Source organism: Nostoc sp. (assembly GCF_036917195.1).
Classification (GTDB): domain Bacteria; phylum Cyanobacteriota; class Cyanobacteriia; order Cyanobacteriales; family Nostocaceae; genus Nostoc.
In genome coordinates this window covers 1-115,343 of sequence record NZ_JBALDG010000034.1, presented here as the reverse complement: position 1 = coordinate 115,343, position 115,343 = coordinate 1, and the positions used below count along the sequence as shown (strand labels likewise).

Sequence of the window (115,343 nt, the reverse complement as noted above, 5' to 3'; positions counted from 1 at the left end):
CGAGAACACCATTGGATTAAAGGAGAATGGCGAGACTCTTGGCTATATGCGATCCTTGAGCATGAATGAAGAAGCGTCAATTAGGTAGGGATACCCTAACCGATTTTTTATCTGCAAGTGATCGCTTTTTCTCATATGAGCTGATATATTCGTGGGTGCAACCCGCCAATACCAGCAAATTTTTTGAAGGAACTAAACTTAGATAATGGCTAAGTTAGTTAAGTTGCCTTTGTAGCGACTAATCTCAATCATGGCATCTGTGAGAGCAGAGAATCCATTAGTATTATCATTAACTGCCAGAAAAGTCTGCTCATCAGTGCCTTTACCTAGAGTGAAACTTACCGCAGCTTTAGCCACAAAAGCAGTTGCAGTCAATATCTGTTGTACATGTGAAAGATTCAGACTCGCAACAGTGCCAAATTTAACAAAATTAGCTGCTGAAACTGTATTCAGACCATCAATTTTATCTACACATACGCACTACTTGCATCAGCGAGTTGGAGAAATAGTGCGTAGAGGCGTAGCGGCTTGTCGTTAGACATCGCTCGTATGTCTAAATTTCAGGCGTTGTTGGAAAGACTAGGGCTGTTACCGTAGCGTCTTTGAAAAAGAATTGCTGCCAAATTAGTCACCAAACAAGTAATTGCTAGCCACAGCAAGATATAAGTAGGAGCCATCACCACCCCAATCATGAACCAAGTATATACGTGCAATATCATCACGGAAGCGAAAAAGCTGGCAATTCCAGCAGATTGCCACACTTGATATGATGGGCGACGTAACGCTACCAAGCTCATCGTTAAAATTGTGACAAGCAAGTTCGCTGGTACGAGAAATGCACAAATATTTACGCAGTTGCCACGAGAGAACTCAACTAAGGTGTTAAAATCGAGCATTAATTTGTTGGGATAGACGTTAGCTTTTTAAGAATTTAATTTATTCTATTTTAAAATAACTAAATCTACATTAATATATGAGTGAGTAATCACATTGCAAATATAACATAAGTTAAACTATTTAGTTGTATTTTGATACTACCAATAGTTAGTTAATTATAAAGATTTTGGATAAGTAGGGTGGAAAACACCCACCCTAGCTGAATTAACCCGGTAAAATCACTGTATCGATAACGTGTACCACACCATTATCAGCTTCGACATCTGCTGCTAGAACTGTGGCATTTTTAACTTCAAAACCATCAGAAGAATCAATTTTAATGGGTGAACCTTCCACAGAATTAACCGTACCGAGTTGTGCCAAATCAGCCTGTAGCAGCTTTCCTGGAACGACATGATACTTTAAAATCCGCGTTAACTGGGGAATATTCTGTAACAGAGTTTGGATAGTTCCCGCTGGTAACTTGGCAAAAGCATCGTCATTTGGTGCAAACACAGTGAACGGGCCAGGACTTTTTAATGTTTCTACTAAACCAGCAGCTTGTACAGCCGCCACCAGTGTTTTAAAAGACTCAGCCGTAACTGCAATATCAACAATATCAGCCATATATCTTACCTAAATCTCTGCAAAAAATTTTAAAGGATAATAAACCTATTTTAAGTTTTATTAAACAAAATAAATTTAAAATCAGGTGTTGAATAAACTACACGTAGATATGTACTTTTCGTCAGACATCTCCGAAACAGTTCTGAGTGCTGAGTAATATCATGTCCGGCTAATCAACCTGAAAAAAATGTTCCTAGTCAGGACTGAAGTCCTGATTTTGTATCCGCGTATAACTTGGACACATCTGGAACGATGCAAAAATTCTAAACAATGCTCTTTATTACGAACACCAGGCAATTTGGGCTTATGGCACTGCTGGCAAGCTAACTACTACTGAGGTTGGTAAAGCTGTTTTGGCTTTGGCACTCCGCAACCAAGCTGATCATAAAAAACATCAGGATACTTTAGCAGCTACTATCACCAGTTTGGGGGGAACTGCAATAAAAACACAGTCTAGCTATGAATCGTTTCATCCTACATCAAAAAGGGTGAGGGAAACTTGGATAGCGATGTGAATATTGCCAAGCTGGCTTTAGCTTTGGAGACTGATGCTGCGATCCGATCGCCTATAGCCAAGAAATTGCTAAGTTGAAAACTCCAAAATTGATTACTGTCGGGGCGAGTATCGGCTCTACTGAGGCTACCCATGCTGCGGCTATTCGTGCCACTTTCAAAGCTCTGGGAGTAAATCTCGAAATCGTATCAGCGTCTTTTGTTAGCATTGAAACTCATGAAGCCTGGGTGTTGAAGATATAGATAGGGAGTGAGGAGCAGAGGGGAAATTGCACTAAGTCTTTCCCCTTCGCCTCTTGTGCCCAATGCCCATTAATTATGATTTGCTTTCCAGTTTGCTAGGTCAGTTAAAGAGCGATCGCGGTAACGTCCATAACGCTCCTGCTTACTTTTGATTTTCGCACCCAGTTCCGGAAAAATCCCAAAGTTGGGCGGCATTGGTTGAAAATGCTTCGGGGAAGCGGAACTAATAAATTCCAATAACGCACCCATCATTGTTGTTGGTGGTAAAATCAAAGGTTCTTTACCCAAAGCTAGCCGCGCTGCATTAATTCCCGCCAAGCAGCCACCCGCAGCCGCTGCGGTATAGCCTTCAGTACCAATCAACTGTCCAGCTGCTAACAATGTCGGACGCTCTTTAAATTGCAGAGTCGGATGCATTAGCTGAGGAGCATTAATAAAAGTATTGCGGTGCATCACTCCCAACCGCACAAACTCCGCCTTTTCTAAACTTGGAATTAGCTGAAATATTCGCTTTTGCTCACCCCAACGCAGATTAGTTTGGAATCCTACCATATTCCACAGTTGACCGGCTTTATCTTCTTGTCGTAACTGTACCACAGCATAAGGACGTTCTTCTGTGCGAGTATCTGACAATCCCACTGGCTTTAGGGGGCCGTAGCGCATGGTATCTTCCCCCCGCTGTGCTAGTTCTTCAATGGGTAAACAAGCTTCAAAAAATTTCGCCGTTTCCCGTTCAAAACCTTTGAGTTCTGTTTGTTCAGCTTTACAAAGTTCTTCTCGAAACTGCAAGTACTGCTCTTTATTCATTGGGCAGTTGAGATAAGCGGCTTCACCTTTGTCATAACGTGATGCCATAAAAGCAACGTCACGGTTAATCGATTCTCCCACAATAATCGGACTAGCTGCATCGAAAAAGCTGAGGTATTCCATCCCGGTAAAGCGGTGCAAATCTTGGGCTAAGTCGGGACTGGTTAAAGGCCCAGTTGCCAAAACCACAATTCCTTCTGGAATCGCAGACACTTCACCCCGACGAAATTCAATTAAAGGATGGCTAGCTAAAGTTTGAGTCAAGTCTTGGCCAAATTGTCCCCTGTCTACAGCTAGCGCCCCACCTGCCGGAACGGCGTGTTCATCAGCTTTAGAAATGACGATAGAGCCAAGTTGGCGTAATTCTTCGTGTAATAATCCAGCTGCGCGATCGCTTGCCATTGCCCCAAAGGAATTACTACATACTAATTCTGCTAGATGTTCTGTATGATGAGCAGGGCTGAAGCGCTTTGGACGCATTTCATGCAGAATTACTGGTACTCCAGCTTCGGCTATTTGCCAAGCTGCTTCAGTTCCAGCTAGTCCACCTCCAATTACTTGTATCGGTTGTTGTTCCATAGTTAAATTTTTAGTTCCCAACTTCAATTCACCCATTGACAGTGCGGCGATAGAAGCTCAAGTGCGACGAATCGAATCCTCGCTGAACAATATTACCAAAATCAACACTAGTCTAACCAATATGGAAAAAAATACTGAGGGGATTCGGCTAAAGCGTTGAGAAACGAAATTTGGAGTTCTTTAGAGCTAATCACTGAGGCTATCAGTAAAAGCAACCCGCAGGCATAATTAAGTTGGTATAGACAAATATGATTGTAGGGGACTACGGCGATCGCTTCTTCCAAAACGTGAAAATTTGTGAACAGGACGTAGAAATCTAACCCACAGAGCGACAAAATTCTCTATCCCGGCATTAAAGCATTGGGTGGAGTTTTCCCAATTTGGGAATTAATTATGCTTTCAATTTTCTCTGGAGGCTGAGTATCTTGTAACCAACATTCCGTACTTCAATATGTAATATATCGATATTCAAGAATATTTCTTAATCATCAATCATCAAGTATAGGACTTACGCAAAAAACCTCTCAAACTCTCATTCCTCCGTGTACTCTGTGTCTCTGTGGTTCGTTCTTTCATAACCCGTGCGTAAGTCCTGAAGTATTAATACTGACAATGATTGAGGATTTGTAATCGCTATTTAACCACCATTAGCCAGTTGTTAGAAATATTCGTGTATTACACGATGAAATGCGGAATGTGGGGTATAGTTACGATTCTTGTTTTACATCGCCAATAGGATTAATTTCTCCAACAAATTTCAACAAATCCACCATAGTAAATGTACCAGGGTTTTCCGCAGGCAATGTTGGTCTCCAATCTGGGTCAGTCGCCAAAAATGAGTTGCTGTCTTCTTCTAGTAAGCCAACAAAAACTTCAGCCAGAATCCGGCTTCCTACCTGACCCAAACGTTGACCTTGATTCTGAATTTGGGCTTCTTTAAGAATGTAGTACCACAATGGTGTCTCAATATCAAACTTATGCTTGGCTGCAACTTCTCCATCAGAACCAGTGGAGATTTCATCCCTAGTCAAAGGTTCTAATTTCAAGAACCTAGCTACTCTTTGACCGGATGGTAAGCCAACACTCCGACCACGAAGTAAATTTCTTACAGCCAGTGATTTTGGCTCTGGAACATTGGGCAAATTCTTTAAAGGTTCAACAAGAAAAGGATCTATGTTGCGGCTGTGATTAACTTGCACATCAGGATCAATCTCAAAAAATCTTCTCCAGTCAATAACCCAATCACTGGGAATCGGAATATTAAAAGGGTCGTCTAACTTCCCTGATTTAGCAGTGAAAGCAAACAAAAGTTCTAGAGTCGCGGGTGTTTTTCCACCAGGAAGAGGAGTAAAAACACGGTTGTAGTCATAAACTGCACGCACCATACTATGACCAAGACGATAGGCAGCTACAGAAAACTCTATAGGAATAAATGGCTGCTGATCCTCTTTGAATATAAAAAAGCGTCTGCCCTCTTTAAGCACTAATTCTAGCTGTTCTTTGTCAATAATGCGAGTCAAGAAGTCATGAACTACTATCCATTGATAGTGCCAAATTACTAATTCTCTGGCCTTTTCAAAATCCGACTTATCTATGGACTTTGATGATTCAATGGTTTTATTCTTGATACCTGTAACTACTTTGTTGTGAAATTTCAGAAAAGCCAGGTGAAGCTGTGCAACGATTAAGTTTTCATCGTTGCGCGGATCTCCAAGTAGTCCCAGACCACTAGAAGCGCGAGGAAGATCGTTGGGCAATTCTGGAGGAACAGTGGGATCTCCTACTCCAGGGTCTTTATTAGTTGTGCCAATTAAAAACAGATCCTGGTCAGGAAGTTGGTATAGATACGGTTGTACGTCAGGCCCAGAACCATAAATGCTATCAAGATCAAGTGCTGGTGTTCGGAAGTTTGTCAAAGCCAATGGATCGACAATGATCTCTTTAAGAGTAGTGGTGTCTAAGGTAATATCATGATCGACAAATTGACCGAAATAGGTAAAGCCTGCGGGGATGCTTAGATTGTCTCCCTCCGATGTATTCGGGCTAGGATCGCTTAGTGCATTGCCCAGTTCTTTTAAACTTTCCTCAGATGGAATAAAAGGACGAAGTTTTGGAAACAATCTGCCGAACTTACCTGTTTGGGCAAATTCACTTGCTGGTTGATGTTCACCTTTACGAGGAGTAAATCCATGCTGTCTACTCATACAAGCTCCTTTGGATAAAAAATTATTTTCTTGTTTCAAGAATACTTGCATTTTAGTATGGAAAAATAAGTTCTAATATTACCCCTTAGGGTACTATTTCTCTTATCATCTGCTAGTAAAAACAAAGTGTAAATGTCGATGTCACACAAAGCCCGTGGATGGCTTGGTAGTAACTCTGATTGCTCATGGCTGCTATCTGGAATTTCAGGAGTTTTCTCAGCTATAACTGGAGTGTTGATAGCTAATGTATTTTACACTTCAAATTTAGAAATTCAGATTGTAGGCTGGACTGCCTTAATGACAATAATTATTTTATTTTTAGTTAACCTGCAACTGGCGTTACTAGTTCATAATGGTTATAGAAATTAGGGAATAGGGTAAGAGTTTTTCCCAATCCCTAGTACCGCAAGGCGGAAGTCAAAAATCAAAAGTCAAAAGTCAAAAGTATTATGGAATAAGCTCTTTAGGGATTTTAAATGGTTGCTCTATTTACGCCGTAGAGTACTAGTCCCCAGTCACTTTATTTATTATGGAAACTTCCGATCGCGCACTTCTACAGAATAATCTTGCACGGCTTTGGTAATTGTCTCGCGCAAATTTGTGTAAACCTTGGCAAAGGGTGGCTGCTTCTCTGTAAGCCCGAGTACATCTGAGGTAACTAAAACTTGTCCATCGCAGTGAGTTCCTGCACCGATACCAATTGTCGGAATGCTCAGTTTTTGTGTAATCTGCATTGCTAAATCTGCGGGGATATGCTCTAGCACTAGAGAAAATACACCTGCTTGTTCCAGAGCGATCGCTTCAAGTAAAATCCTCTCACTCGCTTCTTGCGTTTTCCCTTGTTGTCGCAAACCAAGTTGATGTACTGATTGCGGTGTCAAACCTATATGACCCATTACCGGGATTCCGGCTTCTACCAAACGAGCCACTGTTTCTGCGATCGCTGGATAGCCACCTTCCAATTTTACCGCTTGAGCGCCTGTTTCCTTCAGTACCCGCCCAGCTGAATGCATCGCTTGCTGGAGACTTTCTTGATACGTTAAAAATGGTAAATCTACAACCACTAATGCGCGTTTAACTCCTCGACGCACGGATTTGGCGTGGTATATCATCTCATCCAAAGTTATGGGTAGTGTTGTTTCATACCCTAGAACTACTGCCATAGAGTCACCCACAAGGATTAAGTCTACACCAGCTGCGTCGAGGAGTTGAGCGATCGCATAATCCCAGGCGGTCAATGCCACAATTGAACGTCCCTGTTGTTTCCATTGAATTAATTGCTGGGTAGTGATTACCATTGCCAATTTTAGATGTTGGATTTTGGATTTTGGATTGGGGATTAGGTATTGGTTATTAGGAATAAATTTTCCTAGTCCCCAGTCCCTACTTAACGGCGCGACTGAAAGCAATATGGGGTTTTGCACCATTTGTTTTGGGCATCAACCAAGCTAGACCTTCACTAGTACCTATCCATAATTTATTGCCGATGTCAGGTGCAAGGGTAAGAACCCGACTAGAAGGGAGTCCAGCAACTTCTGGGTCTAACACAGCTCCTGTATTTGGATTTAATCGTAACAAACCATTGTTAGTCCCGACCCAGACACTACCATCTTTAGCAAAATGTACTGCTGTCACGTTACGCCCACGTAGGCGAGTCACAGACCGCAACACTGCACCAGTTTTTGGGTTAATAACTAGCAAATTATTCGGCATTCCCGCCCAAATTAATCCTTCTGGACTAATAGCTAAAGCTTGTACAGTCGTCCCTGGTAAATCGGCTATCCGCTTCATAATCGCTGCACTAGCAGTATTTACCCGCACTAATCCATCAAGAGTGCCAACCCACAGTTGACCTTCAGCATCTAAAATCATGGTGTTGGCGCTGACACCAGGCAGATTTTTTAATGTTGTCATAATCAAGCCTTGGTCGGGACTAATTAGGGCTAAACCGCTATCAGTTCCAGTCCACAAATAACCCCGCTTGTCAAGTAACAGTGACAACACCCGTTTAAAAGGCAAAAATAAATTTTGTGCGGTGATTTCGTTAGTGCGGGGGTCAACTCGGATTAGTCCCTCATAACTTCCCACCCACAAACGTCCTACTTTGTCTTGGGCTAAAGCACCAATGGTAACATTCGATAACCTTACACGAGAAACAATCTTGCCGGTTTTAGGATCAATCCGCGATAGTCCTCGCCAAGAACCTACCCAAAGATTGCCCGTAAAATCTTCTAGTAAGTTGCCGACACGATAATCAGTTTCTGGCGAATGTTCTTGCACTCCCTCCTCATCGGGTAAGGGTTTTACTCGCGGTGGCGGTGCAGAAGGTGGGTAAACTGGGGTTATACCAGATGAATTAGTGTCAGGGGTTTTTTGTGCCCATCCTATACTTGGCACAGCGATCAACCCCAGCAAGATAGAAGTAATCAATAAACTAGCACGCTTGTAAAACAATACCACGGTGACATTTCCTTTGGAGACAGTACCCATAGCCGTTACCTAAACTGGCTTTGGGTTAATTCCAGTGTTCCCCTAGCTGGGATTAATTAAACGTCATCTGGAATTTTTCTCAAATTTAATCGGCATCGGGCACTTGTAGTGAGCTTGTCCTGAGCTTGCCCTGACTTGTACTAAACGGCTTGCCTTGAGCGACTTATGCCGAGCGGACTTGTACTGAGCTGAGTCGAAGTAGCAGCGTCGTAAAGCCTGCGGCATAGCTACGCTTAGGGCGCAGCCTCTCCAAGAGTTGTATTGAGCATTGGCGAAAGTAATTCTTTAGGACTTACGCACTGTACAAATTGTCTATTATGCGAATAAGGATATTTGGTTGTCTCAAAGTATTGTCGATTTGAACCGGGTGATGATAGCTTTACGAATGCGTAGGCGTAGCCCGTACAACTCTTGGAGACGCTGCGCGTAGCTTGGCACGAAGTGGTACGACAAAGCTCAGTGACCATCGTAGACATCGCTACGGACTTGTATTCTCTGAACCAAAAGACTTGTTCTCTGAAGCAAAAGACTTGTTCTCTGAAGCAAAAGACTTGTCCTTTCAACCAAAAGACTTGTACTTTCAACCAAAAGACTTGTTCTCTGAAGCAAAAGACTTGTTCTCTCAACCATAAGACTTGTCCTTTCAACCAAAAGACTGTCCTTTGAACCAATCGTTATGCACATAATAGCCAATTTGTACAGTGGGTAAGTCCTATTCTTATAACTCCTCAGTCCCAAAAGGCTCTATACAGTTATTCATCACACTTTGTAAATCATTTGTAACAAAATGTTTAAATCTTTATGTAATAACAAATTCATATAGTTAAGTTAAAAACTTTCAAAGAATAACTTATCAATTTCTTGATATATTGTGAAACAAGTTACAAATTACGTGGCGTGGAATTTTTTATCTTTCGCTCACCACTCTGCTAAATCTCTGTCAAGTCAATTTTTTTCTGGTATCTTTTCCATCAACGGGTAAGATATAAGGAGTGTAGAGGCGGGAATGTGTGCCAGCCAGCCCAATCCCCTGAATACTCCAATCCATAGGGGAATTATCTAAATGCTGCCCGCAAAGCGCGGAAGTTTTGGTTAAGTTGAGAAGGTTTAGTTGGGTGCGAAAAAGAGATAAAAAAGAATTTTGATTCGTAGGAAGGGGGAAAAGTAGAAGCGCTAGGACGTGTACCCTAAAAGGGGAGAACACTGGTGAGGGGGGTTACTACCGCTACCAAAGTGTCTGCCGCAAAAAAACTGCTACCTTTTTCCAAAGACAACCACTAACAAAAAATTTCCCAGATATTCTCCCTACTGAAAAGGGGAAAGAGCGCAGTGAAGGGAAGTTGCACAAAACGTGATTTGATAATTAAAAAGAGTGATTTCAGGGAAGGATAAAATATGTCTTACGCTCAAACGAGGACTCAGAGCAAATCTGGGTATAAAGCCGGTGTTCAAGATTACAGACTAACTTATTACACACCCGATTACACACCTAAAGATACTGATCTTCTAGCTGCGTTCCGCATGACACCCCAGCCTGGTGTTCCTCCCGAAGAAGCAGGTGCGGCTGTAGCGGCTGAGTCTTCCACAGGTACTTGGACAACAGTGTGGACAGACTTGCTCACCGACCTCGATCGCTACAAAGGTCGTTGTTACGATATTGAACCAGTTCCCGGTGAAGACAACCAGTACATCTGTTACGTTGCCTATCCCCTGGACTTGTTTGAAGAAGGCTCTGTAACCAACGTCTTGACCTCAATTGTAGGTAACGTGTTTGGTTTCAAAGCTCTGCGGGCACTGCGTCTAGAAGACATCCGCTTTCCAGTAGCTTACATCAAGACCTTCCAAGGGCCTCCCCACGGTATCCAAGTTGAGCGCGACAAGTTAAACAAATACGGTCGTCCTTTGCTGGGTTGTACAATTAAGCCGAAATTGGGTCTTTCCGCTAAGAACTACGGACGCGCTGTATACGAGTGCTTGCGCGGTGGTTTGGACTTCACCAAAGACGACGAAAACATAAACTCCGCACCATTCCAAAGATGGCGCGATCGCTTCTTGTTCGTCGCTGAAGCTATCAACAAAGCTCAAGCTGAAACCGGTGAAATTAAAGGTCACTACCTAAACGTCACCGCTCCTACCTGTGAAGAAATGCTGAAGCGGGCTGAGTACGCGAAAGAACTCAAAATGCCCATCATCATGCATGACTACCTCACCGCAGGTTTCACCGCCAACACCACATTGGCTCGTTGGTGTCGTGATAACGGTCTGTTGCTGCACATTCACCGTGCTATGCACGCTGTAATTGACCGTCAAAAGAACCACGGTATCCACTTCCGTGTATTGGCTAAAGCCCTACGTTTGTCTGGTGGTGACCACATCCACACCGGTACCGTAGTTGGTAAGTTGGAAGGTGAGCGTGGCATCACAATGGGCTTCGTTGACCTGTTGCGTGAAAACTACATTGAGCAAGACAAGGCTCGTGGTATCTACTTTACCCAAGACTGGGCTTCTCTACCTGGTGTAATGGCAGTTGCTTCTGGTGGTATCCACGTATGGCACATGCCCGCGCTGGTAGAAATCTTTGGTGATGACTCTGTACTACAGTTCGGTGGTGGTACTCTGGGGCATCCTTGGGGTAACGCTCCTGGTGCAACCGCTAACCGCGTCGCCTTGGAAGCAGTTATTCAAGCTCGTAACGAAGGCCGCAACTTGGCTCGTGAAGGTAACGATATCATCCGTGAAGCTGCCAAGTGGTCTCCTGAACTGGCTGTTGCTTGCGAACTGTGGAAAGAAATCAAGTTCGAGTTTGAAGCAATGGATACCGTCTGATCTGAGTTAACAGTTAAGAGTTAAGAGTTAGAAGTAGAGACGCGACGCCAGTCGCTACAACGGGGAGCCACTGCTGTCTTGGGGTTTCCCCAAGTGGAGCAAGTGGCGTGGGAACCCCCGCAACGCGCTGGCTCATTAATCGCGCCTCTACAAAAGACTCATAACTTATAACTCTTCAGGGCTGGGGTGAAGCATGAATCTTAAGCAAATTGCGAAGGACACAGCCAAGACTCTCCAAAGCTACCTGACTTATCAGGCTCTAAGGATAGTACTGGCACAGCTAGGCGAAACAAATCCTCCATTAGAACTTTGGTTGCATAACTTTTCGTCTGGCAAAATTCAGAATGGTGAATCATACATTGAGCAACTGTTGCGAGAAAAACCAGATTTGGCTTTGCGAATCATGACTGTCAGGGAACACATTGCGGAAGAAATTATCGAATTTTTACCGGAAATGGTTCGCACTGGCATTCAGCAAGCCAACATGGAACAGCGTCGCCAGCATTTAGAACGGATCACACGATTAGACACATCCAACCCCAGTCTACAACCAGAACAGCAAGCAACTTCAGATCCGAATTTGGATAACTTATCCAATTAGTTGGGTCAACCTAGTAGTAAAAAATCGCAACCCATTATCAAAAGCTATGCAAACTTTACCAAAAGAGCGTCGTTACGAAACCCTTTCTTATCTACCCCCCCTGTCTGACGCTCAAATTGCCAAGCAGATCCAGTACATTTTGAATCAAGGTTACATTCCAGCGATCGAGTTTAACGAAACTTCTGAGCCAACAGAATTATATTGGACAATGTGGAAGCTGCCTTTGTTCGGTGCTCAATCGACTCAAGAAGTATTGAGCGAAGTTCAAGGATGCCGTTCTCAATTCAACACCAGCTATATCCGTGTTGTAGGTTTTGACAACATCAAGCAGTGCCAAATTCTCAGCTTTCTTGTTCACAGACCCAACAAAGCCAACAGATACTAAAGTTAGCAAGCTTTAAGTAATTGGTTTATGCAATAGGAGAGGTAGAATTATCTGCCTCTCCTATTTATTAGATTTGTTTTGAAATGCAAAGGGACGCAGAGTTATTCACTGAGTTACTCTGCGTGGCTCTGCGTTTTTTAAGAGAGTAATAAATGGAATTAGAGCAATCAAAACTGTACCGAAATCGTTCCCACAACACTAAAAGGTGCACCAGGAATCACACCTAAGCGATCGCTATTTGGTGAGCCAAGATAATATTCTGTGTCGAACAAATTACGGAAGTTCAGTTGCGCTCGCCAGTTGTCCCGTCGGTAGAAAATTGAACTATCGAAGCGAAGATAGCTAGGAATTACGTAGGTGTTGGCAAGGTCGCCAGCGCGATCGCCTACATAATAAACGCCTAAACCAAATCCCAAGCCTTTTAAATTTCCTCTCTGGAGTTGATAAGTTGTCCATAAACTGGCAGTATGACGGGGCGCATTGTCAAACCGATTTCCTACAGGAGTAAGATTGTCGCTACTAACGAAGGCATCATTGTAGGCATAGGCAGCAATCACATTTAATCCTGGTAAAATTTCACCAGATATATCTAGTTCAATCCCTCGGCTTTTCACTTCTCCGGTCAAAATATCGAAGGCTGAGTTATTCAGATCGGCTGTGGGAATATTAGTCTTTGTAATGTCATAGAAAGCCAGGGTTCCACCAAATTTGCCAAAGTCTAGTTTGGTTCCCACTTCATATTGTGTTGACCGTTGTGGTGGTGGAATATCCCCACTTTCTAATGTGGCAAAACTTGGCTCAAAACCTTTTGTAAAGGAGGCATACAACGATACAGGTTGTAAGGGTTGGTAGACAATTCCGACTCTGGGATTGAAAGCAGTGAAATTGGCTTCGGTAGGTGTTGAATTCAATCGGTTAAATTGATTTCGTTCAAAACTATCGAATCGTCCACCTAGCAATAACTTTAAATTATTAGTAAAAGCAATCTGGTCTTGGAGGTAAAAACCATAAGTTGTATAGTTTTCATCACGGTTATTGGTAATGGTAAGTGTGTCCAGAGAATATCTGTCAGAAGAACGAATGGGATTAAAGATATTAATTGATGGATACGAACCACTTTCACCAACTCCAAACTTCAAGTCTGTGTTAATTTCCTTACCATACTCAAACCCAGCTAACAATTTATGCTCTATCGAACCAGTCTTAAAGTTACCCAGGATATCTAAATTATTGAAATAACTGCGGTAAAGACCCTCCCCAGCATAGGTACGACGCGTCAACTCTCCCGTTGTTTCATTCAAACCTGTGTATAGTGGATAGAGACGACTCAGGTTAAACCACTTAGCAAAGAAGGTATTGCGAACTGACCAATTCTGGTTAAACTGATGATCTAATGTGATAGTTAAGTTATACTTGCGAACACTATTTTTACCAAAAGGTTCGTTTATTCCATCGGTTTCACTGAAATAGCGCGAGATTGGAATCGCTGCAATCCCGCGACCGATGGAGGGAATACCCAGATCGACCGAAGTATCAGCATCGATAAACTCGAACTCCAATGTTAATTTTGTCGCGGGTGAAATGTTCCACTGCACGGTTGGCGTAAAGAAATAACTCTCGCGGTTGACTCCATCGCGGAAACTGAGGGTTTGCTCGTAAGAGCCGATAAAGCGATATAAAAGGGTTTTATCTGCGTTCAACGGCCCAGAAATATCCAAGGAAGGTCGATACAAACCGAAACTACCCGCCGAGAATGATAAGTTGTAGTAAGGTTCGTTTAGTGGCTTTTTCGTGACTAAATTGACGATTCCACCGGGAGATCCCTGTCCAAATAAAACACCTGCTGGCCCTTTTAATACTTCAATCCGCTCTAAATTATCTGTCGTAACCAGGTCATATTGAAAAGGGTTTGCACTACCATTTTTAAAAAAGCTACCACTATCAAAACCACGAATATTAATTTGTTCGCTAACGCCTTGATAGGTAGAAGCGTTGACGCCACTAACATTTTGCAGTGCTTGATTAACTTGAGTAACAGCACGGTCTTCAATTATCTGGCGGGGAATAACTTGAATCGAAGCCGGAATATCACGTAGAGGAGTATCTGTCTTAGTTGCAGTTGAGGCATCCTGTGCGCGATATCCATCTTGTTCACCGGTCACCACAAGCTCAATCGGCTCATTTTGTTGTGCTGCTGGTTCTTGCTGCGGTGCAGAGAGTACTGGCTTTTCTTCGGCTTGGGGTGTTTGAGGTGGCTGCGTTGCTGTTGCAGCAGAAGTTATACCGAAAACCAGACCTGCATCATCATCATATAACTCAACTGTAGGCAAAGTTTTCTCACCCACTACTATGACTCGCACAGTATTTGCATCAAGATTATCTACTGTTATTTCAGTAATTCCCGCAAGCGGTTTCTGGGAACGAAATGTATAAGTATCGCCCGACGGTAAACGCAATTGCCCGCCAGAGACATCGACAATAAAATTATTACCAGCACTACGATTTGTAACTTGCAGTCGAGTCCCTGCAGTTATCTCTAAAATTATTTCTACACCTTTATCAGTGGAATTTGCCTTAACTCCTGTGATTGGTACTATTTCTGATGTAGGTGTTATTTGTGGTATAGACGACTGCATTAGTAAGGGTTGGGTATTTGATTTTACTTGTGCTGACACAGGCACAATAACCAAAGCACTCAAACATCCTGATATCAGTGCCAGCCACAACTGAAAACTGTTAGATAACCACCAACTCTTCATCACAACTCCTCAAACACCAACTTGCTGAACCTGACTTTATTGACAATTAACAATTCTTATCAAGAAGCTTACAGGAATGCTTTAGTGTGTGAAAGTGAACTATGGTCGTTAGAGGGAATTTTTTGAACGCTAGCGGGAATTCTTTCGGATAGTTAAATATTCTTTAGGATTAACTCCAAATTTTTTTCTAAAAGCAGATGCAAAATAACTGCGACTAGCAAAACCCACTATTCGCGCTACTTCTACAACATTCATATCTCCTGTTTGCAATAGTTGTCGTGCTTTTTCGAGGCGGTAGTGATGTAAGTAGTGAAAAGCAGTTGTACCAAAGGCGAGACGGAAACCCCGCTTAAGAGTACATTCATTCAAACCTACTTGTCGTGACAAATTTACCAAAGAGGGAGGATTGTCAAGATTTTGTAATAAAATTTCTCTTGCATGGTGCAGGCGTTCTAAATCATCTGATTTCAGAGAATGAGTCGAATTTTTACCTTTTCGCGCTTCTATTTCTTGTTCCACCAATAACGCCATTAGATCCAAAACTCTTGCTTCCAAATACATGCGTTTAGTTATGCCGTAGTAAGGACATTGTAAAATTTGCTGTAAGCAGGCTTGCATCTGAGGAGTAATTTTTCCAGAATTTTGGTAATAAATCCGATTTTCTGCTGCAATTAAATGCTGTAATTCTGTTGGTAAATCTCCCGATTTATCGCCAATAAATGAACGAAAAACCTCTGGTTCCATGTGAACATTAATTTGTATCTGGTGTCCTGGTGATGATTGACAATATTCTTGCGGTGCAATTCCACTACCGCACAAACCATATTCTTTGGTATTAATAGAGGAAAATGGAGCTGTATAACTTCCACAGAGTTGAAAATTGTATTCTAGGGGATGTTCCCGTTCATGATGAAGAAGAATTATTCCATCGAAGTTGTGGTAGTTGCCAATGTTTAACTCGATTCCTTGCCGTAGCCGAATGATTCGTGAGTAACCTTGACCTAATTGCTGAGGATACTTGTAGATAATGTCTAAGTCATCATTAGGGTCAAATTTACTTATATTATCGGCATTTTCATCCCAGAGTTCCCAGTAAGCTTGGTGTGAAATTGTTACTACCATTACCTGTATACTACATTTAAATGAGAATTAGATTTATTAAGCATACAGATAATGTTGGTAATAATGAATCAGGTAAGAGCGATCGCTGAAGTTAAAACTGGCAACTGATGGAGCCTACAATTGTAAACAACTCACCTCTTTGAACAGAGGTTCTGCCGTAAATTCTCGGTAGTTGCCCGAATTCAATCAACGAGTGCCCGAATTCAATCAACGAGTGCCCGAATTCAATCAACGACTGCCCGAATTCAATCAACGACTGCCCGAATTCAATAAACGACTGCCCGAATTCAGTAAACGAGTGCCCGAATTCAATCAACGAGTGCCTGAATTCAATCAACGACTGCCCGAATTCAATCAACGACTGCCCGAATTCAATCAACGACTGCCCGAATTCAATCAACGAGTGTCCGAATTCAATCAACGACTGTCCGAATTCAATATTAAGAATTTAGCAAAAAGGATAAATTGAGTATTTATACTTGAATAAGAATCGCTTTGTTAGGAGACATCGCTAACAGTATGTTTGATGAGATTGCCGAATTCACGGTTGCAACACCTGGGGTAATTGTCCATCTTGATTGGCAGCAAAAGAATATAGTGATTCAGGCAGCATACGAATACTCACCTCCAGAAAGGAGTTTTTATTCAAATGATCGGTCGTTCTCTTTGGAGTTAATCCACTTCCCAAAAAAAGGTATTCTCCTGCACAAACAGTTTTGTATTCATCCCCATGTTCCCCAGAAAAATGAAAGTGATACTCTAACCACTTCCTTTCCTGTTCTGGGTGTGTTTTGATTATGCGATCGCGCATTTGGAAATTCCCAATTTCCAACTCTAACCCTTGACGCAACTGAATATTCCGCCAGTAACCTTGTCCGAGTTGTTGCGGGTATTTGTACACCACGTCCAACACATCATTTGGATCTGGGTATTGGCAAGGTTCTACCGTCTCCTCAAATAGTTCATCAAAGGCTTTTTCGGAAATGGTGATTGTCATAGCGAGCAATTGAGATAAAAATTTTCTAATTAATAAAAAATTATCTCATTACAAAGTTTGATCTGATTTTGGTGATACACCTTTGGCATTTGGAAGGGCGATCGCGCCAGCACAGATCGCCCTCATTCTCTAACTTTTTACTCAAGGCTCAATCATCTTCATTGATTTTTCTCTGGGATTTTTACCTTTGTAGCGATACCACCACATCACAAAGCCAGTAATAGATAGAATCAGCGGTGAAAGTCCAACAAATATGTAGAGAATGCGGGTAGGTAAGCCACCAAAAGTACCATAATGCATTGGTGAAAACGAGTTGAAAACAACGTCAGCTCGTGATGGCTCCAAACCATTTTTTAGTTGCACCACTTTCCCTGTATACTGGTCAAGATATACTTGAGAGCGACCGTACTCCCAAGTTTCTTCAGGCTGTTTTTTGCCCACCCTAAACACTCCTTCTGGTGTTTGTGGCAGACTCATATAGGTAGTAGCAGCACCTGGTAGGGCAGCATCAGCTTTTTTGAGAATTTCGTCTAGCCTCAAGGGTGACTTGCCCTTTATAAGTTGAGAAACTGGTGTGGGTGGAATAGGAGTGAAGGTTGCTGCGTAGATCACAGGTTGAGAAAAATCCCAAAAATTCCAGCACACGCCTGTGAAAGCAATCATAGTCAAGAAAACAGCTGCAATAATGCCTGCCACCTTGTGAATATCAAAATTGGTTCGCTTGAGATGTGCATTCCACTTGATTTTGAAATTGAGTGCAGCCCGGAATCGATCGCGTTTGTAGAAGATGGCAGCATCGGTGCGAAGGTAACTTGGCAGCTCAAAAGTGTTTGCCAAATCTCCCTGGCGATCGCCAACATAAAACACTCCAGCACCAATGCCGAATCCCTTCAAACCGCCCGATTGAATCTCGTAGGTTGTCCACAAGTTGAAGCTGTGCTTGGGAATATTATTTAAAAGATCACCAACCGCAAATGTGTTGTCTTTGGTAACTTCTGCATCGGTGTAAGCATAGCCCGCAATCATATTCCAACCCGGCAAAATTTCACCTGATATATCAAACTCAATGCCTCGACTTCGCTGTTCACCTACTTGAATGGACAATAAAGGATTATTGAGATCAGCCGTTGTGACATTGGTGCGGGTCAAGTTATAGAACGCCAGAGTGCTAGACAGCCGATTTGACAAATCTGCCTTGATACCAACTTCGTACTGTGTACCTTCTTCTGGTTTGGGCAGAGCGTTGGCAAAGATTGACCCGGCTGGTTGAAATGACTGGCTGTAGCTGGCATAGAGAGAAAGCGGCAAAATCGGCTGATAAACAATGCCAACTCGCGGGCTGAAGGCTTCTTGTTGCTGGAATTCAGTAATCGATCTAATCGAATCGTCTCGCTGTTGGCTGGCAATATCAAAGCGTCCACCCAGTAATAGTTTGAGATTTGACAGCAGGGTTTCGGCTCAAGCTTAATCTACGTCAAATTTGTATTTCTTTTACGTAGATTCAATGTTTTATGAAGCAAAAAGGCAGATTACTTCATAAAAATGTCTGTTTGCTTGCTGATTTTACCGAAATGAGTAAGCATTTAGCCTAAATGCTTTCTCATTTTGCCGATCGCTTTCTCATTTCGGTGTTTTCCGCAAGCCAAATCCCTGTTTGCTTACTCCTAAAGCCTAAATGCTTTCTCATTTGGGTAGATCGCGTACTCATTTTAGTGTTTTCCGCAAGCAAAATCCCTGTTTGCTTTCTCAATATGCTTGATTACTTTCTCAGTTGGGTAATTTAGGCAGGTGATCGCTTATATTTTCGTCAGTCCAAAGTCCAGTTCTTATTCCCCTCTAGAAAAGGTGAGTTAGGGATGGTCAAAACTCCCAATAAATCGTGCCCTGCACCGTTAACGGATCGCCTGGAAAAACCTGCGTTCTGCTTGTCGCAGACTCGAAATAATCTACGTTGAATATGTTCTTGAAGTTCAAAGCAGCACGAAAGCGATCGCGTTTGTAGAAAACAGCGGCATCACTACGGAAATAACTGGGTACAGTGAAGGTATTTGCTAAATCTCCCTGCCTATCTCCGACATAGAACAAACCTAAACCAAATCCTAATCCCTGAAGATTGCCTTTTGGAATTTCGTAGGTTGTCCATAAATTAAAACCATGTTGGGGAACGTTGTTGATCTGGTTGCCAACTAGAGTACGGTTATCTTTTGTAACGCGGGCATCAGTGTAGGCCTAATCCGCAGAGATATTCCACCCAGGCAGGATTTCACCAGCTACATCGAACTCAATCCCCTGACTTTTCTGCTCTCCTGTTTGAACTGTTAACAAAGGATTGGTCGGATCGGCGGCGGTTGCGAGGAATGATACCATTTGGATTGGGTAAGATGCTCCCTAGAGCTGGAATGCCATAGTAGCCGCTTTTCTCCTGGTCAAGATATTCTGCTTCTAGGCTGAGTTTTGTGCGATCGCTAATTTGCCAATTTAAAACAGGGGCAATGTAGTAGCGGCGCTTGTGAAAAAAGTCAATGAAGCTTTCTTGTGTCTGAGCTACACCGTTGAATTATTACCAGTACTGCGATTTGTAACTTGCAACTGTTGCCCAAGAGCAGTTTGTAAAATAATCTCTACACCTTTATCGGTGGGATTAGCTTTCACTCCGGTAATCTGAACTAATTCTGATCTTGGCGACTGTACAAGTTTTTCGGCACTAGTGAGATGATGGTCAATCTCACTCAGATACGGGATTTTAGTAATTGGTGCTGATTGCGATCGCACTTCATCTAGCTGCATTACCCAGCATAGGGCTAGTATACCTGCAAAACGCAGCCAGTTGATTCAATTATTTTTGTTAAATTTCATACTTGCCTCACACCCAAATCACTTATGCGATTGTTGTCAATAACGCAGATACCTATTATAAGTCAATAAGAAATATTCTTATTTAGCTGATAATTAACTCTATAGAAAATAATCTTATAATTGCAAATATTTATCAAGTAAATTTGATAATAGCTGTTCAAAAATTGGACAAATTCGCCAAAATAAAAGTTTTATTGGCTAAATTGAATCAGTTAATTTTCTCTATTTAGATATAAAACTTGGCATTAATTATGTGGTTTTGTCAATAAAAATCTTGATAAAATTATTATTTACAAGGTCTGCTTTTTCCAATATAGGTAAATTTTATTACTATAATTTACGCATTGACAGAAAACGCTAAATGTAATGGCCAGGTTTCAGGCATTCAATGTTGATTTTTAAGCGATCGCTATCCTCAAAAAAAACTTAACATTAACTTCAGAAGTGTTAATTATTCATAAGACAAGCTCATGGGTTACTACATCGCTCCCCGCTTTCTGGACAAACTGGCTGTCCACATCACCAAAAACTTTCTAAAGCTTCCTGGTGTGCGAGTTCCCGTGATTTTGGGTATTCATGGACGCAAAGGAGAAGGCAAAACATTTCAATGTCAATTAGTCTTCGAGAAAATGGGTATCGAAGTGACTAACATATCTGGCGGCGAATTGGAAAGTCCAGATGCAGGAGATCCAGCCCGGTTGATTCGGCTGCGCTATCGGGAAACAGCGGAACTGATCAAAGTACGCGGCAAAATGTGTGTACTGATGATTAACGATTTGGATGCGGGGGCTGGACGCTTTGATGAAGGCACTCAATATACTGTGAATACGCAGTTGGTGAATGCCACACTGATGAATATTGCTGATAATCCCACAGATGTGCAACTGCCTGGAAGCTATGATTCCACGCCTTTACATCGTGTACCGATTATTGTCACAGGTAATGATTTTTCCACCCTCTATGCACCGTTAATTCGGGATGGACGGATGGAGAAATTTTATTGGGAACCAGACAGAGACGATAAGGTGGGAATTGTCAAGGGAATTTTTGAACAGGATGGACTGTCACAGCGGGAAGTTGAACAGCTAGTTGATACTTTTGTCAATCAGTCTATTGACTTTTTTAGCGCTTTGCGATCGCGCATTTATGACGAACAAATCCGCAACTACATCCATCAAGTAGGTTTTGAGCAGGTATCCTTGAGTGTGGTTAATAGCGTTAAAGGGCCACCAGAATTTAAAAAGCCAGATTTCAGGTTGTCTCACTTAATCGAGTCTGGTAACTTCCTCGTTGGTGAACAAAAACGGGTGGAAAATTCTCATTTGGTTGATGATTACAATCGACTCAATCGAGGTAGAAATTCTCAATCTGCACCACCTGCTGCTATACCAATTAATCAGCCACCACGCAATGGTGTAACTCAAGAAGTAAAAACTAATGGATTTCAGCAACAGGAAGTATCGAGTACACATTTGAGCTTGGATACACAAGCACAAATTAGGCAATTATTGTCTCAAGGTTACAAAGTTATCGTCGAACACGTAGATGAGCGCCGTTTCCGCACAGGTTCATGGCAAACTTGTGTTCATAGCCACATCGATGCAGAGTCTGATGCAATCTCAAACTTGGAATCAACTCTGGCAGAATATAGCGGTGAGTACGTGCGCTTGGTAGCTATTGATCCAAAAGCGAAGCGACGGGTTTTGGAGACGATTATTCAGCGTCCGAATAGAAAAAATTAGGGGTAGATAAATGAAAAAAGCGATGTCTACCGACAAGCCCTTCTCTACCTTGAGCTGCGCTATTGTAAGACATCGAGGACTCGTTGGCATAGCCTCTCCAAGAGTTGAGGCTGCGCTAACGACGGGAACCACCTTGGCGCAGCCCAAGGTAAACAAGACTGCGACCTCCTCCAACCGTGACGTATTTGCTGCGAATATCTCCAGTTTGGGCTTAATTTTTGTCTCGCTACAAGGTCAAAAGACCAAACATTATATGGTCACTGCTAACTTTCGCCTGGAACAGCGATTCAGTAATCGGCGAAGAAAATAAAAATCAACTTAGCCGCTTCGTAATGAGTCAAAGAAAAAATAGAGCAAACACTTGCCAATCAATGCTTGTAGCGATAAGCAAGCCGGGAGCATTCGTCAGAGGTTAAGGTCAGATACCATTTGTCAATAAGCAATACTACTTAAAATATTGCCTTGAATTGGGGTTGGAAACACAATTTTTGAACAGGTGATGCCCTACCACTTCCCTAGGGAACGCTCCGCGAACGTAGAAGCAAGTGGGAGCGGAGCGTCTACGTAGAGTTGGCGGACTGTGAGGCTCCTGCGTCGCCACGCTATCGGTGACGCGTAATCTTAATATGCATCATTCATTCTTGGCTGATCAGTGGAGTATAATAGCTAATTTAATACCTCTGTATCTGCTAAATTTTCAGCATAATTTCTAATTGACAAAAGAAAGATTATCTTAAACTCTTACTGATGATTTCCAAGGGACTGATACATGATGCACAAGTTAGAGGATGATCAGCATACTCTCTGACTTGCTACTAAGGGTGCTGTTCGCCAAATACCTTTAGCTCCTATTTGTTTTCCCGGCAGTCTCTTTTGAAATCCCTTTTTTCTGGTTTCTTGCTTTCTTCGCTGACTTCTTGCTCTAGTTTATTTTCAGATGTTTCGCTATGTATCTGTTGAACTTCAGTGTCTAATTTCTCTTTGCTTTTGAGACTGTCTGATGATGGAGGTAGTGAACTATTGCTGGAATTTTGCTCTAATTTTTCTAGTTGTTCGACTGCAAGCGAATGAAGATTTACCGCAACTTCTAGCAATTTCTGTTTATCTAGAGATTGGAAGTAGTCCTGACTCATTTGTGCTAGGTCTTCTTTACTCAGTCGATTCATTGGTTAGAACTGCACCTGTGTTTTATTACATTACTATACGGTTGCTACTTACATTTTCTAGGAGCAGTGCTACTCATGAAATGGGCAAAGAGTGAAAAGTTACAATTCAGCATCATCATTTATCAATTAAAAATCCATTCAAAAAAATAAAAATGAATTTATATTTTCGAGTTAGAGTAATTATCTTAACATTTTTTTCATGGATTAGTAATCCCCATCCATTATTTGCCCAATCTACACCTCCATCGGGTGTAACTATTCCTCCTAATACTCCCGGTAAAGTCGAACAAACAATTCCCCAACCGACACAATCACCAACTTTTTCTACTCCCCCATCTCCCAGTAATCCTATTCTGTCTCCAAATCCAATTGACAATCCCCTGGATACAACTTTTTCCACAGATGAAAGCTTTTTTGTGAAAGAAATTCAAATTATAGGCAATACTGTTTTAAAAGAAGAAATCACTAAATTAAAACAATTACTAGAAAACAAAAACATCACATTCGAGCAGTTGTTAGAATTGCGATCGCAAATCACCCAACTCTATATCAAAGAAGGTTACATTACCAGTGGTGCATTTCTCCTTAACAACCAAAATCTTAACAGTGGTATCATTAAAATCCAAATAGTTGAAGGAGAATTGGAAGCTATAGAATTAAGCGGATTGCAAAGGCTTCAAGAAGGATATGTGCGTTCTCGAATTGCTCGCGCTACACAGACACCCCTGAATCAGAAACGACTCGAACAAGCATTGCAATTATTACAAATTGACCCCTTAATTGCGCGGGTTAACGCCGAACTGACAGCCGGAAGTACCCCTGGAAGCAACATTTTACGTTTGCAACTCAAGGAAGCACCTGCATTTCACGCTGGAATGGAAGTTGCTAATAGCCAATCTCCCAGTATTGGTTCCGAACAAGGAAGTGTATTCATCGAACATGAAAACTTACTGGGTTTAGGTGATAAATTCTACGCTGAATATAGAATTACCAAAGGGTTAAACCTCTACGATATCAGCTACAACGTTCCTTTTAACGCTTTAAATGGAACAATTGGTGTCCGTTATAACAACAGCGATAGTAAAATTATTGAAGACGACTTCCGTGATTTAGATATTCGCAGCGAAAGTCGTACCCTTTCATTTAACGTTCGTCAACCGTTACAGCGCACTCCAGAGAGCGAATTTGCCCTTGGTTTAGCATTCGATTTACGCCGCAGTCAGACATTCTTACTAAATGATATCCCTTTCTCATTTTCCGAAGGCCCCGAAGAAGGAGAATCAAAAATTACAGCAATTCGATTTTCTCAAGATTGGTTGCAGCGAGATGCAGATAGGGTTTTAGCTGCGCGATCACAATTTAGTATAGGTATAGGTGCATTCGACGCTACAGTAAATGTTACAGGCACAGACGGACAATTTTTTACCTGGTTGGGGCAATTTCAATGGGTGCAAAGATTATCTCCTCGTGCGATTATACTAGCAAAAATTGACGCGCAATTAACTGGTGACTCTCTACTTTCCTTAGAAAAATTTAGCATCGGTGGAGTTGAAACAGTCCGCGGATATAACCAGAATCAAGTCGTTACCGACAATGGGATAATTGCCTCTGTTGAAGCTCGTCTTCCCCTGACATCCAACACTAATACCCTACAGTTAGTACCATTTTTCGATTTTGGTACGGGGTGGAATAATCGCATTAGTAATCCTAGTCCCCAAACCCTTACTAGCTTGGGTTTAGGCTTGCGATGGCAACCATTTCAAGGCTTAGATTTACGCGCAGACTACGCAATCCCACTGTTTGGAGTAGATAATAAAGGTGACTCACTACAAGATAATGGATTTAATTTCTCATTGCGCTATCAACCTTTTTAAGAGGTTGTTCATGCTCAGTCTTTACACCAAACATAAAAATGACGTTGGGAATTTCCAATATATCTGCTTACCACGGACAACCACCAAATTTTAGCTATTTATTGTTATCAAATATAAATCTGCATAAAATTGCAGTTAAAGTAGCAAACTTATGCACATTAATAAGCATAAATGGTGCATGAATTCATTTGCCAATAACTGTAATCTACAAGTAAAGCAAAAGCAATTGAATTGCTAATTAAATTACTCGAATCGGAAATAAACAAATGTCAATTAAAAAAGCCAGTCAGTAACTTGGAGATATTACTGTTTCCCAAGTAGTACTAAGTGCGATCGCATGTTTTAAAAACGCGCATTTACTAGATTTTTGCATGGTGCGACCGCCGAAGGCGGGGCTTTCTTTGCCCATCGCGCTCAATAATTATAAAACAATCATTGGAGGCCAGATATGAGTTCTGTTAAGCGATTTATCCCAATTGTAATGTTTAGCTTCAGTTTTTTTACTGCATTTGTCCTACTTGGCGTTCTAGTAAATAACAGTCTTACGGATGAAGTACAAATTTTCGATGGGATTCTACTGTCCGTTATGAGCAGTCTGTCATTTGTAGCTGGAAAATGGTTGGGTAGCAAGATTGAAACTGGTGATTCTCTATCAGAAAAATCTCTGGATGAGAACCTATCACAATCAGTCCTCAATCTTTGGATTATCACTGGAGTAGCAGCGTTATATATCAGCTTTAATGCTCACATAAATTTAGAAGATTTTGTGTTGCTAGAAGTAGTTGTATTCTCTCTAGCTCTATGGAAAACTTCAACCAACCAATTGAAGTTGACTGACAATGATCTTAAAGGAATCAAGAGTGAGTTAGAAGTAACTGAGAGCAAGCTGAAAGCGAACGAGGATGAGTTAGAAGCAACTAAGAGTAAGTTAAAAATGACTGAGGCTGAACTGAAAACATCTGAGACTGAACTAAAAACAACTAAGAGTAAGTTTAAAATGGCTGAGGCTGAACTGAAAACAACTGAGAGTAATCTGAAAGCTACTGAAGCTGAACTAAAAACAATTGAGACTGAACTGAAAACAACCGAGAGTAATCTGAAAGCTACTGAGGCTGAACTCAATGCAGCAAAGCAACAATTAAAAGAATTTAGTCTCGATAAAGAATACAGCCTCTAGAAGTATGTTTTCAGCGAACTAGTTGCAAGCTTGAATGAAAATAGGAACGCAACATAATGGAAAATTTAACTGATTTGGTTAATACGTCTCTACACTGGCTGATCGGTGCGTTGGAAAGTATATTGAGTTGGAGTATTATTTGTGTACAGGCGATCGCTTCTGTAGTGTACTTTCTATATATTGCTGTAATTCAAGTAGCGATCGCAGCATATCACTGGTTAGTTACTTGCTTACAATGGCTATTCAATATCATTGCTACATTCGGTGACTGGCTTATCACATCCTTGGGAATTGCGGAGAATGGGCTTGCATACATTTTGGGTCTGATAATAATTGCAATGATAATTATGCTTTCCTTGCTGATAGGTAAGATAGTTTATCTAAAATCGGAGAACGATCAACTCAAAGCAGATAGACGGGAACAAATAGAGCGAGAGAATAGAAAAGCTATAATAGACAGTGCTATGAAACTTATACAGTGGTTTGTACAATAGTAGTACCAAGACAAACGCAATGAAACTCGAAGAGATTAGGTTTGAGTGGTTACTGTAAAATAATTTTACGTAATAACAAAATCCTTGCAGAGATGTTATATGTAATGTCTCTGCATACTAATTTATACTTCAATTTAGCAACGTTTATAGTAGGATGCTTTATCAATTATTTTGGCATTCTCGACTCATTACTAATTGACCATTTGAAAGTCGATATACACCCGTTGGTTCGAGAATTGGATCGCCTTTTTTCCAAGGACGCGATGTATTTTCATTATTGACACCACGCACTCTACCAGTGGAATAGTTGGACATTGATACATCACCAGGACGGTTGGGTAAAGCACCTCCACCTGTAATGATAAAACTGTTTTCTTGTTTTTTATTTGCACGGGCTATGCAGCTATTAGCAATGAGTGCGTTGGTGTCGATCGCATTAGTTGGGAGTTCGGTGAGGTTATTTTGAATTGCGCTGTTATCGGGGGAGTTAACATTAACAGTTCCTGATAAACCTACTCCCGAAGTGGCTGTGATGTATTTCGACACATCGCTGGGTTGAGTACCGACAAATACGCCTTGAGCGTTGATTCTTACTTGACCACCGCGAGAGTTACCTGAGTTGGCGCTAATATGACTATTTTCGAGAGCAATTAATAAATCAGTGTCGATGTTAATGTTACCACCGATGACGTTTTCGCCTGTGGCATTGGTAGTGATGTTGCTGTTGCGACGGAGGGTTAAATTTTGGGTGTTGAGGTTGATTGTCGCTTGTTCGCGATTGGGGTCTTTATTTGGGCTGCGGGTGTTGGTATTGAGAGAAGCTTGGTTGTCTAGGCGGATGCGATCGGCGTTGATGGTCATGATACCTGCGTTACCTGTTCCCTCACTCGTGCTGCTGATAAATCCACCATCTGTGACGTTCAACAGCGGGGTTTCAATTGTTAAACTTCCACCATTACCTGTACTTGTTTGAGATGCACCAGCAGTAATTTTGCTGGTTCTTTGTCTTTCCAAGGAGCCTGTGGATACACCTGTAACATTTACGGATTCGCCAGCGCGGATGAAGATTTTTCCTGCGTCACCTTCTCCTGTAGTTTGAACAAAAACTTCAGCACCGTCTCTTACACTTAATTTTCTCGTTGCGATCGTCAAGTTTCCACCTTGTCCTTTAGGTGGTATACCGTTGCGAGGGTCTATAATACCTGCTTCAATTCTTCCATCTGTTTGAACGCCAGCAAAAATACCTGTACTGTAAAAATTAGGTTTCTCTGTTTCAAATAAATCAATTTCATCGGCACGAATAAAAATATTACCAGCATCACCATCACCAAACGTTGCAGCTTGGATTTTGCTTCCATCACTCACACTTAAACGGCTAGTTTCAATAGTTAAATTACCTGCTTTACCTTTACCAAGTACATCTATTTGAGTCAATAAACCGCCAGGAAAACCAACTGAACCCTCTTGACTCGTATCACCTTCACGTTTATTAAGTTGCCCACTTAATTCCACAGACTTAGAAGCAATAATTGTAAAATTGCCTGCATTCCCTTCACCAAAGACACTAGGGCCAATTTGTGAATTTCTAACGATTAACCTTCCTGTATTTATTGTTATATCTCCAGCATTACCTCTAGCAAATTGTTCAACATCAGAGTCTAAATGACTATCACTTAAGACTTCTACTAAATCTTTAGCCTCAACAGTAATGTTTCCCCCATTCCCTTCACCGTAAGTGTCAGCAAAAATTCCTGCTCTATTTGCAAGATTTAAGGAACCAGTAGTAATGTCAATATTTCCTGCGTTACCTTTCCCATAGTTATTTGAACTGATTTCTCCAGCGTTTTGAATAGAAAGGTTTCCAGCTTTAATAATGACATCTCCACCAATCCCTACAACACCTGACCCCAGACTTGCAAATATATTACTCCCTTCTCCTGAGATTGTAAATGCATCACGGACGTCGATATTTGCCGTACCCCCAGTAGCTTTTTTCCCTTGAAGCACATCTGATGCATCACTAACGTAAATTCCCAAACTTCCGCCATTATTTAGGGATAAAGAGCCAGATGTGATACTAACAGTACCTCCATTACCAATAGCATCATCACCTACAATGCTAAATAGACCACTTTTATTACCGTTATTATCTGTCCCATCAAAAATAACTACATCTTTTGCTTGAATAGTTATATTTCCCGCATTTCCTTGTCCACGTGTGAAAGAATTAATCTGAGCGCCATCTCTGACGAAAATATTACTAGCTTGAATGTTTATATTTCCACTAAGTCCTGTAGCACCAGTACCCAAACTTCCAATAATCTTGCTATCTGTACCAGAGATTGTAAATGCATCGCGTACATTGATGTTTACTGTGCCACCAATACCTTGACCACCAGGAAGGGTATTAGTCTTTTCATCCACACCAACCAATAATTGTCCACCATTAGTCAGAGATAATGAGCCAGCAGTGATATCGATATTACCACCATTGCCCACTGCACCAGCGTTTATATCACTAAGTATTCCTGTGTATGCAATACTATTTTTATTGTCAAAGAATTGGAATCCGTCAAAAGTAACTGCATCTTTTGCCTGAATAGTTATATTTCCTGCATTTCCTTGTCCACGTGTGGAAGAATTTATTTGAGCGCCGTTAGTTAACAAAAGTGAGCCAGTAGTGATATCGATTTTTCCAGCATTACCAATAGCTTCACGACTAAGAACTAAGTTTGCAACAACGCTTTTATCTAGAGAAACTAGATTACGGGATGTAATGGAAATGTTACCTGCATCCCCTTTCCCATCACTAAAAGCAGCGATTTCTCCACCATCTTTTACAAAAACATTTCCAGCTTGAACTTTGATATCTCCACCTCGTCCTACGCTTCCAGCACCCAAACCTCCAGAGATTCTGCTATTTGTTCCAGAGATTGTAAAGGCATCACGCACGTTGATATTTACATTACCAGCAGTACCTTGCCCACCGGGAAGCGTATTAGTTTTTTCATCCACACCAACCAATAATTGCCCACCATTAGTCAGAGATAATGAGCCAGCAGTGATATCGATATTACCACCATTACCTATTGCACCAGCCTCCACATTGCTAAGTAAGACTGTAAAAAAACTACTTTTATCGTTAAAAAATTGGAAGCCGTCAAAAGTAACTGCATCTTTTGCTTGAATCGTTATATTTCCTGCATTCCCTTGTCCATTAGTCAAGGAGATTATTTCAGCGCCATTTGTTAAAGAAAGTGAACCAGTAGTAATGTCGATTTTTCCAGCATTCCCCACTGCATCACTATCAACTCCGCTTGATAAAAGTCCTACTCCATCAAGAGAGACTGCATCCTTTGCTTGAATCGTTATATTTCCTGCATTCCCTCGTCCACGGGTAAAGGAATTAATTTGAGCGCCATCTGTTACTTCAAGAGAGCCAGCTTTAAGAGTGATATTACCTGCATTACCCACTGCTTGAGATTGTACAGAGTTGAAAATTAGGCTATCTGTCCCTGCAAGCTTAATTTGTTCTGTCGCATCAACTGTAATATCTCCGGCTTGAGTGTTAACAGTCCCTAAACCTGACCCTATCCCGGCAAAAAATTGACTACCTGCTAAAATTTCTAAATTTCTAGCATTAGCAGCGATACTACCGCTACCTCCACCGATAACACCAACTATAGCCCCGTTATTGAGAGATATGTCTCCTCGTTGTACGCCATTTGGAAAATTTAAACTGACATTATCGCCATTACTTTGAATTCCAATACTTCCCGCTTCTGTCAATCCTCCTAACTCGATACGTCCACCATTCGCGATCGCCCATCCTCGATCCATGCTGACATTCCCACCCACTAAGAGCAAACTTTTACCATCAGGAACGCGCAAACCAAATATATCAATACCCGCAGGGTCTTTTCCTGCTGGTGCAATGGAATTATTTTGAATCGTTGCATTTTGATTAATCTGATTAAATAACAACGCATTCGGATTAATCGTCAATAATGGCAGTACTTGAGGATTCGTCGCACTAAAAATCCCCTGACTTCCAAACTGTATACTATTGGCAGTTGTCGCAATAAACGAACCCTGCACATCTAAGCTGGCATTTTTGCCAAAAATAATCCCATTGGGATTTATTAGAAATAAATTCGGCTGCGAGTTGCCAGAAGTACCTAGCTTACCTAATATTTCAGAACGATTACTTCCCGTCACCCGTGCCAAAATATTCTGAATATCTGCACTAGGACTCAAAAAATAAGCTCCCCGTCCCTCGCTGACGTTAAACTCTCGAAAACTATGAAATAGGTTAATTCCGCGAGTTGCACCACCAGTAATTACTTCAACTGGTAAACCATTAAGATTAAAATTAGTTACAACTTTGGAATTTTCAACCCCTAATGTGTTGTCAGGTGCGATCGCCGAAGGCGGGGCTTCGCCCATCGCACTTTGGACAAAAACAGGAGTTTGAACAAATGCGACTATTCCAAATAAACTCCATACACTTGCTATTTTAAAACACAGATTGAAGAATTTTTTGTTGCTCAAAGTAGTTTTATTAAAAGATTGTGTCGTTCTCAATGGGGATAGTTGCATAATAATAACTTGACGCTGTGGCGATCGCAGAATCATAACCAGTGATGAAAATCATTAATTTTATGATTTGTAGTATATAGCTATTTAGAGAAGAGATTTGTGATTTTTTCTTAGCAAGTATTGATTTTGGGAATATTCTGCACATTTTTGATTGCAGAAAACTGCAATCTGCTTGGCTGAAATCTGCAATTACATGAGCAACAAGTTGAAAGACTTATTTTTGAAATCAGTTTAATTTAGAAACTATCAGGAACGATTAATAAGCAAAAACACCAAGTAAAATATGGATTTTCAAGTAATTTAATCGTTTCAAAATTACTCTATTACCCCTAAAACAACTTTTCTTGAGGGTTTTTCAAATGATAAATCGCAAGTGCATTGCTTTTGGTCTTGTTTCTATGATTTTTACTACTTTGGTGATAGGCATGAGCCGTGTATCTGCTTCATTTGGTGAGAAAGTGCATAACAACAGCATAATGCTGGCGCAGATTGGGCTGACTAAGACACAGGTGACAATTTCCCCTGATGGCTATGATCCTATTTGTGGAGCTTTCCGGGCAACCGTCAGCACCAATTGGGGGACATACACTGCCTGTTATTATAATCAGTCAAACAAGCAAATATCAGGTTTTTATACGCTCACCTATTACAACCAACCAGGGGGGGTGTGGTACTCCTTCGATAATGGAAATGAGCCGTCATATGTCGTATCAGTAGCGCCTCAGTAAAGAAAATTAATGCCTGTGCTGTATTACTCGGTAGTTTAAATTCTGGGTGTGTCAATCTATGTTGATTTGACCGAAATTTTTTCTAGTTCTTGTCAACCTTGTAATTTTCTAAAAGTGAGGTACATTCACTATGATTTTTCATTTAAATCCTTTCAAAAAGGTACTAGTTTATTTAGCTATTTTCGGGATTTCTTTTAATATGCATATGCCCGCAAATGCACAACGTGTAACACGCCAACAACTTGACAGACTGTCATTACAAGAATTAAGAATCTTGAAAGAGGAACAGTTGCGACAAGCAAATATTGTGTTAGAAAGTTGCAAAAATAGTCCATATAATGCTATTAGGTCTACTTGCAAAATCATGCGATTACAGTATGTAAACTACTTTGCAAATCTAGATAATTACATTGCTCAAAGGAAAATACTTGGTCAATAGGGGAAATTTGGCGTTGCTGAATCATACATAGATTCAGCAACGCTCAAAAATTTTGGTACTCTGTTAAATAAGAATTAATACCGAATAAATGTGTTTGTAAACAACAAGATTCCCGACTTCTTTGATAAGTCGGGAATCTAAGGTAACGGGACTTAGACATTTTTGAGGTATAAACAAGCCTCAAACCCATACAGGGCAAGGGAAATACACCAAATTCTCAAAAATGCTTGAAACCCAGATACATCAAGAAACTAGGCAAAACGATGTCAAAGTCTCTCTGTATATACATTTGAGTGTTTTTTCTGGCCATTTTTTGTCTAAGTCCCAGTAAGAATTTGCAGGAGTTAGGCTGTGGTAAATCACGATCGCCAATTGAACAAGCGTCGATTTCTCGGATTTCTTTTCTTGTGCAGCTTCATATTTTTTACCTGGTTCACTCACGTACCTTTGATGAGAAATATCGCAACTGCACAAACTGCTGATATTAGCCAACAGGTGGAACAAGGTGTTAAAAGTTATGAAGCAGGAGATATTCGAGGTGCTATAGAGACTTGGCAGAAAACTTTAGATGCTTATAAAAAAGCTGACAATGCCAAGAATGCAGCAGTTGTCAGCGAAAATCTTGCTAGGGCATATCAGCAATTAGATGATACAAAAGCGGCGATCGCATTCTTTAATGAAGCAATAACCTACTATGGTGCAGCAAAAAATTTGCCCCAAGTAGGACGAATACTGACGGAAGTAGCGCAGACATACAACAACCAAGGACAAGCAACAAAAGCAATTTCCTTATTGTGCAGTAATAAATTTGATATTAAGTCAGATAAAAAACAACCCTGTGAAGCCAATAGTGGATTACAAATTGCTTTTACAAACAAAGATAGTCATACAGAAGTTGCAGGATTGGGTATTTTGGGTGAAGCACTGCGTTTAGTGGGGAATTATGATTTAGCGATTCAATATTTAGAAGATGCATCAAAAGTTAAAGATTCGAGGTATGAAATTCTCATTAATAACAGTTTAGGAAATGTCTATGTCAATTTAGGACAACTTTGGTATATACGGGCAAAGTCCGCAAAACAAACTAATGGTAACAAAGCAGGAGAATTTCAACAAAATGCTATAGGGAATTTTAACAAATCAATCAAATATTTTAATATTAGTCTGGAGTTAGCACATAAACAAAATAATTTTATTGGTCAACTGCAAGCTTTACTCAACACGATTCAAGTTAGTTATAGAAGCCACGATTTTAATCTTATCCCCAGTACGACAATAGATGATAAAATTCGAGAAGCTGTAAGTTTAACTGACAAAGTTACGGATTCTTCTACAAAAGTCTACGCGGCAATTGATTTAGCTCTATTACCAAGTGATTTCAAAATTACTTCTTCCATTACCCAATGCTCAAAAACAGGTGAGTTAGGTAACCTATCAAATACAGAATCTATTAATATTTTAAATAAAGCAATTACTGTCAGTAAAAAAATTAAAATTTCTCGTGTTGAATCATATGCTTACGGTGCATTAGGACATTTCTGGGAATGTCAAGGTGATGAAGCGCAAGCACTCAAGTATACTCAGCAAGCACTGATAGCAGCAGACCAAAAATTAGCAGCAAAAGATAGCTTGTATTTATGGGAATGGCAAGCAGGAAGAATTTTGAAAAAGCAGAATCAAGAAAAAGAATCACTAGAAGCATACCAAAGAGCATTTAAAACTTTAGAAGCAATTCGCAGCGATATTATCACAAGTACACGGGATGTTCAATTTGACTTTCGTGATGTTATTCAACCTTTGTACCGCGAACTGGCAGAATTTCAACTTCAGCAAATATTGCAAGCATCGGTAAAGTCAGATAGAGCAAAATCTGAGGTTTCGGATGCTTTAGAAACAATTGATTCTCTAAAGTTGGCAGAATTACAAAACTATTTTGGTGGTGATTGTATTGTTAATGTACTCAATCCTCAGAGAGTAGATGAAATAGTAGATAAGAACACCGCAGTTTTGAGTTCAATTATTTTTGATCATAAGATAGCATTGCTGCTCACCTTACCGCCAAGGAAAACTCAACCGGGAGAAACGTTGGTTCGTTGGGTGCAAGCAAGCAATAAAATCCTCCAAAAAGAAGAATTACAAAAGCAGATTAAAGCATTTCAAAAGTCACTAATTTTGGGTCAAGGTCGTCCTGATGGCTATGATCGCACTTTAGCAAGTCAACTGTACGACTTGATAATTCGTCCTTTCGTAAAAGATTTCAAAGCAGCAAATATTAAAACATTAGTATTTGTTCAAGACGGCTTTCTACGTAGTATTCCAATGGCTGCACTCTTCGATACTCAAGCACAAGAATATTTAATACAACAATATGCAGTTGGAACAACTCCTAGTATTCGCTTGACTGCACCAAAATCGAGCGATCGCCACCTAGAAAAAGCTCTAGTATTGGGTTTAACGAAAGCAGCAATTATAGATCGACAAGAATTTCAACCATTAGACTATGCTGAGGAGGAAATCGAAGCCGTTAAACAAGTTTTTCCCAATAGTATATTTTTTATTGATGCAAAATTTGCTCCAGAAACTTTGAGAACAGAACTAGGTAATAAAAACATTTTTCCTGTTGTTCATATAGTCAGTCACGCGCAATTTGGAACAATTACTGAAGATACATTTATTATCACTGGAAATAACAGGAAACTTACAATTAGCGAACTCGAAGCTGCTTTAAGTAACCTTCGTGGTAAAGCAAATACATTAGAATTGTTAGTACTCACAGCCTGTCAAACAGCATTAGGAGACGATCGCGCTACATTGGGTTTAGCTGGAGTTGCATTACAAGTTGGTGTTAAAAGTGCAGTCGCTTCATTATGGTCAGTCCAGGATAAATCAACAGCGCTTTTAATTGAAGAGTTCTATCGTAATTTAAAAAAGCCAGGAATGACAAAAGTTGAAGCTTTACGTCAAGCACAAATTAAGATGATAAAGTTAACTGGAGAAGAATCTGAGTTTGCAAGTCCGGCATTTTGGTCGCCGTTCATTTTGATTGGTAATTGGGTTTAATTGTCTAGAGATATTGCAATACAACGTCTCTAAAAATAACGCGTTTGCAATCAACGTTCTTGCTGATAAATCAGTTGCAAATTCTTGATGCGCCTATTAGTTGTTTCGCTGACATTAGGCTGGTATTCTATGCTTTCATACTCAATTAATTCTTGAATTAAATTAGAACCTAATTCTCCTAATTTCTCCTGAGTGGAATATTTAAGTGCTTCTGCAAACGCATCATACCAAAGTCCCTGCTCTGCCAAATAAGCAACTTTTTGAGTTGAATTATTAGTAGATTTAATGCTTCCTTCAAGTTCCAAAGGTCTGTTCACAACTTGAAACTCTGCACGTACAAAAGTTAAACCACTGGGACAAAGCATCGAAATTTGCCATAAATACTCTTTTCCTACCGTAAGTTGCGGTTGCGTAGAAGAAACTACAAATTTATTCACTCCTGGTAATGAGTTCAATTCCTCTGTTTTCATTACTATCTGCGGTTTTTGATTTGGCTTCAACTCAAACAACATAAAATCAACAGTATGTGCTGTTGACATAAACCACGCAAATGTAGGACGCTTGGATGCAGTTTCACCCACATAAGTCTGCGGTGCTAGTAAAGTTAGAGGAATTCCGACATCACCAGGACAACCTCGCGAACCACCACGACCAGAGTATTCTCTAGGAGTTTTGCGAGTGCGGGGTTTGAATTTTGCATTCGCTTCTGGTATAATCCACAGAAACAAGCTTAAAGTAAAAATACTTACCAGTCGGCGTTGGTTCGCTTTTGAAGACAACGATTGAAACAACGAAAAATTACGAAGTTTCATAGATATTTCTTAGTTTTGCGTGTTGATATTAGTTAATTATCGAGCTAGGGAATATGCAAACTTTTTAAAATCCAAGATTTAAAATCAGGTTTTTGAGTATTTACTTGCTGGACATTTGTAGTTAATTTCCAAATCAATTTACACACTGTACCTCGTGGTTTGACAGTCTCGCGTTTAAAGCTTCCGTTTAATTTTCTGGCAAGGCTTTGAGACTGTTTTGTACCCTTGTTTTCGCTGAGTGCAGTTAACCCAGAACCATCATCTTTGATACAAAGTGAGTATTCACCGTCTACGCAAATCCCTGATGCTTCTATACACTTTACTCCTTGTGCATGTTTACCCACATTACACAAATTTTCTTCTAAAAATAAGCATAGTTCCCTCTTGAGTTCCATACTTAAGTATTTATCATTAATTGGTTCAAATGTGCGTGTTTTTATTTTAAGAGTTTTTAAATATTCTAGAGTCTCGCGCTCGAAAGTGCTGGAATATACTTCGTAAAATAAATCGTGTATCTGACGATTTAAATCTATTTTTAATCCACTTCCTAATCTTAAACTTTCATGAGTCGTCAGTGCTTCCACCCGTAAATACTCACCAATTTCACGAATCTCAGAATTGAGCTTTTCAAACTGATAAATTAATTGCTCATTGGGTAAATTCTGCTTCCTTAATTGTTGTAATCCGTTGGCGAGGGTTTGCAATGGTCCATTATGAATAAGATTAAATGTATATTCAATTGTGCGCTTTTGTTGGTCATTTTTTTCACGCAACAGTTTATCATGCTGAAAGAATGCGAATGCACTCAATCCCACACCATTTATTGCCAAAGTTAGCAAACTTGGAACTACGGGAACCCAAACTCCCCACAATAGCAAACTGATGTAACCACTACCAGCAATGCACAAACCCACTACTGTTACAGCCAATAGATTTTTCATAATAGATTGGGTAAAGCGTCCAATTGCGATCGGAGTAATTCCCCAAATTATTATCCATATATATTCCCAAGGTTCTGCCCAAGACTTCAACATCGGGCGATTGTTTAAAACAGCATTAACAATTTGGCTAGTTGCGTGTGCGTGGTACTCAACTCCATATATTTGACCAGTTATTTTCCTTTCAGGAATTGCTAATGTATACAAATTATCCCCAACACTAGGAGATAAATTACCAACAATAATAATCTTGTCACGCAACCAACTAGGGTCTATCTTACCTTTTGTGGTTCGATCTGTTTTAATATCATTGAGTGAAAGAATGCGAAATGGCTGATTTTTGCGCCGAAAGTTGATTAATATTTGTAGTTCACCTGTACTTTCTTGATCAACATATCCACCAAAATTTGGTACTACACGGGGTAATTCAGTATTACCAAACCGTATTGTTTCTAGGTCTTTTTTACCATTTTCATCATTGATTCCCCGTGATTGTAAGTAAAATTGAGCGAGTTTAAAACCTAGAGAAAAACGGTCTTCTTGAATATTATTGGGGTTTGGTGTCCATAAAATGTAGCGTCTATTTTTGCCATCCTTATCGCTGTGAATATCTACTATCCCAGTCCTTTCTTTAGGAATAAAATTAGCTGCTGGAATCTGAGGTTTCTGAACTTTTTCGATACCAAATATATTTGGATTATCCTGAAAAGTTTTCACGAGTTTATTATGACCTGGTTCTACAGGAACGTTCTTGAAAAGGTCAAGTCCGATCGCACGAGGTTTGTAAGTTTCCAGCTTGTTTAGTAAATCTGCAATTTCACTATCGGGGATGGGATATCGTCCGGCTTTAGCAATATCATCTTCATCAATACCAATAATTACCACATGTTCATCAACAGATTCGGATGGACGCAGACGTAAAAATGTATCGAATAACATCCATTCTAGAACTTGTAGCGAACCAGCTATACGAGCGAGGATAACCAGTATCAACACAATAATTCCTGGCAGTGCTGCATAGCGCCATATCTTTAATTCCATAGTAATTTTATCCCAATCTCTAGGCATTTACTGTCATCTCCTAATCAATTAATCCTTCTTCACGGGCACGGATTTCTGTTTGGATTCTCAAACTTTTTCCACATTCCTTACAGTCTTCCGGGTAAACACCTAGTACATCCTGGATTTTCGTCCAGTAATTGCGAATAGCACGTTCCGATTTATACATACGGTCGGCGATCGGTTTATCCATCAATCCTTCGTCAAATGCCAGACGCAAAACTTGCAACCATTCCGGTTTCAATTCAATTGCTGTTTTAATATCTTTAGTATGGGTTCCTCCTTGAAGTGCTAAACTCGTGCGGATTAACATTTCCGATTCGGGCAAATTTTTATCTGCGATCGCAAATCCCCCCTGATGGTTGTCGATTTCATGTTTTATCCGCACCAAAGCTTTAACATAACTGCTTTGTACCAAAAAATTCTGCTCTGGATATTGTTTGAGTAGCTGCTTGATCAGTTCAATTCCAGTATCAGTAGTCGCAGTAATTCCCTGGCTAGCAGGAATCGATAAATCTACCACAATCAAATTTAAAAGTGCTTTTTCCTGCTCTATATCTTCCTGTTTTGCTTGAATCTGAGCTATTTCTTCCAAAGCATCTCGTGCAGTTTTTACCTGAATAAATTCCGTGTCTGGATATTGTCGCTTCAATACATCGAGGGTTCCAGTTAAAATCATTTGGTGGTCATCAACAACCAATATTTTTTTTGGTTTTAAGTTTTGAAACTCTAATTGTATTTGGTTCTTTGCTAATTTATTCAGATTAACTTCAACCATAATTTCTCTGCTCTCACGTTATAAATTGCTAATTAAATACTTTTGATCAGGTAAGTACAAATTAGGATAGTTGGTATTTGGATATCTTCGTTAACTAAGTGTTAAATCAAGATATTTGTGTGAATCCTGTAACTAAATAATTTGACTTTTAGATTATTATGGAGCAAATAATACAAAAAGTTTTATATTTTTGACTCCTGCTTAATCTTACCCTCGCAATCACTGGTTTGCAGGATAGATATTGATATTAATCTTAATAGTTTATCGGAGAAAAACTTAATAGTGTATGCACAAAAGTGCATTTTTTACTAAAGATTATTGAGATTGTTTTTCAATCTATTGATAATAAAATACTCTTATTGACAAGATGCGGCCGCTCTGAGCATACCCTTTTGGCTGGAAGTGGGAGGCGATCGCTTCTAAATCTAATTCTGAAATCGCCTTTACAGTATTGAAATCATCAGGGCGAATATGGCTTAAAGCCAGTCTTAAACTCTGTTGCGTGGTCATGTACTTTCTTGCAGCATTTGGGCATTTTTTTAGTTGGATTACTCTAATGAGGGAATTAGAGCAAGCCTTAATTGTTTACATTTTTGCAGCAAAGAAATGCTGCTTAACCACGTCTAAGCGTGAACAATTCCAATAATCGATATGGGAGATAATTAAACCATCAGAGTTAAGACCTAATTCACTCCAACCAGGAATAGAAATCCGTGGCTTCCAGGGGAGAGGAGTGTTCCAACTAAGTGTCCACTCAGTTTTTATTGTGTCTCCCAAACGTTGAATGCTATGTAAGTCCATTTTGGGATTTAAAAACAAAGTTTCAATGAAATTAATCATCTGTTTGTAACGTTTAACACCACGAAATTTATTCAGCGGGTCTTGAAAATAAACGTCTGGAGTGTAAATGCTGTAAGTTTGATTTACAGGGAATCTTTGATAGTCTTCTTTGAGGATTTCAATGATATCCATGATTAATAGATAGAGGTATAAATTACTTTAATATGTAAACGTGGCGCAGATAGGAATCCCTAATTAAAAATTGAAATCAACCTTCATTCCATAATTTTTCTAACTGACGCCGCCAAGCAATTAGGACTTTTTCTCGCGCCTCTGGGGTTTGATTTATATCGCCCATTAATCCTTCTGCATAAAAGCGTTCTAAGGTTTGCATAGTAGCTTGCAGAGATTGTCCTTGTTGTTTTGCTGCTTGAATAATTTGCCGGATGCGGCTTTCAATTAGTCGATTAAAGACATTATCTAATCCAGCCTGATAAAGAGATACAAGTTGGTTGATTGCATCGGACAAATCTGTACTTACTAAAGTGCCAGTATTATGTTGAAATACCCCCCAAATTTTCCCTTCATACAAAGCGTAACGTACTTCTTGAGTGTCATCAAAGTTGGCTTCTAGGAACTGTGCTAAAAATGGTTGCCCTTCCTTTGAGGGCACAATAGGCAGTAAAACTCGCAGCCAAGTATTATCTTCGGAAAGCAGCACCAACAGCCGAAAACCAGAACTGTCTATTTGCCATGATCCAGGAGCGATCGCATGAACAGCCGATGTACCAAATAATTCTGTTACCGTACTTACAATTTCTTCAGGTGTCATAAGCCTTTATTAGATATAACCTCTAGATTAGCGCAGAGGTGGATCAGCTTATTCACTAGTACTGTAGATTCACAAATTAGATGTCACTGTTCACAGATCAATGTCGTTTTTCACAGACTAGTACAACACGGCGGAAATAAGCCAACCATTCCAAATCAAGGAAACCCTTATGCTGTATTCATTTTTAATTTTTAATTCCGCCTTGCGGTACTAGTACAGCGCGGCGGAAATAAACAACCCCTTCGGGTGACGCTCGCAGGCTCGCTCTAAGCGAAGCCATGCCGTTGGCGCAGCCTCTCGTAGAGAAGGCTTTACGCTGCGCTAACGGCAGTTCCTCATGGGGGGAACCCCCATCGCCCTTGGCGTCTCCCCTTGGGAGAAGACTGGACTGCCTCACCATTTCAAATCAACGAAACGTTTACGCTTTGAGGCTGGTTGGCATAGGCAGCTTTGACAAAATCTAGGATAACTTCCAACGATAAGCGATTGCCCTGGGGAATAATAGCGCCAAAGTGTTGATGCAATTGAAATTCATTGATTTCGCACTGGAAGACGATCAGGCTGCCAGTTAAGCTAACTATGATTGCAATCAATGCGATCGCAAAACCCAGGATGCGATGCAGAGTAAATACAATGTTACGTAGTTTTTTATAACTCAAGGTAGATGCTCCTTTGCACAAGCTCAGGCTTAATGAATCAGTAGGATACTCCTTGTCCCTTTTCAAGCATTGTTGTAAAAAACCTACACTTGTCAGAGGTTTAGGGCGGGGTCAAAACTCCACATAAATTGTACCCTGTAAGGTAAATGGTGCTTGGGGGAAGATAAGAGGCCAATTGGTTTCGTAATATCTGACATTAAAGATGTTCTTGAAATTAAGTGCAGCTTGCCAATTATCACGTTTATAGGAAATGACAGCATCAGTTCTGACATAGGAAGGAAGGGTGATAATCGGGTCAAAGTAATCATTAACCCGATCGCCCACATAAAATATGCCTGCTCCAAACTCTAACCCTTTCAAACTCCCCTTTTGAATCTCGTAGGTTGTCCACAGACTTGCACCCTGACTAGGAATAGCTGGCAAAGCCCCCCCTATGATTGCCGAATTGCTGTCTTTACTAGTATAGGTATCGTTGAGATACGCAGAAGCAATAACTTTCCAACCAGGTGAGATTTCGCCGGCAATATCGAATTCAATTCCTCGGCTTTTGACTTCTCCCAAGGCGATTGAGTATTGATTATTATCTGGGTCTGTGGTAGGGATGTTTGTTTTGGCAATGTCATAGGCTGCTAGTGATGTTATCAGCCGCCCACCAAAAAGCTCTGCTTTGACACCAACTTCGTACTGTGTACCACGACTCGGCTCTATTTGCGTCAGGTCTGCTTTTAGGGTTCCTAAGTTGCCTGTAAAAGAGCGACTGTAGCTGGCGTACAGCGAGATGGGTTCGATTGGTTGATAAACAATACCCACACGTGGGGAAAAGGCTTGGGAGTCAGAACCGGACTTTTGCGGTTCGCTAGGGATACTGATGTCATCAATACTCTCAGTGTCTGTGCTGATAAAGTCATATCTACCGCCTACAAGCAACTTGAGATTTGGCAGCAATGTCACCTGGTCTTGCAAGGCAATTCCGACAGTATCATTTCTACTGTTACTATCCGACGTAATAACCGCAGGGAAGGGGAAGCCATAGGTGGGATTGTAAATGTTTATCGACGGATATCCCTCATCAGCACCAAAGCCTGGATCAGAACTAAAACTTGGTTTCCATTCCAATCCTGCTAACAGTTGATGCTCAATAGAACCAGTTTTAAATTTAGCAATTAAATCAGTTTGCAGAGCCAGGTTGATTGAATTAGAATCACCACCGTAGAAGCCTCGCAACACTGTTTGACCATCTTCGGCAAAAGCATACTCATTAACCACAGCACTGTAATAATGTTCAAACTTCGCCTCAAACCGGCTCCTGAGCCGGAGATGATCATTAAACTGATGGTTGAGCGTTAAATCGATTTGATGGCTTTCAATGTCTTGAGCGGCATTGTAATCATTTAAAGAAAGATTGATCGGCAGATTAAACGATCTAAGGTCGTTAGGAAAGCCGCGATCAAAGCTGGAGTTAAATTTTTGATACTCGTAGGCGAAATCCAGGGTTGTTGTATCGCTGATTTTGTAGGTAAACGCAGGAGAGATAAAGAAAACCTTGTTGAAAACTAAATCTCGAAAACTATCGGAATCCTCGTAAGAAATATTCAACCTGTACAACAACTTTTTATCGGTCGTCAGCGGCCCAGACAAATCAATCGCCCCATTGTAAGAGTTGTAGCTTCCAGCAGTGAAATTAGCAGCATAATAGGGGTTACTCAAAGGTTTTTTCGTGACATAATTGATCACTCCACCCGGTTCCACCTGTCCATATAGCACTGAAGCCGGACCTTTGAGTACCTCTACCTGCTCAATATTGGTAGCATTGGTGAAGATAGACGTAGTGGTAAATCCATCTTTTAAAGAGTTGCCATTAAAGCCGCGAATGTTAACAGCGTTTTCGGAATTGCCATACCCCGTTGTAAATGATGTACCAGACACATTACGAACAGCATCATTAATCCGCGTGATTCCCTGATCCTTAATTACCTGCTGGGGAACTACCTGAATCGACTGGGGAATATCACGTAAAGGTGTATCAGTTCTGGTTGCAGTACTCGCTTCTGGCACAGTGTATCCATCTTGTTCACCTGTCACTACAAGCTCAATCGGTTGATCACCCTGTGTTGATGGAAGACTAGGCTGTGTCTGAGTTTCTGGCTGATTTGGTGGCTGAGTTGGTTGCGTTTGAGGTTGTTGTGCCAAGGATGCAGCAGTTGCAACAGAGAAGATGATACCTTCATCTGGACTGTCAAACAACTCAACAATTGGTACACCCACCTCCCCTGTCACGCTCACCCGGATAGTCTGAGCATCAAAGTTTGTTACCGTTATTTCACTAACCCCTGCAATTGGTTTTGTAGAGCGAAACGTGAATACATCACCACTGGGTAAACGCAGTTGGGCATTGGGAATATCAGCAATAAAGTTATCACCCGAACTGCGATTCACTACTTGCAATTGTTGCCCAATGGAAGTTTGTAAAATCAACTCCACACCCTTATCGGTGGGATTTGTTTTCACTGAGGTAACTTGTACAACTTCACTCTCCTGTTTCCCTGCTTGGTCAGGAGGGTTCTGTTGTTCTATCTGAGCTAACCATTCTTTAACTGTTCTTGCAGAACGCTTTAGTTCCTGTACACGAGAAATTTCAGTTACTTCCTTTGCCTGAGTTGGTTGTATAATCACTGCAATAAAAAAACAGGAAATAAACAGCGATCGCAACAGTTTCATAACTCCACACACCTAATCGTATTTTTCAAAACAAAGCCGATTCTTTGAGAATTAGTTTATATAACTCCGTTTATGAGAATAATCATCTTTCTGCTTGCGCTTGCGACCCCACCACATCACAAAGCCAGTAATAAATAGAATTAACGGAGCCAGACCAACGAAGACATAGAGAATACGGGTGGGTAAGCCACCAAATGTGCCGTAGTGCAGTGGCTCGAAGGAATTGAGAATCTTGTCGCCTAACGATCCTTTTAACGAATTATCAACTCGTAAAACCTGACCACTGTATTGATCGAGATAGACATTGCTCATACCGTATTCCTCCCGCTCTTGGGGGAGCTTCATCCGCAATTGCAGAGGCGCTTTCGGGTCTTTTGTTAAGTCAATGCTCCGCAATACTCCGTCAGGTAGGGCAAGTTGAGCCGTTTTCATCTGCTGGCTGAGTGGCCGGGGCGATTGACCTGCTAAAGGCTGTGAAACAAGCTCAGGAAGCGATGGACTGAAGGTGATGGCACGAATCAGAGGGTCAACATAGCCCAAATTCCAGGCAAATCCAGTGAAAAATGTCAACAGTAAAAATATGGCGGCAGTAATACCAGATACCTTGTGTAGATCGAAGTTAAGCCGCTTGGGGTGGGCATTCCACTTAATTTTGAAGCCTGTGATCAGCTTGCGCCAACCGGGCCACAGGATAATTCCCGTGATCACAACGATGCACGTCACTAAACCCACAACACCGAGAATCTGTAAACCCAGATCGCCCAATTTCAACGAGGTGTGGAGTTCATAAACAATCGCAAGAAAGCGCTGTACGGCATTGGGATGCAGACTGTTACCCAGAATTGCCCCCGTGTAGGGGTTGACGTAGACTTCTACCCAATCGTTGCCCGGAATTGAGATGACGACACTAAAGAGATCATCCGGTTTAGTTGGGAAAGAAACGCTTTGCAATGCGATTTCCGGCAGATTGGCATAGGCGGCTTTGACAATATCCAGGACGACTTCCAGCGATAAGCGATCGCCTTTAGGGAAGATAGCGCCAAACTGTTGATGCTGTTGAAACTCGTTGATTTCGCGCTGGAAAACGATCAGGCTGCCAGTTAAGCCAACCAGGATGGCAATCAGTCCCACCACTAAACCAATATAACGGTGCAGGGTAAATACGAAATTACGTAGTTTTTTATTACTCAAGGTAGACGCTCCTTTGCACGATGTCAGACTTAATTACCCCCCTCAATCCCCCTTTATAAAGGGGGAAGAAAAATCATGTTCGCAGTAATTCCGGCTACTGGGTTGTCTGAGCGAAACTCCTTCGCATTTGGCAAAGCTAATTGGCTATTAGAAATATCTGTAATTAATGTGTTCCCCTGATTGCGACTTGTTGGCTTTAGTCTTTCACCTTCTTTGGTTTCGAGAATTATTTCTATGCCAGTGTTGGTACTGTTAACCCGTACTCCTGTCACCTGTACTGGAGATTGGGCATTAGGAGTTGAGGATTAAGATAGCCAATCTTTAATATTGGTTGCAGGTCTATCAATCTCACTCAATCGGGGAATTTTAGTTATTACTGACCCTCCCTTGTCCTGATTTCCTTGAGGTATCTGCTCAATTGCTTGTGCAAAAGCAGGTGGAGTTAACAGCACAGAAAGTACACTTACCGTCAAAAGTTGTTGTTTAAACATTGTCGTCCCACACCACACTTATTAATCTGACTGGCAATAGTGCCTGATTTTTTTAAAGACAATTAAAAGTTGTTTGCAAGTAGTATATGGGATTTAGATGATGATTTTCTCTTCAAGCCAGACTTTTTTCTCTTTAAGCCGGACTGTTTATGGATGAATAACTTTGCCAATTCACGATCAAATGGCTACTGAAAAGCTGCTACGATATAGCGATCGCACGAAGTCAAAATTTAGTTAAAGTTATGAAAGCTTAACCCAGGGAGGTTCTATCTGCTGTCAAAAAGCGGTACAAAAAACTGTAGGGCTGGCATAACCCACTCTGACTGCAACCCCTGCAACAGTCATTTTTTCTTCTAATGTACTGCCATTTGGATTGCTAAACAGAATCAATTGAATCCAGCTAAATATTTAAGATTGAGACTCATTGGAGAGATCGACTGGATTCTTTCGAGAAACTCTCTTATGACGAAGACGAAACATGTTCAAACCTGTGACCAACAAGATAGCAGGAGATATTCCTACGAATACGTACAAAATTTTGGTAGATAACCCACCAAAAACACCATAATGCAGGGGTGTTGAATAGTTGGACAAACGACCTAATAAGGACGTTATTTTAGTCCCATCAACAACTTGTAAAATCTCACCTGTGTATTGATCGATATGCACCTCACTATCCCAGGATTGCGTTCGTGGAGAAATCATCCGAAAGTCGTAGGTTCCTGCTTGCGATTTGCTAGGCACACCTATACTAAATATGGAGAAGTTCGGTAAGGCAGCTTGAGCTTTTTGCACGATCACATCTAAGGGAAAAGGCTTCTGACTTGGAGTCGGAGTAGAAGCAGTAGCAAGAGAGTCTACTGTCTGAGGGGTTTGAGGCGTGAAAATGCTAGCAACGGCATCAACAGGCATAAAAATGATCTCAAGAGTAGAACCAAAAAGTGGAAAATCCCACCAAGCACCTGTTCCGACAGGCAAAAGCAACACTACGCCTAAAATGATGCCAACCACTTTATGAATATCAAAGTTTAGTCGTTTGGCACGAGCATCAAGTTTGATTTTGAATCCGCTACTGAGTTTTCTCCATCCCGGCCAAAGGACGATCCCGGTTACACTCAGAATCACCATTAACGCAGCCGCAATCCCAAGGATGTAGGCACCCGCATCGCCGATCAGTAAGGCAGTGTGAATTTCGTACACTTTACCGAAGAATTCGCTGCCAAACCAGGAGGGATTTTGGGCTAAAAGCTTCCCCGTGTAAGGATCTACCAAAAAATCGCCGATGATTGCAGGTACATCAGGTTTTGGTGTTGAATCAAAGTAAAGTCCGTAAGGAAAAATCCCACCGATCTGAAAATCTGGCTCGTTGACATGGGCAGCTTTCACCCTGTCCACTAGCACCGATAAAGGCAGGCGATTCTTTTGCAGAGACACTCCGTGAACGCCCTGGGGTATCACTGCTCCATACTTATGAGCGAAGGCGAAATTATCGATATCGCGCATAAACACCAGTAGGCTACCCGTTAAGCCAGCAATGATTGCAATTAAGCCAACCACTAAACCAAGATAGCGGTGGAGATTGAAAATCACATCGCGGAATTTTTTAGATTTGCTCATGGTTAAAACTTCTCCTGACTCAAAACGATCAAGTGACCAAAGGGCATACCCAATATGGGTAGGGTAATAGTCATTATCATTGAAGTGGATTCAGCCGCAGAAATTGAGAAGATTAAAACCGCACTTTGAGTGACCCACGAATTGTGAAAGGCTTACCATAAGTAATGTCCCCAGGACCGCGCGAATTGACGATATACTCCGAATCAAATAAGTTTTCAAAGTTAAGCGCAGCCTCCCAGTTGTTGCGTTGGTAAAATAGAGCCGCATCAAGTCGAGTATATGCAGGTATCTTGTAGTCGCGTGAAATAAATTCACCACCAGGGCGCTCATCGACAAAATATACGCCTAACCCAAAGCCTAAACCTTGTAAATCGCCGCTTTGAATTCGATAAGTTGTCCACAAATTCGCAGAATTATGTGGCGTAAATACCACTGGACTGCCCACCTCATAGGTATTATCTTTAGTGATAATCGCATCAATGTAAGAATACCCTGCTGTCACATTCCAACCCGGTAAAATTTCACCCGCCACAGTGAAGTCAATGCCGCGACTGCGCTGTTCTCCAACCTGAATACTAAAGCCCTCGTCCGCATTATTCAGGGGATCAGGTGTCAACACGTTGGCTCTTGTGATTTGGTAAGCGGCTAAAACTGCTGAGAGTTTACCATCTAGAAAATCAGCCTTGATGCCAGCTTCATATTGAGTCCCACGCTCTGGAGCAAAAGCTTGACCCGTTCGAGAACGACCACCCGTATTATTAGTGTCAAGGGCACGGCTGTAGTTGGCGTAGAGCGAAAGCGGCTTGATCGGTTGATAGACGATGCCAACGCGGGGACTAAACGTCTGTGAGTAGTTTATACCAACAGTACCTGCAACAAAGTCACTCGCCGTGATTGTTACCCAATCCAATCGTCCAGCCACCACCAGGATGAGGTTACCCTGAAACTTAATCTGATCTTGCAGGAAAACCCCATAGGAGTCAGTATTGTATTGTTGATTATAATCAGAAGTGTGGGGTGTATCTGTGGATGGTAATTCGATATCATAGTCCGGGTTGGAAATATCTAGCGATGGCAAGGATATACCGAAACCAAAAAATCTTTGCCTATTAAGTAGTGTATCGACACCAAACAGCGCTTGATGAGCGATTGATCCGGTATTAAAGTTTGCTAGCAGCCCAGTTTGCGTCGTATAGCTTTCATACACGTATTTATCATCAGCGTCTGTCCTGTCAATAAATTGCTCATCAGACAAGATACCATAGTTAATTCCTCTTACATGTCCAAGGTTTGAACTGAAGGATAGCGCACTGCGAAGTTGAAGATTTTTATTGAACCGATGTTCAAAACGATAGCCTCCTTGCATTGTTCTATTATCAGTGTGATTATCATCAGGAAAATCATAATTAGGATCTCGCTGCAAAAATGAGCCATTCAAAGCTCGGACTCCATAAAATTTTGATGGTTGATTGAGGTATTCAAAGTTTAGGGTGAGCTTTGTATCATCGCTGATATCCCAGGTAATAGTTGGTGCAATAAACAAATCTTGTGAACTCGAAAAGTTTTGTGAGTCGTAAGCATCCTGGAGCGCAATGTTCAGGCGATAGCGCAGATTTCTGTTTTGAGTCAATGGTCCTGAAAGATCGGCCGTCCCCCGGTAGAAACTATCGCTGCCGACATTCAAGCCTAACTCATAGAATGGGTCAAACAGCGGTTGTTTGGTCGTAATGTTGATTATGCCTCCAAGTCCGCCTGCTCCGAACAAAACTGCTGCTGGCCCGCGCAGCACTTCAACCTGTTCAACGTTAGAAAAATCTGCCGCGCCTGACAAACCACCATTGACTGTTTGTTGTGCCGTGAAGCCACGAACTGAAATGTTTCCAAAGCTCTGTTGAACACCGCTGACGTTCTCCAACGCACTGTTGACATCGGTAACATTACGATCTTTAATCACCTGTTGCGGTACAATTTGAATGGTATTGGGAATATCTCGCAAGGGCGTATCGGTGCGGGTGCCAACGCTCGTTTGCGAGGGATTGTAGCCCTGGTCTTGCTCACCCGTCACCACCAACTCAATTGGTTGATTACTTGCTGGTGATGGTTGACTCCCTGGCTGCTCTTGTTCAGGAGTTGGTTGCGTTTGAGGTTGCTGTGCTCTGGATGCAGCACTAGCTACAGAGAAGATGATACCTTCATCTGGACTGTCAAACAACTCAACAGTTGGTACATCTGCTTCCCCTGTCACGCTCACCCGGATAGTATTGGCATCAAGGTTTGTTACCGTTATCTCACTAACACCTGCAATTGGTTTAGTAGAGCGAAACGTGAATGCATCACCTGATGGTAAACGCAGTTGAGCGTTGGGAATATCAGCAATAAAGTTATTGCCCGAAGAGCGATTCACTACTTGCAATTGTTGCCCTTTTAATGTCTGCAAAATCACCTCCACACCCAAAGAGGTGGGGTTTGCCTTCACTGAAGTCACTTGTACAACTTCAACTTTCTGACTTTGGGCTGCTGGGTTCTGCTGTTCTATTTGAGCAAACCATTCTTTGACTGTTCTTGCAGAACGGTCTACTTCTTGTACACTTTGAATTTCAGTTACTTGCTTTGCCTGAGTTGGTTGTATGACTACAGCAATAAAAAAACAGGAAATAAACAGCGATCGCAACAGTTTCATAACTCCACACACCCAACCGGATTTCTCAAAACAGAGTCAAGACTTGAGAATTATTTTATATAACTCTGTTTATGAGAATACGAAATTCAGGTAAGCGCAAATATCTGAAACCGGATTTTTTTGTATCGGAATCGGGATGTCCTTTTTGCTACAGACCTTTTTGCTGACGATATTCTCTAGGAGTCATGCCAAATTGCCGCTTAAACAGATAGCTAAAATGACTGGTACTTTCGTATCCCACTTGATAAGCAATTTGTGCGATCAGCAAATTAGTGCCTCGGAGTAGCTGTTTTGCCTGCTCTAGCCGCAAAGATTGGATATATCCCAATACCGTAGTCCCAAACACTTCTCGAAATCCCCGCTTGAGCTTAAAGTCATTGAGTCCGATTTCTTTGGCTAAATTTAGTAGAGAAGGTGGATGTGGCAGCCTTTGATTTAAAATAGCTTTGGCGTGATGCAAACGTTCAATTTCATCGGCACGGAAATAAAGCGATCGCTGCAATAGGTGATGATTTTCCCCCCATTGTGCAATCTGAAGTGTTAGTAGTTCTAGCACTTTTGCTTCTAAATACATTTGTCTAAGTTTTTCTCGAAACGGACACTGCAATATTTGTTTGAGTACTAACCACATTGCAGGTGTGGTTGCTTCTAATGGCTGATGGAAGCGCTCTTTTATTGGATTTTCTCTCAACTGCTCAAGCAAAGTAGGCAACTCTTCAAAGCTTCCTTGGAAACTGTCAAGTAAATCAGGATACCAATAAATACTGATGCATTGAGTGCGTTTGTTTGCATTAAAATGTTCAAACTCCCGAACATCAGGCAAGCAAAATAAGTAGTTATAACCTGCAACTTCTTCATAATCATCACTGACTCCGGGCACATTTGGTGTAACAGTTCTGACACCACTAGAGAGAAAAAATTTAGATGTCAGCAAAGGCGAGTCATCGTGTTTTTGCTCAAAAATTACTGGTTGAGAATACTCATTGTCATGAATTCCTAGCCCAAGATTATGGCGAAGCCCAGTCCAGTGAAAGCTGTATTTACCAAACCAAGTAGACAATTGTTCTTTTCCTTCATAGTCATTAAATAACTGCACATCCTGGCAAAATTCCCCAAAGTCTTCTGTCCCAGTTAGACGAATGGTCATAGTAATACTCTCAACTGCTTATTGAGAAATAGTATCTATTAGTAGCGAGAGTGATGTCTACAGCAAGCCCTACGGGTGACGCTCCTGCGTTGCTCTAAGCGAACGCGAACAACGTCTCGTTGGCGCAGCTTCTAGTAGAGAAGAGAAGCTATGCCGTTGGCGATCACTTAACCTGCCACGAATACGAGCGTCGTTATACAGCAATGCCCAATAAAAAAGTAGAATTAATCGAAGGAGTCGTCTACGTGGCATCACCTCTGCGTTTTAGAAGTCATGGCCAACCTCATGAACAGTTAATTACCTGGTTGGGAGTTTATCAAGTTTTCACTCCAGGCGTAGCATTAGGCGACAATGCTACTGTGCGCTTGGATTTAGACAATGAACCACAGCCTGATGTTTTGCTGTTGATAGATAAACCAGCCAGGGAACAGGCACAAATCAGTGCAGATGATTACGTAGAAGGCGCACCGGAATTAGTAGCATAAGTAGCAGCCAGTAGTGCATCTATTGATTTATACCACAAAAAACGCGCCTACCGTCGCAACGGAGTCCAGGAATACATCGTCTGGCAAACTTTGGAAAATAAACTCGACTAGTTCTGTTTACAAAATGGTGAGTATTTACCACTCCTAGCAGATAAAGATGATGTGATTAAAAGTCAGATATTTTCGGGTTTGTGGTTAGCTGTCACTTCACTAATTACAGGAGACATGACGAAAGTTTTAGCAGTCTTGCAACAAGGGTTGAGTTCAAAAGAACACGTTGAGTTTGTGCAGCATTTATCACAGCAGTCTAAGATTTGAATTATTAAGGAATATAACAATTCTATTTCATTTGTGAGAATTGAAAGCGACAGATAGATCCCCGACATCTTTAAGATGTCGGGGATCTTGTTTATAGCGATCGCTGCAAATTAAGATTATTTTCTCTGTCTAAAACAAATAGTTATAGTAATACTCTTAACTACTTATTAAGAAATAGTGTCTATTATTAGAGAGAGCGACCAACAAACAACGCAGCAAAGTAGTAACCGAAAGCCGATGTCCGATCAAAACTCCCAGGAAATTGTTCCCTGCACCGTAAACGGTTCACCGGGATAAACGCGCAATCTAGATTGGGCACTCTCAAAATAGTCCACGTTGAAGAGATTCCTGAAATTAAGGGCAGCGCGGAAGTTATCTCGTTTGTAAAAGATGGCAGCATCAGTACGGAAGTAACTTGGCACTTCAAAAGTGTTGGCTAAATCACCCTGGCGATCGCCCACAAAGAAGAAACCTACACCACCTCCGAAGCCTTGCAACGAACCTCGTTGAATTTCGTAGGCTGTCCATAGGTTGAAGCTGTGCTTGGGGACATTGTTCAAGAAGTTACCCTCCAGATTAGGATTATTGTCTTTGGTAATTTCTGCATCGGTATAGGCATAGCCTCCGATGATGTTCCATCCAGGTAAAATTTGACCTGCAATGTTCAGTTCAATCCCTCGGCTACGTTGTTCACCTGTTTGGATGGAAAAGCCTGGTGGTACACCCGGTCTAGTGTCAGTCGTCAAGACATTCGAGCGGGTTAGGTTGTAAAAAGCCAGGGTTGCCGACAGTTGATTACTCAAATCGGCTTTGACACCTACTTCATACTGAGTACCGCGCTCTGGTTGGAATGAACCACCACCAAAGGAAGTTCCAATGCTGGGAGTAAACGAACGATTGTAGCTGGCATAAAGGGAAATTGGGGGAATGGGTTGATAGACAATTCCCACGCGGGGACTAAATGCATTATCAGATTGACTGGTTTTTGTATCAGCTACGAAATCTTCGTCTGTCTGCTTGAAGGTATCAAACCGCACGCCCAACAGCAGCTTTAGATTTTCTGCCAGCACCAGTTGATCTTGAACATAAACACCCAATGTATCTGCTAAAGTGGAGGTATCGCCACTGAAGATAGCCGGCCCAACTGGCTGACTAGGGTACACAGGATTAAACAGGTCAAGCTGTGCAGAAGATCCCACAGAATAGCGGAACCTAAAAAAGTCATATCTATCTAGATCGAGTCGGAACACTAACTGATGTTTCAGCGACCCGGTTGAGAACTTACCATTAATGTACGTTGTCAGATCGTAGGTGTTGATATATATTTGCGAACCGCTTAAAGTTGAGCCAAGATTTAGGGTTCGATTGTCGTCTGCAAGACCTGTAACATAAAAACTGTCGCCTCTTCCATCGTCACGATAGGACGACACTCGAAAAGCATTGCGTAACGACCAGTTATCACTAAATTTGTGTGACAGTGTGTATCCAACTCTACTCACTGTTTGATCGAGCCTTTGGGATGAAGTACTAATATTGCGGTTACGCGGTATTTTTCCATTTGGGTTGGGTAGGACTGTACCAATGGCTGGCAAACCCGTCGGCGAGCCGTCATATTCCGTGTCTATGTACTCTCCTTCCAGAGTTAGAATTGTTCGAGGACTAATTGCCCAACTGAGAACAGGTGCAATGAGTAGATGTTTGTAGTCGGTAAAATCAACAAAACTGCGGGAATCCCGGTAAGATGTATTCAACCGATACAACACTGTTTTGGAGTCGTTCAAAGGTCCAGACAGATCCACCGCACCTCGGTAAAAGTCATAATTCCCAATCGTTGCCTCAACAGAGTAAAACGGGTCGCGCAGTGGTTGTTTTGTAATCAGATTGATTGTGCCACCGGGATTGCCTTGACCAAACAGAACCGAACCAGGGCCTTTTAAGACCTCGATTCTTTCAATATTGGAGAGTTCGAGCGATCGCAGTCCTTCAGGATCTCTCAGACCATTCCTGAGAACATTACCCGCATCACCAGTGGTGGAAAAGCCGCGAATGGTGAAATCATTATCTATTCGGTAAGAAGCATCTGCTGAAGTCACTCCGCTAACGTTTCTCAGGGCATCGTCTAAGCGGGTAACTTGTTGATCTCGCAGCACCTGTTGGGGAACTACCTGAATCGATTGGGGAATATCGCGCAGTGGGGTATCAGTTTTAGTCGCAGTTGAAGCATCCGGTACACTGTATCCATCTTGCTCCCCTGTCACTACCAACTCAATCGGCTCATCACCAGTTGATGGTTGAGTTGGCTGTGTCTGATTTTCTGGCTGAATAGCTTGGGGTGTTTGGGGTGGCTGTTGTGCCTACCCTGACAAGCCTTCTCAAGAAGATTACTGGATAGACTAGTGTAAGTGAAAGAAATTTTGTGCGCTATACGGACTTTTTTTGTGCTTTAGACGGACTTTTTCTGGTGCATCTGATATTTTTTGGGGCTAAGACCAAACTTTTTCTTAAATGCGGCTGTAAAGTAACTGCGACTGGCAAAGCCGATGCTATCTGCCACCTCAATTACTTTCATCTCATCAGTATTGAGGAGTTGGCGTGCTTTCTCCAGGCGATAGTCGTGTAGGTAGCCAAAGGCAGTTGTACCAAACACTCGGCGAAATCCTTGCTTGAGACTGCGATCGTTTAATCCTACTTGCTTTGCTAACTCGAGCAAAGATGGTGGATTGTCAAGATTTTCTAGCAAAATATTTCTCGCATGGTGAATGCGATCGATATCATTTGGCTTCAGTGCAGTGGGATTGAGCCTACCCTCTTTTGCTTCCAACTCCTCTTCTAGCAGCAGTGTCATTAATTCCAGCGCCTTGCTTTCGAGATACATCCGCTTAGTCAAACCTTGGTACGGACAGCACAGAATTTGCTGCACAAGTCCTTGCATTACTGGTGTAGTTGTTCCCAGACGCTGATACAGTTCTTGAGTAGGTTGCCGGAGCAGATGCTGTAAGGACGAGGAAACCTCTTTTTGGGCATTGCCTGCAAATGAGCGAAATAGTTCCTGTGTCATCCAAACAGATATAGCAAGATGGGGTTGCGCTGTTGAACTGGTTCCAATTTGGCTTGGTACTATGCCACCGCTAGAGAAAAGGTACTGTCCTACTCCGCCTGCTAAATATTTTCCCGTATGAACGTCCCTGCCTTCGCCGCTTCCTGAAACCCAGAAGTCGTATGCTACAAAATCACCTCCACGTTCTGGTACTTTGATTGTTAAGCGATCGCGCAATTGATAATTACTAATTAGTAATCCTAATCCCTCTCGCAATTGAATATTTCGACAATATCCTTTACCAAACTGGGATGGATATTGCCAAATCATGTCAAACTCATCTGAGGGGTCGTAGCGTTGCTTGCTTGGTTCATCTTCAAAAAAGATTTCCCAGAAGTAATTCCGCGAAATGGAGATGGTCATGGGACTGAGCGATAATTGCAATATTTGCAATAGTTTCTCATAAAGTGGCTATGAAGCAATGTCTATTGATAAGCTGAGGAAGCCTCTGTGCTTTTGTTAGTGTCCCTGAGCAGTTAGACAGTAAATGTATAAATGTAGTTAAATTGCCAGAACCTAGACAGCTTGAGCATTCTCATCAGATGCTTTTTCTGCAACAGATTTTAAGCGGCTAGCTCTGATTTTGCGGATGCGATCGCTATTGCGAACACCACCCGCCATTTCATATTCGCAGCTATCTTTGCCGTATTTGATAGCAACTACCATTAACATCTTCTCACAAAGCTGACTCAAGTTTTTTTCCATCTCTTCAATTTCAGTTTTAGAAGAATCAACCACAGACAGAGTGGTATTGTAAACATCAATTTTGTTACGTAACTGCTCAATTGACACAATCAGTTTTTCGAGACTATAATCCTCATCAAATTTGATATTTGGAATAATCGATTTCAGACCAGCAGACCTAATCTGAGCTTTTTCTAAGATGCGGGATGTTCTTTTCTGACGAGCCATAAATTTGTGTTTTTAAGATGCTTCTAGAGCTAGCTTGCCTTAGTTAACCAGCATAGAGGTTCAGCAAAATTCACAATTTTTTCTGATAAAATTTTCAGGTAATAGCAGTAGTTTTTCGGTATTTTATCGAAAGTCGGCAAAAAACTCTATTTCCTTGTGGGTAGAGAGGGATAGCTGCCCCCTGACTTGGGGCATTGAGCTATTAGACTTGTTGCAGAAATCGGGAAAAGGGTAAGGGGCAAAAAATAAAGATGCACTTCTTTAGCCACAAGAGCGCAAAAGTTACTTTTGCTCATAGGTGTATTGATTTTTCTCCTATTGTTACGAGAAAGACCGCTACTGTCGCCAGAGAAACCGCTACCGTCATGAGAGAGACTGCTACTGTCGCGAGAAAGACCGCTACCGTCACGAGGAAGACTGCTACTGTCGTGACAAAGACCGCTACCGTTATGAGAGAGACCGCTACCGTTGCGAGGGAGACCGCTACCGTCATGAGAGAGACTGCTACCGTCGTGAGAAAGACCGCTACCGTTGCGAGAAAGACTGCTGCTGTCGCAAGAGAGACCGCAACCGTCACGAGGGAGACTACTTCCTTATTTATGGGCTAGCCTTTTTCCACGTTTTCCGAAACCACTCAAATGATAAAAGTCCTTCGTCTTTTATTTGAGTGTTTGAGGGATATTGCTGTTTACGCTACCTGAGTAAATCAAAAATGGATAAAGTCGAGCTAAGAGGTTGTTTGAAAAGTGATAAGTAACAAAGTCAGCAAGTTAAAACCCCCAGGAAATCGACCCCACGACAGTCAACGGATCGCCTGGAAAAACACGCGTCTGGCTCTGGGAACTCTCAAAATAGTCAACGTCAAACAGATTCCTAACATTGACTGCGGCTCGAAAACCTCCCTGATTGTAAAAGATAGCAGCATCTGTGCGTAAATAACTTGGCACAGTAAACGTGTTGTCTAAGTCTCCCTGGCGATCGCCGATGTAAAATAACCCCAAGCTAAACCCCAACCCCTTGAAATTGCCAGATTGAATTTCATAGGTTGTCCATAAATTCAAGCTGTGTTCGGGGACATTATTCAAGCGGTTGCCAACGGCAAATGTATTGTCTTTCGTGATTGTTGCGTTTGTATAAGCATAGCCAGCAAAGATGTTCCATCCCGGCAAGATTTCACCCGACACATCCAACTCAATCCCTTGACTGTTCTGTTCACCTGTTTGAATGGAAAAGTTAGGATTTCTGGGATCGGTAGTTTGAACATTTGACCGAGTTAGGTCATAAAACGCTAGCGTTGCAGACAGTCGCTCACTCAAATCTGCTTTGACACCCACCTCGTACTGAGTAGTACGTTCCGGCTGAAATACAGTGTTATCAAATGATCTCCCGACGTTTTGTTCAAATCCACGGCTATAGCTGGCGTAGAGTGAAATTGGTTTTATGGGTTGATAGACAATACCAAATCGCGGGCTGAAGGCTTCGTCTTGTTGAAAACTGCTCGTCGATGCAATAAAATCTTCACCCTTTTGGCTGGCAATATCGAAGCGCCCGCCCAGAAGCAGTTTGAGGTTCTCTGCAAGGGTGATTTGGTCTTGAATATAGATGCCCAATTGGTCTTGTGTAGTTAAATTTTTACTCGGATCGGAGGGCGATCCCAAAGGTTGACCATACACAGGATTGAACAAATCGAGTGGAGCAGCCGACCGAGTAAAACTAGAGAACAAAGTTTCCGTCCTGGATAAATTGAAACCAGTCACCAGCTGATGTTGAATACTGCCTGTTGCAAATCTACCAACAATATAGTTGTCTAAGTTGTAAATATTGTAATAGTCGTTTGCTGCCTGAAAAGTTCTGCTTATGGTACGGTCATTTAACACCCCAAGACTATAGACGTGCGTGGGAGTATTTCTGAGGAAAAAAGACCCCTGGAAAGCGCTACGCACTTCCCAGTTCTTGCTAAAGCTATGCTCAAAGTTATAACCAATACGATACGCTTGACGAATATCTGTGTCTGAAGGTTCACCGACATAGCGACTGCGAGGAATCTTGCCATTGGGATTAGGCAACACGCTTCCCACTGCTGGGATACCCTGGTCAAATGGTTGGGCTGCATATAAATATTCGGCTTCCAAGGTAAGCTTTGTGCGATCGCTAATCTGCCAGCTTAAAACAGGAGCAACAAGATAACGCTCACTTTCAAAAAAATCGATAAAACTTCCTGAAGTTTGAGCAGCAGCGTTAAAGCGATACAATACTGTTTTACTGTCATTGAGTGGACCGGAGAAGTCAATAGTTCCACGATAGAAATCGAAACTCCCAGCAGAGCCTTCCACTGAATAGTAGGGTTCTGTCAGAGGCTGTTTGGTGAGTATACTAATCAAACCACCCCCTCCACCTGGACCGTAAAGAACGGAGCTAGGCCCTTTGAGAACCTCTAAGCGTTCTATGTTGGCACTGTCAGTACCGATAGAAAAATTTACGGCATTGTCTAGCAGCCCATTTCTTAAGAAATTAAAATCCGCAAAACCTCGGATCAAATATGCATCAAACGGCGATCTGGACGATTGATTTCCTCGCACCACGCCTGGTACGTTTTTTAATCCTTCACCTAAACGAGTCACTTGCTGGTCTTTTAATATTTGTTGAGGCACTACTTGAATAGATTGGGGAATATCACGCCGATCGGTATCGACTTTCGTCGCAGTTGATGCATCAGGTGCGCGATACCCATCTTGTTCCCCTGTGACTACCAATTCAATCGGCTGATCAGCTTCCGGTGTTGGTGTCTCTGGCTGGGTTTGATTTGTCGGCGTTTCTGGTTGCGTCTGCGGTTGTTGTGAAGTCGTTGTAGTTGGTGTAAACCCAAAAATCAAACCTTCGTCACTGTTAAATAACTCTACTTTTGGGATACCGCCTTCCCCTTTGACTGTTATCCGAATACTGTTTGCATCAAGATTTATTACTGTGATTTCAGCAATTCCCGCAAATGGTTTTTCTTGCTGAAAGAAGTTCCCCTGCGGTAAACGTAATTGTGCATTAGGAATTTCGGCAATAAAGCTGTTTGCATCACTTTTGTTGAGAACTTGCAACGCCTCGGCAATAGATGTTTGTAAAATTACTTCAATACCCGTGGAAGTTGAATTAACTTTAACGCCAGTAACTTCTGTAACTGCAACATTACCTTGTTGCTGCGCTAACAAATCAACTGCACTTGTAGAAAAACCTCTTTGAGCTTGCTTGATACCCGGAAACTCATTTCCCCAAGCAGGTTGCATCATCGGTAAAACTAGAGCGATCGCCCACAATTGCCAACTAACATACCTACAACCCGCAAGTAGCCTCTGTAATCTTCTCATAACTAGTACCAATAGACGGATATTCTCAAGTACCTCTTGAAGTCACCTTACGGAGTTTCAATAACCGTGTCTATCTATAAAGCTGCAATTTTTTGTCACTTCAGCGGCTTTTTTCCACGTTGACATTCTTTTGGCATAATCCCAAATTTTTTCTTAAAAGCTTGAGCAAAATAACCTAAATGTGCATAGCCCACAGCGTTTGATACTTCTGCTACTTGCATTTTTGTCCCATTTAGCATGATTTTTGCTTGTTCCATGCGATAGTCATGTAAATAGCCAAAAACAGTAGTCCCAAAAATTTCTTTAAAACCTTGTTGCAACTTCCGTTCTCCTAAATGAACCATCTTTCCTAAATCAAGCAATGAGGGAGGATTATCTACTCGATAGATTAAGATATCTCTAGCATGATAAATTTTCTCAATATCTGCTGGCTTGAGATTAACTAATAGGTGAATTGTCTGTTCTTTATACAAAAGTTGATTAAATTGCAGCGCCAGTAGTTCAATCACTTTACTTTCTAAATACATCCGCTTCATCATTCCCTGATAGGGAGCATCTAACATTTGTCGTAAAACAGCAAACATTGCCGAAGTTATTTCTCCAACAGTGTGATGAAATATTGGCGGATGTTCATCTTCTAAAAAAGATTGCAACGAAGTAGGTAGAGATTCAAAGTTTTGGCTAAAACTTCTCAGCCAATCAGGATAAATGTCTATAACTATATCTAAACGATTTTCACCAGCCAAACGCTGCTCAATCTCATCTATGTTTGGTAGATAAAATAAATAATTTCTTCCATTATACTGTATGTAATCATCTGGAATTTCTTTAATTCCTGGAGTAATTGTTCGTAAATTACCTGAAATATGAAACTGAGAAATTAAAGGGAAAGGTTGCAAATTATGATGATTCCACGTGCATAAATTATGTTCAAAATATTTTTCTGCAATAAGCAACTCAAGCCCTGAACGTAACTCAACATCACAAACAATCCCAGTACCAAATCTATCTTTATATTTTACAAATTCGTCAAATCCATTGTATTTAAAAAGTTCCTTTTGCGTTTTTTCTAGATGTTCTCGAAATCTGTTTTTATATTCTTCAGATGTCAGGATTTCCATCAATATATTTCATCAATAAATTTGACTTGTGAGAAAAGCTAATAAATATTCTCAATAAGCAAATTATAAACTGTGTCTGACCAATAGGAAACTGGGTGTAGCGATGCCTTCGGCAACGTCTTCGACGAACGCAACTGTAAGTATGACTTTTTTTGAGAAATTGAGGGCGATCGCTTTACCATTGGTGTGTATTCTCAAGCTTGAGAAGAAAAAGAGCGATCGCCTTAATATTCACAGATGTAACTAGAGAAATTAGGAGCGATCGCCTGACTCCAACTTCTGAAAAAAGACCAGCACAAATTTGTTTCCCTCCATGAGGTAAGCAAAATAGCTGCCGATTTTTTAAGTCTCTTTCAAGGTCTTTAATATAAGACTCTAAAGGGATGTCTGCACTACTACTTCCACTCAAGCAGAGATTTGGAGCCGAGGCAAGGCGGAAGTCAAAAGAATTGTATTCCAGGCTCTTGCGCCATTTTAAATCTCTAAAAAGCCCATTCCATAATACTTTTGACTTTTGACTTTTGACTTTTGCCTTGCGGTACTAGTCTAATCATCGTCATGTAGTCTGTTGATGTCTAACCGCGCCAATTTGAGTATAGAAGTAATGCACGAGCGCAATGCTTACAACTTTTCCCTGGATTTGGTTGCTGGTGAGGCAGTACCTGTGGCAATGATCGCGCCTGTAATTAACGCTCTCTGTCTAGAGGGCGCTTTTTTCATCAAACCATAGTTATACAAATATTTACACAGATGAAAACATTAAAAAAATATCTGGTGTATTTGGGTACAATTACTAAATTGTTACTCATTTATACTAGTAAATGCATTGGTATAAATAAAATATAACTATCAAAACTGTGAGTAGTGAGTAAACTAACTACTGAGGGTTCCCCCAGGAGTTTAAATTCATTGTGTTTCCACTGACTACAAATCTCAGATTTTAGTTTTTGTCTCAATTCAATATAAAATCTAAAACTTAAAATCCAAAATCAACATGGCAGACCTAACTCCTAATTCTAGTTTTAGTTTGACACTGCGCTTGCAGATTCCCAATCGTGTAGGGATGTTGGCATCGGTAACACAGGCGATCGCTACCACTGGCGGTAATCTTGGTCAAATTGATTTAATCGAGCAAACCCGTAAAGAGTCCACCCGCGATATTACTGTGGATGCTGCTAGTACTGAGCACGCTGAAACCATTGTGCAAGCAGTGAAAGCATTGCCAGATATCAAGTTACTCAGTGTCTACGATCGCACCTTTAATTTGCATCGCGGGGGCAAAATCAGCATTACTAGCAGAATTCCCTTAAGAAGTGTGTCCGATCTAGCAATGGCTTACACGCCCGGAGTCGGTCGAATTTGTACAGCGATCGCTCAAGATCCAGAGGAAGTTTATAAATTAACCATCAAACAAAACACTGTTGCCATTGTTACCGATGGTAGTGCCGTTTTGGGTTTGGGAAATCTTGGCCCAGCAGCATCTCTCCCAGTCATGGAAGGCAAAGCAATGCTATTTAAAGAATTTGCGGGGCTAGATGCTTTTCCCATTTGTCTCGCCACCCAAGATACAGAAGAGATTATCCAGACAGTTAAGAATATCGCTCCAGTTTTTGGGGGCGTGAATTTAGAGGATATCGCTGCACCTCGCTGCTTTGAAATTGAAAAGAGATTGCGCCAAGAGTTAGATATCCCCGTTTTTCACGATGACCAGCACGGTACAGCAATTGTTACCTTGGCCGCGTTGTTTAATGCCCTAAAGCTGGTAAATAAGTCAATGGCCCAAATCAGGATCGTGATTAACGGTGCTGGGGCGGCTGGAGTAGCGATCGCTCGATTACTCCGTAAAGCTGGGGCAGAAAAAATCTGGATGTGCGACTCTAAAGGGATTATCTCTACTAGTCGCACCGATTTGACAGAAGAAAAACTTGAATTTGCCGTGAAAGCTCAGGGTACATTAGCGGGTGCAATGCAAGGGGCAGATGTCTTTATTGGTGTCAGCGCACCGGGAGTTTTGACACCAGAAATGGTGCATTCAATGGCGAAAGATGCAATTGTCTTTGCAATGGCAAATCCGATTCCAGAAATTCAGCCAGAATTGATTAGTGAATATGTTGCTGTGATCGCTACCGGTCGCAGTGATTACCCAAATCAAATTAATAACGTCCTCGCTTTTCCTGGGGTATTCCGTGGTGCTTTAGATTGTCGCGCCCAGGCAATTACCACCACAATGTATCTGGAAGCCGCAAGTGCGATCGCTTCTTTAGTCAAACCTTCAGATTTGAATCGGGAACATATTATTCCTTCAGTCTTTGATGAGCGCGTCGTCACTGCTGTTGCTGCTGCTGTGCAACGTGCAGCGCGTCAAGAAGGTATTGCTCGGAATTAATTAACTAAAAGAATGACTCTTGTGGGATAAGCGTCTCGCCCGTCCCACAGTACATCCTTCTATGCAATCTCCTATAGGGAAATTGCCAAAACCAGCAAACCATTTTGGTTACTCCCGATCATTTTATGATTTCGGTTGTGCAACTTGCCTAACAACTTGTTCGTCCAAACCTAACGCTTGGGCTATCTGTTCAATACTCAATCCTAACGCCCATAGCTGAGGTATTGTTTCTAACTTGCCTTCTAACTTGCCTTCCTGTTTTCCTTCTAACTTGCCTTCTTCTTTACCCTCTTGTTTACCCTCTGCAAAAACTTCTTGGTAAAATTTAGTTTGCTTTAACTCACTTAATCCGAACATTTTTCCCATCTCCTCCCGGCTCAAGCGCGGCAATTTGTAGATTAATATCGTTTCTATCAATTGTATAATTTCCCTTTGTTGGGCGGTATTGAGAATTTCTTTTCGGGCGCTGTTGACAATCTCTATAGCTTTCGCTGTTGCAGTTGATTCTGGTTCAATAATTAGTTTGACTGTCTCAATCCCGATTGATGATGTGGGAATTGAACTTAACTCGTTTAGGTAAACGCGAGTTACTCGTTGTGAGTTAAGTAATTCTGCATATCTCTCTGTATCTCCAGTATCAACGCTGCGATTGGGAAAGATGACAACACCACACCAGGTGTTAATTAATTCAGTTTTGTCGAGATAGTTAAAGATTTCGGCGAATAAACGGGAATAAATTTTTTTATCGGGTTGAAATTGCACCTCAGCAAAATAAATGGGTAGTTCTGGAGTATTGGGTAAAAATACACCATCGATTCTAAATGCTAGTTGTTTGACTTCGACTGAGGAAAATTGGTAAGCACTGGCCAGTGATGGCGGTTGGTTAATGAGTTCAAAAAAGGTGCTGGGGAAGCTTTGAAAGATGCGATAAAAGATACTGTCGGTTTTCAAGGCAGCTGGTTTTGCAATTGATGAGTATATTTTACAGTTTGGCGTAAGCGTAGCCCGCCATACCCCTACGGGGATCTTGCTACGCGTAGCTTCTCCAAGAGTTGGCATCGCTCAATTATGAGGCATGTCAACATTGAGGACTGGCGAAACACAAAGTCCCCATTTGGTGATTGGATTATAAATAAAGCAAGACAATCCAAAACACCACTATGTCAACTGTTTGCAATGAAGTATCAAGTTGGAGACGAGTTTTTACAAGAACTGCCACTGATTTTAGCCGGACCAATCCTCAAACATACTGAACCGGATTCAGTGACGGTATGGGTGGCAGTGAAACAGTCCTGTCAGGTAGAACTCAAGCTTTATCACACAACAAATGATGGTGAAGTACTAGAAAATTGCTTGTTGGAAGGGGAACGCTCCACCTTTGCTTTGGGTAAGTATCTTCATGTAGTTGCCATAACGGCTCGGTCTTTGATTGGACATCGTTTAACTAATAATTGCATCTATGCATACGACCTCCAGTTTAGTTTTGCTGACCAAATGCAAACTCTGCAACAAGCATTATGCTCAAACTCCTTTCCTACAGTCAACATCAGCTACTTTGAACATCAAAAACCAACATTTGTCCTGCCGCCAAGCCGTCTCCAAGATTTGCAAATTGTCCATGCTTCCTGCCGTAAACCTCATGGTCATGGGTTTGATGCATTGCCAATTCTTGACTGCCTGATTGAGGCGTCAGCAAATCAACCCCAACACCGTCCTCACCAGCTTTTCCTCACCGGAGATCAGATTTACGGGGACGATGTAGCAGATCCATCGTTGTGGGTTGCCAGTAGTCTTGGTGATGCCCTCTTGGGCTGGGAAGAACAACTTCCTGTGGGTGAAGTATACTGCACTCCTAAGCAGATGCCCCCCGGACAGCGATTTGAAGTTGCGACAAATCAAGCTGGTTTGACGGCAGGATTGCATAATAAACCTCAGAAAGTTGCCAGTCATCTTCTTAGCCTGGGCGAGTATTATGCTACTTATTTACTAGCTTGGTCACCAGTGTGCTGGCCGATCGCATTTCCCAAAGGACACCAAGTAACGAGCGATCGCCATGCTATCAAAAACTGGAACCGAGCAGTCCGGCATTTGCGCCAATTCATCTATACCCTTTGGAAAGTGCGCCGCACCCTTGCCAATATTCCCACATACACCATCTTTGATGACCATGATGTTAGTGATGACTGGAATTTGAACCAAGCTTGGTGTCTGCGAGTGCTGGGGCGTCCCTTAGGGCGAAGAATAGTCCAAAATGCATTGTTAGCCTACACCATATTTCAAGGGTGGGGCAATACACCAGGGCAATTTACACAAGGTCAATCCGGTGAAAAGCTGTTGGTAGCTGCACAAACTTGGTCAGCTTCCCAAGGGACGGATGCAAAAGCTGATCAAGCGATCGCTCGTTATCTAGGTATGCCAGCCAACGATCCCCACACAGACTTACCTATTTTAGTCCGAGACGGTTCAGTATTCATTCTGGATCGACATCCGGAAGCACTGACTTGGAACTATATAGTCAAGAGCGATTGCCATGAAGTTATTGTGCTTGATACACGCACTTGGCGGGGTTATCCAGCCGATCAAAAACCAATGGCATCACCGATGCTGTTATGTCCAAAAGCCTTTGAGCAACAACTACTTTTGCCTTTACAACAAATAGCTGAACAAACTCAGATTCAAACTACATTTGTGATTGCGCCCACTAATGTATTTGGATTACAAGTGATTGATTGGATTCACCATTGGCACTTGCAACAGGAGAAAGTTTTTTCAACGGATGTTGGCGATGCCTGGAACATTAATACTGAAGCACTGGCGAAATTCCTAATCACCTTGTTTGAGGAACGTCAACAAGTTGTTATTCTATCTGGAGATATCCATTATAGTTCTGTTGCTCACTTGTCTTATGCACGCACCCATTCCAAATTGCAGTCTGTCTTAGTGCAGTTAACCGCTAGTGCATTGAAGAATGAAGAGATTTTGACGCGGCTGATTCATACACGATTGAAAGATTGGCTACTACCAGAAAAGGTACGACATTGGATAGGGTGGATCAACCCACCCAATATGGTAGAAATTTCAAAGAAACAATTACACCATAATCGCCAGCTACTGACTAACTCTGACTGGCATTGTGTACTGGAGTGGATACCTCGAAACAATTTTCAGACTTTTGCCTACACAGTAGATATATTATCGTTGATAGCTCCCTGGAAACGAGCCGAAAATGCTAAATGGAAATGGTTACAACCCCTGATGTTTTGGAAATCTCGTTGCTTTCAGGAGGGGCGAGAAGTAGTGGGATTGAATAATTTAGCTCTGGTTCACTTTCAGTTAGCAGATGTGAATAGTTCTTGCAAAGTTATTCAAGATTTGTACTGGTTTTCTTCTTGGTATCCAACCCAAATTGTTTACAGCCGTTTTGAGAGCCAGTTAACCCCCAATCAGTCTTTATTACGATGATCAGCTTTGCTGTGTGAATGGAAATTTTAGTTGTATATGTGGGCACTCTAGATTTAAGAAACATACTAGAGAGTGATTTCTATGTCTACAACCCCAATTAGTGCAACACTGGCACAAACAGAGAGAGATGCTGTGTTGCAAGCGATTAGCACGATTAAAGAAAAGTTACCATTTTTAGTTGATTTGAGTTCCGACGATCGCAAGACTTTACCTAAAATGGGAGATAAAAGTCGGGCGTTTGTAAGCAAAGCATTAGAGGTGGCGGCGCAGAATCCAGAGTTTTTACCGCGATCGTTCGATTTGGATGAAATGCGAAAGGACGTGCAATTATTTGAAGCGTTGTATCCGGTGTTGTTGTCGTTGACGCAGTTACAAGAGTTAGTAGATGATACATCTCTTGCAGTCGGTAGTGAAGCTTATGCAGCCGCGTTGCAGGTGTATAACTACGCCAAAGCCAGTGGACAGGGCGCGGGTTTAGATGCAGTGGTTGCAAAAATGGGACAACGATTTGCTCGTAAAGCTGTAAAGGTCGAGTATAAAGAACCAATGTTGTAGAAAATAAGTCGGTAGTTGCATCTTTGAGGTGCAACGTTGAAGCTCAGAATTTGAATGTTGGAGTTAAAAGCACGACATTTCGAGTTCTGAGCTTCATTTTTTTAGTTCAGAGGCTCAACGTTCGAGCAAAAAGGTGGAACTTCCGAGTTCAGAGGCTCAACGTTCGAGTAAAAAGGTGCAACTTCCGAGTTCAGAGGCTTAACGTTCGAGTAAAAAGGTGCAACTTCCGAGTTCAGAGGCTCAACGTTCGAGCAAAAAGATGCAACTTCCGAGTTCAAAAGTTCAAAACTTGAATTTTGAAGGCGATGTCTACGACGGGCTACGCCTACGCAGAAGTATTTATCCCGAAAACTCGTCTCTGAAGCGGCATCATTAAGGGTTAGTGAGGTTAACATAGTAAAAATGTTTTCAGCTTTTTACCAGTAAAAATGCCAAGTCAAGATTACAAATGGAAGCGATTCTGGTATCCTCCATCAGTTAACCTCAACTTTGCTTGCAGGGGATATTTATGCAACCCAGAAGAAAAGTGGGGACATATATGTAATCCTGACTTAGTTGCCTTTGATACCATATCTCAAAAGCCCTGTTTGGTGCTGCTAGGTGAAGCTGGTATGGGTAAGACTACAGAAGCCGAACAAGCATATTATCAAGTTAGTCAAAGGCTTAATGGCTCAGAAGATGTTTGTTTGTGGTTCAAACTTGGTGATTATGAATCAGACAAGGATCTATGTGATGCAATCTTCTGCAACGAAATATTTCTAGCATGGTACAGAGGAAAACATAAACTACATCTTTTTCTGGATAGCCTAGACGAGGGACTACTTTCCATCCGTAAACTTGTAATAATTCTGAAACGTGAAATAGAAAAGCTACCTTGCGATCGCCTGTATTTCCGGATCACTTGCAGAACGGCTGATTGGTCATCAAATAACTTGGAGAATAAGTTAAAAGATAAGTGGGAAGAAGCTAATGTTGGCATATATCAGCTAGCTCCTCTACTTCGAGAAAATGTAATTGAAGAGGCGAATAAGCGTGGCATAAACTCTGGTAATTTTTTACAGAAAGTTTTCAACAAAAATGCTATTCCTCTTGCTATCAAGCCAATAACATTAAAATTTCTTCTGGGTATTTATCAAAACGGACGGTTTCCTTCTTCTCAAAAAGATTTGTACGAAGAAGGTTGTTTACAAATGTGTGAAGAGGTTAACCACGATCGCCGTGATTCTGGCAATATTGGCAGTTTAAGTGCCAAAAAACGATTAATTATAGCAAGTCGAATCGCTGCATTACTTCTATTTTCTAATAAGCCTGCCATCTGGATAAATCCAGAATTTGGGGATATGCCTAAAACCGATATTGCTATTAGGGATTTGTGTATAGGTAAAGAAAACATTGAGCAGCAAGAGTTTTCCTTTGACGAAAACTGCATTAAAAAAGAGATTTTATCTATTACGGAGTTATTTTCTTCGCGTGGTTCGCATCGATTCGCTTTCGCTCATCAGACCTATGCTGAATTTCTTGCTGCATGGTATTTATATCATCATAAAACACCTTTGAATAGGATAATGAAACTATTTGTTTCATCTGAAGATCCTGAATGTAAATTAATTCCACAGCTTCATGAGACAGCAGCATGGCTAGCTAGTATGAGAACTGATGTATTTCAGGAAATCATGAAGACTGATCCTGATGTACTGTTGCGAAGCGACATACCCACAGATGTAAATCTTCGAGCAGCGATAGTTGATAACTTACTGAAACAGTACCAGCAGGGAAAGTTATTTGATTCAAATAGGGATAATTATTTCAGCTACGAGAAGCTTAAACATTCTGGGCTAGCTATGCAATTGCGTCCATATATTCAGGATTCTAGCAAGCCATTTTATGCACGAGATGCAGCAATAGACATTGCTGAAGTTTGTGAGGTAAGTGAACTTCAGGAAGAGTTAATAAATTTAGCACTTGATTCATACCAATCAATTTACCTTAGAGTTAGCGCGGCAAAAGCAATATGCACAGTTGGTAATACAAGCATAAGATTGCAGTTAAAACCGCTGGCTGTTGGTCAAGTACTAGAAGATGAGAATGATCAACTTAAAGGGTATGCTTTGAGAGCAAGTTGGTCAGATCATCTGACAGCAGAAGAATTGTTTAATGTCCTAACTCCACCTAAGAAGAGAAACTTTACAGGATCGTATCGAGTATTTCTTGATTTTGAACTCGTACTAAAACTACAGCCATGTGATTTGCTAGTTGCTCTTAAGTGGGTCGAAAAGCAAGGTATTAGGTGCTTTGGACACTCATTTGAAAAACTTGCAGATGCGATAATGCTAAAAGCCTGGGAACATCTCGATTTACCTGACATAGCAGAAAGTTTTACTAAAGTTGTTCTAATACAGTGGAGAGAACACCAGAAAATCATAACTTTCGACAACGAGATTCAAGCACAATTTGAATTATCACTTGTTAATAATATTGAAAATCGGCGCAAGCTTGTTGAAGAGGCAGTTATAACAGTTTCCCAATCAGGAGAAAGTATATATTTTTTATTGCATTCCTTAACAGAAAATATCCTTTCGACAGAAGATGTTTTTTGGATGCTCGGAAAACTTCAAAATGTTGATTCTCAGCAAGAGCGAATTTGGGCAGCGCTAATTCAGTGGAAATTTAACCCTAATGATTTAAAACAGATAGATGCTGTCCTTGAAGCTACTCCAACTAATAATATCTTGCGTGAAGAATTTGCATTCTATTTTTCAACAATTGATCTGGAGTCAACGCAGGCTGAGAATTTGAGGTCTAACTATCAAAGGAAGCAAGAACAGCAGAATCGTAGACAGAAACCTATTTTAGACCCACCACCTAAAGAACGAGTACTTCTATTTTTAAGGCAACTAGAGTCAGGAAATCTATTAGCTTGGTGGCAACTGAATAGAGAAATGACTCTCAAGCTAAATAGCCGAGGTTATGAACAAGAGTTTGAGTCTGATTTAACTAAACTTACCGGATGGCAAGAAGCTGATGTCAACACTCGTGAAAGAATTATTAATGGTGCTAAAAAATATATTGAAGAATACAGTCAAATAGCTTTCGACTGGATAGGGGCAAACACCTTTGATAGACCTGCATTAGCAGGCTGTAGAGCTTTACAATTGCTTTTGCAAGAAACTCCAGAATTTATAGATACTCTATCATCTAAAGTATGGCAAAGATGGGCATCTGTTATTGTCGCTTTTCCTTATGGCAGCAGCACCCAAGGAAAACATTACTATAAAGAATTAGTCAAATGGGCATACATAAATGCTCCTACTGAAACCTTAAATACACTGGTGTCTATTATTAATAAGGAGAATGAGGAACATAGCTCTATCTTCATTCTTAATAAATTTGAGAAATGCTGGGATGAACGTTTTAAAACTGTTCTTATCAAAAAGGTTAAGGATGCAGCAATTAAGCCTGAATGTATGGGACAGTTACTTGAAGAACTTTTAAAGCGTGAATCGATTGGAGCTAGAGAGTTTGCTAAATCCCTTGTTTCTATTCCTCTACCTTTAGAAGAAGAAGCACACCAGAAAGCTGTAATTGCAGGTAGGGTATTAGTCGAATGTGCAGAACCTACTAGCTGGGCGGTTATTTGGTCGGCTATCCACCAAAATACAGACTTTGGGCGAGAAGTAATTGAAGCAGTCGCTTACCGCTACTCGCATGGTTTGCATTTGAAGCTGACTGAAAAACAGTTAGCGGATTTATACATCTGGCTAGTTTGTCAGTATCCTTATGCTGAAGATCCTGATTACAGTAATGATGTTCTTGCTCATGTTGTAGGAGTCAGAGAAAGTGTTGCTGGTTTTAGAAACAATGTAGTAATACAACTTAAAGAAACTGGAACACCTCAAGCTTGCATAGAGATTGAGCGCATCGCTGAGGAGCTTCCTGAATTAACATGGCTTAAAAGAACGCTGCTTAACGCCCAGAACGTTACACGCCGAAAAACTTGGCAACCACCTCAACCAGAGCAGATTCTCCAGATTGTTAGCAATAAGTCAAAAAATCAAAGTACACAAATTCAAGCAGGAGTCTTTATTATGCAAGGATCAAACAACCCAAACCTAAACTTTAGTGGATCTGTAAATGCAGTCAATCTCAATAGCACAGTCAATGGAGATCAGATTGGAACACAGCATAACTATGCTCAAGAGCAAAATCTCATAGAGGTTTTTGAAGAGATTCAGCAAATCGTAAATGGTATCACTCAAAATAATCCCACTCCAACTGAAGTAGAGAAACAAATTATTGTGGCAGAAGCAGTAGAGCAAGTTAAGCAGAATCCAACTTTGAGGAAGCGCTTGGAAGTCGGAGGAAAAGCATTTATCTTTGAGGGACTTCAGAAAGCTTCAGATCAGTGGTGGGTGAGTCCATTCGTAAAAGCCATTGAAGCTGCGGTGAAGGGAGAATAAACTATAGTCAAAAATTAGGTGATTGTCTTTTCAATCACCATCCTCTAACTTCAAAGTCTCAAGTTTCAACCTCAGAACTTCAGCATTTGAGCAAAAAGGTTGAACTTCAGAGTTTAAAAGCTCAACGTTCAAGCAAAAAGGTGCAACTTCCGAGTTCAGAAGCTCAACGTTCAAGCAAAAAGGTGCAACTTCCGAGTTCAGAAGCTCAACGTTCAAGCAAAAAGGTGCAACTTCGGAGTTCAAAGGCTCAACGTTCAAGCAAAAAGGTGCAACTTCGGAGTTCAAAGGCTCAAGGTTCGAGTAAAAAGGTGCAACTTTCGAGTTCAAAGGTTGAAAGTTGAGATTTTAAAGGCGATCGCAGAAGTATTTATCTCGAAAAATCATTTCTGAAGGGTGATTATTAAGGGTTCTAAAACTAGCCCTTTCAAGGTGACTCGTAAAATAAGATTGTTTTTCTTAGCACTCACTCATGTTCAGAACAGTGGAAGCCGCTGCTCTGACTTCTTTGTGTACCTTTGCGGTTTAAAAGTAATTTATCTAACCATTCCAGACGCAGATAACACAGAGGTAAGAGGGTAAAAAGAAATTGATTGACCAACATTTTTACCCATCTTGAAAGTGCTTATCCTATTTCATTAAAATTTTATATTTTGAGTATTTTTTGAATACACCGTACCATATTTATTTAACCTGATTTTAACTTGATCTTAAATTACTATTAAAGTACGGTAAATCTATTGACTTGAAGTCTTTTTTAAACGTTAGCAAGGTAAGTGTGCTGATGCTCAAGACTCACGACCCTACACAAATCCTCATACTGTTAATTGGGGGTTCCACGCTGCTTCTCTATGGTGTAAAACAAGTTACCGATGCAATGGAGCGGGCATTGGGTTCACGTCTGCGGCTTGCGATGATAACGCTAGCGAAGCGTCCAATTGCAGCTTTTGTGTCAGGTATGATCGTAACCATGCTAACCCAAAGCTCCACAGCAACTGCCTCAGTGATGGTGGGACTAGTCAGCGTCCAGTTGGTGCCATTAGCAACCGCAGTGATCATGCTACAGGGAGCTGCGGTTGGCTCTACATTGGTAGTGCAACTGCTGGCTTTCCACATCACTGACTATGCACAAGAGTTTCTGGGTTTAGCGGCAGCATTTGCTTTGTTGACCCGACGCAAGGCTCTGCGGGATCTTGGGCGTGGCGTATTCAGTTTTGGATTGGTGTTGCAGGGTTTGGCGATGATTGACGCCAGTAGTGCCCCCATTGCCGATAGTTCGATTACGAATGAGATTATGCAGGTACTCTCCCAATCTCCCTTGGTATTGATCCTACTGGGGGTACTGCTGGCAGCTGTGTTTGTCTCCAGCATCGCGGCGATTGGAATCGTAATGGTACTAGCTGGGGCACATGCCCTCCCACTGGAAGCTGCTCTGGCAGTAACACTGGGTGCGAATATCGGCACAACACTCATGCCGTTACTCACTGCATTGAACCGAGGCAGCGTCGTTGCCCGTCGGCTAGGATTCATCTATGTTGGCACGAGGCTGGCTGGGGGAGTATTGGCGTTGGCATTGCTGAATCCCTTGGCGGTATTATTGACTCGTCTGTTGCCCAATCCATCAACACAAGTAGCATTGGCACACCTGGGATTCAACTTGATTTTGGCGATCATTTTTGTACCACTAGCAAATTCACTTGCAGACTTTGCTACCAGACTGCTACCAGAACCTGAAGCAGAAAAGAAACTGAGTGCCCGCTACCTCGATCCCAATGCATTGACATTACCTGCGATCGCACTCGGTCAAGCAATGCAGGAAATTCTGCGGATGGCGGATTTGGCAACAGAGATGCTACAGCTTAGTATTCAGGCGTTTGAAGACGGGGTGAAAGATTTGCCTAAGCAGATTGGGGCACTCGATAACCAGCTTGACGATTTGGAAACTGCTATCAAGCATTACCTAATTCAACTCAATGATGAATTACTGACGGAGGAACAGTCGCAACGGGAGTTGACATTGCTTTATATCAGTACGGAGTTAGAGGCAATTGGTGACATCATCGACCGACAACTCATGCGATTAGCTCGACGCAAACGACGCAAACAAATTGTTTTTTCTCAGCAAGAGTGGAACGACATTGTTGCTTACCACGGTGATGTGCTGGCACTGCTGCAACAAACACTGACAGGGCTGGCTGCACAAGATCCAACGATCGCAGGTGAAGTTTTGGCGCAGCGGCAGTCGCTCAACCAAATGAAGCGAGAAATTTATCTAAGGCATCACCAGCATCTCAGTTCAGGAGATTCTGTAAGTCTTAATGCCAGTTCCATTCATTTGGAGATGATTAATGCGATGAGTCGTATTCTCTCTCACACCTGTAGCATTGCCCGTGTTATTCAGGGAGAGTTGTAATTTGTTGACAGGTTTGAGCAGAAGAAGCGATCGCCTTCTAACCCTCATCATCCAACCTCAAACCCTCAAGTTTCAACCTCAGAAGCTTAACGTTCGAGCAAAAAAGTCGAAGCTCCGAGTTCAGAAGCTCAACGTTCGAGCAAAAAGGCAAAGTTCCGAGTTCAGAAGCTCAACGTTCGAGCAAAAAGGTCAAAGTTCCGAGTTCAGAGGCTCAACGTTCGAGCAAAAAGGCAAAGTTCCGAGTTCAGAGGCTCAACGTTCGAGTAAAAAGGTCAAAGTTCCGAGTTCAGAGGTTAAAAATTGGAATTTTGAGAGCGATCGCACTTTGAGATGATGCAGAATGCCTCATTTCCTCATCTTGTCGTTTTGAAAGTTTTCTATGTAGTATTACTATTTTATTTAGTTTTTTTATTTACTATGTTTTATTTAAGCAACATTCTTGTTCTACTGTTATATTTTGCGCTCTTTATTTACCTTTTGCGGGTTTATCCGGTTAGGTGCAAGATATGAGTAATGGTCTTCTAGTTCGTCGGGGCTACATGAGTGGATTTTGCCAAGTGTGGAAATGAGTGAACGCTACAGTTTGAGAATTGCTAAGACCGCTGAAAAGGATTTGTTAGATTTGCAAGCGAAACTTTATAAGCAGGTTGTATCTAAAATCCTTTCGCTTCAAGGCAATTCTCAACCTCAAGACTGCAAGGTTATCGTGTTGATCAAGGTGAATATAGAATTCTCTACACGATTGATGAAGAAAGCAAATTGATTGATGTTTTTCGCGTTGGTAAGCGAAATGATGGTGAAGTCTACAAAAATTTGTAATCGCACTTCGACTAAAATTTAGATGCGTTTGCTCTGGAGTCGGCATTGAGTAAAAATATCAGCAGTGGAGTCTAACAATTCAACTCCCCAAATTTAGGACTCCACCACCCTTTTTGCGTACTGAAATAAGCCACCTCTTTATGTTTGGTGTCCTTACGAGATTGTGGGTCAGAACATCGCAACATTGTCTTACTCTGCCCCTCTTTGATGTAACTATACTCCTCTAAAGCTTTCTTACATACTGGACAGGGATATGTCGTAACCTTGACGGGAGGCTTTTGTTGATTCTCAGCTTGGACTGTTTTAGTTTGTGGTAGCTGCCAAGTTTTGTTAAAGTCGCTCCAAAATAGCACGATATTTTCACAGCCTTTTGTGCATTTGAGGAAATATTTCTTTTTAACCTTACTGCTGGGAATTTTGGCGAGAAAATTTTTGCATTCAGGGCATCGCGTCTTAGAAGTTTCATATTTGCGTTGGCGTAGCCCGTCGTAGACATCGCTTATCACATTAGCTTTACCTGTTGAGGAACTTGCAACTACAGTTTTGGCTTTGGAGAGCGCTGGTAGAAAGTAATCCTGATTCCAACTAGTTAAATAATGCTGCCAAGAGTGTTTTCCTTCAGAAATTGCATCAAGGGCATCCTCCATTTTTGCTGTGAATTCCGCCTCTAGTAAATCAGGCAGTGCTTTGAGTAAAAACGCATCAACTTCTAACCCTAACGCTGTCGGTTGAAGATGGTCTTTTTTCAACTCGACATAATTTCGTTTTTTTAAGGTAGCAACAATCGGAGCATAGGTACTTGGGCGACCAATTCCTTTACGTTCCATCAATTGCACCAATTTTGGTTCACTATAACGGGGTGGTGGCTGGGTTTGCTTCTGCTCATGTCCAGCATTCTCCAGTTTCAATGCTTGTCCCTGTTGCAATGAAGGTAAAACATTATCCTTGCTGAGATTGTTCCAGTATCGGGCATAACCGTAAAATTCAATTACTTGCCCTCTCGCTGACCACAGTAGAGAACCAGACTGAGTAATCACCAGAGTTTTACGCAATTGGGCAGCACGACACTGAGAAGCAATTGACCGTTTCCAAATCATCACATACAGATTAAACTGATCATCAGGAAGTTCAGAGCGCAACTGAACTGAGGGACGAAACACATCCGTTGGCCGAATCGCCTCATGTGCTTCTTGAGCCGATTTGCTACTGCGATGTTTGGAGACTTGCTGCGGTACATTCTGCGGATCATTTTGCTCTAACCATTTACGGGCGCTGGCACAAAATTCTGGACTGAGCATCACTGAGTCTGTTCGCATGTATGTGATTAACCCTGCCTCATAGAGCTTTTGAGCAACAACCATAGTTTTGTCAGGAGCAAACCTCAGCTTTGAACCAGCTGCTTGCTGAAGGCTGGAAGTTGTAAAGGGTGGTGGTGGCTGGCGGTTAACGACTTTTCCTTCAAAATGAATCACCTGATGAGGATGTCGCCGTGCTTCTTCAACTAAACGTGTTGCCTCTGCTTCGGAAAGAACACGCTTAGACTCCGGTGCTTCTGTACTATTACCCACCTTCGCATCATCGTGAGTTTCAGTTTCTTGGTCTGCTGAATCTGTTGCAGAATTGACTGTCCCTTTGTAAAAAGCCCGAAATCCCTCAGCATAATCTACCCAGACACTCCAGTAATCTTGGGGGACAAAAGCCAGAATTTCGTTTTCTCGCTGACAAATCAAATGCAACGTCGCGCTTTGGACTCTGCCAACACTCTTAGCACCGTTATTTAATGCCCAAACTAAAGGGCTACCCTTGTAACCCACCAACTTATCTAGGCAATCTCGGCACAGCCCAGCACCAATCAAGTTTTGGTCTAGCTTTCTGGGATTAGCGATCGCACTCTGCACTGCAGATGCTGTAATCTCAGTATAAATTACTCGTTTCGGTTCCCTTAAACCCAGCGTTTCTTTGAGATGCCAAGCGATTGTCTCACCTTCCCGGTCTGGGTCAGTTGCTAAGACAACTTCATCAACCTGCCTCACCGCAGACTTGAGCTTCTGGATTGTTTCTTTCGCTCGTTGGTCACGCGGGACGTAATTGCACCGGACATTATTGCCGTCCATGACGAAGCCCAAGGAATCGTCCCCTTCGTTGCTGAGTTCTCGGATGTGACCACAACTAGCTAGAACTTTCCAATCTGAACCCAGAATTTGACTGAGTTTTTTGACTTTTCCGGGAGACTCGACCACAAGCAGGCGTTTGATCATAGCAACTGGGTTCTTGATTCTGAGCAATAAATTGGCAATGGCAATGAGCGATCGCCTATCTTCGTCATGGGGATTTTTTAGAATACTGTACCAAAAAGCTTTGGAAATTGCTCAACTCAGTTTAGGTAAATGATGTCCCTCCAAAGCGATCACCATTGGAACTGGCTCAACTACTATGATTTTAGCCTTAACAACCTAGTTAAATTAGGATTTAAGGACATCCGCCTACGAGACGAACACTTACCAAGTATCATGTCTGCACTGGTTTGGTATCAATCGAGTTTGGGTTTAATTTACATCACCCTAGTTTTGTGGGCACTTTTCCGTACAATTCTGGGATTGAACTTGCTAATTTATCTTAAGTAATTTTATTGTACTTAAACCTTTGCTTCACTTCTAAGTATCTAGCGTCACTTGTTGCAACAAAACCGCCAATTGTCCGGTGCAGGCATTTATTATGCTGCATATCTTAATAACAGTACATCTGTACACGGTAAAAACAATCTTATAATTTAGCATCTTCAACCAATTATTGCTACTCTTAAGACAGTAAATTACTATTTATTCACAGATTTCTGTCTGAAGCCTAAACTTCATACTATGCTTATTGAATTTAGTGTCGGTAACTACAGATCGTTTAAAGAACAAGTCACCTTTAGTATGGTGGCAGCTAACCTTGTTGCAAAAGACAAAAAACTTGATGAAAACAACGTTTTTGAAGTAGATAATGATTTAAAACTACTTAAAAGCGCTGCAATATATGGAGCAAATGCTAGTGGTAAAAGTAACCTAGCTACAGCTTTAAATTTCATGAGATGGTTCATGATTAATTCTTCAAAAGAGACTCAAAGCACGGAAAAAATCGGTGTTGAACGATTTCAACTCAGCACTGAAACTGAAGCTAAACCATCTTTTTTTGAAATAGTATTTTTAATGAATGGTAAGAGATATAGATATGGATTCGAGGCAACTCGTGACAAAGTTGTCTCTGAATGGTTATTTTATGTCCCTAAATCCAGAGAAACTAAACTTTTTGAGCGCAAACTCGATAAGATTAGTGTTTCTAAAACATATAAAGCTGATGGGATTCAGCAAAAAACAAGACAGAATGCCCTTTTCTTGTCTGTATCTGCTCAATTTAATGTCCAGATTGCAGAAAGAATCTTAGATTGGCTGACTAATAGAGTTGCACTTATCTCTGCTTTAAATGATACAGGCTATCGAGGATACACAGTTAGTTGTTTAATTGATAACGAAAATAAAGATGAGATTCTTCAGTTGCTCAAAAAATTAGATTTGGGATTTAGCGATGTCACGGTAGAAGAAAGTGAAATTACTGCTGATTCTTTGCCTAAAGGATTACCAGATGAACTAAAGAACTTAATTTTAAATGGTAAAGGAAAATTATCATCAGTTCAAACCATACACCAAAAATTTGATGGTAAAGGAAATTATGTATCTACAGAGATTTTTAATTTAGATGAACAAGAGTCTGAGGGTACTAAAAAAGTTTTTTCTTTAGCAGGGCCTCTTGTTGATACACTGAAAAATAGCCAAGTTCTTATCATTGATGAGTTCGATGCTAGAATTCATCCTTTAATCAGCCGTGCGATTGTGGAATTATTTAATTCTAATGAAACAAATCAAAATAATGCTCAGTTAATATTCATGACTCACGATACCAATTTGCTTAACAATAAGCTTTTTCGTAGGGATCAGATTTGGTTTACTGAAAAGAATAGATATGGTGCAACAGATTTGTACTCTTTAGCAGAATACAAGATACCTGACGATGCGCCATTTGAGAGTGATTATATTCAAGGTAGGTATGGTGCAATTCCATATATCGGTAATTTGAATCATCTAATAGACTCTCATGTCTAAAACAAAGGCGAACTATCGTGGATATTCACTGAGAAATGTTAATACTAGGGAAGTTAAGCAGAGATTCTTAATCGTATGTGAAGGAGCGAAAACCGAACCTAACTACTTTATGAGTTTTCGTGTTCCTAAGAATGTCGTTAAAGTAGAGGGTTTAGGAGAGAATCCCAGCAGACTAGTTGAAAGTGCGAAGAAACTGAATAGGCAAGAAGAGTATGATCAGGTTTGGTGTGTTTTTGATCGTGATTCTTGGACTAAAGAAAATTTTAATAACGCTATTAAAAATGCTAAAGAACAAGGGTTTGAAGTAGCTTATTCTAATGAAGCGTTTGAATTATGGTATGTTCTGCATTTTGAATTTCTCAATACTGGTATTCCTCGAAGTGATTATATGAGGAAGTTAAGTTCTTTATTTGGTCGGACATATCAGAAGAATAGCGAAACGATTTATGATGAGCTATTTGAGAAGCAAGCTATTGCTATTAGAAATGCTGAAAATCTTCTTAAACAATATGATCCTCATCATATTCCAGTCACAGATAATCCATCAACAACAGTGCATTTATTGGTGAAGGAACTTAACAAGTTTATTCTGTAAAGAGACTCTGAGTATCTAGACAACTTTACGTCCACTGAGAACCGTAAGGGCAGATGCCATGATTATGCTATAACCTCTACTTGCTCAGTCTCCAGAGTGAGTGGTAAACCAAGTTATCCACGAATTTTAAGGTAAACTGCGATCACACGCACCACAAAGTTAATTTAATGCGTTGGCTTGCATTGTGAATACAGCGGCTTGCGCGGAGGTTTTTCTGATGAATTTGGTGATCGCTATTCGAGTGCTAGGACTTACCACAATTTGGGAATGGTTGCCCAAGAGTTGCGGGAATACGACCAGGCAGGGGATTATTATCAACAAGCCTTGGAAATATATATCGAATTTGGTGATCGCTATTCGAGTGCTAGCACTTACGGACAATTAGGATTGCTTGCACAAATGCAGGAGAATTATGCAGAGGGGTTAATTTGCAGACAGCGTTGGAGATATTATGTTGAGTATCAGGATGAATATATGGCTACGGTGACGCGAGAGAATTTAGAGGGTTTACCGGAGTAGGTGGGGATATGGGCGATCAATCGCGTTTTGGGTTTTGTGGAGGTGCGATTGGGTTTAAATTTGTGGAGGCGATCGCAGTTGCTTGATTGGTTTGGGAGGGCGTTAACGCAGCAATTTGTTTTAACAATTATTCTATACTGGTGTAATTTCCTGTGCCCCATGTATAACAGCAAGTACATCAATTTGTTCGGGTTTGATGTAATAGATAATTCGATATGAACCTTCGATGACTTATCGAATTTGCTCGGTTTCAAACTCTGGTACAATTCGACCAGATAGAGGGAAATTCGCAAGCTGCTGGGAACGTTTGGTTATACGGTCAATAATCCTGGTTGCGTACTGAGGTGAATTCTGGGCAATGTAAGTATAAATTGCCGATAGGTTTTCTATGGCTGTTTCTGTCCAAAAAACTTTCACTCTGGTAGTCCAAATTTTGCCCTAACTTCCTGTACGGAAATTATTTTACCAGGTTGACTCTCAGCAAGTCCAGCTTCCACAACTTGCCTAACATAAATCTCATACATGAGGTCATCCCATGTTGAGTTAGCAGGTAATTTATCAATTAGCTTTCGAGCTTCTTCTTTAATATCGAGCTTTTCCATAAAGATTACAGATAACTTGCTTTTTTATATTGTAGGCTCAACTCACGAGTTGGGGAAATGTATACTTTGTAAAGCTTACAGTAGGAATCGCGTTTGGGTTTGTGGAGGTGCGATCGCTCTAAGTTTTTCTTGCTTTTCAACTTTCATCTTTATAAATATTTTTACGATGTCCGACTTCCAAAACATTCACCACTAGAAGATCGTCGAAAATATCATAGATAACGCGATAGTCACCTACTCTAATTCTGTAAGCATTTTCTTCCCCTTTTAGCTTTTTGACCCCATTCGGACGTGGTTCTGTAGCTAAATCATCAATTTTAATTTGTACACGTTCTTGAAGTTCTGACGGTATTTTTTTAAGTTGCTTCAATGCACCCCTCAATATTTCAACTTTATAACTCACGCAACTTACTTTGTGATTCCTGTTTTTAGTTCTTTTTTAGCTTCTTCCCATGACAATGAATTATCAATATTAGCTTCTTTTTTTGCTTGAGCGTAGGCTTTTAAATCTTCTTCTTCTTCTTCTTCTTCTATTTTTTTAAGTAGTGCGTAAATCTCATCTAAAGTACTATCATAAGCTTGATTTAACAGGATGTTAATCTCTTTAATTAATTGTTCGCGTTCCTGTTCACTTTTCATTTTTAGACCTCTTTAATTGCAAATATACAGCAGATTGCAAGTTAATAAAGTACAAAAATACCCCTCCCTAACCCTCCCCGTATGTATTGGGGAGGGAACTAGATTGAGAATTTCCTCCCAATACATCGGGGAGCCACTGCGTTGCGGAGGTTCCCTCCGTTGTAGCAAGTGGCGTGGGATTAAGGGGGGTAAGGATGTACTTCATTTAGATGCAAAATGCTGTATGTTTATAATTTGTCTTTCTTACTCTTAACTGAGGCTATAACTAAGACAGTAATTCAATTATAAATGCGATCACGTTTTGGGGTTTTGAGATGGGGAGAGAAATAAATAAATGTATTAATGGCTATACCAGTCGTAAAAATTACTCAAAATTTATCTTTACTCCCCCTGCCTCTCCTGCTCATTTCACGATAATCTCACTTTTTCGCGTTAGCTCCTCTTAAGGAAGCGATCGCATCTGTATTTTATTTCACTGGTGGTAAAGTTCCTCGCAACAAGCTGAAACTGATAAGCTATTCGTGAAAATCTAACAATTCTAGGTGCGTTAGCCTCCGGCATAACACATCCTACTACTTCAATTACATTACTTTACTTTAGTTTTGTGGACTCTTTCCCGCACAATTCCTGAATTGAATTTGCAAATAAACCTCAAGTAGCGGCAAATGTCAAGCGATCATTTCCTCTTCGATGTTATCTGTGCCAGTGCGAGCTTCGCGTATGGGTTCCTCACCGAGATTTTCTGGTAGAAATCCACCTGCCTGCATCTTCCATAACCTGTGGTAAGCGCCGCCGAGTGCCAGTAGTTTGGCGTGGGAACCATCTTCGATAATGCGACCTTTGTCGAACACTAGAATCCGGTCTAGATGGACGATGGTAGATAGCCGATGAGCCACCACGATCACCGTTTTCCCATTCATTGCTAAGTCAAGGGTATCCTGGATCGCTTTTTCGGTGATTGAATCGAGACTGGAGGTGGCTTCATCCAAGATCAGGATCGGCGCATCTTTGAGAATTACCCGTGCGATCGCAATGCGCTGCCTCTGCCCTCCAGACAACTTGACACCACGTTCACCCACCAGAGAATCGTAACCATCTTTACTTTGGGCGATGAAATCGTGAGCATGAGCCTTTCGCGAGGCCTCGATCACTTCGGAGTCGGTTGCATCCAAGCGTCCGTAACGAATATTTTCTAGCAAAGTACGATGAAACAAAGACGGATCTTGGGGAATCAAGCTGATCTGAGCGTGTAAGGCATCCTGAGTCATGTCTCGAATATCGATCCCATCAATGATAATCTGTCCAGATTGTGGGTCGAACAAACGCAGAATCAAATTGACAAAGGTGGATTTTCCAGAGCCGGACAAGCCCACCAGTCCGACACGCTGTCCCGCTAAGACAGTAACAGAAAGGTTGTGGAAAACTTTCTTCTCATCTGAGTAGTTGAAATTCACCCCCCGAAACTCAATCTTACCTTGGGTGATTGAGTGGGCGATCGCGCGATCGCGATTAATCAACTCGTGGGGTTGAACGATGATCAAGACACCATTGGCAACATTACCGATATGTTCAAAAAATTCGATAAAGCGGCGGCTCAAATTGCGGGCTTCACTGATGATCAATAGCGACAGGCTGGTTGCCACAACGAAGTCAGCAGTAGCGATCACTCCTTGACTCCAGAGGTAGAGTGAGTAATACAGGGTGCTGATTTTCAAAATGGCTGCTGAGATGAACTGAAACCAGCGGATTCGCTCTGAGTACCAACCAGACTTTCTCACCTCTTTGATTTCGCGCCTTAATTGCTCATTCAAATAGCGTCGTTCAAAACCCAAGCAAGCAAACAGTCGGCTACTAGTAATATTTGTTACTGCATCTACAATGATGCCAGTTGTCTCACTTCTGGCGGCTGCGGCTTTGCGGGAGTAAATTCGGCAGCGAGTTGCCAGCCAGAACGAAATACTGATGAAGAGAACTGCCCATATTCCCACGAGTGCAGCAAGCGGAGGATAGGCGCGATACAGTAACATTGTGGCGACGGTATAGACGACGATTACTGGCATAAATTCAGTAATCATCATTTGCATCGTCTGGGTAACACCCAGAGAAGTTTCGCTAATCCGATGTGCCAATGCCCCGGAAAAACTGCTGCTCATGTAGCGATGCGAATGGTGTTGCAAGTAGGCATATAGCGATCGGACGATGTGCTGTCGGTGGATCGGATGGAGGATAGTGTGCAAGAGTCCAGCCGATCGCCCGAATACCACTTCACCCACACTCAAGGCGGTGAACAGCATCAGGGGTTGCCTCATGGCATCAAAAATGGGTTTGCTGTCGCCCGCCCGTCGCGTTACGCCCCGGATGATCTCACCAATGGCATAAGGCAACATAATCCCACAGGTTGCGTGTATTACCTCCAGGATCACCGCTGCCACATACCACCAGCGGAACTGGTTAATGAAATAGCAAATGAACCTGAATGGAGTTGATGGCAAATCTGGTGCATCAGCAGCACGTTGAAAAGATTTGGATTGTCTGGCTTTTTTCATGAAATTCGATATTATAGCATTGTTTTAGCTTTTCTGCAAGATAAAAATGGACGACTTGATAAGCCGTCCGGGCGGTTCGTTTAATAAAAATTAAGTGCATCTTCATCGCGAATTGGTATTAGTACGACTTTGCAAGCATGAGGTTTAGAGTTTTAATAAATAGAAACTAACGAAGAGAATCTCCCCTTCGGTATTCGGCGGTTAGGTCATCTAACTTTTGTTTAAAATTATCGTCGAGTTTTAGTTCTACTGCCTTCAGGGAGTCAGCAAGTTGTTCTGGGCGGCTAGCGCCAATTATGGGGGCAGTGATAATCGGATTAGATAAAACCCAAGCCACTGCTAGGGTGGTGAGGGAAAATCCGGCGAGATCCGCTACTGTGCGTAAAGCCTCGACAGTATTGAACTCGCGATCGTGCCAGTAGCGATCTTGATAACGTTCTGCGGCAGCACCTAGCGTGAAACGGGTGCCTGAGGTGGGGCCTTTGGCGAGAATGTGTTTGCCGGTGAGCAGACCGCCTGCCAAAGGATTATAGGAAATTACACCCAGTCCTTCTTCTTTCGCCAGGGGCAATAGTTCTCGCTCAATTTCACGGAACAACAGGTTGTAGCGAGGCTGAATCGAGATGAACCTGGTTAGATTGCGCGTCTCGGCGCGACCCAAGGCGCGGGCGAGTCGGTAGGCTAAGAAGTTGGAGACCCCGATGTAGCGTACCTTGCCAGCACGAACCACCGCATCCAGCGCTTCCAGAGTTTCATCGAGGGGAGTGGAGGCATCGTCGGAGTGCAATTGGTACAGGTCGATGTAGTCAGTTCCCAGCCGCCGTAGGGAAGCATTGATCGCATCCAGAATATGTTTACGCGAAGCCCCCTGATCCCAAGGTGCAGGGCCAACCCGCCCGACGCACTTGGTAGCCAAGATAAAATGTTCGCGTTTGCCTTTAAGCCAGCGCCCAACGATTTCTTCGGTGCTACCAGCAGTGGCAAGGCCGCCACCGAGGGGATAAACGTCGGCTGTATCCAAAAAGTTGATCCCGCCATCAGCAGCAGTGTCGAGGATGTTCCTGGAAGTTTCTTCGTCGGTCTGCAATCCAAAGGTCATGGTGCCGAGACAAAGGCGAGAAACAGTCAATCCAGTTTTACCGAGATTGCTAGTTGGTAAGGTCATGGAGATGTTATTGATTGAAAGTAGTTGATTGAGAAAGTGTTGAAATTTCTAAATAGAATGCGAGGTGCGTTCCGCCCCGCTGACGCTCCTGACGTCGCTACCGCTTCGCTAACGCTAACGCAGAACTAAAAGCCTGTAGGACACATCAACTAAGTACAGCCTTTGATTAATTCGTAGCGAATTAATCAAAGGCAATACCCTGCAATGCCAATGCATCGGCTTACATTGTTAATGCGTCGGCTTACATTGTCAATGCATCGGCTTGCATTGTTAATGCATCGGCTTGCATTGTTAATGCGTCGGCTTACATTGTTAATGCGTCGGCTTACATTGTTAATGCGTCGGCTTGCATTGTTAATGCTATGCTTTTACGCAAAACTGTACTAAGCCATGATTAACTAATAGGATAACGATGTCAGCATTTTTAAGGTGTGAACCAATTTAACCAACCTTCCCAGTTTTGTACGATCGCTGCAAATTCTGCATAACCATCTGCTTTTGGGTGAGCACCGTCATTGGCTTTTGCTTCTGCTAGCCAGATGGGTGACTTCACCAAACTGGAAAACACATCAAGATACGGAACATCTAGTTGATCACAAACCAACGCAAATTCCTGTGACAGATTTGCGAGAATTTGATTTCTTTTTTCTTGAGCGATATCACCACACGGTGGCGGACTAACCATCAAGATCGGATAGAGTTGCTTTGCTTGGCTTAAGATACTGCGAGCATTTGCGATTGACTCTGACAGTTCGATTCCTTGCTGTTTACCCGCCCATCCTGAATCGTTTACCCCAAAGGAAAACACTACTCGACCATCGGATTCTCTTGGGAGACGATAGGAGACTTCCGAGTACCAACGTTGTTTGAGATACCGACTCGTCTCTGCCCGCACCCCCAAATTGTAATGGGTGATAGCGTATCCTCTTGATTCAGCATTGCGGCACACTCTACCTGTCCAACCCAAAAACTCTGGATCACCTGTGCCATTGACAAACGATTCACCAATAAAACAAATTCTGATTTCTTTGCGAGAATCTGACATAAGTCAATCAATTTTGGATTTTGGATTTGCAATTTTGGATTGTAATTGAATCTAAAATCTAAAATCTAAAATTCCTGTGTACTACGCATTCCTTAGCTAACTGCCGTCTTGGCTGGCTGTTTCCATAATGCGGCGGCGTACAGCGAGGCATCAAAGTCTGGCGCAATGTTGTCGCCCGTGATCCGTGTCTCGTGCTGTGCCCAATCAGCGAAGAACAAGTCGTGGCTGATGCGTGCCACCACCGCCGGCACGTCGCGCCGAATGCTGGGCACGTCGCCGATTGGCAGACCGAAGCTCACAAAGCCTGCGGGGTTGAAGACGTGGATATCCTTCAGGTAAGGTGCGCTACCTGACACCTTCTCTTGGTATTCGTGGGCGCTGCCGAGGTAGGGATGCGTGCCCAGATCGTCGTCGCGTTGCTCAGTCGGTGGTTCGTAGCGATCGCGCCAGAGGGCGATGTGCTGTGCAAAGTCGGCTAGTTCGGGCCGCGCCCTCGGATCAACGAAGTAGCCGGTGCCTGCGATCGCAAAATCAAACTCGAAAACATCGTCGTTCACCTGCGCGACGATGCGGTTGCCCTGCTCATGCGCTGATCTCCATGTTGCCGACAGGTGTAGGTGGAAGTTTGGGAAGGCGCTCGCCCGCTCAATCGCGTCGGGTGGGGGCGTAGAACCAACTTGGCGAAAGCGCCAAGCCTGGAACCAGCGAGCTGCATCAGGCAGTTCTGGATAGTTGTAGTAAGCGCCAGGATACCCGCGCACGCGAATTACAGGCAGTGATGCGATCGCTGGTCGCCGCGCGAACAGATGCACCGCCTTTGCTCCCGATTCGAGCGCCACTCCTGCGGCGTCGAAGGCCGAGGCCGCAGCGCCCAGCACTGCCACAGTCTTGCCGCGTAGCGCCATAAAGTCGATGGCATCGGCGGTGTGTGCATACAGCGTGCGTGGCAGTCCAGCTAGCACCGATGGCACGTAGGGGCCACCAGTGCCAGCCACACCGTTGGCGAAGATGATCTTGCGCGTGGTTTCCACCTGCGCGACACCGTTCACCTCAAGGTGCAGGCGAAACAAACCTGACACTGGCTCGATCCGCACCAGCCGTGTCCGGTATCGAACCGGGATGCCCAAAAACTGCCGATACCAACTCAGGTACTCAGCCCATAGCAAGCGGGGGATGCGGTCGATCGCTGCGTATGCCTCAGTACCGTGCCGCGCCTCGTACCAAGCTTGGAACGACAGCGCTGGAATCCCAAGTTCGTGGCCAGGCAGGTTCTTCGGCGTGCGTAGTTTATTCATCCGCGCTCGGTTGAGCCACACGCCAGCATGAGCCTCGTCGTCGGCCGCGTCGATCACCGTTACGCCGCCAATACCGGCACGCCGCAGCGCAAATGCAAAGGTGCTGCCACTGCCGCTGCCACCCACCACCGTGACGTTGTGATCGACGCCTGGGCGGTCGGGTATCCAGTTATCGGGATCGGGGCCGATTAGGCGTAGCGCCTCGCGCGCCCCAACATCAGGGTCAGTCGTTATCGTCATGTAGATCTCCCAAGCTGAAAGTGTATATCTTTGTTATTGAAGAAGGTGATGAGGGAGAATATTCTTCATGTTTCTCCCTCATTTTGCCTTTTAGACCACTACCAGGCTCTTGTCCACTTGCTTAAATTCGGTGTTACCTACCTTGGATTCGATCGCCGTACCCTTGAAGAATTCGGGGTTGGCTTGGGTGTAAAACTTGTAGGGATTAGCGAATACATAAGACTTGAAGTCGGCTTCGGAAATAACCCCTTCTTGAACCAAATCCCAGCTTTCAGCCAAGGGGGCGGTGAGGTCTGGCACATCCCAATGACCAACATCAGAGGAATAGATGGCGTTAATTTTGACTCCCAAGGGATTAGCTTTGTCATTGAATGCCGCAGCGATCGTGCGATCGTCGGACTCCGAACCAAAGAAGAAACTGTTCACCCAGCGATCGCGGATGTCCTCGGTTGTTTCAATGCCTGCTGCGGCAAAATCCTCCAACTCGCTACCAATCGGCGCCCGACTAAAACGGCTGAATGAAGATCCCAAGACACTCTTGGTCAATTCCTCCTTGTCGAGGGAATGTCCTTGAGTGATTTCCGCACCGTAGCGCTCAAATATCTCAAACAGCTCATCGGCATTCGTCAGCGCTGGATTGTAGTTTTGCAACGCCTTCAGATTGCGCTTGGAGAAGCGATCCACCAGATGTATGTAGACGTGGGCACCCCAATCTGCACCACCTTCGAGCATAGCCACTCGCAACTGCGGAAAACGCTTGGTAACACCACCGAAGAACAGCGCCTTAGCAAAGGCTTGCGAACCATCGGCGAAGTGGCCGATATGGTTGTTCATGTAGTTACTAGTGGAGGAGCGTCCAGTCCAACCCTGACTGCCGTAATGGGTGGTGACGGGTACGCCTAGTTCAACGACTTTGGCCCAGAAGGGATCATAGTCGTATTCACTATCCAGTCCATAAAAGTCGATATAAGACGCATACTTGGCGATTTCAGGGAATTTATCGGCTGGATACTTATCAGCGATCGCTTTAATCGACCGTTTCACACCTCCAGTGATATTAATAACTTTTAATCCCAGTGTTTTCACAGCAAACTCTAGCTCCTCAATGCCTTCTTGGGGAGTAGTTAATGGGATGCCAGCTACCGGTGTCAGGCGATCGCTATATTTCCGGTAGATATCAGCATGATAGTGATTGACCGCACGTTGCAGTGCCTGACGGTTCTCTGGACTTGCTCCAGCCGGTGCCAGGACATTGTTCGGAAACAGCACCGAATAGTCTGACCCCTGCTCCGCCTGACGCTCATAGAGCAGTCCGGGGAGGGTGTAAGTAGCGAGATCCAGTGTGTTTTTGGTGACTCTGGCCCACCAAGGCGATCGGATTGTGCGGTTGTAGTGACGTTCTTCAGGGGTTTGTTGATACCAGTCTTTACCCCCACTCTTGGAGTTGAGACGCGAAGCTTCGGTCTTGCGTAATTCATCTACCAGTTTCACGCCGCCATAATTGGCGATGTAATCCTCAAATGCCGGGGTGAAATCATTAGTGTGAACGTCGGTGTCAATTACTGGATAATCGAGGGTTGCTTTGATTGCCGCAGAGCGCGAAGTTTTCAATCGGCTATATTCACTCATGTTTTTTTCCTTCAAAAAAAATTACAGGGTTTTTCTCGCAGCATGGGATGCTGGTTAATTTGTATTAGTCCATGTCTGCAAAGCCGCACAACAAACTGCCTCCCCGTTGCAAAGGAAAAGGCAAGGGAGTAAGCATATTTTGTTCAGGACTTACGCTACAGGTAACGGAAAATCGTAGACGCAAAGCGGCTTGCCGCAGGCTACCACAGAGTCCGCAGAGAAGCCAGTGCGCCCTTGCGGTTAAGAGACTTGTCCCTTGCGCGTCTCCCTTAGGAGAAGCAACTGGCGCGACACGGAGGAATAAGAGTTTGAGAGTTTTTTTGCGTAAGTCCTATTTGTGTCAAGTTTTTGGCTACAATCTTCAGATTCTATAGGGCGGCGATCTACAGAAGGTGGGCTGCTTAAGCACAGTGCAGATATTAAAAGTCATTTATGCCAACACTAATTTTTCATTCACTTGTTTGGCGGCAAAACGATTGCCTGGACGACGCAATCCCAGGTTTTCACGCAAGGTACTGCCTTCGTATTCAGTACGGAACAGTCCGCGTTTCTGGAGAACGGGAACGACTAGGTTAATGAAGTCATCTAATCCTGTGGGGAGAATTGGTGGCATGATATTAAAGCCGTCTGCCGCACCGTTGTTGAACCATTCTTCTAACTGGTCAGCAATGGTTTCGGGAGTACCAAGTATGGTGCGATGTCCTCGGGCAGTGGCAAGAGAGAGATACAATTGGCGCAGTGTGAGAGTGCCACGAGTAGCCAAATCCCTGACTAGTTTGAGACGACTTTTGTTGGTGTTGGTGTCGCTGGGTAGTTCGGGAGCCAAATCATCTAGGGAATATTTCGCCAGATCCACACCGTTGTAATAGTTCTTTAAAATCCCCCAGGCGACATCGGGATGAATCAGTGATTGCAGGAATTCGTACTTCTCTTGAGCTTCTTCTTCGGTACGGCCAATGATTGGGAAAGCACCAGGCATAATTTTTAAATCGTCTGGGAAGCGCCCATATTTCCCCAGCCTACCTTTGACGTCAGCATAAAATTCCTGTGCATCAGCTAAGGTTTGATTGGCGGTGAAAATTACCTCGGCAGTGCGTGCAGCCAAGTCCCGTCCTGATTCGGAGGCTCCAGCCTGAACAATCACTGGGTAGCCTTGGGGCGGACGACCGACATTTAAAGGGCCTTTTACAGAAAAATATTTGCCCTTGTGGTTGAGTGTATGTAGTTTATCTGGGTCGAAATAGATCCCAGATTCTTTGTTACGGATGAAAGCATCATCTTCCCAGCTATCCCACAATCCTTTCACCACTTCCACAAACTCTTCGGCGCGTTCATAACGCTGGCTATGTTCTGGGTGATGCTCAAGTCCGAAATTAAGAGCGGCATTCTCATTCCCTGTGGTGACTACATTCCACCCCGCCCGGCCATTACTCAAATAGTCCAGCGAGGCAAACTTCCGCGCCAGGGTGTAGGGTTCTTCATAGGTAGTCGAGGCGGTGGAAATGAAGCCGATGTTTTGGGTCACGGAGGACAAGGCCGAGAAGAGGGTGACCGGCTCGAAATGGACGATTTTACCGTTGCGATACTGAGTTTCTGGAGCGCCGCCCCACACTCCTGGGCTATCAGCAAGGAAAACTGCATCGAACAAGCCGCGTTGGGCAGTCTGGGTAATTTCCTTGTAATGCTCGAAATTAAATCCAGCATCTGCTTGTGAATTGGGGTGACGCCAAGCGGATATGTGATGACCAGTGGCTTGAATAAATGCACCTAAACGAAACTTGCGTGTTATGCTCATATGCTTTTTTCTTTTTTATAATGTGATTGCTGATTTGCGTATAACTAATGGCTTTTCATGTAATGTCAGCTATTACTTTCACTGCTGCTGCGCTTGGCTAATTCCTAACTGCTCAAATGCCTGACACATCTTGGTCAAACCTTCATGGCGGCAAATATCTGATGAGTAGACAACAGCATGTTTGCTTTCAACCGCTGACATCCGCCTAAAAAATACCAAGGATGGCAGAGCGATAAAATACTTTCCCTATAAAGCTTTGAAGTACTTGTGTCTAACTCCAAAGTATTCACCTCTTGCTAGACACTGAATCTAATAATGGAATGCTTTGGCAGCAACTAAACTTACGCTCTAGTTGCCTACTAGTTCCTCTACAAGGAATGAAATAACAGAACTTTAAGTCAGGTTAATACCACAGCAGAATTAGGAATGCTGCTGCTTGGCGCTCGAATAATCATAAATTTATCTAGCAATGTTAGTCCGCAGATAAAGTTTACACGATGGATACAAAAAAATATGTACTGGAGATCACAATCTCATGAAATACTAATTATTAGTTTCTCGAACATTAAGTATTGCAAAGTGATTGATTGCTCAGTATATAGTATGTATGCTGCCCTTAAGAAGCATCTATCTCAGATCAACCGTCCGTAGCACACTGGAAAAAAGGGCGTTGCATACATAACATAAGGTTGTGTACTTTGCAATATTCATTTTGTCAGTCTACGGAGATTAAGGAGAATCGGAAGCGACTATAGCAGTCCGATCTGATTTCGTTCAAATTTGCGGTGTCCAGATCCCCGACTTCTTATAGAAGTCGGGGATCTAACTTTTCACAAATGATTTAGGATTGCTTATAGCACGGCGGAAATAAAACAATCGTTATTGTGGAGGATAAGTAAGTCTATTCAAAGCGATGAAATCTTGATCCGACCCACCAACCAGGAGTGATAACCCATGAGCTCCAACATGCCGCGCACAACCCTTATTACAGGTGCAAGCAAAGGTATTGGACGCGCCACGGCTGATTATCTGGCGCAACAAGGACATCAGATTATTGGGGTTGCTCGCAGTCTACCAAAAGCTCCTTTTCCTGGCGAATTCGTCACCGTTGATCTAGCTAATCTTGAGCAAACGGAGTCTGTGCTAGCAGAGTTGACCGATCGCTACTCGATCACAGGTTTGGTCAACAATGTCGGCTTGAGTCAGTCACAGTCTCTAGAAGAAATTAATTTGCTTGATTTAAGTACTGTCTTGGATCTCAATTTACGTCCGGCAGTGCAGATCGCACAAGCGCTGCTACCCATGATGAAACAATCGGGATGGGGACGCATTGTTAACATTTCCAGCCTAGCGGCTTTGGGTTTGGCTAATCGCACCAGTTATGGGGCGGCTAAAGCAGGATTAATCAGCTTGACCCGTACTTGGGCGTTAGAACTGGCAAAAACTGGAATTACCGTCAATGCGATCGCACCTGGGACGATTGAAACTGAAATGTTTCATGAAAAAGTTTCTCCCGGCAGTAAGGAAGAACAGCTCTATTCAAGTATGATTCCAATGGGTCGGTTCGGTCAGCCCAAAGAGATTGCTGCCGCGATCGCCTTCTTCTGCTCTGAGGAAGCAGCGTTCATCACGGGACAAACCTTATTTGTCGATGGTGGAGCAAGTATCGGTCGCAGTCTTATCTAAACACAGGTCAGCCCCTTCCCTACGGGACGCTACGCGAACGGGGAAGTCAAAAGTCAAAAGTCAAAAGTCAAACATTTTTAATCCCCATAAATAAATTTAGGGGCCTAATTGAGGACGCCGTATTTCTTTTCGCGCAACGCATCTCGAAATACGAAGTAGCTAGTCAAGCGTATTTATCAACTAACAAGGCGTTTAAGCTGTGGAAAGGCTGAGGTAGCTTTCTGATTTTTGTACAAGAAAATTCCCAACTTTTTAAATAAGTCGGGAATCTGAGCTTTTAGATTTTCGCTAGTACACCGGGCGCGTAAATCCAGCTAGCTAACAAGGAGCAATTATTCGTTGGGTACATGGTTGGGTGATTCCCAAACAAATTGCGATCGGACAAAATCCTTTGTTAAATATAGGCAAACTGACGCCACACTGTACTAGTCTAAAGTTGATAGACTATTGACTTTTGCCTATTCCCTAATGAGGTACAGCCAATTTTGCATCGGCTACTTGAGCATTATCGGCAACAATTTTGCGGAATAAATCACCTTCAATAGTCTCCTGTTCTGCTAACAAATCTACTAAACGCTCCAAAACTATGCGGTTGAGTTGCAACAGTTCTTTTGATCTGATATAGCAATTGTTAACAATTTCGCGCACCTGCGAATCAATTTTGGCGGCAATTTCCTCAGAATAGTCTGATTTATTCATCCAATCGCGTCCCAAAAATACCTCTGCACTCTGATTTTCTAAGGACAATGGGCCTAATTCTGACATCCCGAACCGTGTCACCATCTGCCGCGCCATAGTTGTCACGTGTTGCAGGTCATTCCCTGCACCTGTGGTCACTTCTGGCTTCCCAAAAACAATTTCCTCAGCGGCGCGACCACCCAAAGTAGCTGTTATTCGGGCTTTGAGTTGGGAACGGGAAATTAACCCCTGTTCTTCGTTGGGAGTAAACCAAGTTAATCCCAGTGCTTGTCCCCGTGGAATGAGTGTAACTTTCTGTACAGGGTCATGGTCTTTGAGCAATGTGCCCACTAAAGCATGTCCAACTTCATGATAGGCAATCAAGCGCTTGCTCTTGCTGTCTACCAAGGCGGTACCTTCCATACCGGCAACAACTCTATCCACAGCAGCATCAATTTCTAAAAGGGTGACAGCTTCTTTGCGCCTCCTAGCAGTGAGAATGGCAGCTTCGTTGAGCAAGTTGGCTAAATCTGCGCCAGTAAAACCAGGAGTGCGGCGAGCGATCGCTTCTAATGATACGCCAGGATCAATTTTTTTATTCCGCGCGTGGACTTTCAAAATATCCAGTCGTCCTTTGAGATCCGGTGCATCCACCATCACTTGTCTGTCAAAGCGTCCTGGTCTGAGCAGCGCTGCATCTAGAACATCGGGGCGGTTAGTGGCAGCAATAATAATGATGCCTGTGTTACCTTCAAAACCATCCATTTCAGTGAGCAGTTGGTTGAGGGTTTGTTCTCGCTCATCGTTACCACCACCGATTCCAGCACCCCGTTGTCTACCTACTGCGTCAATTTCATCGATAAATATTAGACATGGAGCATTATCTTTGGCTTTTTTGAAGAGGTCGCGCACACGGGATGCACCCACACCGACGAACATTTCCACGAATTCTGAACCGGAAATGCTAAAGAATGGTACACCTGCTTCACCTGCGATCGCTTTGGCTAATAAAGTTTTACCTGTACCAGGGGGGCCAATTAACAGCACTCCTTTGGGAATACGTGCGCCTACAGCGGTAAATCTTTCTGGCTGTTTGAGGAAAGTAACAACTTCTTCCAGTTCTTCTTTAGCTTCTTCAACCCCAGCTACGTCTTCAAATTTCACTCCAGTTTTAGCCTCCATTTGGAAGCGAGCTCTGGACTTGCCGAAATTCATCGCTTGACTAGAAGCATTAGTAGAGCGTCGGAGGAACAATAGCATTAAAGCCAGCAGTGGCAAAATCCACATGAGATTGATCAACAATCCAACAGCAGCTCGACTCTTAGCAGAGGAAACTTCGCCAAAATCAACATTCTTATCTTTGAGTATGTTAATTAACTCTGTGTTTTGTGCCAAAAGTGCCACCTGTTGCGGTGGCGTATTCTCCTTTTGCCCCTTTAGATAAACCCTTGCTAGCTGTTCGGTTTCGTCAATCTCTACTTTTTGAACTTGTCCCGCCTTCGCTTTCTTCAGCAAATCACCATAATTTAAAGAGGTGCTCTCAGCTTTTTGTGCCAAAACGGGAGTACTCACGAAAATTCCTGGCAACATAATCAAACTAGCTGCGAGCGCACCAACCCAAGCAACACGCTTTGAAGAGTGCCTTTTTACCAATGCTTTTTTTCCCAAATTTGTCATAATAATTACCCTTTGTCTGCTGGCACAAGTTGAGCGCTGGTTTTATGCCTATTCTTCTAGCAAAAATTGTAATAACTGGAAATTACACTTTTCTTATCTAGTCTAACTTCCATACAAAACCATTCCCAAGTTTCTTTCGGCTATTGCATGAAGTTGAGCAACCTGGATAATTATTCTGGCTCCTGACTCCTGCTCAAAGAGACACGGGAGCAGAGAGCAGGGGGAGAAAAATTCTGAAATTCCCCTAGCTTTAAGGGTTTCATTTTAATTTGACACATTCCGACACAAATCGCTAAAATAAACATAGTCATAACGATTCCGTCTTAGAAAAAATCTGTTGATAGTAGCTAGTTAATAGTTTGTAGGTTAATTATGGTTAGAATTGTTGGCATTGGCGGTAGTTTAAGACCCAACTCCTATACCCAGCTTGCTTTAGAAGTAGCAGTGCAAAGGGTTGAAGCTGTGGGTGCAGAGGTAGAAATTCTCAATTTACAGCAGTTGCAGCTACCGTTTTGTACTGGTGCAAAGGAGTATCCAGAGTATCCAGATGTTCAGCGGTTGCAAGATACAGTCAGTCGCGCTGATGGATTAATTTTAGCGACACCTGAGTATCATGGTGGGGTTAGTGGTGTCCTGAAAAATGCCCTGGATTTGATGAGCTTTGAGCAACTGTCGGATAAAGTGACTGGACTAATTAGTGTCTTGGGTGGTCAGTCTAATAGTAATGCTTTAAATGAGCTCCGGCTAATTATTCGTTGGGTACATGGTTGGGTGATTCCCGAACAAATTGCGATCGGACAAGCTTGGGGTGCTTTCAGTCCTGAAAACAAGCTAGTAGATGAGAAACTCTCTCAAAGATTTGATCAATTTGCTCAGAGTTTAGTTGATAATACTCGCAAGCTGCGGGGCATAAATTAGTTGTAGTTGTAGGGTGGGGAAAGCTTTGCCCACCCACCCCACTCAACTCAACTTAATGGTGGTGATGGTGGTGATGGTGATCCCCAGCTAGTTGGGGATTAACTGCCAAACTTTGTGACAACAGTTCTGCAATATGAGCATCAGCCCATTGGCCCGCCATAGCCAAAAATTCTGGATGGTCGTTGACGCAAGCCATTTGCACGTAGTTCGTACCAGGATGCTGTTTTTCCAAAGCATGGATGATATGGTGTACATCCAATAAAGTTTCGTGGTTTTCTGTGGCAAAGCCAATTGGCATAAAAATTACCACTTTTGCACCTAATTGAATTAGGTTATTTGCTGCTTGTTGGGCGTTTGGCTGTGTCCAATCAATTAGAGGCGTGTCATGATTGAGCCAACCCACTGAGATTAAGGGATAGCGGTTAATCAACTTATTGCGAACTAAATCGTACATTGCTTCACTTTCGGCAATCCCAGAAGTAAAGCCTTTGGCTTTGTGCGGACAACCATGATTCATTAACACAATGCCGATTTGAGAAGGTAGATAAGCTGCAGCTAACTCAGCAATTTTCTCCTCAACCAGATGAGCCATCAAATCAATGTAAGCTGGTTCGTTGAAGAAAGAAGGAATGTAGCGCTGTGCTTTAACCCAGTGTTCTTCACCATCAGTCAACTCGACGAGGGCATTGTTAACTTGCTCGATCGCAATACCACTAGTAAAGATAGAATCAACAACCAGCAGTGGGTAAATCAGCAGCTTCTCGAAGCCTTGGTTTTTTATTTCTGCTAAAACTTGATTAGGTAGGAAAGGGGCGCAGAAGTTAAAAGCCTTGAAAACTTGAACATTATCACCCCATTTTTCTTGTAAATTCTTCTCAATCCCAGCACGCTGCTGTTCAAAGATGGCATTGTGTGGGGAGATAAAATCGTGGTGTGTGTGTCCCCACTCATGGCGGTCAAATAGTGCCAAAAGTTTTGCCAGGGGAGGATAAATCCAGGTTGGCACTGGTGCAAATTTTGCTGTCAGTAGATTTAAAGCCTGTTCGTTATAATTGGCGAAATCTTCGTAGCTTTCGACTTCGCCGTAGCCCATAAGCAGTACGGCTACACGGTCTTTACCTGATAGATGCTCGTGGGTGTGTTGTACTTTTTCCGGCGTGGCAACCACAATGACTTCCTTAATATAACCAAATTGCACAGAGATATGAAGTTAGGGAATAGGTTGAATATTTCCCCTACTAATAACTTATTATCCCATCCAGGGGGATACGATAGGTGTAAAATCAAAATAATACATCAAAAGACATACAAGATTTACGTGGGGCATTAGGTATTGGGCATTGAGCATGGAAAATTCAACCAATGCGCCATCTGCTATATCGCTAGAATAGCGAAAACGGTTAAGATGCCGAAAAGCTGCGTTATTAGTGAAATTAATTTGGTGCAACTTTTTGCCAGATGCGTCTATCAAGATTTAAGTCTTCAACAATCCCCAACATCAAGTTAAGAGTTTCAAAATACTCTCTTTCTACCAGATTCAAATTTTTTTAATTCGCTCAATAAATTTTTCTGACAAAATACTTTAAATTTATTTAATGTTTTCGGGCTAAACTTTTTAATAGCTGGTTCCGGTTCTTCTGGTAAGGTTTCGCTTGGTAGTTGTAGCTGAAATTGTTGTGATTCAGTGGTGTTTGGTTGAGTCGCAGACAGATCAATATCATCTGTAAATAAAAGTTGCTTTGTGTTCATTAATCAAGAGTTGCTCAGAAAAAGCGATCGCTTGATTAATTTGCCCATTCTCTTAATATGATTTTATCATTTTTTTGTGTAATTGCAAATATTCTTTTGTAGCCACAGAAGCAGCTTAAAAAAATAGTCAATACTCAAATAGCTTATTGATAGCGTTTTTTATTAATAACTTAATAGCTATTTTTTATAAGTTAATTTGCTTGTGTAGAAGTAAATTTTAAAATAGGATTATTTCGGAAAAATATTTGGATTAGCTATAATTTACTCAGTAAAAATCAGGTAATATAGCAATCCTAAATTATTTGTAAAAAGTTCATTTTTTATTGTCTTCTCAACTCTTGGGGAGGTTATGCCCTAAGCGAACGCAAGAGCGTCTCTAAGAGTTGCTATGCCGCAGGCTTTACGAGACGCTCTTGCGTTCGTGTCCTTCGCTAATAGACCGCCACAGCAGATTTAAGTTATTAATACGAAAAGCTGCTAGTACGATATACATCCGCAATTTTCAGAATAGACAGATGAGTATAATTATTTGCCCTGGAATTCATGAGTCAAACTTAACTGAAAGCTTTAAAGTCGAATTATTAGATATGGTTTCTAATGGCGCGATCACTTATAATACCGCAAATATACTGATTTATCCGGGGAAAGATGTTTTGGTTCTATCAGCATTTCATATGTTACAGTTTTTGCGCGATCGCTTGGGCGATCAGCTAAAATCGCCAATTATATTTATTAGCTTTAGTGCTGGCGTAGTTGGGGCAATAGGGGCAGCGTGTTTGTGGCAACTCTTGGGTGGTCGTGTGAAAGCGTTTATTGCTATAGATGGGTGGGGAGTACCACTACAGGGTAATTTCCCTATTCATCGGATGAGCCATGATTATTTCACCCATTGGAGTTCCTGTTTGCTAGGTAGTGGGCAAAATAACTTTTATGCACAGCCAGCAGTTGATCATTTGTCAATTTGGCGATCGCCCCAAACTGTACAAGGCTGGTGGGTAGATTCATCCATTGGAATTTTTCCACCCAAAGGTCATCTCACAGCATCTGAGTTTTTGCTTATGCTGTTAAAGCGCTATGAAGCAAATTAATCCGGACAATGGAGTAAGTAAACAGGAGTTAGGAGTGAGGAGTGAGTCATTTGTCATTAGTTCCCCAACTCCCCACTCCCCACCCCCCATCTACCCAAAGTATCTAAATGTTTCCAACTGAACCAACTGCTGTTAATAACGGGTTTGGCGCACTGCTAAAAAACCGTGGTTTTATGCTTCTGTGGATTGGGCAACTGCTGTCCCAGTTAGCAGATAAGGTCTTCTTCGTTTTGCTGATTGCTCTGCTGGAGAACTACCCACCGCTTCGTGGGTTGGCACGAAATTCTATGTATTCAACCTTGATGCTGTCGTTTACAATACCAGCAATTTTGTTCGGTTCTGCTGGTGGTATCTTTGTTGACCGCTTACCAAAAAAGCTGATTCTGGTCGGCTCAGATATCGTGCGGGGAATATTAACGCTGTGTCTTCCCTTGTTACCACGAGAGTTTCTGATTCTGTTAATCCTGACTTTTGCCATTTCCACGGTGACGCAGTTTTTTGCACCAGCTGAACAAGCAGCCATTCCCTTATTGGTGAAGCGAGAGAATTTGTTGGCAGCCAATGCGCTGTTTAGCAGCACGATGATGGGAGCTTTAATTGTTGGCTTTGCTATCGGAGAGCCGATTTTAAGTTTGGCGAAAAGCTTAATGGGAGAAGAATACGGTCAAGAGCTTGTGGTTGGTGGATTATACATATTATCGGGTGCTATTATCCAGCCAGTTAGGTTTAAAGAACCCAAACGACCGACGGAGCATCGGGCATCAAATAACCCTTGGGCTGAATTCACCGAGAGCCTGCGCTATCTCAAGAAAAATCCTTTGATCTTGAACGCCATGCTACAACTGACAACTTTATATTGTGTGTTTGCAGCCTTAACAGTGCTGACGATTCGATTAGCCGAGGAGTTTGGTCTCAAAGAAAAACAGTTTGGCTTTTTCTTGGCAGCAGCAGGGGTAGGTATGGTATTTGGTGCGGCGATTTTAGGAAACTGGGGTGATAAATTGCGTCACAAACCCCTACCTTTAATGGGATTTTTGATGATTGCACTAGTTTTAGGGGTGTTCACTTTTACGCACAACTTATTGCTGGCGTTAGGACTCTGTGCATTTTTGGGTGTAGGTGCTGCCTTAATTGGTGTTCCCATGCAAACTTTAATTCAACAGCAAACACCACCTACGATGCACGGTAAAGTATTTGGCTTTCAAAATCATGCCGTCAACATCGCTCTGGCGTTACCTCTGGCGATTACTGGCCCATTAACTGATGCTCTGGGCTTGCGATTTGTGCTTGTAGGAATGAGTATTGTTGTCGTAGTTGTCGGTGTTTGGGCTTGGAAAAATACTCGCACAGTCTTGCAAGACGTAATTTAATTAATGTAGGCTAATAGTCTAACTTTATATTTAATATATAAAATTCTTAGAATTTGATTGAACGTTTTCAATTAAAATGAAATCTTAACTACAGAATTCAGCATTTATTTTAGCTATAGTCTGAGGTTTGGCCGTGCGTTCACAAAGTGTCTCCGTAGGAGATTCGCTTTCCCAAATTAGTCTCCCACAAACCGAGAATCACAAGCAGTCTCGTACTTCTAGCCCACCAGTCATGCCCAAACGTGCATCTGGCGGGTTCGCTCTGCTTGACAGCCTTCAGCGCCACGGCGTTGATTATATTTTTGGTTATCCTGGTGGGGCAATTCTACCAATTTACGACGACCTCTATAAGGTAGAAGCAACTGGTGCTATGAAGCACATTCTCGTGAGACACGAACAAGGCGCAGCCCACGCTGCTGATGGTTACGCCCGTGCCACAGGAAAAGTAGGAGTATGCTTTGGCACTTCTGGTCCAGGAGCAACGAACTTGGTGACAGGCATCGCCACAGCCTACATGGATTCAATCCCGATGGTTGTGGTTACAGGACAGGTAGCACGTCCGTCCATTGGTACAGATGCCTTTCAGGAAACTGATATTTACGGGATTACGCTACCAATCGTGAAGCACTCCTATGTAGTGCGTGACCCCAAAGATATGGCGCGAATTGTCGCCGAAGCGTTCCACATCGCTAGCACTGGGCGTCCGGGACCAGTTTTGATTGATGTCCCCAAAGATGTAGCTTTAGAAGAATTTGACTACATACCTGTAAAACCAGGTTCAGTGAAGTTACGCGGTTATCGTCCCACAGTGAAGGGAAATCCCCGGCAAATTAATGCCGCGATCCAGTTGATTACTGAAAGTCGCCGTCCGCTATTGTATGTCGGTGGTGGTGCGATCGCAGCTGGTGCCCATGAAGAAGTAAAAGAACTAGCTGAGTTATTCAACATCCCTGTCACCACAACCTTAATGGGGATCGGTGCCTTTGACGAACATCATCCCCTAGCTTTGGGAATGTTAGGGATGCATGGCACCGCTTACGCTAACTTCGCCGTTAGTGATTGTGACTTGCTAATTTGCGTCGGTGCTAGATTTGACGATCGCGTAACTGGGAAGTTAGACGAATTCGCCTCTCGTGCCAAAGTAATTCATATCGACATCGATCCAGCAGAAGTCGGCAAAAACCGCGTTCCTGAAGTGCCCATCGTCGGCGATGTGCGGAATGTGTTGGTAGACTTATTGCGTCGATGCCAAGAAGCAGGCGTCAAGGCTACACCTAATCAAAACCAAGAATGGCTAAATTTAGTTAACCGTTGGCGCGAAGAGTATCCTCTAGTAGTGCCGCACCATCCCGACAGCATTTCCCCGCAAGAAGTGATCGTAGAAGTAAGTAGCCAAGCACCCCAGGCTTACTACACCACAGATGTAGGACAGCATCAAATGTGGGCAGCACAATTCCTGAAGAATGGCCCAAGGCGCTGGATTTCTAGTGCTGGTTTGGGAACGATGGGTTTTGGCTTACCTGCGGCAATGGGCGCTAAAGTGGCGTTTCCTGATGAAGAAGTCATTTGTATTAGCGGCGATGCTAGTTTCCAAATGTGTTTGCAGGAACTTGGTACCCTTGCACAGTATGGGATAAATGTCAAGACAATAATTATCAATAACGGCTGGCAAGGGATGGTGCGCCAGTGGCAGCAAGCCTTCTATGGTGAGCGTTACTCATGCTCAAACATGGAAGTAGGGATGCCAGACGTAGAGTTGTTAGCAAAAGCCTATGGGATTAAGGGCATGGTAATCAGCGATCGCAGTGAATTAAAAGATGCGATCGCCGAAATGCTGGTACACAAAGGCCCGGTGATATTGAATATCCACGTCACCAGAGACGAAAACTGCTATCCAATGGTAGCTCCGGGCAAGAGCAACGCTCAAATGGTTGGCTTGCAGAAGCAACCGCCGAAAGCAGCAGCAGAGCCAGTTTATTGTAGCCACTGTAGTGCGAAAAATGCTCCCACCCACAACTTCTGCGCTGAGTGTGGGACGAAGTTGTAACGCTTTTTGATAATTCTGACCAGAGAGGTAGGGGAGCAGGATAAGGGGAGAAAGATGCCGGAATTCGCCCTACTTCCTGCCCCCTTTTTTATTACATATACGTCGCTTAATCTTTCTGATTAGGTTGAGGTAAAAAGATATTTCCTAAGTAATTCACTAGATCGCTTTGACTGTTGAAATCTAACAGCGCCTCAGCTAACTCTTCTAGTTGAGTAATGGGTAATGTGCGAATCTGCTGTTCTATCTCTGGTTCAATTGCACTAAACCGACGTGTCAAAAGACGCAAAATCAGTTGTAGCGCCTCCTGTTTCTTTCCTCGTTCTTCTCCCTTTTGCAGAATGTCTTGGTAAATCACAGATTCTTGCATAATTTCCTCTCTGAAAAGCTGTGTAATCAAACTTTTATCAAACCGCAAACCAGCTAAAACCTGTACACAAGCTGATATATTCTGTCGCTCGTCTGTTTCTTCAATCATATCGACACTAGCCGCGACTTGAGTTAATAAGTTTGTGGGTGAGTCGGTTCTGGCTAATGTCGCCAGTGGTAAGAGTGCGGGGTTAGCTAGCAGTGGTGTGGGATCTTCTTCCCATAAACGAATTACTCGATATGAGTGTCTGGTTTTTTTATCTACATACTGGGTATTAAAAACAATTTCTGAAGATGTAGCTTGTAAGAAAATTAATACCTGCTCAATCTCACACCAGTATTATCGCTTTAATCTGGTGTAATAATCCAGCATCCGAAAGTCAAGCGGGGTTTTGGATTTTGGTGTTGTTTGAAACTCTAAATGTAAGATTTTGTTGGCGATTTGCAGGAACGTCACCGAATCAGCGCGAATCGGTTCAAGGTTGAGTTCGGTTTTAAGTACTTGGATATCTGAGGTGTCAGATGCAAGTAACCATTTGGCAAAATCGCCAGGGTAGTTTTCGGCAAGGTATTTGCAGGTGTTATCGTAACTCAAAGGCGATTTTTACTCATTTTTCATATCGATTTGTTGTTTGAGAATAAGTGCAATCAGCAACAGTAATCGCTAAATCAACAAATGCGAACGCTAAATCAACAATTGTGATCGCCAAATCAACAAATGCGATCGCCAAATCAACAAATGCGATCGCCAAATCAACAATTGCGATCGCCAAATCAACAAATGCGATCGCCAAATCAATAATTGCGCTCGCCAAAATAACATTAGAAAGGGGAAACTAAAACATCTAATTCTCTCCCTTTAATAAGCTACGGTGTACACACAAGTTGAATTACCCCCTTTAATCCCCCCTTATAAAGGTGGGAAAAAAGAAATCTAGTTCCCTCGCCTTTATAAGCTACGGTGTACACACAAGTCGAATTACCCCCCTTAATCCCCCCTTATAAAGGGGGGAAAAAAGAAATCTAGTTTCCTCGCCTTTATAAGCTATGGTGTACACACAAGTCGAATTACCCCCCTTATAAAGGGGGGAAAAAAGAAATCTATCTAGTTCCCTCCCCTTTATAAGGGGAGGGTTAGGGTGGGGTAACTTCCCTCAACCTACAAATAACTTCGCTAATCTTATCTACCACACAATCAATATCTTGATAAACTTCTTGATTCGTAAATCTTAAAATCCTCGTACCTTTTGATTCCAAAAATGCTTGGTGATCGCGGTCATATTCACCGAACTCCATCTTGATAGTGACTATTACCATCAATTTCTATGGCAAGTCTCAATTCCGAAGAATAAAAATCCACTACAAATTTGTCAATACTGTATTGTCTGCGAAATCTACAGCTTTCAATTTGTTGATTTCTAAGTTTTGCCCAAACTATTTTTTCAGATGGGGGCATATTGTTTCTGAGAGTTTGCCGTTTTTGCTTTTCTGAGGTTTGGTTATACAGTTTTGTCATCAGCGTTTTCATATTCCTGGACTGTGCTTATTATTCCCTGGATTACCCCCCTTAATCTCCCCTTGGAAAGGCTATCGTTGTATACACAACTCGAATTACCCCCCTTATAAAGGGGGGTAATTGGAAAATCTATCTAGTTCCCTCCCCTTGTAAAGGGGAGGGTTAGGGAGGGGTAATTCAATAACTTGCGTATACACCGTAGCCTTTTTAAGGAGGATCTAAAACTTTTCACCCCTCATTTTTCAGAAATTGAGGATAATATCGTTGAAGCTTCATCAAGATGCGTCTAACTCACACCTGCTCATGAACGAACAGCGTTTACAGGCTTATAATCAGCTAATTCAAACCCTGCTAGATTGCCCTAGTGGGGAAGAACCAGAGATATTAGCAGCGAATACAGAATTGCTAGATGCTGACTTTGTGCAGGTTGTTGTAGCAGCAGCAGAGCATTTTGCCTAGCAGAGAGAGGAAAATACTGCCGAGTGGTTGAGAAACTTAGCAACATATCTCACTACCCCAGAAACTACCCCCATCACTCAAGAAGATATAGACACTTACAGGCAATTTTTAATAGAAATACTGCAAGCAACAGATGATAGCAACGGCGATGCTCAAGTAATTTATCCATTGCTGGCAGCAAATACCAATAAACTCAATCATATTTTTGCTGATTTATTGCGCCGTTGGGCAACAAATACCCTAGCAGAAGCGGAACCAGATACAGCAGAATATATTGCAGAGGCGATTGTTATATTCAGTAATCGGATTAGCGATTTTCCTTTAGGTAGCAAAGCCAACAATATGGAAATTGTGATCGCTGGCTACGAAATCGCCCTCACTGTTTATACCAAGAGCGCCTTTCCTGTAGATTGGGCAGGTATGCAAAATAATCTGGGGATTGCTTACCGTAACAGAATATTAGGAGAACGAGCCGAGAATATTGAATTTGCGATCGCTGCTTATTCTGCTGCTCTGGAAGTATATACCAAGAGCGCCTTTCCTGTAGATTGGGCAGGTACGCAAAATAATCTGGGGATTGCTTACCGTGAGAGAATATTCGGAGAACGAGCCGAGAATATTGAAAGTGCGATCGCTGCTTATTCTGCTGCTAATGAATTGCAGCAACTATCTAGTCAGTTACCAGAAGACAATGAGGAAATTCTAGAAAATTGGTTGCAACTAAAATCCCCTGGCTGAAAAAGCTTAATGGGAGAAATACCCCAAAAAAACTTTGATTACATCAGATGCTTGCAAGATTTACAAACACACCACACAGCAATTACTACTAATATTACTAATTACAGAATTTGTTTAGAGAAGATTCAAACTATTGATAGCGGTAATAGCCCGCAATCATGGCAAGATTTTATTAATAAAGACTGTAAAAAATGGCAATAACAAATACAAACAGATATTAACTATCTGACTCCAGGTCAAGAATTGTTTGGACAATTCGTTGATACAATTCGCGGTATAGTATAAATAAAACAAACTGAGCGCGATCGCTCCCTAGAAAACACCATCCAAATATTAGGTATCGGCTTTGGCGGTGGTGCGATCGCCTCTGGCGTATTCACAACACATATTGATAAAATTAATCTCCCGTTAGTAGAAAAACATCCCCTTTACGCATCGTTAACTTTAAGCATCATCGCTACCTTGATATTTATCGCTTTAGGTTGGCTGATTACCAAACGTAAATAAAGTAAATTTTTCGGAGAAACTATGGAAATAAAAAATATGACGACAGAACAGTTACAAAACTTGATCCGTAACCAGTAGATGAAATTCTAGATGAATACTTTTGTGATATTGATCGAATGATTACCCCCCTTAATCCCCCCTTATAAAGGGGGGAAACAAGAAAATCCAATTCCCTCCCCTTTATAAGGGGAGGGTTAGGGTGGGGTAAAAGAATATTTGATACATCAATCATAACTTTTCAAACATCCTCTTAGGCAGCGGTGGCGTACACAAGTACTAAAAACCTTGCTCGCTCAAGGCAACTTAACCGTTTTTATACGCAGATTAAGATATTATCTGCGTATTTTTTATAAAAAAAAGATTCATCCCAATATATATTTCCGCATTCTTTTGGGAATCATAAATCGAGGAAGAATTACAAACCGTAAGGTATTACTTCCTGAAATATCACGTAACTTTTAAAGGATAATTATGTCTAAACGCAAGTTGCCCAAAGGACGTAGCACCAGTTCAGTTGCTCTAGAACCAGAAGTTGCGATCGCAGTTATTGGAATGTTTTCCGCAGCTGCTGATGGTGAAGGCATAACCATAGAAGAACAATACGGTTTGAGTGAAATGCTGGGTAGTGTTTCCCAATTTGAAGATTACTCTGATGAAGACTATGAAGAGTTGACTGAGAAAGTCGCCAGCTTGCTAGAGGAAGAAGAACCTGAAGTTTTAATCGAGCAGGCGATCGCATCCCTACCAAATAAAGGTTATCGCGAAGCTGCATACATCACCGCTATCTTGGTGGTAGGGATTGATGAGGAAGTACCCGAAACAGAACAAGATTATATCTCTGAGCTTCAGGAAGCCTTGAAGATTTCAGACAAGCGAGCACAAGAACTGATAGACGAAGTATTCGGGGCAGATGAGGAAGAACAGGAGGATGAGGAAGAAGAGGAAGAATAGTCTTCATTTCCTCCTGTAGAACTGACGTAAAAAAATGTCACACCAAGGTATTATCATCAAGTAGTTTTAAGAACTATGTGATGACCAGGAAAATTTCTCTTAGCTTAATGCTGCTGTTTCTGGGGACTCAAATTGGTGTTACCCAGCCAGCAGCTAAAGCACAAACCCCAGTTGCACCAACAACTTCCACAAAATCAATTTGCTCTAGCCAACTGGGAACAGCTATAGATGCTGTAATCAATCGTCCCTTATTCAGTCGGGGGCGCTGGGGAATTTTGGTACAACCCCTGTCAACCGGGACAACTCTTTACAGTCGGGATGCTCAGAAATATTTTACTCCCGCGTCTAACCTCAAATTGCTGACAACAGCTGCTGCATTGCAGCAATTGGGTGCTAATTTTCGGATTCGCACCTCTATTTATCAGAATGGCAATGGTGTTTTACGTCTTGTCGGTAGGGGAGATCCCAGCTTAACTGATACTCAACTGCAAACATTAGCACAGCAGTTAAAACAGAAAGGTATTACCCAAATTCAGCGGTTGATAGCTGATGATAGTTATATTCAAGGTGATATTGTTAATCCTAGCTGGCAATGGGAAGATGTAGAGTCAGACTATGGCGCACCAGTCAGCAGCTTTATTCTAAATCAAAATATTTTTAGCTTAAAACTTGTACCACAGGCTGTAGGTAAATCTTTACAAGTCGTGTGGATTGATCCTGGCGAGGCGAAACAGTGGCGGATAATTAATCAGTCAGTAACAGTTGCCCAAAATCAACCAAGCTACGTTAACGTTACCCGCGAATTATCAGGAACAGTATTACGAATTCAAGGACAACTGACAACGAATTCTGAACCGTCTTTAATAGATTTGCCTGTAGTTGATCCTAATTATTACTTCTTACGGCGCTTCCGTACTGCTTTGGCAAGAGAAAAAATTACCTTGGGGCAAACATTAGTAGTAAGTGGTGGTATTAATCAACAGGAAATAGCATTTGTAGAGTCGCCACCTTTATCTGAATTATTAATGGAAACTCTTCAGAATAGTAATAATCTTTATGCTGAAGCACTGCTGAGAGCATTAGCTGTGAAAAAAATCAGAGTGAAAAATCAGACTAGCGCTGATGTAGGTTTGGAAGTTGTCAAAGCAACTTTAACTCAATTGGGAGTTGATCCAGCAAATTATGTTTTAGTGGATGGTTCGGGTTTATCACGTCGTAACTTAGTAACACCAGAAGCTTTTGTGCAAACTTTGCGAGGAATAGCAAAAACACCAACAGCATATGTGTATCGCGCATCTTTACCTGTGGCGGGTAAAAGTGGAACCTTAAAGGGCCGCTTTCAAGATACACCTGCTGAGGGCATTGTGCAAGCAAAAACAGGTACTTTAACGGGTGTGATTTCTCTATCTGGATATATGAATGTGCCTAAATATGAGCCATTGGTTTTTAGTATTATTGTAAATCAATCGGAGCAACCTGCAACAGTTGTGCGCCAAGCTATTGATGAAATTGTTGTGTTGTTAACACAGTTACAGCGTTGTTAAGAAATGTTTAGAGATGCAAAATTTTGCGTCTCTACATTCGCCTACTCTGGTAACTAATTGAAGCGAACAACTCTAATATATATAGGACTTATGCAAAACATTTAGGGGATAATATAAGATGACATTTTCGTTATTATAATTCAGGAGTTTTGTGGTGATCAAATCTTCAAATTCGTTTTTGGCGGTAGTGCTAATGATCGCTTCTTTAAGTTTTCCCATATCCGTCAAAGCTGATACCGTGAATGCCCGTTGCGATGTGTTCCCAAAAGGAGAAGACCGCGCCACATCCTCTGGTAAGTGTACCTTTTCCCAACGGCAAGGTGCGGTTAGCATTGAACTGGAAAATGGTCGTCGCTATGACTTGCTCCCTGAGGGTAATCGACCCGGCAATTATCGCGATCAAAATGGTGATGCTGCCTATCGACAAGCTGGACTGGGTGACAGGGGACAGATTTATCGCCTTGCTACTGAGTCGATTTTTGTCTATTGGGATACAGCTTATAATAGACAAAACTCAGGTAACAGAAATCGTAGAGCTGCTGCTAGGCGTCAGCCTGAGGCGGGTACTACCGTCTCTCGGTTGAGTGATTTAGTGGGGGCAAGGGCAGGACAGGCAGAAAACACAGTCAAAGATCGGGGCTATCGATGGGTCAAGAGTGATGATTCGGGCTACAGCTACTGGCTAGAAGGCAAAACCAACTACTGTGTAACAATCCAAACAGACCAAGGACGCTACCAATCGATTGTTTACACGGGGAGTTCAGAGGATTGTAAGAATTAGTTGCTATCTGGACAAACAATCCAATTTAGAGGGCACTGAGAGGATGTCTTAAAAGGTAGCTGAGAAAGCTGAAACCCGCATTCCTTGCTTGATGCACAATGTATGAGAAGTCCCTTGGACGATGCTTATTCACGAAATCTCAGTCGGAGTTTTGCCCTTCTTGTGGAATAACTCTTATAGGGGACTTCCAAGTAAAAAATATCCCAAAACTAACACACAAATCTTCTCTATTTCTCTTCTCTCTGTGTTCTCTGCGCCTTTGCGGTTCGTTTATTTGGATAATTTATTTCTTGGAAATCCCTAGACAAAGATAGCGAGTTTCGCCGTTGTATTTGGGTAGATATATCGGCAATGAACAGATTCACTGAAACCTTGCAATCCCGCAACTTCAAGCTGTGGTAGTGTCAATAATTCTGAGTCCCATGATCACTAAGTCGCATTCAACACTGTCAATTTCGGCAATTTTAGGTAAATGTCCCCAATGTTGAAAACCAAATGTTTCAAAAAGTTTTAAACTGGGTTGATTGTGGGCAAAAATTAAGCATACTAGGGTCTTTAAACCCAAACTAGGACTTTCGCTAATTGCTTGTGCTAATAGTTGTCGTCCCAAACCACATCGATGAAAGTGAGGGGCTATGTAAATACTAATTTCGGCAGTCGTACTATAGGCGGGCCGCCCATAAAAGGATTGGAAACTAAGCCATCCAGCAATTGCTCCCTCTACTTCGATTACCCAAAGTGGGCGTTGTGAAGGCGATCGCGCCTTAAACCAAGGAAGGCGACTTTCCACAGATACTGGCTCTAAATCAGCGGTTGCCATGCGGCTAGGAATTGCAGCATTATAAATTGCCACAATAGCAGGCAAGTCAGTTTCAGTTGCATGGCGAATAGTCATTGCTACCGTCTTGGAGTAAATCTTGAGAAAATATTCAAAAATAATACAGCGTTAACAGCGTTCCGAAAGCCGTAACACACGCTAGTAGTCTGTCAATAAATAATTGAGGGGTGCGGATTGTTCGTAGTTTGCGCTTTAGCGAAGACAGCGCCAACTACGAACCTATCAAATCAAACTTGACAGATTACTAGACTATCTCACCAGAATAGTTTTGGCTCCCCGTCGTGCCGCTTGGATAGCAGTCGCAGTTCCTCCGGTTCCTCCACTGACAGCTCAGACATCAGCTGTATATGTATGATCAACCATTGCTTAACCCTTGAGTTTTCGACATATTTTCTTTAGATATTGGACTCAGACAAGATAATTTATTTTCTTTTTCGGATATTTCGTTTATGTAGTGTGTATGATTAAGATAGTGAATAAAATTGTCAGTGTAAATTGCATTGCTAATGACAAAGCCTGCAACACAGTAGGAGACTAATATGATGTTAAGACAGAACATGTCTTTAGATTCTGTAATATCTCCACAGCTAGAAGCTCAATCTATCAAAGAACTGGATCGCATACTGAGCGTTAAAGATTTTCAGGCGAAACTGGTAGGAGCTAACGGAGAAAAAATTAACATTCCTGAGCCGATTTATCAGATGTTGCTTCAAGTTGTCCATGCAATGGCATCAGGTAAAGCTATATCTATAATTCCTCAACAACAGGAACTGACGACACAACAAGCGGCTGAACTCCTTAATGTATCACGTCCTTACTTGATCAAGTTATTAAAACAAGGCGACATTGATTACATCAAGGTGGGTTCACATCGCCGGGTTCGTTTTGATGATTTAATGAAATATAAACAACAGCGGGACACCAAGCGCCGAGAAGGTTTGAAGGAATTGACTCAATTTCTGCAAGATGAGGGGTTCTATGATGAGGAGAGTAGTAAATTAGACTAATAAGATGCTTTCTTTCTCTGTTGTTCTGGACTCCTGCGTTATCTACCCCATGCCTCTGTGTGATACTTTATTCCGTGCTGCTGAGGCAGAACTTTACCAAATTCATTTTTCACAAGAAATTCTAGAAGGTGCTACTCGCAACCTTGTAAAGAACGGAAAGATGACAGATGACAAGGCAGCACGCTTTCAAGAAATGCTCAAGATGCATTTTCCTGAAGCAATAGTGGAAGTACCAGAACAGCTAGTTGCATCAATGACAAATCATCCAGGCGATCACCATGTTGTCGCCGCTGCTGTAGTTGCCAAGGCAGAGGTAATTGTTACTGCTAACCTAGATGACTTTCCAGCAGAGGCTTTAAAGCCTTGGGATATTGAGGCTTGGCATCCAGATGATTTTTTGGTTTATCTTAATGAGCAATTTCCCGGAAAAATGATTGAAGTAATTCGGCAGTAATCAGAGGATCTCAAGAACCCTCCGCTGACCGTTGTTGAATTGCTGGATAAGTTAGAAAAAAAGAATAATGTTACAAAATTTGCTGGTAGCATTCGCTTCCATGAATATTCTGATGTAATCGTGCAAATTGCCAAAACAACCTTGAAGAGTAAGTTTGCAAGAATAGCACCAAAGGGTGGTCGATACCTTGAGGGTGAACAGTATCGACTCTGGCAAAAAGCGGGAATTTTAACAATTACGGCTAAAGACAACCGAGGGGAAATCCTGCGAGTTGAGAATGGGAAAATTCAGGGAAGTCTTTTATCACAGGACATTAAGGCATTCCAAATATTTGAACAAAGCTTAGAACAAAAACTAGGACAAACTAAAACACAGAAATCTGAAAACTGATAGCCTAACGTTGACTGCTAATGTTACATCTAGTATCGTTGAGCGGGGAATAACCAACGTGAAAGCACAAGTATTTAGAGGCGTCAATCAGCTGTCTTACGAAGATATCCCAGTTCCACCCCTAGAACCAGATGAAGTGCTGGTACAGGTGCGGGTAGTGGGGTTGTGTCAGTCAGATATTAAAAAAATTCGTTATCCACTGTATGAACCGCCGCGCATTTTTGGACATGAAACTGCCGGCACGATCGCAGCATTAGGCAATAATGTCAAAGGTTGGCAAGTTGGACAACGGGTAGCGGTGATGCACCACATCCCCTGTATGCGTTGCACCTACTGCCTAAATGATAATTTTTCTATGTGCGATGTTTACAAAAACATCTCCACAACCGCAGGCTTTAACGCCAGTGGCGGCGGTTTTGCTGATTATGTCAAGGTTCCCGGACATATTGTCCAAAATGGTGGGCTGATTCTCATCCCCGATCGCATCAGTTTTGAAGAAGCGAGTTTTGTTGAACCGACTAACTGCTGCTTGAAAGCTGTGAAAAAAGCCCAAATTGCCCCAGGACAAACTGTCTTAGTCACTGGTGCTGGGCCAATTGGGTTAATGTTCATTATGTTGGCGAAGTATTTCGGAGCAAAAGCGATCGCCACCGATTTACTGCCCTCTAGAATCGAAAAAGCCTTGAGTGTTGGTGCAGAGGCGGCTTTTGATGCTCGTGATCCCGATTTACCAGCAAAAATCCATGCCCTAACTGGTGGACTGGGTGTTGATGTTACCCTCCTGGCTGTTCCTAGTGATAAAGCTTTCTTTCAAGCACTTGATTGTACCCGCAAGGGTGGCAAAATCTTGTTTTTCGCCGAATTCCCTGATGAGGTGGAAATTCCCATTAACCCCAATATCCTCTACCGTAGAGAAATTGACTTGATAGGCAGTTACAGCTCATCTTATCGGCTTCAGAGTCTGTCAGCTGATATTGTATTTAATCAGCTGATTGACGTGCAAGCGTTGATTAGCGATCGCTATCCATTAAAAGATTTATCAGCAGCTGTGGAAGTTGCGATCGCACCCACACCGGATACTTATAAAATATTGATTTATCCGTAAAAGGGAGATGGGGGAATCTCTTCAATTTTGAATTTTGAATTGTTATCTCCCCCTGCTCCCTCGTCTTTTTGTTAAACTCAAAAAAATGCTTATTACCCTAGTTGCAGTCGCTCTACTGGCTTTCTACGTCGCCTGGAATCTCGGAGCAAACGATGTTGCTAACGCAATGGGAACCTCTGTAGGTTCCAAAGCTGTTACTCTCAAACAGGCACTAATAATTGCTGGGGTATTAGAGTTTACGGGGGCTGTATTGTTTGGGCATGAGGTAACGGAAACTCTCGCGACGAAAATTGCTAATCCCGCTTTATTCACAGCTACACCCCAAATATTCGTTGTTGGGATGGTAACGGTGCTAATTTCCTGTGGTGTGTGGTTGCAAATTGCCACATCGCGCGGTTTACCTGTATCCTCTTCTCATGCAGTTGTTGGTGCGATCGCCGGATTTAGTTGGGTAGCTTTGGGAGTAAATGCAATTGATTGGTCATCAATTGGCTTAATTACCATTGGCTGGATTTTAACGCCGTTAATTAGTGGTGCGATCGCCGCTTTATTTTACAGTCAAATCAAGCACTGGATTTTGGATCAACCCAATCAACTAGTGCAGTTACAAGAGTGGATTCCCTGGTTGAGTACTATACTGCTAGGTGTATTCGGCGTAATTGTATTACCATCACTGACTGAACCGCTAACCAATTTTGTAATTGAGCAAGCTGGTTTTACAATCCCTGCTTACGATATCCCACTCTTAACGGGTGCAATCGCAGCAGTTGGACTCACAATCATTAGTTGGCGACAATTGCAAGATTCGGGGGAAGTGGAGGAAAAATTTTCACCCCAGACTCAGGAATTACCATCAATCCAAAATCCAAAATCTCAAATCCAAAATCCAGTTGAGCGCTTATTTGGACGATTCCAATTGCTAAGTGCTTGCTTTGTAGCTTTTGCTCATGGTTCTAATGATGTGGGAAATGCGATCGCTCCTTTAGCTGCGATCGTCTACATCAATCGCACTGGTACCGTACCTACAGATGGTATCACTATCCCCATTTGGATTTTAATCCTTGGTGGTGCTGGTATTGTTAGTGGTTTAGCTGTCTGGGGTAAAAAAGTCATCGCCACTATTGGCGAAAACATTATTGCCTTGCAACCTAGTAGTGGATTTTGTGCCGAACTTGCTACTGCTACCACCATCCTCATTGCCTCCCGGCTAGGTTTACCAGTCTCCACCTCCCACGCTCTCGTCGGCGGTGTAGTTGGTATTGGACTAGTGCAAAATATCAAGTCGATTAAGTTCAAAACACTACAAGGCATTGCCGCCGCATGGCTAATTACAATCCCCGTGAGTGCTGGCCTGTGCGCTGCCATCTTTAGCATCGCTCGGATTTTATTTTTGTAAGAATTATTAATATTTTGCTAACTTTTCCCTCTACTGCATCTACTCACAGCAAAACATAGACTGCAACAACGCCAAAAAAGCGGGTTTTTGCAGAATTGCTACTGATTCATTAGAATGTTGTGCAGGGGATAGCGTAACTTTGAATTTCCACAGAAAGATACTTTAATCTCTATTTAGAGATGTAAACTGTCACACAAGTTACATTCCACACAAATTTACAGCTAGTTTCGCAAGTCAGACAATTTTGTGGCGGTAGGGCACGCATCTGCAAGTCTTTGATAATTACTATTGGCAGCAAAACAATAAATATTTATTTGGAGTGAGATTTCTTTCAAAGTAAAAATCTCATTGGCGAATAATTGATGTAAATTAAACTGATCAAATACTTTTATCAATGCTGAAGAAAACACCGTGGATTAAGCACTATCGCAAATTTGATGCTATGCCAAGTTCTATTCAGAATGACAGAATTACGTTGAAATGCGGAAGTGCTGTTAAAATTTTTAATTTATCTGGCAAAATACAGGAAATTAAGATGAGCGCCAAGAAATTGTACGGGAAGCAGCTTTATCGTCAAGGTGTTAGAGGTTAGAAGCTAATGGGGCGATTCGAGAAGCAACCAGAAAACCCGAGAGTCAGAGGCGAGCTATCTAGAGCAGCAGAAAATGCTCTTTGGGCTGTAGTTGAAGACTTAGAAAATCTTCAGCAAAATGTCCTCAGAGTGTTGCAAGAAGACGTAAAGCGGCTTCAGTCAGAAAAAAATCGGTTATCTGATGACATTCAAAGCTTGCTAGAGGAAAAAGAGCATTTACAACAAGTGCGCCAAATTACTGAACAGCAAGTGTTAATTCGTCAACTGGCAGAAGTTCTGGCAAAGCATATATCTTCACAACTGCAATCCTCTTTGGCGACTTTAGCTAACCAAACCATAGAGGGCAAGTCTTATGATCAAGCTGCGCTGAAATCCGCCCAAGTCAGCAGCAATGTTGTAGTAGGTGAAATCAATGAAAAAGTTGAACACATGTTTGACAGCCTAGATGACACCGTTACTGTTACCTTTAACTCGCTGCAACAGGAGCTGAAGAACTATCAAAGTAATCTTTCCCAACAGTTGTCACGGATGTATAGCCAGCAGCAGCAAGGGGAAACGATTTTGGCGGAGTTTGTTAATCGCCTGCATGGAGAACTAGAAAAAACTATAGAAGAAACTTCACGCAAACCAGCAACAGCAGGTACACCTACTGTTTTGCAGTTTACGGAGCCAGAGAAAAACAGTTCTTTTGAGACATCCCCGCCACCGTTTGGCGAAGTAGTAAGAAATTCCCCTGAGCCAATTTCCCCGATCCCTAATAAATTTTTAGAAAGGGAAACTAAATCAGAGCCGACGATTGTTAGAGAAAACGCCGCGAACCCAATTTCTGTCCCCAGCAAGGACTTGTTTCAAAAGGAAACTAAATCAGAGCCGACGATTGTTAAAGAAAACGCCGCGAACCCGATTTCTGTTCCCAGCAAGGACTTGTTTCAAAAGGAAACTAAATCAGAGCCGACGATTGTTAGAGAAAACGCCGCGAACCCAATTTCTGTCCCCAGCAAGGACTTGTTTCAAAAGGAAACTAAATCAG

The 115,343-nt window shown here is 42.3% G+C and carries 96 protein-coding genes and 7 pseudogenes (1 of these 103 running past the window's edge); 43 read left to right on the top strand and 60 right to left on the bottom strand.

Features of this window, described 5'->3' with window-relative positions; all coding sequences use genetic code 11:
* Positions 1-69: the final stretch of a GNAT family N-acetyltransferase gene (locus V7K40_RS12385; protein WP_334959897.1), read on the top strand. It extends 462 nt beyond the left edge of the window; only the last 69 of its 531 coding nucleotides appear in the window; the start codon falls outside the window, past its left edge; the stop codon is at positions 67-69.
* A gap of 129 nt (positions 70-198) precedes the next feature.
* On the opposite strand, the gene V7K40_RS12380 is transcribed toward V7K40_RS12385, so the two are convergent.
* The 3 genes from V7K40_RS12380 to V7K40_RS12370 all read right to left on the bottom strand — a co-directional run bounded on the left by V7K40_RS12380 (position 199) and on the right by V7K40_RS12370 (position 1,503).
* A complete protein-coding gene (locus tag V7K40_RS12380) occupies positions 199-375 on the bottom strand; it encodes a bluetail domain-containing putative surface protein (protein WP_334959895.1) in 177 nt (58 codons plus the stop codon).
* Positions 376-560: 185 nt separating this feature from the next.
* Positions 561-896 carry a hypothetical protein gene (locus tag V7K40_RS12375; RefSeq protein ID WP_334959893.1) on the bottom strand — a complete coding sequence of 112 codons (336 nt, stop codon included), beginning with the start codon at positions 894-896 and terminating at the stop codon, positions 561-563.
* Between the two features lie 205 nt (positions 897-1,101).
* The gene (locus V7K40_RS12370; RefSeq protein ID WP_334959891.1) at positions 1,102-1,503 is read right to left on the bottom strand and encodes a fasciclin domain-containing protein; all 402 of its coding nucleotides are present in this window, start codon (positions 1,501-1,503) and stop codon (positions 1,102-1,104) included.
* Positions 1,504-1,745: 242 nt separating this feature from the next.
* On the opposite strand from V7K40_RS12370, the gene V7K40_RS12365 reads away from it, so the two are divergent.
* Both V7K40_RS12365 and V7K40_RS12360 read left to right on the top strand, forming a co-directional pair.
* Positions 1,746-2,018, top strand: a complete 273-nt coding sequence (locus V7K40_RS12365) for a DUF4439 domain-containing protein (protein WP_334959999.1) — start codon at positions 1,746-1,748, stop codon at positions 2,016-2,018.
* A 73-nt stretch (positions 2,019-2,091) separates the two neighbouring features.
* A complete protein-coding gene (locus V7K40_RS12360; RefSeq protein WP_334959889.1) occupies positions 2,092-2,259 on the top strand; it encodes a hypothetical protein in 168 nt (55 codons plus the stop codon).
* Positions 2,260-2,328: 69 nt separating this feature from the next.
* Here the strand turns inward: V7K40_RS12360 and trmFO are convergent, their stop codons facing one another.
* Both trmFO and V7K40_RS12350 read right to left on the bottom strand, forming a co-directional pair.
* The gene (trmFO, locus tag V7K40_RS12355; RefSeq protein WP_334959887.1) at positions 2,329-3,645 is read right to left on the bottom strand and encodes an FADH(2)-oxidizing methylenetetrahydrofolate--tRNA-(uracil(54)-C(5))-methyltransferase TrmFO; all 1,317 of its coding nucleotides are present in this window, start codon (positions 3,643-3,645) and stop codon (positions 2,329-2,331) included.
* Positions 3,646-4,352: 707 nt separating this feature from the next.
* Positions 4,353-5,849 carry a heme peroxidase family protein gene (locus V7K40_RS12350; protein WP_334959885.1) on the bottom strand — a complete coding sequence of 499 codons (1,497 nt, stop codon included), beginning with the start codon at positions 5,847-5,849 and terminating at the stop codon, positions 4,353-4,355.
* A gap of 138 nt (positions 5,850-5,987) precedes the next feature.
* Between V7K40_RS12350 and V7K40_RS12345 the strand changes: the two genes are divergently transcribed.
* The gene (locus tag V7K40_RS12345) at positions 5,988-6,218 is read left to right on the top strand and encodes a hypothetical protein (protein ID WP_334959883.1); all 231 of its coding nucleotides are present in this window, start codon (positions 5,988-5,990) and stop codon (positions 6,216-6,218) included.
* 158 nt (positions 6,219-6,376) lie between these two features.
* Here V7K40_RS12345 and panB read toward each other — a convergent pair whose 3' ends face one another.
* The gene (panB, locus tag V7K40_RS12340; protein ID WP_334959881.1) at positions 6,377-7,147 is read right to left on the bottom strand and encodes a 3-methyl-2-oxobutanoate hydroxymethyltransferase; all 771 of its coding nucleotides are present in this window, start codon (positions 7,145-7,147) and stop codon (positions 6,377-6,379) included.
* An 85-nt stretch (positions 7,148-7,232) separates the two neighbouring features.
* Entirely contained in the window at positions 7,233-8,339 is a 1,107-nt protein-coding gene (locus V7K40_RS12335) for a two-component regulator propeller domain-containing protein (protein ID WP_334959879.1), read from the bottom strand.
* A 431-nt stretch (positions 8,340-8,770) separates the two neighbouring features.
* Here V7K40_RS12335 and V7K40_RS12330 point away from each other — a divergent pair, with 431 nt between their 5' ends.
* From V7K40_RS12330 to V7K40_RS12315, 4 genes are all read left to right on the top strand, one after another.
* Positions 8,771-8,971 carry a hypothetical protein gene (locus V7K40_RS12330; RefSeq protein WP_334959877.1) on the top strand — a complete coding sequence of 67 codons (201 nt, stop codon included), beginning with the start codon at positions 8,771-8,773 and terminating at the stop codon, positions 8,969-8,971.
* A gap of 763 nt (positions 8,972-9,734) precedes the next feature.
* Positions 9,735-11,165 carry a form I ribulose bisphosphate carboxylase large subunit gene (locus tag V7K40_RS12325; RefSeq protein WP_334959875.1) on the top strand — a complete coding sequence of 477 codons (1,431 nt, stop codon included), beginning with the start codon at positions 9,735-9,737 and terminating at the stop codon, positions 11,163-11,165.
* Between the two features lie 193 nt (positions 11,166-11,358).
* Complete coding sequence (locus tag V7K40_RS12320) at positions 11,359-11,766, top strand: chaperonin family protein RbcX (RefSeq protein WP_334959873.1); 408 nt, start codon at positions 11,359-11,361, stop codon at positions 11,764-11,766.
* A 46-nt stretch (positions 11,767-11,812) separates the two neighbouring features.
* Positions 11,813-12,151 (top strand): ribulose bisphosphate carboxylase small subunit, encoded by a 339-nt coding sequence (locus V7K40_RS12315; RefSeq protein WP_334959871.1) that lies wholly within the window; start codon positions 11,813-11,815, stop codon positions 12,149-12,151.
* 167 nt (positions 12,152-12,318) lie between these two features.
* On the opposite strand, the gene V7K40_RS12310 is transcribed toward V7K40_RS12315, so the two are convergent.
* The 7 genes and pseudogenes from V7K40_RS12310 to V7K40_RS12280 all read right to left on the bottom strand — a co-directional run bounded on the left by V7K40_RS12310 (position 12,319) and on the right by V7K40_RS12280 (position 19,816).
* Positions 12,319-14,910, bottom strand: a complete 2,592-nt coding sequence (locus tag V7K40_RS12310; protein ID WP_334959869.1) for a TonB-dependent siderophore receptor — start codon at positions 14,908-14,910, stop codon at positions 12,319-12,321.
* A 129-nt stretch (positions 14,911-15,039) separates the two neighbouring features.
* On the bottom strand, positions 15,040-16,032 hold the full coding sequence (locus V7K40_RS12305; protein ID WP_334959867.1) for a helix-turn-helix domain-containing protein: 993 nt from the start codon (positions 16,030-16,032) through the stop codon (positions 15,040-15,042).
* Between the two features lie 91 nt (positions 16,033-16,123).
* On the bottom strand, positions 16,124-16,453 hold the full coding sequence (locus V7K40_RS12300; protein ID WP_334959865.1) for a hypothetical protein: 330 nt from the start codon (positions 16,451-16,453) through the stop codon (positions 16,124-16,126).
* A gap of 120 nt (positions 16,454-16,573) precedes the next feature.
* Complete coding sequence (locus tag V7K40_RS12295) at positions 16,574-17,029, bottom strand: hypothetical protein (protein ID WP_334959863.1); 456 nt, start codon at positions 17,027-17,029, stop codon at positions 16,574-16,576.
* A 141-nt stretch (positions 17,030-17,170) separates the two neighbouring features.
* Positions 17,171-18,481 (bottom strand): annotated as a pseudogene (locus V7K40_RS12290) (TonB-dependent receptor); the annotation flags it as partial.
* 408 nt (positions 18,482-18,889) lie between these two features.
* Positions 18,890-19,360 (bottom strand): annotated as a pseudogene (locus tag V7K40_RS12285) (TonB-dependent receptor); the annotation flags it as partial.
* Positions 19,361-19,573: 213 nt separating this feature from the next.
* A complete protein-coding gene (locus tag V7K40_RS12280; protein ID WP_334959861.1) occupies positions 19,574-19,816 on the bottom strand; it encodes a hypothetical protein in 243 nt (80 codons plus the stop codon).
* A gap of 539 nt (positions 19,817-20,355) precedes the next feature.
* Here V7K40_RS12280 and V7K40_RS12275 point away from each other — a divergent pair.
* Positions 20,356-21,627: a ribulose bisphosphate carboxylase small subunit gene (locus tag V7K40_RS12275; RefSeq protein WP_334959859.1), complete on the top strand. Its 1,272-nt coding sequence runs from the start codon at positions 20,356-20,358 to the stop codon at positions 21,625-21,627.
* Between the two features lie 848 nt (positions 21,628-22,475).
* Here the strand turns inward: V7K40_RS12275 and V7K40_RS12270 are convergent.
* Entirely contained in the window at positions 22,476-22,793 is a 318-nt protein-coding gene (locus V7K40_RS12270) for a hypothetical protein (protein WP_334959857.1), read from the bottom strand.
* A gap of 152 nt (positions 22,794-22,945) precedes the next feature.
* Here V7K40_RS12270 and V7K40_RS12265 point away from each other — a divergent pair, with 152 nt between their 5' ends.
* From V7K40_RS12265 to V7K40_RS12255, 3 genes are all read left to right on the top strand, one after another.
* Entirely contained in the window at positions 22,946-24,667 is a 1,722-nt protein-coding gene (locus V7K40_RS12265; RefSeq protein WP_334959855.1) for a ShlB/FhaC/HecB family hemolysin secretion/activation protein, read from the top strand.
* 448 nt (positions 24,668-25,115) lie between these two features.
* Positions 25,116-25,844, top strand: coding sequence for a hypothetical protein (locus V7K40_RS12260; protein ID WP_334959853.1), 729 nt, complete (start codon positions 25,116-25,118; stop codon positions 25,842-25,844).
* Positions 25,845-25,900: 56 nt separating this feature from the next.
* Positions 25,901-26,338 (top strand): hypothetical protein, encoded by a 438-nt coding sequence (locus tag V7K40_RS12255; RefSeq protein WP_334959849.1) that lies wholly within the window; start codon positions 25,901-25,903, stop codon positions 26,336-26,338.
* A 162-nt stretch (positions 26,339-26,500) separates the two neighbouring features.
* On the opposite strand, the gene V7K40_RS12250 is transcribed toward V7K40_RS12255, so the two are convergent.
* Positions 26,501-30,937: a filamentous hemagglutinin N-terminal domain-containing protein gene (locus tag V7K40_RS12250; protein WP_334959847.1), complete on the bottom strand. Its 4,437-nt coding sequence runs from the start codon at positions 30,935-30,937 to the stop codon at positions 26,501-26,503.
* A 425-nt stretch (positions 30,938-31,362) separates the two neighbouring features.
* On the opposite strand from V7K40_RS12250, the gene V7K40_RS12245 reads away from it, so the two are divergent.
* Positions 31,363-31,665 carry a hypothetical protein gene (locus V7K40_RS12245; protein WP_334959845.1) on the top strand — a complete coding sequence of 101 codons (303 nt, stop codon included), beginning with the start codon at positions 31,363-31,365 and terminating at the stop codon, positions 31,663-31,665.
* 889 nt (positions 31,666-32,554) lie between these two features.
* A complete protein-coding gene (locus V7K40_RS12240) occupies positions 32,555-35,164 on the top strand; it encodes a CHAT domain-containing protein (RefSeq protein WP_334959843.1) in 2,610 nt (869 codons plus the stop codon).
* A 50-nt stretch (positions 35,165-35,214) separates the two neighbouring features.
* Here the strand turns inward: V7K40_RS12240 and V7K40_RS12235 are convergent, their stop codons facing one another.
* From V7K40_RS12235 to V7K40_RS12170, 14 genes are all read right to left on the bottom strand, one after another.
* Positions 35,215-35,976, bottom strand: coding sequence for a DUF928 domain-containing protein (locus V7K40_RS12235; RefSeq protein ID WP_334959841.1), 762 nt, complete (start codon positions 35,974-35,976; stop codon positions 35,215-35,217).
* Between the two features lie 44 nt (positions 35,977-36,020).
* Entirely contained in the window at positions 36,021-37,982 is a 1,962-nt protein-coding gene (locus V7K40_RS12230; RefSeq protein ID WP_334959838.1) for a CHASE2 domain-containing protein, read from the bottom strand.
* Positions 37,983-37,995: 13 nt separating this feature from the next.
* Positions 37,996-38,652: a DNA-binding response regulator gene (locus tag V7K40_RS12225; protein ID WP_334959997.1), complete on the bottom strand. Its 657-nt coding sequence runs from the start codon at positions 38,650-38,652 to the stop codon at positions 37,996-37,998.
* Between the two features lie 435 nt (positions 38,653-39,087).
* Complete coding sequence (locus tag V7K40_RS12220) at positions 39,088-39,261, bottom strand: hypothetical protein (protein ID WP_334959836.1); 174 nt, start codon at positions 39,259-39,261, stop codon at positions 39,088-39,090.
* A gap of 75 nt (positions 39,262-39,336) precedes the next feature.
* On the bottom strand, positions 39,337-39,723 hold the full coding sequence (locus tag V7K40_RS12215; protein WP_334871703.1) for a DUF2358 domain-containing protein: 387 nt from the start codon (positions 39,721-39,723) through the stop codon (positions 39,337-39,339).
* A 76-nt stretch (positions 39,724-39,799) separates the two neighbouring features.
* Positions 39,800-40,363 (bottom strand): hypothetical protein, encoded by a 564-nt coding sequence (locus V7K40_RS12210; protein WP_334959834.1) that lies wholly within the window; start codon positions 40,361-40,363, stop codon positions 39,800-39,802.
* A 401-nt stretch (positions 40,364-40,764) separates the two neighbouring features.
* Positions 40,765-41,022, bottom strand: a complete 258-nt coding sequence (locus V7K40_RS12205; protein WP_334959832.1) for a PepSY domain-containing protein — start codon at positions 41,020-41,022, stop codon at positions 40,765-40,767.
* Between the two features lie 111 nt (positions 41,023-41,133).
* Complete coding sequence (locus tag V7K40_RS12200; RefSeq protein WP_334959829.1) at positions 41,134-43,740, bottom strand: TonB-dependent siderophore receptor; 2,607 nt, start codon at positions 43,738-43,740, stop codon at positions 41,134-41,136.
* A gap of 51 nt (positions 43,741-43,791) precedes the next feature.
* Positions 43,792-44,931 carry a PepSY-associated TM helix domain-containing protein gene (locus V7K40_RS12195; RefSeq protein ID WP_334959827.1) on the bottom strand — a complete coding sequence of 380 codons (1,140 nt, stop codon included), beginning with the start codon at positions 44,929-44,931 and terminating at the stop codon, positions 43,792-43,794.
* A 53-nt stretch (positions 44,932-44,984) separates the two neighbouring features.
* Positions 44,985-45,203: an AMIN domain-containing protein gene (locus tag V7K40_RS12190; RefSeq protein WP_334959825.1), complete on the bottom strand. Its 219-nt coding sequence runs from the start codon at positions 45,201-45,203 to the stop codon at positions 44,985-44,987.
* A gap of 33 nt (positions 45,204-45,236) precedes the next feature.
* Complete coding sequence (locus tag V7K40_RS12185; RefSeq protein ID WP_334959823.1) at positions 45,237-45,422, bottom strand: hypothetical protein; 186 nt, start codon at positions 45,420-45,422, stop codon at positions 45,237-45,239.
* 408 nt (positions 45,423-45,830) lie between these two features.
* Positions 45,831-47,039 (bottom strand): PepSY-associated TM helix domain-containing protein, encoded by a 1,209-nt coding sequence (locus tag V7K40_RS12180; RefSeq protein WP_334959821.1) that lies wholly within the window; start codon positions 47,037-47,039, stop codon positions 45,831-45,833.
* 112 nt (positions 47,040-47,151) lie between these two features.
* Positions 47,152-49,719 carry a TonB-dependent siderophore receptor gene (locus V7K40_RS12175; protein WP_334959819.1) on the bottom strand — a complete coding sequence of 856 codons (2,568 nt, stop codon included), beginning with the start codon at positions 49,717-49,719 and terminating at the stop codon, positions 47,152-47,154.
* A 148-nt stretch (positions 49,720-49,867) separates the two neighbouring features.
* Positions 49,868-50,866, bottom strand: a complete 999-nt coding sequence (locus V7K40_RS12170; RefSeq protein ID WP_334959817.1) for a helix-turn-helix domain-containing protein — start codon at positions 50,864-50,866, stop codon at positions 49,868-49,870.
* Between the two features lie 119 nt (positions 50,867-50,985).
* Here V7K40_RS12170 and V7K40_RS12165 point away from each other — a divergent pair.
* Positions 50,986-51,669: pseudogene (locus V7K40_RS12165) on the top strand (Uma2 family endonuclease).
* Positions 51,670-51,914: 245 nt separating this feature from the next.
* On the opposite strand, the gene V7K40_RS12160 reads toward V7K40_RS12165, so the two are convergent.
* From V7K40_RS12160 to V7K40_RS12135, 6 genes are all read right to left on the bottom strand, one after another.
* Positions 51,915-53,927 (bottom strand): TonB-dependent siderophore receptor, encoded by a 2,013-nt coding sequence (locus tag V7K40_RS12160; protein WP_334959995.1) that lies wholly within the window; start codon positions 53,925-53,927, stop codon positions 51,915-51,917.
* 185 nt (positions 53,928-54,112) lie between these two features.
* Positions 54,113-55,129: an AraC family transcriptional regulator gene (locus tag V7K40_RS12155; RefSeq protein WP_334959815.1), complete on the bottom strand. Its 1,017-nt coding sequence runs from the start codon at positions 55,127-55,129 to the stop codon at positions 54,113-54,115.
* A gap of 153 nt (positions 55,130-55,282) precedes the next feature.
* A complete protein-coding gene (locus tag V7K40_RS12150) occupies positions 55,283-55,678 on the bottom strand; it encodes a hypothetical protein (protein ID WP_334959813.1) in 396 nt (131 codons plus the stop codon).
* A 770-nt stretch (positions 55,679-56,448) separates the two neighbouring features.
* Positions 56,449-59,034 (bottom strand): TonB-dependent siderophore receptor, encoded by a 2,586-nt coding sequence (locus tag V7K40_RS12145; RefSeq protein WP_334959811.1) that lies wholly within the window; start codon positions 59,032-59,034, stop codon positions 56,449-56,451.
* 95 nt (positions 59,035-59,129) lie between these two features.
* Complete coding sequence (locus V7K40_RS12140) at positions 59,130-60,155, bottom strand: AraC family transcriptional regulator (RefSeq protein ID WP_334959809.1); 1,026 nt, start codon at positions 60,153-60,155, stop codon at positions 59,130-59,132.
* 175 nt (positions 60,156-60,330) lie between these two features.
* Positions 60,331-60,564 carry a hypothetical protein gene (locus V7K40_RS12135; protein WP_334959807.1) on the bottom strand — a complete coding sequence of 78 codons (234 nt, stop codon included), beginning with the start codon at positions 60,562-60,564 and terminating at the stop codon, positions 60,331-60,333.
* Positions 60,565-60,726: 162 nt separating this feature from the next.
* On the opposite strand from V7K40_RS12135, the gene V7K40_RS12130 reads away from it, so the two are divergent.
* Both V7K40_RS12130 and V7K40_RS12125 read left to right on the top strand, forming a co-directional pair.
* The gene (locus V7K40_RS12130; RefSeq protein WP_334960011.1) at positions 60,727-60,885 is read left to right on the top strand and encodes a hypothetical protein; all 159 of its coding nucleotides are present in this window, start codon (positions 60,727-60,729) and stop codon (positions 60,883-60,885) included.
* A gap of 264 nt (positions 60,886-61,149) precedes the next feature.
* Positions 61,150-62,541: a malic enzyme-like NAD(P)-binding protein gene (locus V7K40_RS12125; protein WP_334959805.1), complete on the top strand. Its 1,392-nt coding sequence runs from the start codon at positions 61,150-61,152 to the stop codon at positions 62,539-62,541.
* Positions 62,542-62,664: 123 nt separating this feature from the next.
* Here V7K40_RS12125 and V7K40_RS12120 read toward each other — a convergent pair whose 3' ends face one another.
* A complete protein-coding gene (locus V7K40_RS12120) occupies positions 62,665-63,492 on the bottom strand; it encodes an Rpn family recombination-promoting nuclease/putative transposase (RefSeq protein ID WP_334959803.1) in 828 nt (275 codons plus the stop codon).
* A 225-nt stretch (positions 63,493-63,717) separates the two neighbouring features.
* Between V7K40_RS12120 and V7K40_RS12115 the strand changes: the two genes are divergently transcribed.
* Positions 63,718-66,003: a PhoD-like phosphatase gene (locus V7K40_RS12115; protein ID WP_334959801.1), complete on the top strand. Its 2,286-nt coding sequence runs from the start codon at positions 63,718-63,720 to the stop codon at positions 66,001-66,003.
* Between the two features lie 81 nt (positions 66,004-66,084).
* Positions 66,085-66,558 (top strand): hypothetical protein, encoded by a 474-nt coding sequence (locus V7K40_RS12110; protein ID WP_334959799.1) that lies wholly within the window; start codon positions 66,085-66,087, stop codon positions 66,556-66,558.
* Positions 66,559-66,659: 101 nt separating this feature from the next.
* Here V7K40_RS12110 and V7K40_RS12105 read toward each other — a convergent pair whose 3' ends face one another.
* Complete coding sequence (locus V7K40_RS12105) at positions 66,660-66,953, bottom strand: hypothetical protein (RefSeq protein ID WP_334959797.1); 294 nt, start codon at positions 66,951-66,953, stop codon at positions 66,660-66,662.
* Between the two features lie 33 nt (positions 66,954-66,986).
* Between V7K40_RS12105 and V7K40_RS12100 the strand changes: the two genes are divergently transcribed.
* Positions 66,987-71,015 (top strand): hypothetical protein, encoded by a 4,029-nt coding sequence (locus V7K40_RS12100; RefSeq protein WP_334959795.1) that lies wholly within the window; start codon positions 66,987-66,989, stop codon positions 71,013-71,015.
* 30 nt (positions 71,016-71,045) lie between these two features.
* Here the strand turns inward: V7K40_RS12100 and V7K40_RS12095 are convergent, their stop codons facing one another.
* Positions 71,046-71,342 carry a hypothetical protein gene (locus V7K40_RS12095; RefSeq protein ID WP_334959792.1) on the bottom strand — a complete coding sequence of 99 codons (297 nt, stop codon included), beginning with the start codon at positions 71,340-71,342 and terminating at the stop codon, positions 71,046-71,048.
* 454 nt (positions 71,343-71,796) lie between these two features.
* Here V7K40_RS12095 and V7K40_RS12090 point away from each other — a divergent pair, with 454 nt between their 5' ends.
* From V7K40_RS12090 to V7K40_RS12080, 3 genes and pseudogenes are all read left to right on the top strand, one after another.
* Positions 71,797-73,425 (top strand): Na/Pi cotransporter family protein, encoded by a 1,629-nt coding sequence (locus tag V7K40_RS12090; RefSeq protein WP_334959790.1) that lies wholly within the window; start codon positions 71,797-71,799, stop codon positions 73,423-73,425.
* A 4-nt stretch (positions 73,426-73,429) separates the two neighbouring features.
* Positions 73,430-73,759, top strand: a complete 330-nt coding sequence (locus V7K40_RS12085; protein WP_334959788.1) for a hypothetical protein — start codon at positions 73,430-73,432, stop codon at positions 73,757-73,759.
* Between the two features lie 231 nt (positions 73,760-73,990).
* Positions 73,991-74,244, top strand: a pseudogene (locus V7K40_RS12080) (type II toxin-antitoxin system RelE/ParE family toxin).
* A gap of 71 nt (positions 74,245-74,315) precedes the next feature.
* On the opposite strand, the gene topA reads toward V7K40_RS12080, so the two are convergent.
* Positions 74,316-76,502, bottom strand: coding sequence for a type I DNA topoisomerase (topA, locus tag V7K40_RS12075; protein WP_334959785.1), 2,187 nt, complete (start codon positions 76,500-76,502; stop codon positions 74,316-74,318).
* 156 nt (positions 76,503-76,658) lie between these two features.
* Here topA and V7K40_RS12070 point away from each other — a divergent pair.
* The 4 genes and pseudogenes from V7K40_RS12070 to V7K40_RS12055 form a co-directional block, all read left to right on the top strand.
* Positions 76,659-76,868, top strand: a pseudogene (locus V7K40_RS12070) (pentapeptide repeat-containing protein); the annotation flags it as partial.
* Positions 76,869-77,102: 234 nt separating this feature from the next.
* On the top strand, positions 77,103-78,386 hold the full coding sequence (locus tag V7K40_RS12065) for an ATP-binding protein (protein ID WP_334959782.1): 1,284 nt from the start codon (positions 77,103-77,105) through the stop codon (positions 78,384-78,386).
* A complete protein-coding gene (locus V7K40_RS12060) occupies positions 78,379-78,981 on the top strand; it encodes an RloB family protein (protein ID WP_334959780.1) in 603 nt (200 codons plus the stop codon). Before V7K40_RS12065 ends, V7K40_RS12060 begins: the two co-directional genes overlap by 8 nt.
* Positions 78,982-79,179: 198 nt before the next feature.
* The gene (locus V7K40_RS12055) at positions 79,180-79,500 is read left to right on the top strand and encodes a tetratricopeptide repeat protein (protein ID WP_334959778.1); all 321 of its coding nucleotides are present in this window, start codon (positions 79,180-79,182) and stop codon (positions 79,498-79,500) included.
* Positions 79,501-79,731: 231 nt separating this feature from the next.
* On the opposite strand, the gene V7K40_RS12050 is transcribed toward V7K40_RS12055, so the two are convergent.
* The 11 genes from V7K40_RS12050 to V7K40_RS12000 form a co-directional block, all read right to left on the bottom strand.
* Positions 79,732-79,917: a type II toxin-antitoxin system RelE/ParE family toxin gene (locus tag V7K40_RS12050; RefSeq protein ID WP_334959775.1), complete on the bottom strand. Its 186-nt coding sequence runs from the start codon at positions 79,915-79,917 to the stop codon at positions 79,732-79,734.
* The gene (locus V7K40_RS12045; RefSeq protein ID WP_334959773.1) at positions 79,914-80,102 is read right to left on the bottom strand and encodes a hypothetical protein; all 189 of its coding nucleotides are present in this window, start codon (positions 80,100-80,102) and stop codon (positions 79,914-79,916) included. The genes V7K40_RS12050 and V7K40_RS12045 overlap by 4 nt, the downstream gene beginning before the upstream one ends.
* 136 nt (positions 80,103-80,238) lie before the next feature.
* Positions 80,239-80,505, bottom strand: coding sequence for a type II toxin-antitoxin system RelE/ParE family toxin (locus V7K40_RS12040; RefSeq protein WP_334959771.1), 267 nt, complete (start codon positions 80,503-80,505; stop codon positions 80,239-80,241).
* Between the two features lie 5 nt (positions 80,506-80,510).
* Positions 80,511-80,741, bottom strand: coding sequence for a hypothetical protein (locus V7K40_RS12035; RefSeq protein ID WP_334959769.1), 231 nt, complete (start codon positions 80,739-80,741; stop codon positions 80,511-80,513).
* Positions 80,742-81,409: 668 nt separating this feature from the next.
* Positions 81,410-83,287 carry an ABC transporter ATP-binding protein gene (locus V7K40_RS12030; RefSeq protein ID WP_334959767.1) on the bottom strand — a complete coding sequence of 626 codons (1,878 nt, stop codon included), beginning with the start codon at positions 83,285-83,287 and terminating at the stop codon, positions 81,410-81,412.
* A gap of 166 nt (positions 83,288-83,453) precedes the next feature.
* Entirely contained in the window at positions 83,454-84,452 is a 999-nt protein-coding gene (locus V7K40_RS12025) for an aldo/keto reductase (RefSeq protein WP_334959765.1), read from the bottom strand.
* 424 nt (positions 84,453-84,876) lie between these two features.
* Positions 84,877-85,497, bottom strand: coding sequence for a GDSL-type esterase/lipase family protein (locus tag V7K40_RS12020; RefSeq protein WP_334959763.1), 621 nt, complete (start codon positions 85,495-85,497; stop codon positions 84,877-84,879).
* A 92-nt stretch (positions 85,498-85,589) separates the two neighbouring features.
* Positions 85,590-87,032, bottom strand: a complete 1,443-nt coding sequence (locus V7K40_RS12015) for a SidA/IucD/PvdA family monooxygenase (protein ID WP_334959761.1) — start codon at positions 87,030-87,032, stop codon at positions 85,590-85,592.
* A gap of 90 nt (positions 87,033-87,122) precedes the next feature.
* Positions 87,123-88,661, bottom strand: a complete 1,539-nt coding sequence (locus V7K40_RS12010) for an amidohydrolase family protein (protein WP_334959759.1) — start codon at positions 88,659-88,661, stop codon at positions 87,123-87,125.
* A 430-nt stretch (positions 88,662-89,091) separates the two neighbouring features.
* Complete coding sequence (locus tag V7K40_RS12005) at positions 89,092-90,456, bottom strand: LLM class flavin-dependent oxidoreductase (protein ID WP_334959757.1); 1,365 nt, start codon at positions 90,454-90,456, stop codon at positions 89,092-89,094.
* A gap of 78 nt (positions 90,457-90,534) precedes the next feature.
* Positions 90,535-90,657: a hypothetical protein gene (locus tag V7K40_RS12000; RefSeq protein WP_334959755.1), complete on the bottom strand. Its 123-nt coding sequence runs from the start codon at positions 90,655-90,657 to the stop codon at positions 90,535-90,537.
* A gap of 753 nt (positions 90,658-91,410) precedes the next feature.
* Between V7K40_RS12000 and V7K40_RS11995 the strand changes: the two genes are divergently transcribed.
* Complete coding sequence (locus V7K40_RS11995) at positions 91,411-92,142, top strand: SDR family oxidoreductase (RefSeq protein ID WP_334959753.1); 732 nt, start codon at positions 91,411-91,413, stop codon at positions 92,140-92,142.
* 465 nt (positions 92,143-92,607) lie between these two features.
* Here V7K40_RS11995 and ftsH read toward each other — a convergent pair whose 3' ends face one another.
* On the bottom strand, positions 92,608-94,497 hold the full coding sequence (gene ftsH, locus V7K40_RS11990; protein WP_334959751.1) for an ATP-dependent zinc metalloprotease FtsH: 1,890 nt from the start codon (positions 94,495-94,497) through the stop codon (positions 92,608-92,610).
* A 372-nt stretch (positions 94,498-94,869) separates the two neighbouring features.
* On the opposite strand from ftsH, the gene V7K40_RS11985 reads away from it, so the two are divergent.
* A complete protein-coding gene (locus tag V7K40_RS11985; RefSeq protein WP_334959749.1) occupies positions 94,870-95,415 on the top strand; it encodes an NADPH-dependent FMN reductase in 546 nt (181 codons plus the stop codon).
* A gap of 52 nt (positions 95,416-95,467) precedes the next feature.
* Here V7K40_RS11985 and V7K40_RS11980 read toward each other — a convergent pair whose 3' ends face one another.
* Together V7K40_RS11980 and V7K40_RS11975 are read right to left on the bottom strand one after the other, a co-directional pair.
* Entirely contained in the window at positions 95,468-96,583 is a 1,116-nt protein-coding gene (locus V7K40_RS11980) for a ferrochelatase (RefSeq protein WP_334959747.1), read from the bottom strand.
* 344 nt (positions 96,584-96,927) lie between these two features.
* Positions 96,928-97,164, bottom strand: a complete 237-nt coding sequence (locus tag V7K40_RS11975; RefSeq protein WP_334959745.1) for a hypothetical protein — start codon at positions 97,162-97,164, stop codon at positions 96,928-96,930.
* A 515-nt stretch (positions 97,165-97,679) separates the two neighbouring features.
* On the opposite strand from V7K40_RS11975, the gene V7K40_RS11970 reads away from it, so the two are divergent.
* The 3 genes from V7K40_RS11970 (at position 97,680) to ilvB (ending at position 101,669) form a co-directional block, all read left to right on the top strand.
* The gene (locus V7K40_RS11970) at positions 97,680-98,252 is read left to right on the top strand and encodes a hypothetical protein (RefSeq protein ID WP_334959743.1); all 573 of its coding nucleotides are present in this window, start codon (positions 97,680-97,682) and stop codon (positions 98,250-98,252) included.
* 107 nt (positions 98,253-98,359) lie between these two features.
* A complete protein-coding gene (locus V7K40_RS11965; RefSeq protein WP_334959740.1) occupies positions 98,360-99,622 on the top strand; it encodes an MFS transporter in 1,263 nt (420 codons plus the stop codon).
* Between the two features lie 133 nt (positions 99,623-99,755).
* Positions 99,756-101,669, top strand: a complete 1,914-nt coding sequence (ilvB, locus tag V7K40_RS11960) for a biosynthetic-type acetolactate synthase large subunit (RefSeq protein WP_334959738.1) — start codon at positions 99,756-99,758, stop codon at positions 101,667-101,669.
* A gap of 106 nt (positions 101,670-101,775) precedes the next feature.
* On the opposite strand, the pseudogene V7K40_RS11955 reads toward ilvB, so the two are convergent.
* From V7K40_RS11955 to V7K40_RS11940, 4 genes and pseudogenes are all read right to left on the bottom strand, one after another.
* Positions 101,776-102,630, bottom strand: a pseudogene (locus tag V7K40_RS11955) (DUF4351 domain-containing protein).
* Between the two features lie 13 nt (positions 102,631-102,643).
* Positions 102,644-102,850: a hypothetical protein gene (locus V7K40_RS11950; RefSeq protein ID WP_334959736.1), complete on the bottom strand. Its 207-nt coding sequence runs from the start codon at positions 102,848-102,850 to the stop codon at positions 102,644-102,646.
* 319 nt (positions 102,851-103,169) lie between these two features.
* A complete protein-coding gene (locus tag V7K40_RS11945; protein WP_334959734.1) occupies positions 103,170-103,331 on the bottom strand; it encodes a DUF559 domain-containing protein in 162 nt (53 codons plus the stop codon).
* Positions 103,318-103,551 (bottom strand): DUF559 domain-containing protein, encoded by a 234-nt coding sequence (locus tag V7K40_RS11940; RefSeq protein WP_334959732.1) that lies wholly within the window; start codon positions 103,549-103,551, stop codon positions 103,318-103,320. The genes V7K40_RS11945 and V7K40_RS11940 overlap by 14 nt, the downstream gene beginning before the upstream one ends.
* Before the next feature lie 264 nt (positions 103,552-103,815).
* Here V7K40_RS11940 and V7K40_RS11935 point away from each other — a divergent pair, with 264 nt between their 5' ends.
* Positions 103,816-104,010 carry a hypothetical protein gene (locus V7K40_RS11935; RefSeq protein WP_334959730.1) on the top strand — a complete coding sequence of 65 codons (195 nt, stop codon included), beginning with the start codon at positions 103,816-103,818 and terminating at the stop codon, positions 104,008-104,010.
* Positions 104,011-104,037: 27 nt separating this feature from the next.
* Positions 104,038-104,748, top strand: coding sequence for a hypothetical protein (locus V7K40_RS11930; protein ID WP_334959728.1), 711 nt, complete (start codon positions 104,038-104,040; stop codon positions 104,746-104,748).
* 236 nt (positions 104,749-104,984) lie between these two features.
* On the opposite strand, the gene V7K40_RS11925 is transcribed toward V7K40_RS11930, so the two are convergent.
* Positions 104,985-105,128: a hypothetical protein gene (locus tag V7K40_RS11925; RefSeq protein WP_334959726.1), complete on the bottom strand. Its 144-nt coding sequence runs from the start codon at positions 105,126-105,128 to the stop codon at positions 104,985-104,987.
* 598 nt (positions 105,129-105,726) lie between these two features.
* Between V7K40_RS11925 and V7K40_RS11920 the strand changes: the two genes are divergently transcribed.
* The 3 genes from V7K40_RS11920 to V7K40_RS11910 all read left to right on the top strand — a co-directional run bounded on the left by V7K40_RS11920 (position 105,727) and on the right by V7K40_RS11910 (position 108,531).
* Positions 105,727-106,206: a tellurite resistance TerB family protein gene (locus tag V7K40_RS11920; RefSeq protein ID WP_334959724.1), complete on the top strand. Its 480-nt coding sequence runs from the start codon at positions 105,727-105,729 to the stop codon at positions 106,204-106,206.
* A gap of 80 nt (positions 106,207-106,286) precedes the next feature.
* The gene (gene dacB / locus V7K40_RS11915; protein WP_334959722.1) at positions 106,287-107,750 is read left to right on the top strand and encodes a D-alanyl-D-alanine carboxypeptidase/D-alanyl-D-alanine-endopeptidase; all 1,464 of its coding nucleotides are present in this window, start codon (positions 106,287-106,289) and stop codon (positions 107,748-107,750) included.
* A gap of 151 nt (positions 107,751-107,901) precedes the next feature.
* Positions 107,902-108,531 (top strand): hypothetical protein, encoded by a 630-nt coding sequence (locus V7K40_RS11910; protein ID WP_334959719.1) that lies wholly within the window; start codon positions 107,902-107,904, stop codon positions 108,529-108,531.
* A gap of 388 nt (positions 108,532-108,919) precedes the next feature.
* Here V7K40_RS11910 and V7K40_RS11905 read toward each other — a convergent pair whose 3' ends face one another.
* On the bottom strand, positions 108,920-109,426 hold the full coding sequence (locus V7K40_RS11905) for an N-acetyltransferase family protein (protein ID WP_334959717.1): 507 nt from the start codon (positions 109,424-109,426) through the stop codon (positions 108,920-108,922).
* Positions 109,427-109,908: 482 nt separating this feature from the next.
* Here V7K40_RS11905 and V7K40_RS11900 point away from each other — a divergent pair, with 482 nt between their 5' ends.
* From V7K40_RS11900 to V7K40_RS11875, 6 genes and pseudogenes are all read left to right on the top strand, one after another.
* Positions 109,909-110,376 carry a helix-turn-helix domain-containing protein gene (locus tag V7K40_RS11900; protein ID WP_334959715.1) on the top strand — a complete coding sequence of 156 codons (468 nt, stop codon included), beginning with the start codon at positions 109,909-109,911 and terminating at the stop codon, positions 110,374-110,376.
* A 4-nt stretch (positions 110,377-110,380) separates the two neighbouring features.
* Positions 110,381-110,830 (top strand): PIN domain-containing protein, encoded by a 450-nt coding sequence (locus tag V7K40_RS11895; RefSeq protein ID WP_334959713.1) that lies wholly within the window; start codon positions 110,381-110,383, stop codon positions 110,828-110,830.
* Positions 110,831-110,869: 39 nt separating this feature from the next.
* Positions 110,870-111,220, top strand: coding sequence for a hypothetical protein (locus tag V7K40_RS11890; RefSeq protein WP_334959711.1), 351 nt, complete (start codon positions 110,870-110,872; stop codon positions 111,218-111,220).
* Positions 111,221-111,278: 58 nt separating this feature from the next.
* Entirely contained in the window at positions 111,279-112,325 is a 1,047-nt protein-coding gene (locus tag V7K40_RS11885; protein WP_334959993.1) for a zinc-dependent dehydrogenase, read from the top strand.
* Positions 112,326-112,410: 85 nt separating this feature from the next.
* Positions 112,411-113,721, top strand: coding sequence for an inorganic phosphate transporter (locus tag V7K40_RS11880; RefSeq protein ID WP_334959709.1), 1,311 nt, complete (start codon positions 112,411-112,413; stop codon positions 113,719-113,721).
* Between the two features lie 598 nt (positions 113,722-114,319).
* Positions 114,320-115,343 (top strand): annotated as a pseudogene (locus V7K40_RS11875) (hypothetical protein); the annotation flags it as partial.

Bases quoted from the DNA above. Each gene is read 5' to 3' on its own strand.
- V7K40_RS12270 (WP_334959857.1), bottom strand. From the start codon at position 22,793: ATGAATCGACTGAGTAAAGAAGACCTAGCACAAATGAGTCAGGACTAC.
- V7K40_RS11900 (WP_334959715.1), top strand. From the start codon at position 109,909: ATGATGTTAAGACAGAACATGTCTTTAGATTCTGTAATATCTCCACAG.
- V7K40_RS11905 (WP_334959717.1), bottom strand. From the start codon at position 109,426: ATGACTATTCGCCATGCAACTGAAACTGACTTGCCTGCTATTGTGGCA.
- V7K40_RS12015 (WP_334959761.1), bottom strand. From the start codon at position 87,032: ATGACGATAACGACTGACCCTGATGTTGGGGCGCGCGAGGCGCTACGC.
- V7K40_RS12305 (WP_334959867.1), bottom strand. From the start codon at position 16,032: ATGGTAGTAACAATTTCACACCAAGCTTACTGGGAACTCTGGGATGAA.
- V7K40_RS12115 (WP_334959801.1), top strand. From the start codon at position 63,718: ATGAAGTATCAAGTTGGAGACGAGTTTTTACAAGAACTGCCACTGATT.
- V7K40_RS12350 (WP_334959885.1), bottom strand. From the start codon at position 5,849: ATGAGTAGACAGCATGGATTTACTCCTCGTAAAGGTGAACATCAACCA.
- V7K40_RS12020 (WP_334959763.1), bottom strand. From the start codon at position 85,497: ATGTCAGATTCTCGCAAAGAAATCAGAATTTGTTTTATTGGTGAATCG.
- V7K40_RS12170 (WP_334959817.1), bottom strand. From the start codon at position 50,866: ATGACCATTCGTCTAACTGGGACAGAAGACTTTGGGGAATTTTGCCAG.
- dacB (WP_334959722.1), top strand. From the start codon at position 106,287: ATGACCAGGAAAATTTCTCTTAGCTTAATGCTGCTGTTTCTGGGGACT.
- V7K40_RS12215 (WP_334871703.1), bottom strand. From the start codon at position 39,723: ATGGATATCATTGAAATCCTCAAAGAAGACTATCAAAGATTCCCTGTA.
- V7K40_RS12065 (WP_334959782.1), top strand. From the start codon at position 77,103: ATGCTTATTGAATTTAGTGTCGGTAACTACAGATCGTTTAAAGAACAA.
- V7K40_RS12150 (WP_334959813.1), bottom strand. From the start codon at position 55,678: ATGGCTCGTCAGAAAAGAACATCCCGCATCTTAGAAAAAGCTCAGATT.
- V7K40_RS12275 (WP_334959859.1), top strand. From the start codon at position 20,356: ATGGGTTACTACATCGCTCCCCGCTTTCTGGACAAACTGGCTGTCCAC.
- V7K40_RS12210 (WP_334959834.1), bottom strand. From the start codon at position 40,363: ATGACACCTGAAGAAATTGTAAGTACGGTAACAGAATTATTTGGTACA.
- V7K40_RS12105 (WP_334959797.1), bottom strand. From the start codon at position 66,953: ATGTTAACCTCACTAACCCTTAATGATGCCGCTTCAGAGACGAGTTTT.
- V7K40_RS12025 (WP_334959765.1), bottom strand. From the start codon at position 84,452: ATGACCTTACCAACTAGCAATCTCGGTAAAACTGGATTGACTGTTTCT.
- V7K40_RS11880 (WP_334959709.1), top strand. From the start codon at position 112,411: ATGCTTATTACCCTAGTTGCAGTCGCTCTACTGGCTTTCTACGTCGCC.
- V7K40_RS12030 (WP_334959767.1), bottom strand. From the start codon at position 83,287: ATGAAAAAAGCCAGACAATCCAAATCTTTTCAACGTGCTGCTGATGCA.
- V7K40_RS12335 (WP_334959879.1), bottom strand. From the start codon at position 8,339: ATGGGTACTGTCTCCAAAGGAAATGTCACCGTGGTATTGTTTTACAAG.
- V7K40_RS12045 (WP_334959773.1), bottom strand. From the start codon at position 80,102: ATGGAAAAGCTCGATATTAAAGAAGAAGCTCGAAAGCTAATTGATAAA.
- panB (WP_334959881.1), bottom strand. From the start codon at position 7,147: ATGGTAATCACTACCCAGCAATTAATTCAATGGAAACAACAGGGACGT.
- V7K40_RS12100 (WP_334959795.1), top strand. From the start codon at position 66,987: ATGCCAAGTCAAGATTACAAATGGAAGCGATTCTGGTATCCTCCATCA.
- topA (WP_334959785.1), bottom strand. From the start codon at position 76,502: ATGATCAAACGCCTGCTTGTGGTCGAGTCTCCCGGAAAAGTCAAAAAA.
- V7K40_RS12155 (WP_334959815.1), bottom strand. From the start codon at position 55,129: ATGACCATCTCCATTTCGCGGAATTACTTCTGGGAAATCTTTTTTGAA.
- V7K40_RS12000 (WP_334959755.1), bottom strand. From the start codon at position 90,657: ATGTCAGCGGTTGAAAGCAAACATGCTGTTGTCTACTCATCAGATATT.
- V7K40_RS12295 (WP_334959863.1), bottom strand. From the start codon at position 17,029: ATGACAATCACCATTTCCGAAAAAGCCTTTGATGAACTATTTGAGGAG.
- V7K40_RS11920 (WP_334959724.1), top strand. From the start codon at position 105,727: ATGTCTAAACGCAAGTTGCCCAAAGGACGTAGCACCAGTTCAGTTGCT.
- V7K40_RS12175 (WP_334959819.1), bottom strand. From the start codon at position 49,719: ATGAAACTGTTGCGATCGCTGTTTATTTCCTGTTTTTTTATTGCTGTA.
- V7K40_RS12220 (WP_334959836.1), bottom strand. From the start codon at position 39,261: ATGACCACGCAACAGAGTTTAAGACTGGCTTTAAGCCATATTCGCCCT.
- V7K40_RS12005 (WP_334959757.1), bottom strand. From the start codon at position 90,456: ATGAGCATAACACGCAAGTTTCGTTTAGGTGCATTTATTCAAGCCACT.
- V7K40_RS12325 (WP_334959875.1), top strand. From the start codon at position 9,735: ATGTCTTACGCTCAAACGAGGACTCAGAGCAAATCTGGGTATAAAGCC.
- V7K40_RS12250 (WP_334959847.1), bottom strand. From the start codon at position 30,937: ATGCAACTATCCCCATTGAGAACGACACAATCTTTTAATAAAACTACT.
- V7K40_RS12375 (WP_334959893.1), bottom strand. From the start codon at position 896: ATGCTCGATTTTAACACCTTAGTTGAGTTCTCTCGTGGCAACTGCGTA.
- V7K40_RS12200 (WP_334959829.1), bottom strand. From the start codon at position 43,740: ATGAAACTGTTGCGATCGCTGTTTATTTCCTGTTTTTTTATTGCAGTG.
- V7K40_RS12320 (WP_334959873.1), top strand. From the start codon at position 11,359: ATGAATCTTAAGCAAATTGCGAAGGACACAGCCAAGACTCTCCAAAGC.
- V7K40_RS11940 (WP_334959732.1), bottom strand. From the start codon at position 103,551: ATGACAAAACTGTATAACCAAACCTCAGAAAAGCAAAAACGGCAAACT.
- V7K40_RS12125 (WP_334959805.1), top strand. From the start codon at position 61,150: ATGGCAGACCTAACTCCTAATTCTAGTTTTAGTTTGACACTGCGCTTG.
- V7K40_RS12230 (WP_334959838.1), bottom strand. From the start codon at position 37,982: ATGCCTAGAGATTGGGATAAAATTACTATGGAATTAAAGATATGGCGC.
- V7K40_RS12225 (WP_334959997.1), bottom strand. From the start codon at position 38,652: ATGATTTTAACTGGAACCCTCGATGTATTGAAGCGACAATATCCAGAC.
- V7K40_RS12035 (WP_334959769.1), bottom strand. From the start codon at position 80,741: ATGAAAAGTGAACAGGAACGCGAACAATTAATTAAAGAGATTAACATC.
- V7K40_RS12255 (WP_334959849.1), top strand. From the start codon at position 25,901: ATGGAAAATTTAACTGATTTGGTTAATACGTCTCTACACTGGCTGATC.
- V7K40_RS12235 (WP_334959841.1), bottom strand. From the start codon at position 35,976: ATGAAACTTCGTAATTTTTCGTTGTTTCAATCGTTGTCTTCAAAAGCG.
- V7K40_RS12260 (WP_334959853.1), top strand. From the start codon at position 25,116: ATGAGTTCTGTTAAGCGATTTATCCCAATTGTAATGTTTAGCTTCAGT.
- V7K40_RS11895 (WP_334959713.1), top strand. From the start codon at position 110,381: ATGCTTTCTTTCTCTGTTGTTCTGGACTCCTGCGTTATCTACCCCATG.
- V7K40_RS12280 (WP_334959861.1), bottom strand. From the start codon at position 19,816: ATGCAGCTAGATGAAGTGCGATCGCAATCAGCACCAATTACTAAAATC.
- V7K40_RS12110 (WP_334959799.1), top strand. From the start codon at position 66,085: ATGTCTACAACCCCAATTAGTGCAACACTGGCACAAACAGAGAGAGAT.
- V7K40_RS12130 (WP_334960011.1), top strand. From the start codon at position 60,727: ATGTCTAACCGCGCCAATTTGAGTATAGAAGTAATGCACGAGCGCAAT.
- V7K40_RS12140 (WP_334959809.1), bottom strand. From the start codon at position 60,155: ATGGAAATCCTGACATCTGAAGAATATAAAAACAGATTTCGAGAACAT.
- V7K40_RS12245 (WP_334959845.1), top strand. From the start codon at position 31,363: ATGAGCCGTGTATCTGCTTCATTTGGTGAGAAAGTGCATAACAACAGC.
- V7K40_RS12010 (WP_334959759.1), bottom strand. From the start codon at position 88,661: ATGAGTGAATATAGCCGATTGAAAACTTCGCGCTCTGCGGCAATCAAA.
- V7K40_RS12240 (WP_334959843.1), top strand. From the start codon at position 32,555: ATGAGAAATATCGCAACTGCACAAACTGCTGATATTAGCCAACAGGTG.
- V7K40_RS11945 (WP_334959734.1), bottom strand. From the start codon at position 103,331: ATGGAGTTCGGTGAATATGACCGCGATCACCAAGCATTTTTGGAATCA.
- V7K40_RS12180 (WP_334959821.1), bottom strand. From the start codon at position 47,039: ATGAGCAAATCTAAAAAATTCCGCGATGTGATTTTCAATCTCCACCGC.
- V7K40_RS11965 (WP_334959740.1), top strand. From the start codon at position 98,360: ATGTTTCCAACTGAACCAACTGCTGTTAATAACGGGTTTGGCGCACTG.
- V7K40_RS12315 (WP_334959871.1), top strand. From the start codon at position 11,813: ATGCAAACTTTACCAAAAGAGCGTCGTTACGAAACCCTTTCTTATCTA.
- V7K40_RS12310 (WP_334959869.1), bottom strand. From the start codon at position 14,910: ATGAAGAGTTGGTGGTTATCTAACAGTTTTCAGTTGTGGCTGGCACTG.
- V7K40_RS12345 (WP_334959883.1), top strand. From the start codon at position 5,988: ATGTCACACAAAGCCCGTGGATGGCTTGGTAGTAACTCTGATTGCTCA.
- V7K40_RS11995 (WP_334959753.1), top strand. From the start codon at position 91,411: ATGAGCTCCAACATGCCGCGCACAACCCTTATTACAGGTGCAAGCAAA.
- V7K40_RS12145 (WP_334959811.1), bottom strand. From the start codon at position 59,034: ATGAGAAGATTACAGAGGCTACTTGCGGGTTGTAGGTATGTTAGTTGG.
- V7K40_RS12060 (WP_334959780.1), top strand. From the start codon at position 78,379: ATGTCTAAAACAAAGGCGAACTATCGTGGATATTCACTGAGAAATGTT.
- V7K40_RS12090 (WP_334959790.1), top strand. From the start codon at position 71,797: ATGCTCAAGACTCACGACCCTACACAAATCCTCATACTGTTAATTGGG.
- V7K40_RS12185 (WP_334959823.1), bottom strand. From the start codon at position 45,422: ATGTTTAAACAACAACTTTTGACGGTAAGTGTACTTTCTGTGCTGTTA.
- V7K40_RS12370 (WP_334959891.1), bottom strand. From the start codon at position 1,503: ATGGCTGATATTGTTGATATTGCAGTTACGGCTGAGTCTTTTAAAACA.
- ftsH (WP_334959751.1), bottom strand. From the start codon at position 94,497: ATGACAAATTTGGGAAAAAAAGCATTGGTAAAAAGGCACTCTTCAAAG.
- V7K40_RS11975 (WP_334959745.1), bottom strand. From the start codon at position 97,164: ATGAACACAAAGCAACTTTTATTTACAGATGATATTGATCTGTCTGCG.
- trmFO (WP_334959887.1), bottom strand. From the start codon at position 3,645: ATGGAACAACAACCGATACAAGTAATTGGAGGTGGACTAGCTGGAACT.
- V7K40_RS11985 (WP_334959749.1), top strand. From the start codon at position 94,870: ATGGTTAGAATTGTTGGCATTGGCGGTAGTTTAAGACCCAACTCCTAT.
- V7K40_RS11970 (WP_334959743.1), top strand. From the start codon at position 97,680: ATGAGTATAATTATTTGCCCTGGAATTCATGAGTCAAACTTAACTGAA.
- V7K40_RS12265 (WP_334959855.1), top strand. From the start codon at position 22,946: ATGAATTTATATTTTCGAGTTAGAGTAATTATCTTAACATTTTTTTCA.